General features: G+C 62.9%; 99 protein-coding genes, 1 other RNA gene, 1 pseudogene and 1 riboswitch (1 of these 102 only partly in view). Of the genes and pseudogenes, 65 read left to right on the top strand and 36 right to left on the bottom strand.

The window, feature by feature from the left end; all coding sequences use genetic code 11:
* The 4 genes from accC to cutA form a co-directional block, all read right to left on the bottom strand.
* Nucleotides 1-446 carry the beginning of an acetyl-CoA carboxylase biotin carboxylase subunit gene (gene accC / locus SALB1_RS00740; protein WP_109992114.1) on the bottom strand. 910 nt of this gene lie to the left of the window's left edge, so 446 of the gene's 1,356 nt are visible here — the first part of the coding sequence; it begins with the start codon at nucleotides 444-446; its stop codon lies beyond the left edge, outside the window.
* Between the two features lie 121 nt (nucleotides 447-567).
* Nucleotides 568-1,047: an acetyl-CoA carboxylase biotin carboxyl carrier protein gene (gene accB, locus SALB1_RS00735; RefSeq protein ID WP_109992113.1), complete on the bottom strand. Its 480-nt coding sequence runs from the start codon at nucleotides 1,045-1,047 to the stop codon at nucleotides 568-570.
* 415 nt (nucleotides 1,048-1,462) lie between these two features.
* Complete coding sequence (locus SALB1_RS00730) at nucleotides 1,463-1,855, bottom strand: thioredoxin fold domain-containing protein (RefSeq protein ID WP_179950695.1); 393 nt, start codon at nucleotides 1,853-1,855, stop codon at nucleotides 1,463-1,465.
* A 26-nt stretch (nucleotides 1,856-1,881) separates the two neighbouring features.
* Nucleotides 1,882-2,214 (bottom strand): divalent-cation tolerance protein CutA, encoded by a 333-nt coding sequence (gene cutA, locus SALB1_RS00725; protein ID WP_109992111.1) that lies wholly within the window; start codon nucleotides 2,212-2,214, stop codon nucleotides 1,882-1,884.
* 145 nt (nucleotides 2,215-2,359) lie between these two features.
* On the opposite strand from cutA, the gene SALB1_RS00720 reads away from it, so the two are divergent.
* Both SALB1_RS00720 and ilvD read left to right on the top strand, forming a co-directional pair.
* A complete protein-coding gene (locus SALB1_RS00720; protein ID WP_109992110.1) occupies nucleotides 2,360-2,995 on the top strand; it encodes a peroxiredoxin in 636 nt (211 codons plus the stop codon).
* Between the two features lie 113 nt (nucleotides 2,996-3,108).
* Nucleotides 3,109-4,821: a dihydroxy-acid dehydratase gene (gene ilvD, locus SALB1_RS00715; protein WP_109992109.1), complete on the top strand. Its 1,713-nt coding sequence runs from the start codon at nucleotides 3,109-3,111 to the stop codon at nucleotides 4,819-4,821.
* 148 nt (nucleotides 4,822-4,969) lie between these two features.
* Here ilvD and tnpA read toward each other — a convergent pair whose 3' ends face one another.
* Nucleotides 4,970-5,377 (bottom strand): IS200/IS605 family transposase, encoded by a 408-nt coding sequence (gene tnpA, locus SALB1_RS00710; protein WP_370453237.1) that lies wholly within the window; start codon nucleotides 5,375-5,377, stop codon nucleotides 4,970-4,972.
* Nucleotides 5,378-5,439: 62 nt separating this feature from the next.
* Between tnpA and SALB1_RS00705 the strand changes: the two genes are divergently transcribed.
* On the top strand, nucleotides 5,440-6,615 hold the full coding sequence (locus tag SALB1_RS00705; protein ID WP_109992107.1) for an RNA-guided endonuclease TnpB family protein: 1,176 nt from the start codon (nucleotides 5,440-5,442) through the stop codon (nucleotides 6,613-6,615).
* Between the two features lie 54 nt (nucleotides 6,616-6,669).
* Here the strand turns inward: SALB1_RS00705 and SALB1_RS00700 are convergent, their stop codons facing one another.
* The 3 genes from SALB1_RS00700 to SALB1_RS00690 form a co-directional block, all read right to left on the bottom strand.
* Nucleotides 6,670-7,140, bottom strand: a complete 471-nt coding sequence (locus tag SALB1_RS00700) for a hypothetical protein (protein WP_145961205.1) — start codon at nucleotides 7,138-7,140, stop codon at nucleotides 6,670-6,672.
* Between the two features lie 9 nt (nucleotides 7,141-7,149).
* Nucleotides 7,150-7,407, bottom strand: coding sequence for a YqjD family protein (locus SALB1_RS00695; protein WP_109992105.1), 258 nt, complete (start codon nucleotides 7,405-7,407; stop codon nucleotides 7,150-7,152).
* A 113-nt stretch (nucleotides 7,408-7,520) separates the two neighbouring features.
* Complete coding sequence (locus tag SALB1_RS00690) at nucleotides 7,521-8,309, bottom strand: TatD family hydrolase (RefSeq protein ID WP_109992104.1); 789 nt, start codon at nucleotides 8,307-8,309, stop codon at nucleotides 7,521-7,523.
* 143 nt (nucleotides 8,310-8,452) lie between these two features.
* On the opposite strand from SALB1_RS00690, the gene SALB1_RS00685 reads away from it, so the two are divergent.
* From SALB1_RS00685 to SALB1_RS00670, 4 genes are read left to right on the top strand one after another with little or no spacing between them, the layout of a single operon-like run.
* On the top strand, nucleotides 8,453-9,136 hold the full coding sequence (locus tag SALB1_RS00685) for a TIGR04211 family SH3 domain-containing protein (protein ID WP_109992103.1): 684 nt from the start codon (nucleotides 8,453-8,455) through the stop codon (nucleotides 9,134-9,136).
* Between the two features lie 53 nt (nucleotides 9,137-9,189).
* Nucleotides 9,190-11,091 (top strand): sodium:proton antiporter, encoded by a 1,902-nt coding sequence (locus tag SALB1_RS00680; protein WP_109992102.1) that lies wholly within the window; start codon nucleotides 9,190-9,192, stop codon nucleotides 11,089-11,091.
* Nucleotides 11,091-11,732 (top strand): alpha/beta hydrolase, encoded by a 642-nt coding sequence (locus tag SALB1_RS00675; protein ID WP_109992101.1) that lies wholly within the window; start codon nucleotides 11,091-11,093, stop codon nucleotides 11,730-11,732. The genes SALB1_RS00680 and SALB1_RS00675 overlap by 1 nt, the downstream gene beginning before the upstream one ends.
* A 20-nt stretch (nucleotides 11,733-11,752) precedes the next feature.
* A complete protein-coding gene (locus tag SALB1_RS00670; RefSeq protein ID WP_158590560.1) occupies nucleotides 11,753-12,208 on the top strand; it encodes a TerB family tellurite resistance protein in 456 nt (151 codons plus the stop codon).
* A 91-nt stretch (nucleotides 12,209-12,299) separates the two neighbouring features.
* On the opposite strand, the gene metW is transcribed toward SALB1_RS00670, so the two are convergent.
* The 4 genes from metW to proC all read right to left on the bottom strand — a co-directional run bounded on the left by metW (nucleotide 12,300) and on the right by proC (nucleotide 15,745).
* On the bottom strand, nucleotides 12,300-12,935 hold the full coding sequence (gene metW, locus SALB1_RS00665; RefSeq protein WP_179950694.1) for a methionine biosynthesis protein MetW: 636 nt from the start codon (nucleotides 12,933-12,935) through the stop codon (nucleotides 12,300-12,302).
* Nucleotides 12,932-14,080 (bottom strand): homoserine O-acetyltransferase, encoded by a 1,149-nt coding sequence (locus SALB1_RS00660; protein ID WP_109992099.1) that lies wholly within the window; start codon nucleotides 14,078-14,080, stop codon nucleotides 12,932-12,934. Before SALB1_RS00660 ends, metW begins: the two co-directional genes overlap by 4 nt.
* Before the next feature lie 4 nt (nucleotides 14,081-14,084).
* A complete protein-coding gene (locus SALB1_RS00655) occupies nucleotides 14,085-14,648 on the bottom strand; it encodes a YggT family protein (RefSeq protein ID WP_109992098.1) in 564 nt (187 codons plus the stop codon).
* A 272-nt stretch (nucleotides 14,649-14,920) separates the two neighbouring features.
* Complete coding sequence (gene proC, locus SALB1_RS00650) at nucleotides 14,921-15,745, bottom strand: pyrroline-5-carboxylate reductase (RefSeq protein ID WP_109992097.1); 825 nt, start codon at nucleotides 15,743-15,745, stop codon at nucleotides 14,921-14,923.
* Between the two features lie 237 nt (nucleotides 15,746-15,982).
* On the opposite strand from proC, the gene ilvA reads away from it, so the two are divergent.
* From ilvA to SALB1_RS00635, 3 genes are read left to right on the top strand one after another with little or no spacing between them, the layout of a single operon-like run.
* Nucleotides 15,983-17,560 carry a threonine ammonia-lyase, biosynthetic gene (gene ilvA / locus SALB1_RS00645; RefSeq protein WP_109992096.1) on the top strand — a complete coding sequence of 526 codons (1,578 nt, stop codon included), beginning with the start codon at nucleotides 15,983-15,985 and terminating at the stop codon, nucleotides 17,558-17,560.
* A 21-nt stretch (nucleotides 17,561-17,581) separates the two neighbouring features.
* Complete coding sequence (locus SALB1_RS00640; RefSeq protein ID WP_109992095.1) at nucleotides 17,582-18,547, top strand: cation diffusion facilitator family transporter; 966 nt, start codon at nucleotides 17,582-17,584, stop codon at nucleotides 18,545-18,547.
* 2 nt (nucleotides 18,548-18,549) lie between these two features.
* Nucleotides 18,550-19,620, top strand: coding sequence for a glycosyltransferase family 9 protein (locus SALB1_RS00635; RefSeq protein ID WP_109992094.1), 1,071 nt, complete (start codon nucleotides 18,550-18,552; stop codon nucleotides 19,618-19,620).
* 420 nt (nucleotides 19,621-20,040) lie between these two features.
* Here the strand turns inward: SALB1_RS00635 and SALB1_RS00630 are convergent, their stop codons facing one another.
* From SALB1_RS00630 to SALB1_RS00585, 10 genes are all read right to left on the bottom strand, one after another.
* A complete protein-coding gene (locus SALB1_RS00630; RefSeq protein ID WP_109992093.1) occupies nucleotides 20,041-20,517 on the bottom strand; it encodes an EVE domain-containing protein in 477 nt (158 codons plus the stop codon).
* Between the two features lie 130 nt (nucleotides 20,518-20,647).
* The gene (locus tag SALB1_RS00625) at nucleotides 20,648-21,220 is read right to left on the bottom strand and encodes a 5-formyltetrahydrofolate cyclo-ligase (RefSeq protein WP_109992092.1); all 573 of its coding nucleotides are present in this window, start codon (nucleotides 21,218-21,220) and stop codon (nucleotides 20,648-20,650) included.
* 29 nt (nucleotides 21,221-21,249) lie between these two features.
* Nucleotides 21,250-21,431: non-coding RNA, 6S RNA (ssrS, locus tag SALB1_RS00620), on the bottom strand.
* 59 nt (nucleotides 21,432-21,490) lie between these two features.
* Complete coding sequence (locus SALB1_RS00615; RefSeq protein ID WP_255414461.1) at nucleotides 21,491-21,838, bottom strand: cell division protein ZapA; 348 nt, start codon at nucleotides 21,836-21,838, stop codon at nucleotides 21,491-21,493.
* Between the two features lie 130 nt (nucleotides 21,839-21,968).
* Nucleotides 21,969-22,166: a hypothetical protein gene (locus tag SALB1_RS00610; RefSeq protein ID WP_109992091.1), complete on the bottom strand. Its 198-nt coding sequence runs from the start codon at nucleotides 22,164-22,166 to the stop codon at nucleotides 21,969-21,971.
* Nucleotides 22,167-22,316: 150 nt separating this feature from the next.
* Complete coding sequence (locus SALB1_RS00605; protein WP_109992090.1) at nucleotides 22,317-23,726, bottom strand: DegQ family serine endoprotease; 1,410 nt, start codon at nucleotides 23,724-23,726, stop codon at nucleotides 22,317-22,319.
* Between the two features lie 100 nt (nucleotides 23,727-23,826).
* On the bottom strand, nucleotides 23,827-24,885 hold the full coding sequence (gene sohB / locus SALB1_RS00600) for a protease SohB (RefSeq protein ID WP_109992089.1): 1,059 nt from the start codon (nucleotides 24,883-24,885) through the stop codon (nucleotides 23,827-23,829).
* A gap of 34 nt (nucleotides 24,886-24,919) precedes the next feature.
* Complete coding sequence (gene hemH, locus SALB1_RS00595) at nucleotides 24,920-25,921, bottom strand: ferrochelatase (protein WP_109992088.1); 1,002 nt, start codon at nucleotides 25,919-25,921, stop codon at nucleotides 24,920-24,922.
* Nucleotides 25,922-25,992: 71 nt separating this feature from the next.
* Nucleotides 25,993-27,342: a sodium-dependent transporter gene (locus tag SALB1_RS00590; RefSeq protein WP_109992087.1), complete on the bottom strand. Its 1,350-nt coding sequence runs from the start codon at nucleotides 27,340-27,342 to the stop codon at nucleotides 25,993-25,995.
* A 148-nt stretch (nucleotides 27,343-27,490) separates the two neighbouring features.
* The gene (locus SALB1_RS00585; RefSeq protein ID WP_109992086.1) at nucleotides 27,491-28,777 is read right to left on the bottom strand and encodes an acetyl-CoA C-acetyltransferase; all 1,287 of its coding nucleotides are present in this window, start codon (nucleotides 28,775-28,777) and stop codon (nucleotides 27,491-27,493) included.
* 262 nt (nucleotides 28,778-29,039) lie between these two features.
* Here SALB1_RS00585 and groES point away from each other — a divergent pair, with 262 nt between their 5' ends.
* The 5 genes from groES (at nucleotide 29,040) to SALB1_RS00560 (ending at nucleotide 36,314) form a co-directional block, all read left to right on the top strand.
* The gene (gene groES / locus SALB1_RS00580; RefSeq protein WP_109992085.1) at nucleotides 29,040-29,327 is read left to right on the top strand and encodes a co-chaperone GroES; all 288 of its coding nucleotides are present in this window, start codon (nucleotides 29,040-29,042) and stop codon (nucleotides 29,325-29,327) included.
* Between the two features lie 59 nt (nucleotides 29,328-29,386).
* Nucleotides 29,387-31,033, top strand: a complete 1,647-nt coding sequence (gene groL / locus SALB1_RS00575; RefSeq protein WP_109992084.1) for a chaperonin GroEL — start codon at nucleotides 29,387-29,389, stop codon at nucleotides 31,031-31,033.
* Between the two features lie 307 nt (nucleotides 31,034-31,340).
* Nucleotides 31,341-34,154 carry a bifunctional [glutamate--ammonia ligase]-adenylyl-L-tyrosine phosphorylase/[glutamate--ammonia-ligase] adenylyltransferase gene (glnE, locus tag SALB1_RS00570; protein WP_158590559.1) on the top strand — a complete coding sequence of 938 codons (2,814 nt, stop codon included), beginning with the start codon at nucleotides 31,341-31,343 and terminating at the stop codon, nucleotides 34,152-34,154.
* Nucleotides 34,155-34,428: 274 nt separating this feature from the next.
* A complete protein-coding gene (gene rfaD / locus SALB1_RS00565; protein ID WP_109992082.1) occupies nucleotides 34,429-35,379 on the top strand; it encodes an ADP-glyceromanno-heptose 6-epimerase in 951 nt (316 codons plus the stop codon).
* Between the two features lie 179 nt (nucleotides 35,380-35,558).
* A complete protein-coding gene (locus tag SALB1_RS00560) occupies nucleotides 35,559-36,314 on the top strand; it encodes a 3-deoxy-D-manno-octulosonic acid kinase (protein ID WP_158590558.1) in 756 nt (251 codons plus the stop codon).
* Here the strand turns inward: SALB1_RS00560 and SALB1_RS00555 are convergent.
* The gene (locus SALB1_RS00555) at nucleotides 36,287-37,243 is read right to left on the bottom strand and encodes a lysophospholipid acyltransferase family protein (RefSeq protein WP_109992080.1); all 957 of its coding nucleotides are present in this window, start codon (nucleotides 37,241-37,243) and stop codon (nucleotides 36,287-36,289) included. The genes SALB1_RS00560 and SALB1_RS00555 overlap by 28 nt on opposite strands.
* 123 nt (nucleotides 37,244-37,366) lie before the next feature.
* On the opposite strand from SALB1_RS00555, the gene hldE reads away from it, so the two are divergent.
* The 28 genes from hldE to SALB1_RS00415 all read left to right on the top strand — a co-directional run bounded on the left by hldE (nucleotide 37,367) and on the right by SALB1_RS00415 (nucleotide 78,466).
* On the top strand, nucleotides 37,367-38,821 hold the full coding sequence (gene hldE, locus SALB1_RS00550; protein ID WP_109992079.1) for a bifunctional D-glycero-beta-D-manno-heptose-7-phosphate kinase/D-glycero-beta-D-manno-heptose 1-phosphate adenylyltransferase HldE: 1,455 nt from the start codon (nucleotides 37,367-37,369) through the stop codon (nucleotides 38,819-38,821).
* 87 nt (nucleotides 38,822-38,908) lie between these two features.
* The gene (locus tag SALB1_RS00545; protein WP_158590557.1) at nucleotides 38,909-40,210 is read left to right on the top strand and encodes a 3-deoxy-D-manno-octulosonic acid transferase; all 1,302 of its coding nucleotides are present in this window, start codon (nucleotides 38,909-38,911) and stop codon (nucleotides 40,208-40,210) included.
* Nucleotides 40,211-40,563: 353 nt separating this feature from the next.
* Nucleotides 40,564-41,316 (top strand): PEP-CTERM sorting domain-containing protein, encoded by a 753-nt coding sequence (locus SALB1_RS00540; protein WP_109992077.1) that lies wholly within the window; start codon nucleotides 40,564-40,566, stop codon nucleotides 41,314-41,316.
* A gap of 490 nt (nucleotides 41,317-41,806) precedes the next feature.
* The gene (gene putP / locus SALB1_RS00535; protein WP_109995200.1) at nucleotides 41,807-43,300 is read left to right on the top strand and encodes a sodium/proline symporter PutP; all 1,494 of its coding nucleotides are present in this window, start codon (nucleotides 41,807-41,809) and stop codon (nucleotides 43,298-43,300) included.
* Between the two features lie 685 nt (nucleotides 43,301-43,985).
* Nucleotides 43,986-44,076, top strand: a riboswitch (cyclic di-GMP riboswitch).
* Nucleotides 44,077-44,172: 96 nt separating this feature from the next.
* Entirely contained in the window at nucleotides 44,173-46,437 is a 2,265-nt protein-coding gene (locus SALB1_RS00530) for a hypothetical protein (protein ID WP_145961204.1), read from the top strand.
* A 92-nt stretch (nucleotides 46,438-46,529) separates the two neighbouring features.
* Entirely contained in the window at nucleotides 46,530-47,639 is a 1,110-nt protein-coding gene (gene wecB / locus SALB1_RS00525; RefSeq protein ID WP_109992075.1) for a non-hydrolyzing UDP-N-acetylglucosamine 2-epimerase, read from the top strand.
* Between the two features lie 168 nt (nucleotides 47,640-47,807).
* Nucleotides 47,808-48,128: a PEP-CTERM sorting domain-containing protein gene (locus SALB1_RS00520; protein ID WP_109992074.1), complete on the top strand. Its 321-nt coding sequence runs from the start codon at nucleotides 47,808-47,810 to the stop codon at nucleotides 48,126-48,128.
* Between the two features lie 603 nt (nucleotides 48,129-48,731).
* Nucleotides 48,732-50,138 (top strand): TIGR03013 family XrtA/PEP-CTERM system glycosyltransferase, encoded by a 1,407-nt coding sequence (locus SALB1_RS00515; protein ID WP_109992073.1) that lies wholly within the window; start codon nucleotides 48,732-48,734, stop codon nucleotides 50,136-50,138.
* 45 nt (nucleotides 50,139-50,183) lie between these two features.
* The gene (gene prsK, locus SALB1_RS00510) at nucleotides 50,184-52,289 is read left to right on the top strand and encodes an XrtA/PEP-CTERM system histidine kinase PrsK (protein WP_109992072.1); all 2,106 of its coding nucleotides are present in this window, start codon (nucleotides 50,184-50,186) and stop codon (nucleotides 52,287-52,289) included.
* Between the two features lie 3 nt (nucleotides 52,290-52,292).
* Complete coding sequence (prsR, locus tag SALB1_RS00505; RefSeq protein WP_109992071.1) at nucleotides 52,293-53,657, top strand: PEP-CTERM-box response regulator transcription factor; 1,365 nt, start codon at nucleotides 52,293-52,295, stop codon at nucleotides 53,655-53,657.
* Nucleotides 53,635-56,646, top strand: coding sequence for an XrtA/PEP-CTERM system TPR-repeat protein PrsT (gene prsT, locus SALB1_RS00500; RefSeq protein ID WP_109992070.1), 3,012 nt, complete (start codon nucleotides 53,635-53,637; stop codon nucleotides 56,644-56,646). Before prsR ends, prsT begins: the two co-directional genes overlap by 23 nt.
* A 220-nt stretch (nucleotides 56,647-56,866) precedes the next feature.
* Complete coding sequence (locus tag SALB1_RS00495) at nucleotides 56,867-57,448, top strand: XrtA/PEP-CTERM system exopolysaccharide export protein (RefSeq protein WP_222843048.1); 582 nt, start codon at nucleotides 56,867-56,869, stop codon at nucleotides 57,446-57,448.
* 63 nt (nucleotides 57,449-57,511) lie between these two features.
* Nucleotides 57,512-59,101: an XrtA system polysaccharide chain length determinant gene (locus tag SALB1_RS00490; RefSeq protein ID WP_109992068.1), complete on the top strand. Its 1,590-nt coding sequence runs from the start codon at nucleotides 57,512-57,514 to the stop codon at nucleotides 59,099-59,101.
* Nucleotides 59,098-59,970 carry a hypothetical protein gene (locus SALB1_RS00485; protein ID WP_109992067.1) on the top strand — a complete coding sequence of 291 codons (873 nt, stop codon included), beginning with the start codon at nucleotides 59,098-59,100 and terminating at the stop codon, nucleotides 59,968-59,970. Before SALB1_RS00490 ends, SALB1_RS00485 begins: the two co-directional genes overlap by 4 nt.
* Nucleotides 59,971-59,974: 4 nt before the next feature.
* Nucleotides 59,975-61,855 (top strand): TIGR03016 family PEP-CTERM system-associated outer membrane protein, encoded by a 1,881-nt coding sequence (locus SALB1_RS00480; RefSeq protein ID WP_109992066.1) that lies wholly within the window; start codon nucleotides 59,975-59,977, stop codon nucleotides 61,853-61,855.
* A gap of 2 nt (nucleotides 61,856-61,857) precedes the next feature.
* Nucleotides 61,858-63,060, top strand: a complete 1,203-nt coding sequence (locus SALB1_RS00475) for an ExeA family protein (protein ID WP_158590555.1) — start codon at nucleotides 61,858-61,860, stop codon at nucleotides 63,058-63,060.
* Between the two features lie 68 nt (nucleotides 63,061-63,128).
* Nucleotides 63,129-63,989 (top strand): XrtA system polysaccharide deacetylase, encoded by an 861-nt coding sequence (locus SALB1_RS00470; RefSeq protein WP_109995199.1) that lies wholly within the window; start codon nucleotides 63,129-63,131, stop codon nucleotides 63,987-63,989.
* Nucleotides 63,986-65,020 carry a FemAB family XrtA/PEP-CTERM system-associated protein gene (locus SALB1_RS00465; protein WP_109992064.1) on the top strand — a complete coding sequence of 345 codons (1,035 nt, stop codon included), beginning with the start codon at nucleotides 63,986-63,988 and terminating at the stop codon, nucleotides 65,018-65,020. Before SALB1_RS00470 ends, SALB1_RS00465 begins: the two co-directional genes overlap by 4 nt.
* Before the next feature lie 117 nt (nucleotides 65,021-65,137).
* Nucleotides 65,138-66,370: a TIGR03087 family PEP-CTERM/XrtA system glycosyltransferase gene (locus SALB1_RS00460; protein ID WP_109992063.1), complete on the top strand. Its 1,233-nt coding sequence runs from the start codon at nucleotides 65,138-65,140 to the stop codon at nucleotides 66,368-66,370.
* Nucleotides 66,367-67,914, top strand: a complete 1,548-nt coding sequence (gene xrtA, locus SALB1_RS00455; protein ID WP_109992062.1) for an exosortase A — start codon at nucleotides 66,367-66,369, stop codon at nucleotides 67,912-67,914. Before SALB1_RS00460 ends, xrtA begins: the two co-directional genes overlap by 4 nt.
* Nucleotides 67,911-69,044, top strand: coding sequence for a glycosyltransferase (locus SALB1_RS00450; RefSeq protein WP_109992061.1), 1,134 nt, complete (start codon nucleotides 67,911-67,913; stop codon nucleotides 69,042-69,044). Before xrtA ends, SALB1_RS00450 begins: the two co-directional genes overlap by 4 nt.
* A gap of 15 nt (nucleotides 69,045-69,059) precedes the next feature.
* Nucleotides 69,060-70,973 carry an XrtA/PEP-CTERM system amidotransferase gene (locus SALB1_RS00445; protein ID WP_109992060.1) on the top strand — a complete coding sequence of 638 codons (1,914 nt, stop codon included), beginning with the start codon at nucleotides 69,060-69,062 and terminating at the stop codon, nucleotides 70,971-70,973.
* Between the two features lie 37 nt (nucleotides 70,974-71,010).
* Complete coding sequence (locus SALB1_RS00440) at nucleotides 71,011-72,252, top strand: glycosyltransferase family 4 protein (RefSeq protein WP_199678619.1); 1,242 nt, start codon at nucleotides 71,011-71,013, stop codon at nucleotides 72,250-72,252.
* Nucleotides 72,249-73,433, top strand: coding sequence for a glycosyltransferase family 4 protein (locus SALB1_RS00435; RefSeq protein WP_109992058.1), 1,185 nt, complete (start codon nucleotides 72,249-72,251; stop codon nucleotides 73,431-73,433). The genes SALB1_RS00440 and SALB1_RS00435 overlap by 4 nt, the downstream gene beginning before the upstream one ends.
* Nucleotides 73,430-74,626 (top strand): FAD-dependent oxidoreductase, encoded by a 1,197-nt coding sequence (locus tag SALB1_RS00430; protein WP_109992057.1) that lies wholly within the window; start codon nucleotides 73,430-73,432, stop codon nucleotides 74,624-74,626. The genes SALB1_RS00435 and SALB1_RS00430 overlap by 4 nt, the downstream gene beginning before the upstream one ends.
* A complete protein-coding gene (locus SALB1_RS00425) occupies nucleotides 74,623-75,777 on the top strand; it encodes a hypothetical protein (RefSeq protein ID WP_199678618.1) in 1,155 nt (384 codons plus the stop codon). Before SALB1_RS00430 ends, SALB1_RS00425 begins: the two co-directional genes overlap by 4 nt.
* A gap of 2 nt (nucleotides 75,778-75,779) precedes the next feature.
* The gene (locus SALB1_RS00420) at nucleotides 75,780-77,159 is read left to right on the top strand and encodes a putative O-glycosylation ligase, exosortase A system-associated (protein WP_109992056.1); all 1,380 of its coding nucleotides are present in this window, start codon (nucleotides 75,780-75,782) and stop codon (nucleotides 77,157-77,159) included.
* Nucleotides 77,159-78,466 (top strand): glycosyltransferase, encoded by a 1,308-nt coding sequence (locus SALB1_RS00415; RefSeq protein WP_109992055.1) that lies wholly within the window; start codon nucleotides 77,159-77,161, stop codon nucleotides 78,464-78,466. The genes SALB1_RS00420 and SALB1_RS00415 overlap by 1 nt, the downstream gene beginning before the upstream one ends.
* 48 nt (nucleotides 78,467-78,514) lie before the next feature.
* Here SALB1_RS00415 and SALB1_RS00410 read toward each other — a convergent pair whose 3' ends face one another.
* Together SALB1_RS00410 and SALB1_RS18610 are read right to left on the bottom strand one after the other, a co-directional pair.
* Nucleotides 78,515-79,516 carry a glycosyltransferase family A protein gene (locus SALB1_RS00410; protein WP_109992054.1) on the bottom strand — a complete coding sequence of 334 codons (1,002 nt, stop codon included), beginning with the start codon at nucleotides 79,514-79,516 and terminating at the stop codon, nucleotides 78,515-78,517.
* 189 nt (nucleotides 79,517-79,705) lie between these two features.
* The gene (locus SALB1_RS18610; RefSeq protein ID WP_145961203.1) at nucleotides 79,706-80,437 is read right to left on the bottom strand and encodes a hypothetical protein; all 732 of its coding nucleotides are present in this window, start codon (nucleotides 80,435-80,437) and stop codon (nucleotides 79,706-79,708) included.
* A 392-nt stretch (nucleotides 80,438-80,829) separates the two neighbouring features.
* Between SALB1_RS18610 and SALB1_RS00405 the strand changes: the two genes are divergently transcribed.
* Nucleotides 80,830-82,890 carry a hypothetical protein gene (locus tag SALB1_RS00405; protein WP_145961202.1) on the top strand — a complete coding sequence of 687 codons (2,061 nt, stop codon included), beginning with the start codon at nucleotides 80,830-80,832 and terminating at the stop codon, nucleotides 82,888-82,890.
* A gap of 39 nt (nucleotides 82,891-82,929) precedes the next feature.
* Complete coding sequence (locus tag SALB1_RS00400) at nucleotides 82,930-84,435, top strand: lipopolysaccharide biosynthesis protein (RefSeq protein ID WP_158590554.1); 1,506 nt, start codon at nucleotides 82,930-82,932, stop codon at nucleotides 84,433-84,435.
* Between the two features lie 14 nt (nucleotides 84,436-84,449).
* Here the strand turns inward: SALB1_RS00400 and SALB1_RS00395 are convergent, their stop codons facing one another.
* Together SALB1_RS00395 and SALB1_RS00390 are read right to left on the bottom strand one after the other, a co-directional pair.
* Nucleotides 84,450-85,121 carry a hypothetical protein gene (locus SALB1_RS00395; protein WP_109992051.1) on the bottom strand — a complete coding sequence of 224 codons (672 nt, stop codon included), beginning with the start codon at nucleotides 85,119-85,121 and terminating at the stop codon, nucleotides 84,450-84,452.
* 208 nt (nucleotides 85,122-85,329) lie between these two features.
* Entirely contained in the window at nucleotides 85,330-86,373 is a 1,044-nt protein-coding gene (locus tag SALB1_RS00390; RefSeq protein ID WP_109992050.1) for a glycosyltransferase family A protein, read from the bottom strand.
* Between the two features lie 232 nt (nucleotides 86,374-86,605).
* Here SALB1_RS00390 and SALB1_RS00385 point away from each other — a divergent pair, with 232 nt between their 5' ends.
* The gene (locus SALB1_RS00385; RefSeq protein WP_109992049.1) at nucleotides 86,606-87,160 is read left to right on the top strand and encodes a hypothetical protein; all 555 of its coding nucleotides are present in this window, start codon (nucleotides 86,606-86,608) and stop codon (nucleotides 87,158-87,160) included.
* A gap of 310 nt (nucleotides 87,161-87,470) precedes the next feature.
* Here the strand turns inward: SALB1_RS00385 and SALB1_RS00380 are convergent, their stop codons facing one another.
* The gene (locus SALB1_RS00380; protein ID WP_109992048.1) at nucleotides 87,471-88,535 is read right to left on the bottom strand and encodes an IS5 family transposase; all 1,065 of its coding nucleotides are present in this window, start codon (nucleotides 88,533-88,535) and stop codon (nucleotides 87,471-87,473) included.
* A 156-nt stretch (nucleotides 88,536-88,691) separates the two neighbouring features.
* On the opposite strand from SALB1_RS00380, the gene SALB1_RS00375 reads away from it, so the two are divergent.
* The 9 genes from SALB1_RS00375 (at nucleotide 88,692) to SALB1_RS00335 (ending at nucleotide 98,320) form a co-directional block, all read left to right on the top strand.
* The gene (locus tag SALB1_RS00375) at nucleotides 88,692-89,513 is read left to right on the top strand and encodes a hypothetical protein (RefSeq protein ID WP_109992047.1); all 822 of its coding nucleotides are present in this window, start codon (nucleotides 88,692-88,694) and stop codon (nucleotides 89,511-89,513) included.
* Entirely contained in the window at nucleotides 89,513-90,199 is a 687-nt protein-coding gene (locus SALB1_RS00370) for a phosphatidylserine decarboxylase (RefSeq protein WP_109992046.1), read from the top strand. The genes SALB1_RS00375 and SALB1_RS00370 overlap by 1 nt, the downstream gene beginning before the upstream one ends.
* Complete coding sequence (locus SALB1_RS00365; protein ID WP_109992045.1) at nucleotides 90,200-90,394, top strand: hypothetical protein; 195 nt, start codon at nucleotides 90,200-90,202, stop codon at nucleotides 90,392-90,394.
* A 35-nt stretch (nucleotides 90,395-90,429) separates the two neighbouring features.
* Nucleotides 90,430-91,494 carry a UDP-glucose 4-epimerase GalE gene (gene galE / locus SALB1_RS00360; RefSeq protein ID WP_109992044.1) on the top strand — a complete coding sequence of 355 codons (1,065 nt, stop codon included), beginning with the start codon at nucleotides 90,430-90,432 and terminating at the stop codon, nucleotides 91,492-91,494.
* A 353-nt stretch (nucleotides 91,495-91,847) separates the two neighbouring features.
* Nucleotides 91,848-93,059, top strand: a complete 1,212-nt coding sequence (locus SALB1_RS00355) for a glycosyltransferase (RefSeq protein ID WP_109992043.1) — start codon at nucleotides 91,848-91,850, stop codon at nucleotides 93,057-93,059.
* Nucleotides 93,049-94,311: a glycosyltransferase gene (locus SALB1_RS00350; RefSeq protein WP_199678614.1), complete on the top strand. Its 1,263-nt coding sequence runs from the start codon at nucleotides 93,049-93,051 to the stop codon at nucleotides 94,309-94,311. The genes SALB1_RS00355 and SALB1_RS00350 overlap by 11 nt, the downstream gene beginning before the upstream one ends.
* Before the next feature lie 68 nt (nucleotides 94,312-94,379).
* A complete protein-coding gene (gene asnB / locus SALB1_RS00345; RefSeq protein WP_109992042.1) occupies nucleotides 94,380-96,296 on the top strand; it encodes an asparagine synthase (glutamine-hydrolyzing) in 1,917 nt (638 codons plus the stop codon).
* A 51-nt stretch (nucleotides 96,297-96,347) separates the two neighbouring features.
* Complete coding sequence (locus SALB1_RS00340) at nucleotides 96,348-97,199, top strand: hypothetical protein (RefSeq protein WP_109992041.1); 852 nt, start codon at nucleotides 96,348-96,350, stop codon at nucleotides 97,197-97,199.
* Nucleotides 97,200-97,753: 554 nt separating this feature from the next.
* The gene (locus SALB1_RS00335; RefSeq protein ID WP_109992040.1) at nucleotides 97,754-98,320 is read left to right on the top strand and encodes a hypothetical protein; all 567 of its coding nucleotides are present in this window, start codon (nucleotides 97,754-97,756) and stop codon (nucleotides 98,318-98,320) included.
* Here the strand turns inward: SALB1_RS00335 and SALB1_RS00330 are convergent.
* Nucleotides 98,317-99,264 (bottom strand): IS481 family transposase, encoded by a 948-nt coding sequence (locus tag SALB1_RS00330; protein WP_109992039.1) that lies wholly within the window; start codon nucleotides 99,262-99,264, stop codon nucleotides 98,317-98,319. The genes SALB1_RS00335 and SALB1_RS00330 overlap by 4 nt on opposite strands.
* Before the next feature lie 524 nt (nucleotides 99,265-99,788).
* On the opposite strand from SALB1_RS00330, the gene SALB1_RS00325 reads away from it, so the two are divergent.
* Entirely contained in the window at nucleotides 99,789-101,102 is a 1,314-nt protein-coding gene (locus SALB1_RS00325) for a tyrosine-type recombinase/integrase (RefSeq protein WP_109992038.1), read from the top strand.
* Between the two features lie 857 nt (nucleotides 101,103-101,959).
* On the opposite strand, the gene SALB1_RS00320 is transcribed toward SALB1_RS00325, so the two are convergent.
* From SALB1_RS00320 to SALB1_RS00300, 5 genes are read right to left on the bottom strand one after another with little or no spacing between them, the layout of a single operon-like run.
* On the bottom strand, nucleotides 101,960-103,036 hold the full coding sequence (locus SALB1_RS00320; RefSeq protein ID WP_109992037.1) for a 4-oxalomesaconate tautomerase: 1,077 nt from the start codon (nucleotides 103,034-103,036) through the stop codon (nucleotides 101,960-101,962).
* Nucleotides 103,037-103,045: 9 nt separating this feature from the next.
* Complete coding sequence (locus SALB1_RS00315) at nucleotides 103,046-103,753, bottom strand: 4-carboxy-4-hydroxy-2-oxoadipate aldolase/oxaloacetate decarboxylase (RefSeq protein WP_109995196.1); 708 nt, start codon at nucleotides 103,751-103,753, stop codon at nucleotides 103,046-103,048.
* Nucleotides 103,754-103,755: 2 nt separating this feature from the next.
* A complete protein-coding gene (locus SALB1_RS00310; protein ID WP_109992036.1) occupies nucleotides 103,756-104,466 on the bottom strand; it encodes a PIG-L deacetylase family protein in 711 nt (236 codons plus the stop codon).
* Nucleotides 104,467-104,476: 10 nt separating this feature from the next.
* Entirely contained in the window at nucleotides 104,477-105,379 is a 903-nt protein-coding gene (locus SALB1_RS00305) for an amidohydrolase family protein (RefSeq protein WP_109992035.1), read from the bottom strand.
* Nucleotides 105,376-106,002, bottom strand: coding sequence for a TetR/AcrR family transcriptional regulator (locus SALB1_RS00300; RefSeq protein WP_109992034.1), 627 nt, complete (start codon nucleotides 106,000-106,002; stop codon nucleotides 105,376-105,378). Before SALB1_RS00300 ends, SALB1_RS00305 begins: the two co-directional genes overlap by 4 nt.
* A gap of 288 nt (nucleotides 106,003-106,290) precedes the next feature.
* Here SALB1_RS00300 and SALB1_RS00295 point away from each other — a divergent pair, with 288 nt between their 5' ends.
* From SALB1_RS00295 to SALB1_RS00260, 9 genes and pseudogenes are all read left to right on the top strand, one after another.
* Nucleotides 106,291-107,553, top strand: coding sequence for an MFS transporter (locus SALB1_RS00295; RefSeq protein ID WP_109992033.1), 1,263 nt, complete (start codon nucleotides 106,291-106,293; stop codon nucleotides 107,551-107,553).
* A gap of 569 nt (nucleotides 107,554-108,122) precedes the next feature.
* On the top strand, nucleotides 108,123-109,169 hold the full coding sequence (locus SALB1_RS00290; protein WP_109992032.1) for a transporter: 1,047 nt from the start codon (nucleotides 108,123-108,125) through the stop codon (nucleotides 109,167-109,169).
* A 94-nt stretch (nucleotides 109,170-109,263) separates the two neighbouring features.
* Nucleotides 109,264-110,259, top strand: a complete 996-nt coding sequence (locus SALB1_RS00285) for a catechol 2,3-dioxygenase (RefSeq protein ID WP_222843046.1) — start codon at nucleotides 109,264-109,266, stop codon at nucleotides 110,257-110,259.
* Nucleotides 110,260-110,722: 463 nt separating this feature from the next.
* Nucleotides 110,723-110,968: a hypothetical protein gene (locus SALB1_RS00280; protein WP_145961201.1), complete on the top strand. Its 246-nt coding sequence runs from the start codon at nucleotides 110,723-110,725 to the stop codon at nucleotides 110,966-110,968.
* 177 nt (nucleotides 110,969-111,145) lie between these two features.
* A complete protein-coding gene (locus tag SALB1_RS18920) occupies nucleotides 111,146-111,346 on the top strand; it encodes a hypothetical protein (protein ID WP_179950693.1) in 201 nt (66 codons plus the stop codon).
* A 370-nt stretch (nucleotides 111,347-111,716) separates the two neighbouring features.
* Nucleotides 111,717-112,199: a hypothetical protein gene (locus tag SALB1_RS00275; RefSeq protein ID WP_199678610.1), complete on the top strand. Its 483-nt coding sequence runs from the start codon at nucleotides 111,717-111,719 to the stop codon at nucleotides 112,197-112,199.
* A 54-nt stretch (nucleotides 112,200-112,253) separates the two neighbouring features.
* Complete coding sequence (locus SALB1_RS00270; RefSeq protein ID WP_109992030.1) at nucleotides 112,254-112,937, top strand: SOS response-associated peptidase; 684 nt, start codon at nucleotides 112,254-112,256, stop codon at nucleotides 112,935-112,937.
* A 359-nt stretch (nucleotides 112,938-113,296) separates the two neighbouring features.
* Nucleotides 113,297-113,506, top strand: a pseudogene (locus tag SALB1_RS19380) (recombinase family protein); the annotation flags it as partial.
* Between the two features lie 257 nt (nucleotides 113,507-113,763).
* Nucleotides 113,764-114,267, top strand: a complete 504-nt coding sequence (locus SALB1_RS00260) for a DNA-binding protein (RefSeq protein ID WP_109992029.1) — start codon at nucleotides 113,764-113,766, stop codon at nucleotides 114,265-114,267.
* 162 nt (nucleotides 114,268-114,429) lie between these two features.
* Here the strand turns inward: SALB1_RS00260 and SALB1_RS00255 are convergent, their stop codons facing one another.
* Nucleotides 114,430-114,618 (bottom strand): hypothetical protein, encoded by a 189-nt coding sequence (locus tag SALB1_RS00255; RefSeq protein ID WP_109992028.1) that lies wholly within the window; start codon nucleotides 114,616-114,618, stop codon nucleotides 114,430-114,432.
* 106 nt (nucleotides 114,619-114,724) lie between these two features.
* Nucleotides 114,725-115,129 (bottom strand): hypothetical protein, encoded by a 405-nt coding sequence (locus SALB1_RS00250; RefSeq protein ID WP_109992027.1) that lies wholly within the window; start codon nucleotides 115,127-115,129, stop codon nucleotides 114,725-114,727.
* Between the last annotated feature and the right edge of the window lie 214 nt (nucleotides 115,130-115,343).

Here is a 115,343-nt window from a genome sequence, read left to right as displayed (position 1 = left end):
GCGATCTCGCGGTTCTCGACGTCGTCGGCAGTAAGCGGTTTGCCCGAACCGGGCACGCAGGGCACCCCGGCCGCCATCATTTCCTGGATGGCGGATGTCTTGTCGCCCATCAGACGAATGGTTTCGGCTCGCGGGCCGATGAAGGTGAAGCCGGATTGCTCGACGGACTCGGCAAAATCGGCGTTTTCCGATAGAAAACCGTAGCCCGGATGAATCGCGGACGCGCCCGCGACCTCGGCCGTGCTCATGAGCACGGCCATGTTCAGGTAACTGGCCGTGGCCGACGGCGGGCCGATGCAGACCGCTTCCTCGGCCAGCAGCACGTGCTTCTGGTCGCGGTCGGCCGTGGAATAGGCCGCGATCACGGGAATACCGAGCTGGCGACAGGCGCGCAGGATACGCAGCGCGATTTCGCCGCGGTTGGCGATGAGAACCTTGTCCAGCATGAGTGAACCTCGGGTCAGGTCGTCGCGCGGATCGGGCTGCGACCCGGCGCCGACGCGATGATGTGGTGGGCGTGGCCGTTTGCTCGCGCGCGGCGCATCAACAGCGCGCCGCCCCGCGTGATCATTTGATCACGAACAACGGCTGATCGTATTCGACCGGCTGACCGTTTTCGACCAGGATCTCGCTGACGGTGCCGGAAGTCTCGGCCTCGATCTGGTTGAGCATTTTCATGGCTTCGATGATGCATACGGTATCGTTCGGGCCGATGTGGTCGCCGACTTCGACGAAGGATTTGGCATCCGGTGCCGGCGCGCGGTAGAAGGTACCGACCATCGGCGAACGGATGATATGACCCTCTGCTACAGCTTCGCCGCCGCCGCCGGCCGACGCGCTCGCGCCGCTAGCGGGCGCGGCATCCGTGGCCGGTGCGGCGGCCGGCGGCGGGGCGGCCGCATACGCCGGCGGTGGGGCGCTCGGCTGACTGCCGGCCGGTGGGTAACGGCCGATGCGGACCGATTCCTCACCTTCGGTGATCTCCAACTCGGCGATGCCGGAATCCTCGACCAGCTCGATGAGTTTCTTCAGTTTTCGGATATCCATGGCGTGTCGATTCGCTCCTGTCGGCGCGGCGAGCCGGTCGGGCCAACGACCCGGCTGCGACGCAAAACGGCTGCCGTGCGCGTTCCCGCGTGTGTCTGGGAGCAAAGTGTGCCGCATGGCAGGGCGTGGCACAACTAGCGCAAGGTCGATCGCCGCCGTTCGCCGCCGTATTGTCGGATAATCGCCGACGTTCGGGCATTTTGCACGGCATCATCTCGGCCGTTCCCAGCGCCGCCCAAGCGCGTTCGCGACCCGGGGCGTGTTGTCGGCGCTCGATGCCGGGTGATCGCGGCAGGCTGGGGTCAAGAGTCGGTCTCCGCGCCGAATCGCGGCAAGATATCGGTTTTTCGGCGCCGAATCGCCAGCGGGGGCGACAGGCAGGCCCCCGCGACCCGGTGGCCGTGGGTTGGGACACTCAGGTGCTGGGTTTCGCTGCGATCTTGTCGAGCGCATGCAAAACAGTGGCGGTATCGACGGCGCCGAGCAGGCGCTGCCGGGGCCTCTCGTTTTCAGCCGATGCGGGATAGAGCAACAGTGTGGGTGGCCCGAAAACGTTCAGCCGCTGCATCAGGCGCTGTTGCCCGGTGTGGTAGGCGGTGACATCGAACTCGATCGCAGTGACCCGTGACCGGGCCCGCCGCACGCGGGCCTCGGCGAACACGGTGCGTTTCATGCGTGCACAGTCCACGCACCAGTCGGCATAGAAATCGGCCATGGCGGGGGCGCCCACCAGCGGCGAGTTATCGACGCGCGCGACATGCGCCGCCAGTCCGGCGAGCGGGATTGCGCCGACAAGCAGCGCCTGCATGGCGGGCGCCGAATGAGCGCCCGGCATCAGTGGGTCTGTTCGATCAGCCAGCTCATGTAGGCGGGCGCGCCATCGACGATCGGCAACGCGATGCGCTCGGGCACATCGTCCGGATGCAGTTCGGCCAGACGTGCATCGATCGCCGCCAGCCGCCCGGCCCGGGTCTTGATCACCAGAAGCCATTCGGCGTCGATCTCGACCCGGCCCTGCCAGCGATACACCGATTCCACGCCGGATACGATGTTCACGCAGGCGGCCTCGTGATGCTCGATCAGCGCGGCCGCGATGGCGCGGGCGGTCTCGACGTCGGGCGTGGTGACGTAAACCACACGTGGCTCGTGGTCGGCGGCGTCGTTCATGGCATTGATTCCGTGATCTTGTACCGGCGTGGGTTCGTGACCATATACCACGCATCGAACGGGGTCGACGACCGCGTTCGATGCAGCGGGGCCATGCGCCGTTGCCGCTGCTACACTCGCATCGACGCAATCGAAGGAGAATGTCATGGGTTTGAGACTGGGCGATACCGCGCCGAATTTCACAGCGGATACCACCGAAGGCGAGATCGATTTCCACGCCTGGCTCGGCGACAGCTGGGGCGTGCTGATGTCGCATCCGGCGGATTTCACGCCGGTGTGCACCACCGAGATCGGGGCCACGGCCAAGCTGTCCGATGAGTTTGCCAAGCGCAACGCCAAGCCGATTGTCGTGTCGGTCGATTCGGTCGAGGATCACAAGGCCTGGTCGAAGGACATCGAGGAAACCCAGGGCTGTGCGCCGACCTTCCCGATCATCGGCGATACCGATCGCAAGGTGGCCGAGCTATACGACATGATTCATCCGAACGAAGGCGACACATCGACGGTGCGCAGTGTGTTCGTGATCGATCCGAACAAGAAGATCCGGATGACGCTGACCTATCCGAAGAGCGCCGGCCGCAATTTCGCCGAGATCCTGCGCGTGATCGATTCGCTGCAGCTGACCGACAATTACAAGGTCACCACGCCGGCCGACTGGCAGAACGGCGACGACGTGATCATCTCGCCGGCGTTGTCGAACGAGGAAGCGAAGAAGCACTTCCCGGACGGCTGGAATGAGCTCAAGCCTTACCTGCGCATGACCAAGCAGCCCAATCGTTGATCGAGCCGCACCATGCCGCGTAAGCGAAAACGGCGTCTTCGGGCGCCGTTTTTTTTGTGCGCGGTCGCAGCACGGCTGCATAATGATCGGCCATTCAACAGCCGCGAATTCCCATGGCCGTCGACGACAACCAGCCCCAACCGAAGCCCCGCCGCAGCCAGGTCATCACCCAGGGCACGTCGCGTGCGCCCAACCGCGCGATGCTGCGCGCGATGGGTTACACCGATGAGGACTTCAACAAGCCCATCGTCGGCATTGCCAACGGCTACTCCACCATCACGCCCTGCAACATGGGTCTGAATACGCTCGCCGGTCGCGCCGAGGAGGCACTGGAAACCGGCGGCGCCAAATCGCAGATGTTCGGCACGGTCACCGTGTCCGACGGCATCTCGATGGGCACGCCCGGCATGAAGTATTCGCTGGTTTCGCGCGAAGTGATCGCCGATGCGGTCGAGACCGCGGTCCAGGCCGAGGCCATGGACGGCGTCATGGCGATCGGCGGCTGCGACAAGAACATGCCGGGCGCGATGATCGGCATCGCGCGCATGAACGTGCCGGCCATCTTCGTCTATGGCGGCACGATCAAGCCGGGCCATCTCGACGGCGAGGATCTTAACCTGGTGTCGGCGTTCGAGGCGGTGGGTCAGTACGCGGCCGGTCAGATCGACGAACAACGCCTGTATCAGGTGGAGTGCAACGCCTGTCCGGGCGCCGGTTCCTGCGGCGGCATGTATACCGCCAACAGCATGTCCTCGGCATTCGAGGCGATGGGCATGAGCCTGCCGTATTCCTCGACCATGGCGGCCGAGGACGCCGAGAAGGCCGACAGCGCGGCCGAATCCGCGCGCGTGCTGATCCGGGCGATCGAGCAGGACATCAGACCGCGTGATCTGCTCACGAAGAAGGCGTTCGAGAACGCGATCACCTTGATGATGGCCGTGGGTGGATCGACCAACGCCGTGCTGCACCTGCTGGCCATCGCCCAGGCGGCCGAGGTCGACCTGTCGCTGGACGATTTCGAGCGTATCCGGGCAAAGGTGCCGGTGTTCTGTGACCTCAAGCCCTCCGGTCGATTCGTGGTCACGCAGCTGCACGGCGCGGGCGGCATTCCCCAGGTGATGAAGATGCTGCTCAATGCCGGGCTGCTGCACGGCGATACCCTGACCATCACCGGCGCCACACTCGCCGAAACGCTGGCCGATGTGCCGGACCAGCCGCCGACCTATCAGAAAGTGATCCTGCCGATGGATCAGGCGCTCTATGAATCCGGCCATCTGGCGATTCTGCGCGGCAACCTCGCCGAGGAAGGCGCGGTGGCCAAGATCACCGGCCTCAAGAAGCCGGCGATCACCGGGCCGGCGCGGGTGTTCGATTCGGAGGAAGAGGCCATGGCGGCCATCCTCGACGAATCGATCGTGGCCGGCGATGTGGTCGTGATTCGCTACGAGGGCCCGAAGGGTGGGCCGGGCATGCGCGAGATGCTGTCACCCACGTCGGCGCTTATCGGTCGTGGCCTGGGCGAGAAAGTCGGCCTGATCACCGATGGCCGATTCTCCGGCGGTACCTATGGCATGGTGGTGGGCCATGTCGCCCCGGAGGCGGCTGTCGGCGGCGGCATTGCCCTGATCGAAGAGGGCGACACGATCGTCATCGATGCGCGCGAGCGCAAGCTGCATCTCGAGGTCGACGACGAGGAACTGCAGCGTCGTCGCGCGGCCTGGGTACCGCGGCCGCCCAAGGCCAGCCGCGGGGTGCTGGCCAAATACATGCGTCTGGTCGGCAGTGCGGCGAAAGGCGCGGTCACCGACGAGCCGTTCGAGGAATAACGCGCCGCCGCGCCCGAAGCCTCGGGCGCGGCTATTTGATGGCGCGCAAAGCAGGGCGCCCGGCCCGTAACCGGGCGTTTTTCAGCAAAAATCCGCGTGAACCCTCGCCCACTCGGGCGGGGAGGTAAGCGGGGCCGCACAAGCGGCCTTATTGTGGTGTCTTCTGCTCCTGCACATAAGCCTTGAGCGTCTCGATGGTGGCGCCGCCTGCGCTACACGCGAAATACGATCTCGACCACAGTGCGGCGCTCTTGCTGAGGCGCGGAATGTGGGTATTCAAGAACCTCACCCGTCGAGACGACGTGGACTTCAAGTTGTTGACAAGCACGCTGATCGACAGCTTCGGCGGATATTCCACGAGTAAGTGGACATGATCTTCTTCACCTTCGAACTCAAGGATGCGGCAATCCAGCTTATCGCAAGCAGACCCAAACGCTTCGCGTAACTGCTCGATCATGTATCCGTCGAACACCTTGCGCCGATATTTCGTCGTGAAGACAAGGTGAACAACCAGTCGCGTTACGCTGTGTCGTCCTCGTCGATAATCGACCTGCACACTCACTTGCGTTTACATCTCGCAGGCTATAATTTATGCCTAGAGTAGCAAGGAACACTGAAATGCTGAAGGCCTCGAAGGTACGCATCTACCCCATGACCGAGCAGGCGGCGTTTCTGAACCGCCAGTTCGGCGCGGTGCGTTTCTGCTACAACACCGGCCTTCGCATCATGTCCCATCGCTACAAGCGCCACGGTCACTCGTTGAGTGCCAGGCACGACATCAAGAAGCTGCTGCCGGTGGCCAAGAAGTCCCGCAAGTATGGCTGGCTGAAAGAGGCGGACGCCATGGCGCTCCAGCAGTCGTGTATCAATCTCGACCAAGCCTTCCAACGCTTCTTCGATCCCAGGCAAAAAGTGGGCTACCCGCGCTTCAAGAGCAAGCGGGGCAAGCAATCCAGCACCCACTGCGTCGGCGTCAAGGCCGGCGATAGCTGGATCAAGGTGCCCAAGCTCGGGCCGATCAAGGCCAAGGTACACCGGCCTGTTGACGGCAAGCTCAAAAGCATCACGCTGTCGCGCACCGTCACCGGCAAGCACTACGCCTCGCTGCTATACGAGACAGAACAGGCTGCGCCCGCGCCGTTGAAGGAGGTAGACGCTGACGGTGTCGTCGGCCTCGACGTGGGCCTCTCTCACCTCGCCATTGACTCCACCGGCCGCAAGATTGCCAATCCGCGATTCCTCAAGCAGGCGCAGAAGAACCTCAAGCGCAAACAACAGGCGCTGTCCCGTACCAAGAAGGGCAGTGCCAATCGAGCCAAGGCACGCTTGCTCGTCGCCAAGGCTCACGAGCGGGCAGCGAATGCCCGCAAAGACTTCCAGCACAAGCTCTCTCGACAGATCATTGACGACAACCAAGCGGTGATCGTCGAGACGCTGAAGGTCAAGAATATGATGAAGAATGCCAAGCTCGCCAAGCACATCGGCGATGCATCGTGGTATGCCTTGACCGCCAAGCTGGACTACAAGGCCAAGGAACAGGGCAAGCACCTGGTCAAGATCGACCCGTGGTTTGCCAGCTCCAAGACCTGCCATGTCTGTCACTATAAGATGAGCGCCATGCCGTTGAGCGTCCGGTCGTGGGCGTGTCCCGCCTGCCACACACAGCACGATCGTGACATCAACGCGGCGCTGAACATCAAGCATCAAGGCATAGTGAAGTTGAAGGCGGAAGGGCTGTCCGTCTCTGCCCATGGAGGCTTGCGTAAGTCCGGCATGGCGCCGGCTGCTGCCTGAGAAGTGGGAAGCCTCGCCCGTGGCGCGTCAGCGCTAGGGCGGGGAGCAGTCACGCTAGCCATCCACCAGGTCTTGCATCACTTGCATCACCTTGCGGGTGATCACTGGCCGGGCGGCGTCGTAGATCACTCGGCGCATGCCCGGGCTGGCCGCCAGCACGACCCCGGCCGACAGGGCCCCGACCATGGTGATGCCTGGGTTGGCCTTGGCCCATGCCGTTGCCCGGTCGCCGATGACGGGACGCAGCTCCTCCTCGATCCGGCTATCCGGACTACGTTGGACTGCCGCCGCCTTCGTCCTGCGGCGTGCCCTGGCAATAAGCAGCCCGAACAGCGTGATCACCAGGATCAAGCCGAGCAGGCCACCGCCGACCACCAGGGCCGCGATGCCCGGGCCCAGCGGCGGGGCGATCAGCCAGAACACGCCCAGGGCGAGAAACACGATGCCGGCCAGCGCGATCAGCATGGCCAGCCAGGCCAGCATGTGCAGCGACACGGCAGCCGCTATCTTGCGCTTGAGGCTCAACGTCGGCGCCTAGCGGAGCAGCTTGCCCAGCACCAGACCGATACCGAAGGCGGCGAATATGCTGGTGAAGGGGCGGGCTTCGATTTCGGCGCCGACTTCCTTGCTGCGCTTGCTGGCTTCGCGGCGCAGGTCCTCGTAGCCATGGCGGGCCTGGTCAAGGCCTTCCTGGTAACGTTTTTCACCGCTGGTGCGCACGGTTTCGGCCAGCTCACGCAGGTCCTTGCGCAGGGCCTCCATATCTTTCTTGAGGGCGTCAGTTTCGCTCATTGGCCAATCCTGTCATGTCACAGCCGTATGGGAATTGTCAGCATAACGGTCCGATCCGGGCAGCGCCATACGTTGTATCCCCGAGGGGCCGGCCGGCCGCCGGACCTGCCGAGTCAGGCGAGGGCGAAGAAACGCGCTGCGTTGGCGGTGGTGATGCGCTCGATGTGATCCGGGGCGACGCCGCGGGCGGTTGCCACGCTGTCGCGGACCCACGGCAGATAGGCCGGCTCGTTACGCCGGCTTTTCGGCTTCGGGCGGATCGTGCGCGGCATGAGATAGGGGCAGTCCGTTTCGATCATTAACCGATCGTCGGGAATGTCGGCCGCCGCGGCGTACAGATCGGCGCCGCGGCGTTCGTCGCAGATCCAGCCGGTGATGCCGACATGCAGATCCGCGGCCAGATAATCGGCGAGCACATCCGGGCCATCGGTGAAGCAGTGGACCACGGCCCGTGGCAGATGCGGCAGGTATTCGCGCAGTATGGCGATGAAGTCGGCGTGGGCGTCGCGCTGATGCAGAAACACCGGCATGTCGTGTTCGACGGCGATCGCGAGCTGCGCGGCGAAGACGCGCATTTGCACGTCGCGCGGGCTGATGTCGCGAAAATAATCCAGGCCGGTCTCGCCGATCGCCACGATCTCGCCAGCGGCCGCCGCGCGGCGCATGAGCCCGGCCAGTTCGTCGCTCCAGTCGCTGGCGTGATGCGGATGCAGACCGGCCGTGGCGAAGCCGCGCCCCGGGTGGGCCCGGGCGATATCGATGGCGCCCTGGCTGCTGGCGAGATCGCTGCCGGTTACCACGAACCGTGTGACGCCGGCCTCGGCGGCACGCGCGATCACGCTGTCGCGGTCGTCGTCAAAGCTGTCGTGGGCCAGATTGGCGCCGATGTCGATCAGAGCCATGAGCGCATTGCCGATCGGGGAAACGAGCGCCGTAGTGTAGCGCGGCTGGCAAGTATGACCGGGCCGTGGCCCGGGCTTTGCTACACTTTTGCATCGCCGGCACGGGGCGACCGGAACCCGCCAACATCAATTCGAGGGATTCAATGGGCTATCGATACGCGCGGATGCGTGGATTCGGCGCCGTCCTGATCGCAATGACCCTGTTGTACGCAGTCACGGCCAGTGCTGCGACGCAGTATGTGAGCGATCAGTTGTCGATCAACATGCGCAGCGGGCCGGGTACGAAGTATCGGATCGAGAAGTTGCTGGATGCCGGCGACAAGCTCGATACGCTGGGCTCGTCTTCCGGCGGCTGGACGCACGTGCGCACGTCGTCGGGCCAGACCGGTTACGTACTGACCCGTTTCCTGTCCGATCAGCCGGCCGCACGCGAGCAGTTGGCCAGCCTCAAGCAACAGGTCAGCAAGCTGAAGTCGGACAATGCCGATCTCAAGAAGGAGCTGTCGCAGGCGCTGCACGGCTCGGACAAGCTGGGCGAGCTCAAGCGGAATCTGGTCGCCCAGAACAAGAAGCTCAAATCGAAGTTGCAGAACATCCGCGAGACATCCGCCGACGCGATCCGCATCGGCAAGGAAAACGAAAAGTACCGCAAACAACTGATGAGCCTGCGCGCGGACGTGGATCGGCTCAAGCACCAGAATCAGGCGTTGCAGTCGCGCCGTGACGGTATGAAGATCGGCGCGCTGATCCTGTTTGGCGGCGTCCTGCTGGGCCTGCTGCTGCCGCTGTTCCGGCGCCGTCGCAAAGGCAATTGGGATTCGCTCTGAGGCGGCCCGGACGCAGCCGTCCCGCGCTGTTCATCTGAAATCAGCCTGACGCGATGGCACACCATCTTTCGCTGTTGTTGATTTCGATCATCGCACTGGGCGTGTTCTCGCAGTGGCTCGCCTGGTGGCTGCGCATGCCGGCGATCGTGCTGTTCCTGGTCTCCGGCGTGATCGCCGGGCCGGTGCTCGGATGGATGAATCCATCCGAGGATATCGGCCCGGTGCTGTCGCCCATCGTGGGGCTGGCGGTGGCGGTGATCCTGTTCGAGGGCGGCCTGTCGCTGCGGCTGCACGAGTTCAAGGAAGCGGCCTCGGGCGTGCGCCGTCTGGTCACGCTTGGCTCGATGTTCGCCTGGGGGCTGTACTCGGTCGCGGCCTATTTCATCGGCGATCTCAGCTTGCCGGTGTCGCTGCTGTTCGGCGCAATCCTGATCGTCACCGGCCCGACGGTGATCATTCCCATGCTGCGCCAGGCGGGGCTCAACCGCCGCACGGCGTCGTATCTGAAGTGGGAAGGGATCATCAACGACCCGATCGGCGCGCTGCTCGCGGTGCTGGTGTTCCAGTATTTCGTGTTCGCCGGGGCCTATCCGGGCGGTGGTACGCAGGTCGTCGTGGAGCTGGGCCTGGCGATTCTGATTTCGCTGGCGCTCGGCGGTGGTGTCGGCTGGCTGCTGGGCTGGGCGTTCAACCACGTCTGGGTGCCGGAATATCTCAAGGCGCCGCTGACCGTTGCCTGCGTGCTGGTGATCTACGGTCTGGCCAGCGAGATCTTCGCCGAGGCCGGGCTGCTCGCGGTCACCGTCATGGGCATGGTCATGGGCAACATGAGCATCGCCGGCATGGCGGAACTGCGTCGGTTCAAGGAATACGTCACCATTCTGCTGGTCTCGTCGGTGTTCATCGTGCTGACGGCCGACCTCGATCCCAAGGTGCTGCGGCATCTGGACTGGCATGCCGCGGCCCTGGTGGCCGTGGTGTTGTTCGTGGCGCGTCCGGTGGCGGTGTGGCTGGCCACGACCTTCACCAACATGGAATGGCGCGATCGCCTGCTGGTGGGCTGGATTGCACCGCGCGGCATCGTAGCCGCCGCCGTGGCCGGCGTGTTCGCACCCACGCTGATCCAGGCCGGCTATGGCGGTGCGCAGGAGTTGCTGCCGCTGATCTTCGCCATCGTGTTCGCGTCGGTGATCCTGCACGGTTTCTCGCTGGGCCGGCTGGCGCGCTGGCTGCGGTTGTCGGTCGAACCCAACGGCGTGCTCATTGTCGGTGCGTCGCCGTGGTCGACCGAGTTGGCGCGCGCGTTGTCGAACGAGCTGCACGTTCAGGTGCTGCTGGTGGATTCGTCCTGGCATCGGCTGCGTACCGCACGCCTGGCCGGCGTGCGCGTGCTGTACGGCGAAGTGCTCTCGGAGACCATTCAGCAGTCGCTGGAGCTCAACGAGATCGCCTGCATGCTGGCGGCGACCAGCAACGATGCTTATAACGCCCTGGTCTGCTCGCATTTCTCCAACAGTCTGGAACACGATCGCGTGTTCCAGCTGCCGATGTATGCGGCCGACGAGAACAACGACGCCAAGGTCGTGGCCCGTCCGCTGCGGGGCCGGCCGGCGTTCGACGAGTCGGCCCAGTATGAAGAACTCTGGCGTCATCATTTTCAGAGCTGGCAGTTCTACAAGACCCGGCTCACCGAGAATTATGGTTACGAGGATCTCAAGCGCGACCGGCCGCCGGAAGCCATTCCCATCGCTGTGTTGCACGATGACCGGACGCTGCTGCTGTCGCCCGCCGCCGGCGGCACGCGGCCGGATATCGGCGATACCATCATTTACTATGCCCCCAAGCGCACCGACGAGGATCGGCGCCGGGCCCGCGCCGAACGCGCTGAGGCCGCAAGCGCGCGTTCGGCGTCGAACGGCGACGGGGCATCCGAGGAACAGGACAAGGAGTCTTGATGAGCAGTCTCAATTGGCCGGACCAGGACAGCGCGAGCGGGTTCATCGAGGGCCCGGACGGCGCACTCGAGGTCGACGTCGAGCTGCCGAGGCATGAGCCGCGCGGTTTCATCGTCGTCGCCCATCCGCACCCGCAGCAGGGCGGCACCAAGGACAACAAGGTGGTCTACATGACCGCCCGCGGCGCGCGCGAAGCGGGTTTCGCCACGCTGCGGTTCAATTTTCGTGACACCGGGCGCAGCGAAGGCCGCTACGATGCCGGCCGCGGCGAGCAGGACGACCTGCGCGCCGTGCGCGACTGGGCCGGCGACAACTCCGGCCTGCCCCTGGCCGGCCTGGCGGGTTTTTCCTTCGGTTCCGCGGCCGCGCTTCGTGTGGCCGCGGCCGACGGCACGCCGAGCCTGTTGACCATTGGTTTGCCGGTAGCTTATTTCGATGACGGGCTGCCGCGCCCCGACTGCGACTGGCTGGCCCTGTTCGGCGATCAGGATGAAGTGATCGACGTGCAAGCCTCGATCACGGCGGTGGAGAAACTCGAGCCGGCGGTCGATGTCCAGATCATGGAAGGCGCGGGGCATTTCCTGCATGGTCGCCTGAGTGACCTGCGCAAGCGCGTCGAAGCCTTCTGGGCCCACCGGTGATCGGCAGAGGAATGAATGTGATGGGATTGTTCGATCGACTCAAGGAAGCCATCCAGCCCGCCGCGGATGGCGGCGCGCGCGATCCGCAGCGCGCCCAGCAGATTGCCGCCGCGGTATTGCTGCTTGAAATGGCGCACGCCGACAACAACCATAAGCCGGCCGAATACGACGAGATTCGTCTGCAGCTGAAAACGCATTTCGGCCTGGCGGACGGCGAAGTCGAGGAGTTGATCGCCGCAGCGGCGCCGAAAGCGCGTGCCTCGGTGTCGCTGTACGAGTACCTCAGGACCCTCAATCAGGGCCTCGATGTGCAGGAAAAGCGTGAAGTGCTCGAGATGCTCTGGCGTGTGGCCTATGCCGACAACGAGCTCGACGCGAACGAGGAGCATCTGCTGCGGGATCTGGCGGAATTGATGTATCTACCGCACGAGCAGTTTCTGAAAGCCAAGTTCACGGTCACCGGCGAGTCGATCTGACCCGCCTGGGCGCATGGGCGCGCTACGCCGCGGAACAGGGCGCGGCCTTGGCCGGGCCCGCGGGTGATCACGCCCCGCGACGCGCGGGCCGTTACGGCAGTCCGCTTGCGTGCAGTTGATACAGCGCGATCTCGCCGAGCAGGTTGGGGGCGAGGCGCATCGCCGCATGGGCGCGGTGGGCATGATTGACGAAATGCCGGCGCACGATCTCCACCCGCTTGGTCGCACACAGCTGCTCGAAATCGCGCACCGTGCACAGATGGATGTTCGGCGTGTTGTACCAGCGATTGGGCAAAGCGCGCGATGACGGCATCACGCCGTGCCAGGCCAGGCTCAGCCGCATGCGCCAGTGCGCGAAGTTGGGGAACGTCAGGATCGAGTCGCGGCCGATGCGCAGCATTTCGTCGATGAGCACATGCGGCTGCTGGACTTCCTGGATCGCCGAGCTCATCACGACATAATCGAAGCTGTCGTCCTCGAACTGGCTTAGCCCGGCATCCAGATCGAGCTGAAGCACGTTCACGCCCGCCGCGACACAAGCGATGACATTGTCCGGGTCGATTTCTAGACCATAACCGCGCACGTTCTTCGTCGCTTCGAGATGGGCGAGCAGGGCACCGTTGCCACAGCCGAGGTCGAGCACGCGCGTGCCGGGGGCGATCCAGTCCGAGATGAGGGCTAGGTCGGCCCGCAGGCCGTCCCGCGTCGGCGTGCTCAGCGTGTTCATGCGCCCACCTCGGCGGCCACGCGGCTCATGTAGGCCTTCATCGTGTTCATGTAGTGCGGCATCGTGAGCAGGAAATCGTCGTGGCCGAGATCGGATTCGACCTCGGCATAGGCGACCTGCTTGCCGGCGTCGACCAGGGCGTCGACGATCTCGCGCGAGCGCGCCGGCGCGAAGCGCCAGTCGGAGGTGAACGAGATGACCAGAAAACGCGCCGTAGCCGGCTCGAATGCCTCGGCCAGGCGCCCGCCGGTGGTATGGGCCGGGTCGAAGTAATCCAGCGCCTTGGTCATCAGCAGATAAGTGTTGGCATCGAAGCGGGTGACGAACGATTCGCCCTGATGACGCAGATACGACTCGACCTGGAACTCGACATCGAAGCCGTAATTGATACGCCCGGCGCGCAGGTCGCGGCCGAACTTGGCGCGCATGGCGTCATCCGACAGATAGGTGATGTGGCCGAGCATACGGGCGAGCATCAGGCCGCGGCGCGGCACCACGCCTTTTTCATAGTAACGCCCGGCGTGGAACTCGGGGTCGGTGACGATGGCCTGGCGGGCGATCTCGTTGAAGGCGATGTTCTGGGCCGAGAGTTTTGGCGCCGAGGCGATGACCACCGCGTGCGCCAACCGGTCCGGATAATCGATGGCCCATTGCATCACCTGCATGCCGCCGAGACTGCCGCCGACCGCCGCCGCCCAGCGCTCGATCCCGAGATGGGCGCGCAACAGGTTCTGGGAGCGGACCCAGTCGCTGACCGTCACCACCGGGAAATCCGGGCCGTAATGGCGTCCGGTTTCGGGATTGATGCTGCCCGGGCCGGTGGAGCCGTTGTAGCAGCCGAGATTGGCCGGCGAGACCACGAAGAAGCGATTGGTGTCGATCATCTTCCCGGGGCCGATGCATTTGTTCCACCAGCCCGGTTTGGCGTCGGCCTCGCTATGATAGCCGGCGGCATGGTGGTTGCCGGACAACGCGTGGCAGATCAGCACCGCGTTGGAACGCTCCGCATTGAGCGTGCCGTAGGTCTCGTACACCAGATCGAATTCGCTCAGCTGCTTGCCGCAGTCCAGGGCCAGCGGTTCGTCGATGTGCAGCGTCTGCGGCTCGACGATTCCGATCGAGTGGGCGGGAGATTCCATCGCCATCGCGCTAACGGAACAGCCCCGGCAGCGGCAGCAGGCGCGAGACCACTTCCAGCGCGATGATCACCACCAGCGGCGACAGGTCGAGGCCGCCGATGCTGGGAATCACGCCGCGCACCGGCCGCAGCAGCGGCTCGTTGATGGAGAACAGAATGGCGGTGGCCGGGCTGAACTGATTCGGCGAGATCCAGCTCATCAGCGCCTGGATCAGGATCGTGAAGAAATACAGATTGCAGACCAGCGTGGCCATTTTGAGAATCGCCCACGCCAGTGAGGGCAGCAGTTGCGGGCCGAAACCGGGGGCGCCGAGTGCCAGATCGATCTGGATCAGGATATAGGACAGGATCAGGCCGAACACCAGCGCCGGCAGGTCCCAGTTACGCCAGCGCGGAATCGCGTGACGCAACACGTTCACCGGCATGCGCGTGGTCTGCCAGACGAACTGGGAGATCGGATTGCGGAAATCGGCATGCACCAACTGCAGGATCACCCGCAGCAAAACCACGATGATGTACAGCGACAACACCGTATCGACGAGAAACAGCAGGGCGTTGTTGGTGTTATCGATCATGAATAGGGTCTGTTGTTGTTTAGTACGAGTCCGCGCCAAGCACTGTTTTGCGGCAAGACGAGGCGTAGCGAGCGTGGCGTAGTCATCCTACGCGAGGGAGCTACAACGCTGTATTGCCGCAAAACAGCGCTTGTCCCTCCGGGTTGGGCCGCAAATAGTGCCCTGCGGCGTTGCGAGTCTGGATCGTGGGACGCCACGACGCGGCAACTCGCGCCTTGCCGGACACGATTTGCGGACACCAACGCGGCGCTCGTACAAAACATCAACAGACCCTAACCGTCGGACAGGTCGCGGGCGAGTTCGGCGGCGCGGTCGGAAGCCGCCCGCATGGCGCCGGCTACGAGTTGGTCGAGATCGCCGGCTTCGAGGTGGTTGAGCGCGGCGGCGGTGGTGCCCCCCTTGGAGGTCACCTTGGTCCGCAGGGTGGCCGGGTCGTCGCCGGACTCGGTAGCCATGCGGGCCGCACCGAGTGCGGTCTGGAGCACGAGTTCGCGTGCGGCGGTCTCGTCCAGGCCGAGTTCGGTTGCACCGGCGATCATCGCCTCCATGAAGGCGAAGAAATAAGCCGGGCCGCTGCCCGAGGTCGCGATCACCGCATCAATGAGCGATTCATCGTCGACCCAGGCATTGACGCCCGCGGTGGCCATCATGTCGTCGGCGAGCTGGCGTTGTTCGTCCGTCACGGTGGCATCGGCATACAGGCCGGTCGCGCCCACCCCGAGCAGCGACGGGGTGTTCGGCATGCAGCGCACATAGGCGAAATCTGCGCCCAGCCACTGGCGCAGCGCCGACAGCGGGATGCCGGCCGCAATCGACAGAATCAACGGGCGGGCCGTGCCGAGCAGCGGGGTGAGGGCGCGTGCCGTATTCGCCATGCCCTGCGGTTTCACGGCCAGCACGACCGCATCCGCGGCGGCCAGATGCGACGCCTGCGCCTGCGCGGCGGTGTTCACGCGATACTGCTCGGCCAGGTGTTCGCGCTTGTCGGCGTTGTGATCGACCACGGTAATGGCGTCACCGGGCCAGCCCGCGTTGCGCAACCCGCTGACCAGACTGGTCGTCATGTTGCCGCCGCCGATGAATACGATGTTCTGCATTCTGCCTCTCGCATTGTGACAACGCGGGATCGAACCCGCCGCGAGTCGGGTGATCGACCATCGCGGGGCGGCCGGGTAGCCATGCGTCCGCATCGAGCACTTGCCGATCCCGCCGGGCTGGATTCGACCGCCTAAATGGCGGGCATGATACGCCAAGCATCGGTGTGCGGGCGAGCGGTCGTGGTCGCGGCCGCGCCAAAGGTTTAGCATGAGGCGTTTTTCAAAGCCGTGTGCGCCATGAACAGCAGCCTCAAACAGACCGCCCTCGGCGGGTCGGCCCCGGCCGTCGATGTCGGTGATGCCGAGTATCTCAAGCGAATCAATGCGGCGCGAGTCTACGATGTGGCGATCGAGACGCCGCTGGTGGAAGCTGCGCAACTGAGTCAGCGCATCGGCAACCGGCTGTTCTTGAAGCGCGAGGATCTGCAGCCCGTGCATTCGTTCAAGCTGCGCGGTGCCTACAACAAGATCTCGCACCTGACCGACGAAGAAAAAGCCCGTGGCGTGATCTGTGCGTCGGCCGGCAATCATGCCCAGGGTGTGGCGCTGGCCGGGCGCAATCTCGGTATTCGCGCGGTGATTGTCATGCCCCGGACCACACCGCAGATCAAGGTGAGCGCGGTGGCCGGCTTCGGCGGCGAGATCGTGCTCCACGGCGATGGCTACGACGAAGCCGCGGCTCATGCTGCCGAGATCATGGAACGCGATGGCCTGGTCTATATCCATCCGTATGACGATCCCTACGTGATCGCCGGACAGGGCACCATCGGCATGGAGATCGTGCGCCAGCACCCGCAGCCGATTCATGCCGTGTTCGTCTGCGTCGGTGGCGGCGGCATGCTGGCCGGCGTGGCGGCCTACATCAAGAGCGTGCGCCCGGACATTCGTGTGATCGGCGTGGAGCCCGAGGATGCGGCCAGCATGGGCGCGTCACTGGCCGCCGGCGAGCGCGTGACGCTCGACGAGGTCGGGCTGTTCGCCGACGGCGTCGCGGTGAAGAAGGTGGGCGAGGAAACATTCCGCGTCTGTCAGCGGCACGTGGATGCGATGATGACTGTGTCGATCGACGAGATGTGCGCGGCCATCCGCGACGTCTACGAGGACACGCGTGCACTGACCGAGCCGGCCGGGGTGCTGGCGGTGGCCGGGGCGAAGAAATACGCGGCCGAGACCGGAATCGAGAACGAGGATCTGGTCGCCATCACCTCGGGCGCGAACGTCAATTTCGATCGGCTGTCCTATATCGCCGAGCGCGCCGAGCTCGGCGAGCAGCGCGAAGCATTGCTGGCGGTGACCATGCCGGAACAGCCCGGCGCATTCCTGCAGTTCTGCCGTACCGTCGGCGATCGCTCGATTACCGAGTTCGGTTATCGCTACGCCGACGACACGCGCGCCCAGATCTTTGCCGGCATCAAGCTCAGCAACGGTATCGCCGAACGCGATGCCCTGATCGATACGCTCCGAAGCGCCGGCTACGACGTGCTGGACATGTCGCGCAACGAAATGGCCAAGCTGCACGTGCGGCACATGGTCGGCGGGCGCGCGGCCGGCGCCGGCTCGGAAGTGTTGTTCCGGGTCGAGTTCCCGGAGCGCCCGGGCGCACTGCTGCGCTTTCTCGAGGCGATGGGCGATCGCTGGAACATCTCGTTATTCCATTATCGCAACCATGGGCATGCGCACGGCCTGGTATTGCTGGGGATTCAGGTCGCGCCCGAGGAGCGGGCCGACTGTCGTGCCGCGCTCGATGCCATCGGCTACGATTACGCCGAGGAAACCGACAACCCGGTCTATCAACGGTTTCTGCAGGCCGGTTAAGGCGCTCGTCGAGACGGATCGATGTCCGAATCCAATTCGAAGACGGTGGTTCTGGCGGCCCTGACCGGGAATCTGCTGATCGCGATCAGCAAGTTCGTCGCCTCGATCTTCAGCGGCAGTACAGCGATGCTGGCCGAAGGCATTCACTCGGTCATCGATACGGGCAATCAGGCGTTGTTGCTCTACGGGATGGGGCGGGCGAAGAAGCCGCCCGACGCCAAGTATCCGTTCGGTTATGGCAAGGAGATCTATTTCTGGAGCTTCATGGTCGCGGTGCTGCTGTTCACGCTCGGCGCCGGTATCTCGATCTATGAAGGCGTCGAGAAGGTCATGCATCCGCATGCGATCGATCATCCATTGATCAATTACGGCGTGCTGGGTCTGGCCGTGCTGTTCGAGGGCACGAGCTGGTCGATCGCGGCCAAGGAGTTCCGGCGCGTGAAGGGCAGCTGGGGCGTGCTCGAGGCGGTTCGCCGCGGCAAGGATCCGAACAAGTTTCTGGTGTTGTTCGAGGATACGGCGGCGATTGCGGGCCTGCTGCTGGCCGGCGCGGGGCTGGCGTTGGTGCAGTTTACCGGGATCGAAATCTTCGATGGCCTTGCCTCGATCGGTATCGGCGGCATCCTCGCGTTTTCCTCGGTGTGGCTGGCGGTCGAGACCAAGGGCTTGTTGATCGGCGAGTCCGCCAACCAGTACGTGGTGCAGCAGATCGAGGACATCGTGAGCCGACATCCGGCGGTGGTCCGGGTCAACGAAGTGCCGACCATGCATATCGGGCCCGAATATGTGCTCGCCAATATCAGCCTGCGCTTCAAGCCGGGCCTGTCCGGGGAAGCGCTTCAGGACGCCATCGCCGACATGGATCGCCGGATCAAGACCGAGTGCCCCACGGTGAAACGCATCTTTATCGAGGCTGAGCACGAAGCGGACAAGCCGCCGTCGCACGCGGACGAGGCGGACACCCAAAAGGAAGAAGTCGGCGACTGACCATGCCCGATCGAGCTCTGCCAGCGCAGGTGCCGCGTCGCGTCTGTATTCTGCGGCTGTCTGCGCTCGGTGACTGCGCCAACGTTGTGCCGGTGGTGCATACGCTGCAAGCGGCCCGTCCCGACATCGAGATTTGCTGGGTGATCAACCGGACCGAGGCGAAGCTGGTGGCCGATCTGCCGGGCGTCGAGTGCCTGGTCTATGACAAGCGCGGCGGGCGCTCGGCGATCGACGAACTCAAGCGCCAACTGGCTGGTCGCCGCTTCGATGCCCTGTTGAACATGCACGCCAGTTGGCGGGCCAACCGGATCAGCCTACTGGTCTCGGCCGCGCGACGTATTGGTTTCGATAAACGGCGAGCACGCGACGGTCAGCGCCTGTTCGTTCGCGAACGTATTCCGCCAGTGGCCAGCCGCCATGTGGTGGATGGCTTTCTGGCCTTTGCCGCGGCCATCGGCGCCGATCAACCCGTGTTCGACTGGCGGGTGCCGATCGCCGATGCCGACCGCGCACATGCCGGCGGTTTGCTGGATGCGGCGCGCGATTCCCGCCCGATCCTGTTCATCAGCCCGTGTTCGAGCCATATCATGCGCAACTGGGCGACCGATCACTATGCGGCGGCGGCCGATCATGCGATACGGGCTCACGGGATGCGTTGCGTGCTGGTGGGCGGGCCGAGCCAAGCAGAACACGCCATGGGCGAAGCGATCATGGCCGCCATGCGCGAGCCGGCGACCGATCGCATCGGGCAAACCAGTCTCAAGCAACTGCTGGCACTGTTCGAGCGCGGTCGAATCCTGCTAACCCCCGATTCCGGGCCGGCGCATATGGCGAATGCCACCGACATCGCCACCATCAGCCTGCATGCCGCGACCGATCCGCGTCGCAGCGGAGCGTACCGGTCGCGCGACCTGTGCGTGGACTATTTCGCCCAGGCCGCGTCACGCTATCGCAACAGCACGCCGGATGCGGTGAAGTGGGGCGCACGGATCGAGGACGATACCGGGGTGATGGGATTGATTCCGGTTGCGGCGGTTACGGCGCGGATCGATGAGGTGATGGGGCGCCCGTAGCCGATGTATTCGCTTGTCGGCGCCGACATCCAACACGCTGTACCGCGAAACGCCAAATTGCATCGAACTCGCGAGTTTTCCAAGCGCGAATGGGCGGTTTCGGCAGCCAAAATATTGAACCACGAGATGAGTTGGGCTCTGCTTTCGCACTGCCGTGCGCGTCCCTTCTTTTGCTTGCTCAAAAGAGGAGGTAGACAACCCCTTATTCCGCCTGCCGAATTTAAAAACAATGCCTTGCCGGTAGGTCGGATTAGCGCGCAGCGCGTAATCCGACGCCCAATCCGCGGGTCCGAGGTCCGGTTGTCGGATTACGGTGCAACCACCTAATCCACCTACGTCACTGCAGTGCCATACGCCAGTCGCTTGCGTGAATCCTTGTGGACTTCGCAATCCCTGGGCATACGCAGCCGTGCCGGGTCGCTATTCCTCGCCGGCATGCTCCATGCCGAGAATGAAGTCCCAGTGTTTCTTGTCGATCGGCATCACCGACAGCCGGTTGCCTTTACGCACCAGCGGCAGGCCCTCGAGCTCGTCGGCGTGGTCCTTGATTTCGGACAGCGGAATCACGCGGTCCAGTTCGCGCTCGTAGGTGACGTCCACCCGGTACCAGCGCGGCTTGTCCGGATCGGATTTCGGGTCGTAATGCGGATCCTTCGGGTCGAAGGCGGTATCGTCCGGATAGCCTTCGCGCGAGATACGCATGATGCCGACAACCCCGGGCACCTTCGTGTTCGAGTGATAGAAAAAAGCCAGGTCGCCCTCGCGCATGTCATCGCGCATGAAGTTGCGCGCCTGATAATTGCGCACGCCGTCCCAACCTTCGGTCTGCCGGGGACGGTTCTTCAGGTCCTCGATGCTGAATTCGTCGGGTTCGGATTTCATCAGCCAGTAGCGCATGAGTGTCCTTGTCGTGAGTGCGATTCAGTCGATTCTACGCATGGCGCGCGAGGGCGTGCGATGCCGGTTGGGGTGCGGCACCATTGAGCCGGCGCCCGGCGGCTTTGTCCATGCATGGCGCCGGCGACCGTTACGGACGTCTGCGGTACACGCGGTTTTCGGTTACCACAGCGGCTAGTTCGACATCCCATGGCTGGGGTTCGACGGCGTCGAGCCGCTGGCATTCGAAGGCGAGGCCGATGCGCGTCGGGCTGCGATAGGCTCGATCCCGGACCGGGGCCAGCGTGCGATCGTAGAAGCCGCCGCCGAGACCGATGCGATGGGCGTTGGTATCGAAACCGGCCAGGGGCATGACCAGTACGTCGAGCGCGTTCACGGGGCGGCTCCAGCCGCCGGGTTCGCAGACGCCGAGCTCGGAACGACGCCAGGCTCGCGCCGAGCGTATCGGCACGAACCGCAGGACATCGCCGACCACGCGCGGATAGCAGACCACCGGCGGCGACTGGCCGAGCAGGGGAATCAGGGGGCGAGGGTCGATTTCGCTGGCCAGCGGCCAGTACAGGCCGATCCGGTGCGCGCGCTGCACGGCCGGCAGACGGGCCAGCCGCCGGCAGGCCGCACGCGAGGCGCGTCGACGGTCAACGGCGCTCAATCTCCGGCGGGCGGATAAAGCGGTCTTGCGCTGATCGGCGATTCGGGCCATGGGCAGGCGAGCGAAGAAGAAGAGGGACCGACATTCCCGCACGTGCCGTCAGTCGTCCACTATCCTTGAGACAAGCGCTCAAGTGGGGCGTTCCGCGACGCATTAGGTTTCCCGCAGCAAGGCGGGCATACTCACCTGCGCCGGTTCCCACCCCTGGTTAGGTAATTAGGCTCAAGGGGAACCGGGAGACCGTCGAACACCGCAGGAATGCCGGTAGCCACATGGTACCCCCGGTCCGGGGCCGTGACAAACGCAAGACCGGTCATGCTGTCACCCCGAGGAATCGAGCGCCGACTCAATCCGCAGCTGGAGCTGCGACAGGCGCTCCGTCATCTCCTCGTCGCTATCGGCAAGGCCCGCGTCGCGTCGCTCGACCTGGCGCTGCAGGTCGAGCAGGTCGCGGGCGATGTTGAGTGCGGCCATGATGGCAATCCGCTCCGAGCCCAGGGTCTTGCCCTGACGCTGGATCGCGCTCATGCGCTTGGACACGTGTTCGGCCGAGCGCAGCAGCGCCTCGCGTTCGCCTTCTGGGCAGTTGACCGAGTAGTCGCGCCCGAGGATACGCACCGTCAGCGCGGTCTGTGTCTTGTCGCTACCCATGATGTCCGCCCGTGCCATGTGTCACGCCCCCATCGGGGACTCAGAGGTTGTCGCTCTCCGATTAAACCCGTTATCGCGTGCATTTGCATCCCGTGACGCCGGTAAGGCGACGCAAAGCCCGGCGATGGTCCGTGCTCGCGGTCGACGGTTACACATTACCGGCTTCGGCCTCGAGCGCCCGGATGCGTTCGATCACCCCATTCAAGCGCTCTCGAATCTCGCGATTGCGCTGGGTCTCGGCTTCGTGGGCCGCCTGCAGGGCGTCGTAGTCCGCCTGCAAACGCTGATAGGCGGCCAGCAGGGCATGCACCTGCGCTTCGAAGTCGGCGAGATCGAACTGGCTCATGACAGGCTCCTGCAACGCCTTCAAGTATAACGACGCGACCGAGGCAGACAAAACGACGGCAAATCGGCACGTTCCGGATGATACGCAACAAAAAGCCCGGCCGAAGCCGGGCTTTTCGCGCTCGGCGCCAACGGCGCCGGTTGCGGCAGTCTACTGTATCAACAGGAACAGCGCGCCCTGGCCACGGCGGATATGCAGCAGCAGCTGCTTGGTATCCGGGCCGGCCAGTTTGTGCAGCTGGGAGACGCTGCTGATCTGATGCCGGTTGACCGACGTGATCACGTCGCCCGACTGAAGACCCGCCTGGGCCGCGGGGCTGCCGGGCTGCACGTGGGTGACCACGACGCCCTGCACCTGGCCGGACAGCGGGTTGCTGTCGGTCAATGGGCCGAACTGGGCGCCGGCCAGATGCTTGTTCAGCGAACCGCCGGTAGTGGCGTTACCCGCGCCGGTCAGCGCGGAGGCCTTGGCCAGCGTGGCGTGGACCTGCATCTTCTTGCCGTCGCGCAGCAGATCGATGGTCACCTTGGAGCCCGGCGAACGCAGGCCGATGGCGTTCTGCAGGTCGGAGAAGTTATCGATCTTCTTGCCGTCTACGGCAGTGATCACGTCACGCTGCTTGATGCCCGCCTTGGCGGCCGGGGAATCGGGCATGACCTGAGCGATCACCACGCCCTGATCGACGTTCAAGCCGAAGGCCTTGGCCAGGGCCGGTGTCAGGTTCTGGCCGACCACACCGAGCATGCCGCGCTTGACCTTGCCGTACTTGACCAGCTGGTGGTAAACGGTCTTGACCAGGTTCGACGGAATGGCGAAGCCGATGCCGATGTTGCCGCCCGACTGCGACAGGATCTCGCTGTTGATGCCGACCAGCTGGCCCTTGAGGTTGAGCAACGCGCCGCCCGAGTTGCCGGGGTTGATCGACGCATCGGTCTGAATGAAGTTCTGGTAACGGCTGCCCTGTCCGTCCTCGGGGCTGCCGATGTGGCGGCCGAGGCCGGATACGATGCCGGAGGTCACGGTTTGACGCAGGCCGAAGGGATTACCCACGGCAACCACGAAATCGCCGACCTGGAGCTTGTTGGAGTCGGCGAACTCGAGCTGGGTGAGATTCTTGGCGTCGATCTGGATCACCGCCAGATCGGTGGCCGGGTCGGTGCCGACGATCTTGGCCTTGAACTGCCGATTGTCCTTGAGCCGGACCTCGATCTTCTGCGCATTACGGACCACGTGATTGTTGGTCACGATATAGCCCTTGTCCGCGTTGACGATCACCCCCGAGCCGATGGCGGTCGGGTGTTGCAGCTGCTGTTGTTGCGGCGCATTGAAGAACTTCCGGAAGAACGGGTCGTTGAACAGCGGATTGTTCGGCATCTGCTGCGCCTTGCCGGTCACCACCACGTTGACCACCGCCGGCAACGTCTTGTGGAGCATCGGCGCCAGCGACGGGTCGTTGCCGGACAGCATGCCGCTGGGAATGGACGCCTGAGCGCTCGTGCCCAACAGCGCTAGGAGCAGGAGAAAGAAGGCGCGATAGCGCAGAGATGCGAGTTGTGTCATAGGTCCTTACTCGTCGGTGTCACCAAACGACCGGCGGTGCCGGCTACGTCCCCGGCTCTAGGACCGCCGAGATGCCGGGGAGTTTCATAACCGGCCCAAATCAATGCGCCCGCCGCCCGATTTCGGCGCGAATCAGGCCTTGTTCGTGCAGGGTCTTTGCCAGCACTCGACTGGCCTGGCCGGTCAGGCGGGCGATCAGTCCCTGGGGCGCGTGCACGGCGATCGTGAACACGTCACGCCCGTCGCGGGCGGCGGCGAGCATGACTGCGTCGCTGGTGGCGATTTCGTCGACCAGCCGCTTGTCCAGCGCCTGGCGGGCGTACCAGTGCTCTCCGGTGGCCACCGCGTCGATATCCAGGCCGGGGCGATGTTCGGCCACGAAGGCCTTGAACAGGCCGTGCGTGTCTTCCAGTTCCTGGCGAAACTTTTCGCGGCCGGCTTCGGTGTTTTCGCCGAAAACGGTCAGCGTGCGCTTGTAATCGCCGGCGGTGTGCATCTCGAAATCGACATGCTTGTCCGATAACCAGCGATGAAAATTGGGCAACTGGGCGACGACGCCGATCGAGCCGATGATGGCAAACGGCGCCGCCACGATGCGATCGCCCACGCAGGCCATCATGTAGCCGCCGCTGGCGGCGACGCGGTCGACCGCGACGGTCAGCCGGATGCCGGCATCGCGCAGGCGTGCCAACTGCGAGGCCGCCAGGCCATAGCTGTGGACCATGCCGCCGCCGGATTCGAGCCGCAGCAATACTTCGTCGTCGGCCTCGGCGACCTGGAGCAGGGCGTTGATCGACTCGCGCAGGCCGTCGACTGCCGAGGCCCGGATATCGCCGTCGAAATCGAGCACGAACAGGCGCTGTGGCGGGTGTTTCTTGCCGAGCTTTTCGGCCTTGGTCTTTTGCTTGGCCTCCTTCTTGCGCTGCTTGGCGCGTGCCTTTTTCTCGGCATCGTTGAGCAACGCATCGGAGAGTGTATCGGCCATGTGATCCAGGCGATCGTTGACGCGCTCGACGGACAGGCGACGATTCCGGTCGCGGCGCAGGCTGATCGCGCTGGACGTCAGCACGATCACCACGATGGCGACGGCCGCGACCAGGGTGGCCGCCTTGGCCAGGAACAGGCCGTAGTTCAGACCGAAAGTGGCGAGCCAGTGCATAGCGTGCTCCGGGGTTCGATAACAGGCAGCGAAGTCAGACCCAGCCGGCCAGTTCTTCGCGAATCACGCGCGCGAACATCTCGATATGCTCGTCGCGATCGTTGAGCGCGGGAATATACCGTAACGATTGCCCGCCGGCTTGCTCGAAGTAGCCGCGGTTCTCCTCGCGGATTTCTTCCAGTGTTTCCAGGCAATCGGCCGAGAAGCCGGGGCAGATCACGTCCACGGTGTTGATGTCCGGGTCCGCGCCCCAGGCCTTCATGGTCTCGTCCAGATACGGCTGCAGCCACGGCTCGCGGCCGAAACGCGACTGAAAGCAGACCTTGTACTGATTGCGCGACAGGCCCAGTTCTGCCGCCAGCAACTGCGCGGTGACGCCGCAGTCGCGAGGGTAGGGATCGCCCTGCTTCACGTAGCGCTTGGGGATGCCGTGAAACGAGATCACCAGCCTGTCGCCGCGGCCGTGTTGCGCCCAGTGTTCGCGCACCGAGTTCGCGAGTGCGGCGATATAACCCGGGTCGTCGTGGTAGCGATTGATCTGGCGCAGCGCCGGCGGCTCCGGCCAGTGCTCGAGCACGGCGCCGACCTTGTCGAACGTCGTGGCGACCGTGGTCGCGGAATACTGCGGGTAGGCCGGCAGGATCAGGATCTTCCGGCAGCCGGCGGCATGCAGCTCCTCAAGGCCCGACTCGATCGAGGGGTTGCCGTAGCGCATGCCGAGCGCCACGTGCACCGGCCGCGACAATTGCGCATCCAGGCGGGCCTGGATGCCGGCCACCTGGCGCCGGGCGTACACGATCAGCGGCGAGCCTTCGTCCATCCAGACCGAGCGATAGCCCTCGGCCGATTTCCGGGGCCGGAACGTCAGGATGATGCCGTACAGAATCGGCAGCCAAAGCGCCCGGTTGAGATCGATCACGCGGCGATCGCTGAGAAACTCGCGCAGATAGCGTCGGACCGCGGGCACCGAGGTATCGTCCGGGCTGCCCAGATTGGTGAACAGCACACCGACCGGGGCGGGGGTGTCGCGGCGCATTATCGTTCCTCGCTATCAGTCCGGGATTGGCGATACGTTAGGGTAATCAATTCTGGATGCAAGCGGTGGTGTCAGAGACCGAACACGCCCTGGATCAAAATCCAGACGATGCCGATCGGCGCGATGTAGCGTATGAAAAACAGCCATACCGGCGCCCATCCCGCGGCGATCCGGCCGTGATTGGTTAATTCGTCGATCGCCGCTCCGCGCACCACCCAGCCGACGCAAAGCGCGGTCATCAGGCTGCCGATCGGTAGCGCGAGGCTGCTGGTCAGATAGTCCATCACGCCGAAGATGCTCAGGCCGAAGAGCCGTATGTGGTGCCAGGCGCCGAACGACAGCGATACCGGCACGGCCAGGATCAGACAGAACAGGACACCCAGCAGTGTCGCGTGCGATCGCTTCATGCCGTGTTCGTCGCAGAGGAAACTCACCGCGGGTTCCAGCAGCGAAACCGACGAGGTCAGCGCCGCCAGTATCAGCAAAAAGAAGAAGCCGATGCCAAACAGGTTGCCGGCCGGCATGGCCGCGAACACCGTCGGCAGCACCTTGAAGGTCGTGCCCGGGCCGCCGGCGGCGGGCGTAATGCCGGCCGACATCATCGCCGGAATCACCATCAGGCCGGCCAGCAGCGAAACCAGCGTATTGAGTGCCACCACCGACAGCGCGTCGCGCCCGAGATCCTGCGTATCGGCCATGTAAGAGCCGTAGGTAATCATGCCGCCCACGCCGAGCGAGAGCGTGAAAAACGCCTGGCCGAGGGCTGCGGAGATCAAATGCCCGTTGATCGCCGACCAGTCCGGATGCAGGAAAAAGACGAGCCCGCGCGAAGCACCGGGCAGCGTGAGTGAGCGCAGCATCAGCAGAATCAGGATCACGAACAGCAGCGGCATGAACAGTTTCGCCATGCGCTCGATGCCGCCGGCCACGCCGCCGATCACCACGGCGCCGGTCAATGCCATGAAGATGACCGCATAAATCAACGGCAGGATCGGGCTCGACACCAGATGGCCGAACAAGGCATTGAGTTGACCGGCGCTCGATTGCGTGAGCGTGCCTTCAATGGCGTAGATGAAATAAGCAATGGCCCAGCCCGACACCACGACATAAAACGAAAGAATAACCAGCGCGGTGACCACCCCCAACGCGCCCACCGCCGGCCAGGCGCCGCCGGCCAGACGCCGGAACGCGCCGATCGGGTTGCGCTTGGCCATGCGCCCCAGCACCAGTTCGGCCAGCAGCAGCGAGATGCCGAATATGAATACGCAGGCCAGATAGACCACGAGGAAGGCGCCGCCGCCGTTCGAGGCGGTCATGTAGGGAAACTTCCAGATATTGCCGAGCCCGATCGCCGAGCCGGCAGCCGCCATGATGAAGCCGAAGCGCGAGGCCCAGCCGCCGCGTGCCGGTGCCGCGCTCATGCGCGCACCCCGGCCGCGCGCGGCGGGCGGTGACGAATACGAGGGGTCATAGGGCATCAGGCGCTGGGTGATGCCGGGAAGGCTAAAGACAAAACGGGCATCAGGCCAGCGCCGCCGGCCCGATGCCCGTGCCATGTCCGGGGCGGTGCTACGGTTTTTCCAGAATCGCGGTCACGCCCTGGCCGCCGGCGGCACAAATGGAAATGAGCCCGCGCCCCGAGCCGGCGTCGTCCAGGATCTTGGCCAGGGTGGCCACGATGCGCCCGCCCGTGGCCGCGAACGGATGACCCAGCCCGAGCGAGGAGCCCTTGACGTTGAGCTTCGATAGATCGATCGAGCCCAGCGGCGCGTCGCGACCGAGACGCTCGGTGCAGTATTTCTTCGACTCCCATGCCTTGAGCGTGCACAGCACCTGGGCGGCGAAGGCTTCGTGGATCTCGTAGAAGTCGAAGTCCTGCAGCGTCAGCCCGGCGGCATCGAGCATTTGCGGCACGGCATAGGTTGGCGCCATGAGCAGCCCTTCGCCGCCGTCTACGTAGTCGACTGCGGCGGTGCGCGCATAGGGCGTGAAGTAGGCCAGAATCGGCAGGCCGCGTTCCTGGGCCCATTCCTCGCTGGCCAGCAGCACGCTCGATGCACCATCGGTCAGCGGCGTGGCGTTGCCGGCGGTCAGCGTGCCGCTATCCTTGTCGAAGGACGGTCGTAGCTTGGAGAGCTTCTCCATGCTCGAATCCGGGCGCAGATTGTTGTCGCGCTCCACGCCCAGATACGGGAATACCAGATCGTCGTAGAAGCCATCCACATACGCCTGCGCCGCGTTCTTGTGGCTGGTCAGCGCCAGTTCGTCCTGGGCACGCCGCGAGATCCTCCATTCCTTGGCCATCAACTCGCAGTGCTCGCCCATCGACATGCCGGTGCGCGGTTCGGACACGCCCGGCAGGTTCGGCACCAGATGACGCGGCCGGAGTTTGGCGAACAGCCGGGCGCGTTCGCCGGCGGACTTCGCGCGATTGATGTCGAGCAGAATCCTGCGCAGTTCCTCGTTCACCCCGATCGGAGCGTCCGATGTCGTGTCGGCGCCGCCGGCGATGCCCGAATCGATCTGACCCATGGCGATCTTGTTGGCGAGCAGGATCGTGGTTTCCAGGCTGGTGCCACAGGCCTGCTGCACGTCGAAGGCCGGAGTGTGCGGGTCCAGGTCGGTGCCGAGCACGGCTTCGCGCGTGAGGTTGAAGTCGCTTGCGTGCTTGAGCACTGCGCCGGCCGCGACCTCGCCGATACGTTCACCGGCAAGCCGGTACTTCTCCGACAGTGCCTTGAAGGCCGCCGTCAGCAGGTCCTGGTTCGATTGATGCGAATACGCGGTGTTGGAACGGCAGAAGGGGATCCGGGCGCCGCCGACGACGGCGACGCGACGCATAGTGGACTCGGCCATGGAACCTCCGGGGTCGCCGAGAACGACTCGGCATGACTTGATTTGTATCGAACGATACTGCCTGAGCGGCATTCCAACAAGGCATCGTTTCTCTTTTGCGCCGGGCAGTCGCCGTTAAAAATTTATGTCCGCGCTCTTGAAAGGGGGCCGCGAGGCCGCATCAATGCGGGTGATCAAGATTGCCAATCGGCAGTCTGGGTGGCGGCGATGAGCCGTCGGGCTTTTAATCAACAACCTTCACAGTTTCGAGGAGAAGGGTGGCATGAATATCCGTCCTCTACATGACCGCATCGTAATCAAGCGGATCGAAGAAGAGCAGAAGACGGCCGGGGGCATCGTCATTCCCGATACCGCGGCCGAGAAGCCGCAGCGCGGCGAAGTGATCGCGGTCGGCAATGGCAAGCCGCTGGACAACGGCGAAGTCCGCAAGCCTGAAGTCAAGGTCGGCGACACGGTGATGTTCGGCAAGTTCTCGGGTACCGAGATCAAGGTCGACGGCGACGAAGTCGTCGTGATGCGCGAGGACGACATCCTGGCGGTGCTGGGTTAACAGCCCGTTTGGCGCATCCATTAGTCAACCACCAATCAACGAATCAAGGATAACGAGCAATGGCTGCTAAGGAAGTACGTTTCGGCGAAGACGCACGTCAGCGTCTGGTCCGCGGTGTCAACACCCTGGCCAACGCGGTGAAGGTCACGTTGGGTCCGAAGGGCCGCAACGTGGTGCTCGACAAGAGCTTCGGCGCGCCCACGATTACCAAGGACGGTGTCTCCGTCGCCAAGGAAATCGAACTTGAGGACAAGTTCGAGAACATGGGCGTGCAGATGGTCAAGGAAGTCGCTTCCAAGACCTCCGACGTCGCCGGCGACGGCACCACGACCGCCACGGTTCTGGCCCAGGCCATCGTGCGCGAAGGCGTGAAGGCCGTGTCGGCGGGGATGAACCCCATGGACCTCAAGCGCGGCATCGACAAGGCTGTCGACGCGGCCGTCGCGGAGCTGGCCAAGCTGTCCAAGCCCTGTGACGACGAAAAAGCGATCGCGCAGGTCGGCTCGATCTCGGCCAACTCCGACGAGGAAATTGGCAAGATCATCGCCGACGCGATGAACAAGGTCGGCAAGGAAGGCGTGATCACCGTTGAAGAAGGCTCCAGCCTATTCAACGAACTCGACGTGGTCGAGGGCATGCAGTTTGATCGCGGTTACCTGTCGCCGTACTTCGTCACTGACAACCAGATGATGACGGCCGAGCTGGATAACCCGTATATCCTGCTGTTCGACAAGAAGATCTCCAACATCCGCGACATGCTGCCGCTGCTGGAGAACGTGGCCAAGGCCAATCGCCCGCTGCTGATCGTCTCCGAAGACGTCGAGGGCGAAGCCCTGGCGACGCTGGTGGTCAACAACATGCGTGGCATCGTCAAGGTCGCCGCCGTCAAGGCGCCCGGCTTTGGTGACCGTCGCAAGGCCATGCTCGAAGACATGGCGATCCTGACCGGCGGCCAGGTCATCTCCGAAGACATCGGCATGACCCTGGAAAACGCCACGCTGGATCACCTCGGCGAGGCCAACAAGGTCCAGATCTCGAAGGAAAACACCACCATCATCGATGGCAAGGGTTCCAACGACGATATCGAAGGCCGCATCAAGCAGATCCGCGCGCAGATCGAGGATTCCTCCTCGGACTACGACAAGGAAAAGCTGCAGGAACGTGTGGCCAAGCTCGCCGGCGGCGTGGCGCTGATCAAGGTTGGCGCGGCCACCGAAGTCGAGATGAAAGAGAAGAAGGCGCGTGTCGAAGACGCCCTGCACGCGACCCGTGCGGCCGTCGAAGAAGGCATCGTGCCCGGTGGTGGCGTGGCCCTGCTGCGCACGCTCAAGGCCATCGAAGCCGTCAAGGGCGCCAACGACGACCAGGAAGCCGGTATCCGGCTGCTGCGTCGTGCGGTTGAAGAGCCGCTGCGCCAGATCGTGTTCAACAGCGGCGGCGAGCCGTCGGTCGTGGTCAACGAAGTGCTTTCCCACGAAGGCAACTACGGCTACAACGCGGCCACCGGCGAATACGGCGACATGGTCGAAATGGGTATTCTCGACCCGACCAAGGTCAGCCGTACCGCACTGCAGAACGCGGCCTCCATCGCCAGCCTGTTGCTGACCACCGAGGCCACCGTGGCCGACGTCCCGGAAGAGGACGACAAGGGTGGCGCCGACATGGGCGGCATGGGTGGCATGGGCGGTATGGGCGGCATGATGTAGTCGCCTGTCTCGCCTGATGCGAGCCTTGAAGAGCCCCGCCCCGTGCGGGGCTTTTTTTTGGGCTTGGGGAATAGGCGTTGATCGCGTCCGGCCCGACTGGCGTCGCACGCGGTGCGCCGGCGATGGGCGCCCGAAACCATTCGAGCTATGCCAGGAGCAAGGTGCGCCGCTCGGCCCGGGTGATGCCCTGGTACCCATGGTCGTGAGTCAGCCGGCCCGGCCCATGGTGAGCCGGACTGGAGTTCGACGCGCCGGATGAGACAGAATCGACGGTATGCCCACCACGCCGCTCGAAGGAAAAGTGCCATTGGCTACGCCAGAACACGCCCCGATCGATCCATGCACGGCGAGCGATTTCGTGGCGCGCTGGTATCGCCATTGCCTGGACACATCGCCGGATTGGGTGGTCGCGGGCATGGCCGGCTCGGCCACAACGCTCGAAATCGATGTGGCGCGCTGGGTCCGTGAGTGCGGCGATGTTGACCCCGGCGCCGCGTTGCGCGGGGCCCGCAATGCTTTTCTGGTGGCGATCGCCTGGCGGGATCTGGCCGCAATTGACGGCTTGGACCGCGTGCTCGCGAATCTGTCCGCGCTGGCGGACCAGTGTATCGAATACGCCTTGCATCAGGCCGAGGCCGAAGTCGCCGAGCGTTTCGGCGCGCTGCGCGATCGGCAGGGCGGGGTGGTCCATCTCATCGTGATCGGGATGGGAAAGCTCGGCGGGCGCGAACTCAATTTTTCCTCCGATATCGATCTGATTCTCGCGTTCGATGAGTCGCGCGGCATCGAGATCGATGCCGATCTCGATGCGGCCGGTTACTTCCGGCGCGTGGCCCAGCGCATGGTCAAACTGTTGTCCGAAACGACGGCGGAGGGGTTTGTCTATCGGGTCGACACGCGATTGCGCCCGTTCGGCGACGCCGGCGCGCTGGTCGGCTCGGTCGGGGCCATGGAGCAGTATTACCAGGCGCATGGGCGCGAGTGGGAGCGTTATGCCTGGATCAAGGCGCGACCGGTAGCGGGCGATATCGAAGGCGGGCAGCGGTTGATCGCGACGCTGCGGCCGTTCGTCTATCGGCGCTATCTCGACTACGGCGCGTTCGAGTCGATCCGCGAGATGAAGGCGATGATCGATCGCCAGGTGGCGCGGCGCGACTCGCAGGCAGACGTGAAACTCGGCTACGGCGGCATCCGCGAGATCGAGTTTCTGGCCCAGGTCTTTCAGCTGGTCCGGGGCGGCCAGGAGCCCGAGCTGCAGGACAATCGGCTGCGCCCGACGCTGGCCAGGCTGGCCGAGAGCGGCCATCTGGCGGCCGCAACGGCCGAGCGGCTGGATGCCGGCTATGTGTTCCTCCGGCGGCTGGAAAACCGGCTGCAGATGGTGGACGATCGCCAGACGCACGAATTTCCGGCGGATGCCGGCGAGCGCGATCGACTGGCGCGTGCCATGGCAATGGCCGACGGCGAAACCCTGGCCGCCGAAACCGAACGCGTGCGCCGCGAGGTCCACGCCTTGTTCGAGCAGGTCTTCGCCAGCCCCGATTCCAAGGAAAAAGCCGACGCCAGTGATCGGGAGCATGCTGCGCTCGAAGCGCTCTGGCAGCAGACGCTGTCCGCGGCCGAGGCCGACGATCTGCTCGAACGCTACGGCATCGAGGATACCGCGGCGGTACGCCAGGCGCTCGTGGAGCTCCAGGATCAGCGCCGGTATCGCATTCTCGAGGCGCGCGGGCGGCGCTGGCTCGGCGAGCTGATTCCGGCAGTGATCGCGGCGTCGGCGAACACTGACGACCCCGAGCGTTCGGTGCTGCGGACGTTGTCGGTGATCAGCGAGATCGTCGGGCGCAGCAACTACATCGCCTTGCTGGTGGAATACCCAGCGGCCCTGTCGACGTTGATGCGGTTGTGCGGGGCCAGTGAATGGATCACCCAGCGCATCGCCGAACAGCCTGCGCTGCTCGACTCCTTTCTCGACCCGCGCCAGCTTTACCATCCCCCGCGCCGGTCCGAACTGGAGGCCGAGCTGGCCGACGATCTGGCGGCATTCGATGTGCTGGATCTCGACCAGCGCATGAACGCGCTGCGACGGTTCACCCAGAAGGCCATGCTGCGCATCGCGGCGGCCGATGTCACCAACGCCATGCCGCTGATGATCGTCTCGGATCATCTCACCGCGCTGGCCGAAGTCGTGCTCGAGGTCGCGCTCGGCATGGCCTGGGACCAGATGAGCGATCGCTACGGCGAGCCGCGCCTGGAAGACGGCCGGCGCGCGCCGTTCGCGGTCATCGCCTACGGCAAGCTCGGCGGGCTGGAGCTGGGTTATACCTCGGATCTCGATCTGGTATTCGTCTACGACAGCCCATCGGAAGCGGCGACACAGGGCGGGCGGCGCGAGCTGACGCATCAGGTCTTTTTCACCCGCCTGGCGCAGCGACTGATTCATATCCTGTCTACCGCGACTCCGGCCGGGCGGGCCTACGAGATCGATATGCGGCTGCGGCCCTCGGGCAACGCCGGCCTCATGGTCACGCATATCGAGGCATTCGCCCGTTATCAGCGCGAGCAGGCCTGGACCTGGGAGCATCAGGCGCTGGTCCGGGCGCGGCCGGTGGCCGGTGACGCCGGCCTGGGGGCGCGCTTTGCCGGCCTGCGCCGTGAACTGCTGGCCACTGAACGCGATCCGGCCCGGCTGGCCGCCGAAGTGCGTTCGATGCGGCAACGGATGCGCCGGGTGAAGGACGAGACCACCGACCGGCGTTGGGATGTCAAGCAGATGCCGGGCGGTCTCATCGACATCGAATTCATGGCGCAGTACGCGGCTTTGGCCTACGGCCATGATTGTCCGGAACTGCTCATCTTTACCGACGCCATCCGCATTCTGGAGACCATGGAGTCGGCCCAGCGCGCCCGCTACGCGGACATCCGCACGATGACCCGTGCCTATCGCGATTACCGGCGCGTGGTGCATGCCGCCGCCTTGCAAGGTCAGCGCGCCATGATCGATCGGGACAGCCGGCGCGAAGCGGAGCGTCAGGCGGTGGCCGATCTATGGGCGCACTGGATAGACCGACCGGTCGGCCCGTCGGATGATTCGACCGATCCCCCGGGCGCGCCCGCGTGAGTCGCAGCAGGGGCGAGCCGACCGCATTGCAACCTCGCCAGCGATGTCGACAGGCCCTTGCGCAGCGAATTGATCGCGCCGGCGGGCGATGCGTACGCTATCGCCGTGGCGGTGCAGCGCCCGCGCGCCGGTCGGATCGCGCCGCGCGTCGTGCCGTCGCCCGGTGCCTGCGGGTGGCCGGTTATACTGCCGCGGCCGTGGCCGAGCGCGATTGGGGCCGGCACGCGGACATCGGCGCGGACGTGGCAGGTTTGTTGCAAGGGAGTTCATCGAAATGATCATCGTCACCGGAGCGGCCGGATTCATCGGCAGCAACATCGTTGCCGGGCTCAATGCCCGGGGCATCCGCGACATCCTGGTCGTCGACGATCTGACCGACGGCCACAAATGCCTCAACCTGGCCGATCTCGATTTCTCGGATTATCTGGAATACGACGAACTCGAGCGCCGCATGGCCGCCGACGACATGCCCCGGGGCGTCGATGCCGTGTTTCATCAGGGCGCCTGTTCGGATACGACCGAGTGGGACGGCCGCTACGTCATGGCGCGCAACTTCACTTATTCGAAGACCCTGCACGCTTGGTGCGCCCAGCATCGGGTTCCTTTTTTGTATGCCTCGTCGGCCTCCGTCTATGGCATGGGCCCCGATTTCGTCGAGCGCCGCGCGGCCGAGAGCCCGCTCAACATGTATGCGGTCTCCAAGTTCGCTTTCGACCAGTATGTGCGGGCCCGGGCCAAGACAAGACATTCGCAGGTGGTGGGTCTGCGCTACTTCAATGTCTATGGCCCGCGCGAAGGGCACAAGGGCCGCATGGCGAGCGTGGCCCGGCATTTTTCCAACCAGATCGTCGAAGACGGCGAATGCCGTCTGTTTGCCGGCTCGGATGGCTATGGCGACGGTGAGCAGCGGCGCGACTTCATTCATGTCGATGACGTCGTTGCGGTCAATCTCTGGCTGCTCGATCACCCGCAGGTCTCGGGTATTTTCAACTGCGGCACCGGCCGATCCCAGACCTTCAATGAGGTCGCGGACGCCGTGATCGCCTGGCATGGCCGGGGCGAAAAACGCTATATCCAGTTCCCGCAGTCGTTGCTCGGGCACTATCAGAGCTTCACCGAAGCCGACATGGGGGCGTTGCAGGCCGCCGGCTATCCGAACGCGTTCATGCCGGTGGAGCAGGGCGTGCCGCGCTATCTCGACTGGCTGGCCATGAACCGGACATAGCCGCATGTCGCTCGCCGCCCGCGACTGCCGCAACAAGCGTCCGAGACAGTAATGCACCACAGCCGCTTCAACCCGCGCTTGGCCCATGCTTGCGGTCGCCGGGCCCGGTTGTCGTTATACCCTCGGCTTGGCATGCCCCGTCCGGGCCCCGTTGTCGCGACGGGCCAGGAGATCGCCGGTTGAGTGGCCGGGAGACCATCGATACGGCCAGCGCCAGGCACGGCGGCAGCATTGCGATATGGGATGGTCGGGTTTTCGGCCGACAGCCACCTGACGCCGATTGGTTCGACCCGGAAGCCCTGCGCGCGCGCGATGCACTATTGTCGAGTGCGGCGGGCCGAGGGGAGGCTTATTTTTTTCGCGCCATGAACGAGGCGGTCTGGGTGCTGCGGCATTATCGACGCGGCGGTCTGTTGGCGCGCCTCAATCCGGATCGCTACTTCTGGACCGGGGATATGCAAACGCGCCCGGTGCGGGAGTTTCGGCTATTGGCGGCGTTGTACGAGCGAGGCTTGCCGGTTCCGAAGCCGGTGGCGGCACGCGCTGTGTACCGGGCCGGTCTGGGCTACGGTGCGGACTTGATCACATGGGCCCTGCCGAACACCGAGCCGCTGGCCGACCGGCTTGGGCGCATGCCCATGTCGGCGGCGGGTTGGCGCATCCTGGGCGGCGAGATCGCCGCGCTGCATCGTGCCGGGGTGTGGCATGCGGACCTGAACGCGCGCAATATTCTGACGGTCGATAACGACCGGTTTTATCTGATCGATTTCGACCGCGCGCGCTTTCGCGGGGACGGCAGCTGGCGCCAGGCCAATCTGGCACGCCTGCGCCGTTCTCTCGACAAATTCGCCGCTCGCGGGACGCACTTTCATTTCGGCGATGCGGATTGGCAGGCGTTGCGGACGGGCTATCGCGTGGCCTTCGGCGGCTTGTAGGGGTCGTAATCGTCGCGCTTGAAGCGCTGGTGTAACCAGAAATACTGCGCCGGATCCTCATTGACGACCGATTCGATAATCGCATTGATCCGGCGCGCATCGGCGGCTTCGTCCGGACCCGGAAAATCCGTCAGCGGCGGTTTGATGATCAGCCGATAACCCGCGCCGTCGGCGCGCCGCAGGGTGAAAAACGGAACGACGGTCGCCCGGGTCATTCCCGCCATGCGGCTGACCGCCACATGGGTACGGGCCGGCTGGCCAAAGAAATCCACCACCGCGCTGAGCCGTTGGCCGGCTTTCTGGTCGCCGGCGTACCAGACGGCGTCGCCGCGGCGTAGCGCCGCAAGCAGGGCCACCACATCGTTGGCCGCGATGCCGGCGCCGCCTATATGGGCCTCGCGTCGCTGGCGCATCACGCGTTCGACCACGGGATCCCGCGGCGGCTTGTACATGGCCGTGGTCCGGAAACCCAGATCGGCCAGATACGGCTGCGCCATGCGCACCCCGAGTTCCAGCGATGTCGTATGCGCCGACAGCAGAATAATGCCGCGGCCGCGGGTGGCGGCATCCTCCAAATGATGCAGGCCTTCGACATGGGCCAGACCATCGACCTTGGCCTGGCTGCCCCACCAGCAGATTCCGGTCTCGAGCGCGCCCTGGCCGACCGAGCGGAAATGCGCGTCGAGCAGCTCGTGGCGCTCGGTATCCGACAAGTCCGGATAGCATAGCCTGAGGTTGATGTCGGCCACGCGCCGACGCCCAGGCACGATGAGCGCGGCGAGCCGCCCGAGTCCGGCGCCGAGCCGCATCTGGGTCCGGTAAGGGAGCTGGCTGAGCAGCCACCCGAGGCCCATCAGGAGCCAGCTCGGCCAGAAACGCGGGGCGATCAGACGCGGCTCGTCTTCGTGTTGGAGGTTGGAAACTGCCATTCAGCCTACGCGGGCCGGCGTGCGCTGCCGGCTGCCATTGTCGGGTCGCATCGGCGCGGCGCGCTACACAGCCTGCAACCGGCTTTGTATCATGCTCGAAACAGGCCCGCGAATAAACCCCGGATGGATCGGATCCCGTCGTTTACCGACAGCCGCGTTCTGGTTGTCGGCGATATCATGCTCGACCGCTACTGGTACGGCGATACGGGGCGTATTTCGCCCGAAGCGCCCGTACCGGTCGTGCGTATCGGCGACGAGGAGCGTCGTCTGGGCGGCGCCGCCAACGTCGCGCTCAACCTGGCGCGGGTCGGGGCACGGACGCATCTGATCGGCGTCGTCGGTGAAGACGAGCCGGGCGCGGCCACGCGCGGCCTGCTGAGCGAGGCCGGGATCGTGGATAGCCTGGTCGACAGCCCGGGTCATCCGACCATCGCCAAGCTGCGCATCGTCAGCCGCAATCAGCAGCTCATCCGGCTGGACTTCGAGCGCTCGTTCGCGCTCGACGGTGCTTTCGACCGCGCGGCTTTGCTGGCCCGGGTCCGCGCCGCGCTGGCGGGCACGGACGTACTGATCTGTTCCGATTACGGCAAGGGGACGCTGGCTGATGTGGCCGAGATCATCCGTCTGGCCCGGGACGCGGGCGTGCCGGTGCTGGTCGACCCGAAGGGGCGCGACTGGCAGCGCTATGCCGGCGCCAATCTCATCACGCCGAACGCGGCCGAGTTCGAGGCCCATGTCGGCCGGGGCGCGCGCGAGATGGGCATGGATACCGAACGCTGGCTTACGACGCAGGCTGCGGATACACGCCGCACACTGGATCTCGAGGCGTTGTTGATCACGCGCAGCGAAAAGGGCATGAACCTGTTCGCCGCCGATGGCGATCTGCATCTGCCCGCGCGCGCCCGCGAGGTGTTCGACGTCACCGGCGCGGGGGATACGGTGATCGCCATGGTGGCGGCCGGTCTCGGCGCGGGCCTGAGTCTGTCGGAGGCGGCCGCGGTGGCCAACCTGGCCGCAGGCATCGTGGTGGGCAAGCTGGGCACGGCGACGGTCAGTCCAGCGGAACTGCGTCAGGCCGCACGCGCGCAACGCACCCGCGACCGCGGCGTGATTGACGAGGACACGCTGGCCGAGTGGTTCGTGCAGGCGCATGCGCGCGGCGAGCGGATCGTGATGACCAACGGCTGTTTCGATCTCCTGCATCCCGGGCATATCGCTTATCTGGAGGCGGCGCGGGCGCTCGGTGACTGGTTGGTTGTCGCAGTCAATGACGACGCGTCGGTCGCGCGCCTGAAGGGGGCGGGCCGGCCGCTCAATGATCTGTCGCACCGGATGCAGGTCCTGCGCGGGCTGGCGGCCGTCGACTGGGTGGTGCCCTTCGCCGAGGACACGCCGGAGCGGCTCATCTGCCGCCTGCTGCCGGATGTGCTGGTCAAGGGGGGCGATTATGAGGTCTCCGGGATTGCGGGTGGCGCCTGTGTTCTCGAAGCGGGCGGCGAGGTGCGTACGCTCGAGTTCGTGCCCGGCTTTTCGACCACGGCGATCGTGGATCGGCTACGCTCTGGCGACGATAGTTGACGGCGTCGTGCCGCCCCGCCGGTCGCGCCTTGCCATGCTGACGCCGAGTGAGGCCGGTGGGCGCCGCTGCGGCTGCGATCGAGGCCCGTGGCGAGGCGCGACGTGATCTGGCGCTGGCTCTATTCCGGTTTGACCTGGCTCGTCCTTCCCGTGGCATTCGGCTATTTCGCCTGGCGCGGTCGCCGCGAGCCGGCCTATCGCGACCATTGGTGCGAACGGCTCGGTTTCGTGGACTCGGTCGACGGCCTGGCTTTGTGGGTGCATGCCGCTTCCGTGGGGGAAGTAATCCTGGTCACCCCGCTGATCGAAGCACTCATCGAATGCTATCCCGATCATCGTATTGTGTTGACCACGTTTACACCGACCGGGCGGGCAGAGGCTGTGCGGCGCCTCGGCGAGCGTGTCGCGCTTTGCTATCTGCCGCTCGACACGCCCGGCGCCACGCGCCGGTTCCTGCGTCGCATCGGCCCCGCGGTGGGGATTCTGGCCGAGACCGAGCTCTGGCCCAATCTCGTGGCGACCGCCGGGCGTGTTGAGGTGCCGCTCGTTCTGGTCAATGCGAGCCTGTCGGCACGCTCGGCGCGGCGGTATCAGCGTTGGCCCGTATCGCGGGCCGCGGCCTTCATGCTGACGCGTTTTGCCCGGATCGCCGCTGCCGACAGCGTTCATGCCGAGCGATTCATTGCAGCGGGCGCGCCCGCGCGCGTCGTCGAGGTGACGGGCAACCTGAAATACGATCGTCGACAATGCCCGCATGCCGAAGCCGAGGCGCGTGAACTGCGGCAGACATGGCAGGCCGCGTCGCGGTCTGTCTGGCTGGCGGCCAGCACCCATGACACCGAAGAAGCGCAGTTACTCGAAACCTTCGCTTTGCTCAGGGCGCGACACCCGAACGTCCTCGCGGTGATGGCGCCGCGCCATCCGCAACGTTTCGAAGAAGTGGCGGGCCTGCTGGCGCGTGCCGGATGGCAGTATGCGCGCCACAGCCGCCGCGACCCCGTCGATGATCGAACGGATATCGTGCTGGTCGACACCATCGGCGAACTGGAAATGCTCTACACACTGGCGGATGTGGCGTTCGTCGGTGGCAGCCTGGCGCCCGGTGTCGGCGGTCATAACGTGATCGAGCCCGCAGCCGTGGGCTGTGTATTCACAACCGGCCCCCATGTGGCTGAGTGGCGCGATGCGATGGCGCCGATGATCGAAGCGGGCGGCGCCGCGATCGCGCGGGACTTTCGCGACGTGGCCGAGATCACGGCAGGTTGGCTGGAGAACCCCGACACGCGCCAAGCCGCGCGGCAACGCCTCGCGGCGACCGTGGCCATACACCGCGGCGCGCTCGGCCGGACGCTGCGGATTGTCCACGAGTTGATGGCGGAGGCACGCTGAAACCTTAGCGAGACCATTCCGGCGGCGCGGGTATGGGCGTGGGCGCTTTTTGCGTGGTTTCTGTCGGAAGATTTGACAGCCGACCAGATGCAGGCCAATGAGTTGGGCGGCAAAACGCCATCAAATCAATGGTTTCTTGCGGCGCCGGCTTCAGCGCAAAGCGCGGCTCGCCGTATGCACCAGTTTTTATGGCTGAATCGTCGAAAAATCTGTCAAAAATTTGCGCGCGCCACGTAGATTTTTCATAAGCCCTTCAATTATAAAATAAAAAATAATTGGCACGACGCCTGCATTGCGGTAGGTAGCAGAGCCCGAAATTTTTCGGCAGGCCTGTCAATACCAGGGGAATAATCATGAAAAAGCGATTTTACGGTACAGCTGGCGCGATAGCTGCCTTGGCGTTCGCCGGGTCGGCCTTTGCCACTCAGATCGATGTCAACACGGCCGCGGACGGACCGCACGGTAATCACGAACCCACACTCTACCAAGTGGCCCATACGGCGGGCTTTACGAATGTCACCGCCGCTTCGCCTCAGTCGAACGATGCGTACTGGACGTTCGGCGCGACCAATTCATCGAGCAGCTTGCTCGTGGCGACCTGGACTTCGAATTTTAACCAGGCAACGTTCGGTGTTTATGATCCCAATGACTCGACCAATCGTTTGAGTCTCCTCGGCGCCGGTTCCCAACTCGGCGCGAATACGAATGAGACTACGGGTTATCTCAAGTACAGTTCGTCGACTGGTCTCATGTCCTCCTACTACACCGACTCCGCCTCGGTCCAGCATAATCTTCACACCGCGGACTTCGGCGGGGATGTCTTCGGTTACTTTCTCACCATCGGCGGCAACACCTATTACTCCGATACTACGCTCAACAGCGGCGCTGATCGGATGGTTGGTTACCAGGGTTCGTCCGGTACCAAAGGTCTCATGAACGAGTACCTGTTCGGTTGGGAAGACGGCACCGATCGCGATTATCAGGACTATGTCGCGACCGTCGAATCGATCCGGCCGGTTCCCGAGCCGTCATCGATCGCCATGTTCGGCGTCGGACTGCTCATGATCGGCTTCGCCGCTCGCCGGATTCAGAAGCGCGACGTCTGAATGTCCTCGCAGTGAGGGCGGCTCCGGCCTGGCCGGCGCCATTGTAATCCCGCACAACGGCCCGCTTCGGCGGGCCGTTTTTTTTTAAAGCTCGTTCGATGCGGTTCACACAAGACAGGGCCGCCATGGTTGGACGATCTGTCGTCAGGGCCTGCGATCCCACCCACGGCTGCATGCGAAGTCGGCTCAGGCGACGTGACTCGCACGGATCGTTCCCCCTTTCTCCGTCAGGCGTTGACCGGCGGCGCCATGCGAACTTGGCTCGAAACCCGTATCGTGCTGCGCGCAATGAGGTTGCTGTATCGGCTTTGTCCCTTGAACGACTAAGGTCGAAGTTGGGCGGGCTCAGAAGCCAAAAGCCGCAGCCTGACGCGTTTGCGCGAACCGCGACAACCCCGGTACCGGACCGTCGACCCATTTTCGCGCTGGTCATTCGCGCAATTACCGGTAGAGTTGGTCGGCTAATACCAGATTGGAATACGGGGGCATCATGGCAACTGGTGTATGGGTCAGCTTGATCCTTTATTTTCTCTTGATGCTGGGCATAGGGTTCTATGCTTGGCGGAAAGCGACGGATTCATCCGAAGGGTACATGCTCGGCGGGCGAAGCCTCAGTCCGGCGGTGGCCGCACTGTCCGCCGGCGCGTCGGACATGAGTGGATGGCTGCTTCTGGGGCTGCCCGGCGCGCTCTATGTGGCGGGCCTCGTCCAGGCATGGATCGGCATCGGCCTGTTCGTCGGCGCGTTCGTGAACTGGATCGTGGTGGCGCCGCGCCTGCGTGAGCAGACCGAGCGCTACGATAATAGCCTGACTATCCCGGAGTTTTTGGCGAATCGCTTTCCAAGCAAAGCGATGGCGCTGCGCACCGTGTCGGCGATCATCATCGTCGTGTTTTTCGCGGTGTACACGGCCTCGGGGTTGGTCGCAGGTGGCAAGCTGTTCACCAGTGCATTCGGCGGGCTTATCCATATCGGCTCGCTCAGCGAATACGACGTCGGCGTCTGGCTGACCTTGATCATCGTGCTGACTTATACCGTGGTCGGTGGCTTTCTTGCCGTGAGTCTTACCGACTTCGTCCAGGGCTGCATCATGATGGTGGCTCTGGTGTTGATGCCTATCGTCGTGCTGTTCGGCAGTGGCGGTGGCGGCTACACCCAGGCGTCGCAAACGCTGGCAGGGGCCGGGCCGAATTTCCTTTCCTGGACGCACGGGCTGACGATCATCGGGTTCTTCTCGGCGGTGACGTGGGGGTTGGGCTATTTCGGTCAGCCGCACATCATTGTGCGTTTCATGGCAGTCCGTTCTGTGGCCGAAGTGCCCAAGGCGCGCAACATCGGCATGACCTGGATGTTCATCTCGCTGGCCGGTGCCATCAGCCTGGGTGTGTTCGGTCGCGCTTACGCGATGCGCAATGGGTTAACCGTGAACGACCCGGAGACCATCTTCATCATCCTGTCACGCCTGCTGTTCAATCCGCTTATCACGGGTTTCCTGTATGCAGCGCTGCTGGCGGCGATCATGAGCACGATCTCCAGCCAGTTGCTGGTGTCGTCCTCTTCGCTTACCGAGGACTTCTATCGGCTGTTTCTGCGCAAGGAGGCCAGCGAGCGCGAAAGCGTTCTCATCGGGCGGCTCAGCGTGCTGCTGGTAGGTGTCGTCGCGGCATTTATTGCGCGCAACCCGAATTCGCAGGTCCTCGGGCTCGTCAGTCATGCCTGGGCGGGCTTCGGGGCCGCATTCGGACCGTTGATGATTCTCTCGCTAACGTGGCGACGAATGTCGGGTAGTGGCGCAGTCGCGGGCCTGGTGGCCGGTGCGGTGACTGTGATCTTCTGGATATCCGTCGGCTGGGACGGCAGCTTCCTTGGCGGACCGGGAGTCTATGAAATCATCCCGGGCTTCATCGTGGCGTGGATCGCGATCGTCGTGGTCAGTCTGATGACCGAGACGCACGGCGAATATCGCGCGCTCGAGGCGAGCTGATTCCAGAGGGGAATTCGATCGGCCAGGGCCGCCAGAGGTCCTGGCCGATCCAAGCAAAGATGCCCGCATCGTTCGTGCGTGGCGGTAGCGCGAGCCGATTTCCAGGTGCCCAGGGCACGGAGCCTGCCACGCCGGCAATTGTCGCGGCCGTAATTCGGCGTGTTCTTGTGCTCTTTCAGCGCCCGCCCAGCCCCGTAACCTAACATCGCGCGCCGCTATCGACTGTCTGACGACCGCGTAATCCTCAATCTTCGTGGTTCCAGGGTCCAAGGTCGTGCCGCAGCCGGCACGCCGAGCCGCCGCAGGCGTGGGTTAACCAATTGGCCAGACGGAGCACGATAACGGCTTGTCATGTCTTGCAAACCGGGCGGGGCCGGAGCGGCGGGATTGGTGGCTGCCCTTGGAGGGTCGCCCGGAAAACCGTAGCGCTGGACGGGGCACACCCCGTTCTCGACGTGTTTTCATAAAATCGTAATAGTGGACTTGGGCATTCCGCTTGCGTACTGTTCGCCGACGTATGAGAAGTACGTCCGGGTTTTCACTGAGCCTGAAAGCCGGGAGGTAGAGTCGTATGCGGGTTGATATCGTTGCAGGCCATGCCAACGGGGCCGCGAGATCCGCTCGGGCTCAGGCGTTTTGGCCTGTCTATTTTTTGTTATGCGGCAATACATTGGTTGGCTCGTTTCTAGGATAAAGGCAAAGCCGTCGAAAGACGGTGACGCAAAGCCGCGGATCTAAAGCACGCTCAGACGTGCCAGGACGGCCGGGCTGCCGCTGGACGAATCCAGGCGGCGAATTTTGATGATTCAAGATTCCGCAGTGTGCCGTGGGGTTCGCACTGGCGACGGAATCCTCGTTAGAGGTCCGGTTCTATGTCCAATCGCCTGGCAATCATATTCTCTTGCGTCATCGTCGCGGCTGCCCTGGTGGGCTGCGGCGGGGGCTCTGGCGGCAGCGGGGGCGGCACGAGTAGTCAACCTGCGGGCGGAGGCAACTCGGGAAACCTCTCGAACAACGCCAGCCCCGCGGTGAGCGCGGGCAGTAACTTATCCAGCCTGCCCAGCGGCACGGCGCGTCACATCACGGATGTCAGTGTGCAGAATTACGGCAGCAGCAACTCTGCCGGTACAGTGGACGTGACCTTTGGCCAGGTGTTTGCGAAAGGTGACGTCGGCGCGAGTCAGCATGTGGTGGCCGCGGTCAACGGCCAGGTGCTGCCCACCCAGGTTGATCGCAAGGCGACGTGGGCGGACGGATCTGTTCGCCATAGCGTTGTCACGGTGCAACTTCCAGCGCCGGCCAGCGGCAAGGCGACCACGCTGCAGCTGTATGCGGTGGCCCACAAAGGGGGCCTGGGGGTGGGTACTGTGTCGCTTGATGATCTGCTGGGCACCAACTTCACGGCAAACGTGCGGATCACGCTCGGCGGCACGACCTATACGGCGAACGCGCGCAACGCACTTGAGCAGATCGCCCAGAGCGGAACCTGCCCCGCGTGGGGGCAGCGAAGCTGCAAGCGCTGGTTGTCGGGCGGTCTCGTAAGTGAGTGGATTGTGCCGGCCACATTGACCAGCGGCAACGCCACGGCGCCTCGTCTGCGTGTTTTCTTCAACGTGCGGGCGTATCGGGCCGCTGATGGCAGCATCGGTAACGTTCGTGTCGACTCAGTGATTGAAAATGACCAGACATACGCGGTGGCGCCCAACAATGAAACTTATGACGCAAAGATTACGGTGGGCCAGAATAGTTACTCGATTTCCAACCTGACCCAATACACTCAGACCCGTTGGCACAAAGTGCTATGGTCGCAAGGAGGCCATTCGTATTTTGCGGGCGTATCCACTGCCTATTTGCAGCAGTCGAAGGCGGTTTCCAAGTACGCTAACCTGAAGCCGTCGAACCAGTTTCTCGACTCGCGGCCCCAGGCCGCCCAGCCGATGAATCACTTGGACCAGACCCCCGACATGGGTGCCACCGGCGCGCAGGCGGGCATTGGGCCGTTGCCGAAATGGACTTCGACATACGTGGTTTCCGGGGATCAGCGTGCCTTCGCGTGGATGTTAGCGGATGACGACGCCGCAGGTGGCTATGGCTTTCATTACCGGGATAGTGCGACCGGCCGGCCCGTGACTATCGTCGATCATCCCTATATCACTATCGCCGATTACAGCCACGCCAGCCAAGCGGGCGGTGCCTTTGCCAAGGATCTGTTGCCTGCCTGTGCGAACAGTTGCAGCAACCCGAATCGATTCGAAATCGCGCATCAGCCGTCGATCGGATATGTGTCGTATCTAGAAACCGGCGATTTCTACTACCTTGAGGAGCTGCAGTTCGAGGCGAGCTACGATGAGCTTTGGGCTAATCCCAGTTACCGCAAGTACGCAAAGGGTCGTTTGCTGGAGGCAAGCCCGCAGGTTCGGGGGCAAGCATGGGAGCTGCGCACCATATCCAACGCGGCCTTCGCCACACCGGATCATGATCCGATGAAGACCTACTTCGTGGATCAGATAAATTACATCGTCAGTGATTATATCGCCAGCTATGTTGATGACCCGGGTCATCCGCTGCATACGCTCGATGCCTATGGTGCGGTGCACTATCCGGCGCATCAGCCGTCCAATATCAGCATAGCGCCTTGGCAGGCTGACTTTTTCACATGGGCGGTCGGTCACGCCGCGGAACAGGGCGTGCCGGGCGCCAACAAGCTATTGAACTGGCTGGCGCCATTTCAGATAGGTTTGATGACCTCGGCGAAAGATGGTGATACGAATGGTTTTTGCTGGCAGGTCGCGTCGGGCTACACTTTTCAGTTTCGGGACGATAACAATTCGCCGATTTACACGAGCCTCGATGAGGTGTATGCCAAGACCTACCCGAGCATCAACGGCCTTGGGTGTAATTCTCAAGAGATGGCGAATCAGTTGAGTACACCAGAGGACCAGCTGAAACCGGGGCAAATGATCGGGTTTTCGGCGTCGCCAACCGGTTTTCCGGCCAATCTGCAAATTGCGCTTGCGGTAGCGGCTGATAGTAGCGCAGGTAACGCTGCAAAAGCGTGGGCGGTTTTCGATGGCCGGGTTGATAAGCCAAATTATTCGCAATATCCGAACTTCGCGGTGGTTCCCCGGGGAAGTTAGTGATGGTGGGCGTGCCCATCGTTCAATTTGCTCTGTATGATCAGCTGTGGGTAGGTAGGCGTATATTCATATCGAAGTGTTGACGGGGCCGCATGGGGGCAGTTCTGAAAATTGATCTGATAGCGGCAGCGCGGCCCAATTTCATGAAGGTCGCGCCGGTATATCACGCTCTGAGGCGTCAAATGCGGTGCGATCTCCGGCTGGTTCATAGCGGACAGCACTATGACGCCAATATGTCCCAGACGTTTTTCCAGGATCTGGCGTTGCCCGATCCGGATATCAATTTGGGCGTCGGCAGCGGTACGCACGCCGAACAGACAGGCCGCACGCTTATGGCATACGAGCGGCTTTGTATCGATCGCCGGCCCGACTGGACGATTGTGGTGGGCGATGTCAATGCGACACTGGCCTGCGCTTTGGCTGCGACTAAAATGGGAATTCGTGTCGGGCACGTCGAGTCTGGGTTGCGTAGTCGCGACCGGAGCATGCCCGAGGAGGTAAATCGCGTGCTCACAGACGCGGTGGCGGATTTGCTGTGGACGCCATCGAGTGACGCTAATGAGAATCTGCGTTCCGAAGGCATCCCGGAGGCGCGCATTGATTTCGTGGGGAACGTGATGATTGATACGTTCGAATTCATGCGCCCGCGCATCGAGGCTGCGAGCACTCGGGCCGACCAGGGGCTCGTATTCGGCAGTTATGCCGTGGTAACGCTGCATCGTCCCTCCAACGTCGACGATCCAGCGCGCCTGGCGACGTTGGTTAACACGCTTGGGCGTATAAGCGCGGATCTGCCTATTGTTTTTCCGGTCCATCCGCGGACCCGGGCGCGTCTCGAAGGCGCGGGGCTGTTGAGCCGGCTACGGGCATGTGCCGGTATTCGGCTGCTTGAACCGCAGGGGTATGTGAGTTTCATGAACCTGCTCACCGGCGCCGCTATCGCTATTACCGATTCGGGGGGGATGCAGGAAGAGACGACCTATCTCAGCATCCCGTGTCTGACGATAAGAGATACGACGGAGCGCCCCGTCACACTTACCCAGGGCACCAACCAACTGGTTCGGGCCGAGCAGCTTCTTGATGCCGTGCATGCGGCTTCGTTTGCAGCCGATGAATCGTGGCGGGCTGCCCAAAAGCGGCCACCATTGTGGGATGGACACGCGGCCGAGCGAATTGTGGAGAGTCTGAAGCGGCATACGTGACAACCGTGATCGTACGGCCGGCGGGCGGCCGGTGTCGAAAAAACATACATGCCCGATGCCCGCTGTTCCGGGATGCAGCCCGGCGTTGAATGCAGCGATGGGCGGAACGAAAAACTTGTTATACTGTGATGGAAACAAAGCGCATGTGTGCGGACTGGAGTTTTTCCGATGAAAAACATGATCACGAGCAAATCTCGCCGTACTCATTTGATGATGCGTGCTGCGGTGGTTGCCTTGTGTCTGGGCGCGGCGCCCATGGCATTGGCGACATCGCCGGGCGGTTCGGCGCCCGAAGGGGCTGGGTATTTGTTGTCTCATGGGTCCACCTACTACAGGGCGAGTGCCTTCCGGCAAGGTGAAATCATGGGCTATCACGAGAGCCGTGATGTCCCCGAGCCGGCGACCTGGGGCATGTTTGGCCTGGGTGTTGCCATGATCGGGATAGGCGTTGCCTCGCGTCGGCGGCGGGCTCGCACTGCCAGCGAATGATGCCCTGCCGGACGCGATTATCGGGTCGATGGCGTGCGGCAGTTGCCATGGTGTAAGCCCCCGATGCCGAACGGTGTCGGGGGCTTTTTGTTGCACCATATGCAGGTGGGGCGCGTCGTCGCTAGCGTGAAATGGGTGTCGAAAAAATTGTCATTTTGGGCGTGACGGGCAAGTGATCGATTTATAAAGATAATTTGACTGCTATGGCCGGTAGGGCGGCTGTGATTGCGAGTCGGGCGCGGGGGCGTGATGGGTGCGCGCGCGACGCGCTTCTCGTAAAGCTTTGATTTTGTATTGATTTATTTTTGCGCGAGGCGGTGCACGGCCGGCGGTGCCGGAGCAGAGAGCATTGGGCGCCTGCGCGCGCCGCGGGATGAAATCCGGACGGAACCGTCGAAATAGTTAACGAGCCATCACCGCCCACTGCCGATTGCGGTAGTATCGACTTGGTTGAAATCGTCGCGCGTGGGGCGTGGTAGGCCTGCCCGCGGCGGTCGACTCATGGGCGGGGAGGCGTGAGGCAATGCCTGGTGGCTCGGCAGAGACGTTTTATGCGAGCGTGATGCGGTCGAAGGAGAGGGCGCCTTCAATGCTTGGGGACTCATGAATACGCTGCGTATCTTCAATCATCATGTGCATGTCAAGTTTGTGTTGCTGGGCGTGCTGCATTTCTTGCTGCTGATCGGTTCGGTGTTCGCGGCGGTCAATATTCGCTACATCACGACCGATACCCCGGTGATTGCCGATTACCCGATGATGACGCTCAAAGCCATTGCCTATGCGGTGATCATCGTGCTGTGCCTGAGCGCAATGGGGGTGTACCGGCCGCATCGGGAAAATCGCTACCTGGCCTTGTTTGTTCGTGTTCTGGTGGCTGTCGCCTTCGGCGCGGTATTTGCCATCGTGGTCTATTATATCCTGCCCGGCCTTTATCTTGGCCGCGGTGTGCTCGGCTTGGCGCTCCTGCTCTCGGCCGTTGCTGTCGCGGTCGTTCAGATGCTTTTTCACGCTACAGTGGCGCAGAGATCGCCACCCTGGCGTGTGTTGTTCTACGGGGCAGGTGATAACGCGGCCGAATTGTTGGCTTTTCTGCGTCGTCGCAGTGATCAATCGTTGTTCAATCTCGTGGGCTGTGTAGTCATCGAGGGGGAGTCGATCAAGGTGTCCGACGCGCTGCAATGTCGGCTCGATACAACGCTTTCGGATTACGCGCGTCGCAATGCCATCGACGAGGTCGTGGTGGCGATGGACAACCGGCGCCACAATTTTCCGTCGGATGCACTGATCGAATGCCGGGTCTCGGGGATCAACGTTGTCGACATGCTCACGTTTTACGAGCGTCAGACCGGGAAAGTGAAGACCGAGCTTCTGCAGCCGAGTTGGATTATCTTCTCGCACGGTTTCCGCCAGGGGGCGGTTGACAACGTGATCAAGCGGCTGCTGGACTTGGTAGCGTCGCTCGTGCTGTTTTTCGTGCTCTGGCCGTTCATGGTCGTGGCTGCGGTCGCGATCAAGATCGAAGACGGTCTGACCGCGCCGGTGCTCTTTCGGCAGACACGTGTCGGGCTCAACGGCCGCGAATTCCAGATCTACAAGTTTCGCAGCATGCGGGTGGACGCCGAAGCCATGTCCGGGCCGCAATGGGCTTCGCAGGATGACCCGCGCATCACGCGGGTCGGCCACATCATCCGCAAGTTACGGATTGATGAGCTGCCGCAGCTCTGGAATGTATTTTTCGGCCACATGAGTCTGGTGGGGCCCAGGCCCGAGCGTCCGGAGTTTGTCCAGCACCTGACCACGATCCTGCCTTATTACCGGGTGCGCGAGTGCGTCAAACCCGGGGTGACCGGGTGGGCCCAGCTGGGCTATCCCTACGGCGCCTCGGATGAGGATGCCAACGGCAAGCTGCAGCTCGATTTGTATTACGTAAAGAATCGCAGCCTGTTCCTCGATCTGCTTATCCTGATCAATACGATCGAGGTCGTGCTGTTCCGTAAGGGTAGCCGGTGAGCGCCCGGTCACGCCGCTTGCGCGGCTGATATCGGATCCTTGGCGATGTTTCCCGATCTCGACATCACCCAGGTGTGGCTGCTGTCCAACGGCGTGGGGGCGGTGGCCTTCTTTGCGTTGACGGCTTTCATCATGCTGGGGGTCCGCTCACATCACGCCGCCTCGCGGCTTTTGCTGGCGGCCTGCGCGATGACAGGCTGCTGGTTTGCGTTCCTGACCGCGGCGCCGCTGGTTTCCATCAGTGGTCCGTTGCTTGATGTCGTGGAAACGGCGCGTACCGGGCTGTGGCTCGTGACTGCAGCCTGGGTCGTTCCGGCCGGCCGGATGTCGATGCGTCATCGCTGGCTGCGGGGGATCGCCGTGGCCTTGCCCGTTTCGATCGTGGGCTACCTGTTGTGGCGTCTGGCCGACCCGTCCGGAATGATCGCGACCGGCCACAGCGTGCTGTTCACCGTGGGCGCGATGGTGATGAGTCTTTACGGGCTGGTGCTGGTCGAGCAGACCTACCGGGCCAGTAATCTGGATGCCCGTTGGGCCGTGAAGTATCTTTGTCTGGCGCTCGCCACGTTGTTCGCATACGACTTCATGATGTATTCGGGCGCCCTGGCCGCCCATCACATCGCATTGTCGGTCTGGAACGCACGCGGTGCCGTTAACGCGCTCGTCGCCCCGTTGATTGGTATGGCCGCGGCGCGTAACGCCAAGTGGTCGGCACGGGTAAGTGTGTCCAATCAGGTGATCTTTCGCACGGGCGCCTTGATCGTGGCCGGCGCTTATCTGATGGTCGTGGCCGGCGGCAGTACCTATATCCGCCGGTTCGACAGCAGTTGGGCCGAAGTGACGGCGCTGCTGTTCACCGTAACCGCCACGTTGTTGCTGGTGGTGTTTTTCCTCTCCGGTCAGGTTCGCGGTCATGCCCGTGTTCTCTTGCACAAACATCTGTTGCAGTATCGCTACGACTATCGCGAGCAATGGCTGGCGCTGACGCGACGGCTGAGCCGTGACGATGGTGATCTCGACGTATACGAGCGGGCGATCCGGGCGATTGCGCAACCGGTGGACAGTCCGGCAGGCGCCCTCTGGCTCGCCCGCGACGGGCGTTTCACCTGTGTTGCGGAATGGAACATGGCGGCAGCGGCGGATGTGTCCGAACCCCTGACCGGGGCGCTGGCCGTCTATCTGGGGGCGACGGCCTGGGTGGTCGACCGCGCGGAATTCGAGCGCGACCCTGCGAAGTACGACGGTTTCGAGCCGCCCAGCTGGTTTATGACGCTCGAGCGCGCACGGCTGATGATTCCGCTGTTTGCGGGCCAGCAACGGCTGGTGGGTTTTCTCGTGCTGGCCGAGCCGCGGGCCTCGTTCGAGCTCAACTGGGAGGAAATCGATCTGCTCAAGGCGTTCGCGCAACAGATCGGAGTCTATCTCGATTACCAGGAAGCCAACCGCGCGTTGACTCAGGCACGTCAGTTCGAGGCCTTTAACCGACTGACGGCCTTTCTCATGCACGACTTGAAAAACATTGCCGGCCAGCAGTCGCTCATGCTGGAGAATGCCGAGCGGCACAAACACAACCCCGCCTTCGTCGACGACATGATTGCCACTATTGAGCACTCGGTCACCCGCATGCGGGGCGTGCTCAACCAGCTGCAAAAGGTGTCGCGATCGGAGAATCGCACCGAGCGCGTGGATGTTGACGCCGCCATCGATCAGCTCATCGATGAGCTGGCCGGGACGTCCCCGGCGCCGGTCCGGCGGGGGCCGGCGAGCGGGGCCGTTGTGAATGCGGATCGTGACCGATTGATCATGGTGCTGCGGCATCTGGTGCGCAATGCCCAGGATGCGACCGGCGAACACGGGCAGGTTGAGATTGAAACGCGGTTCCGCGACGGTGGTATTGAAATTGCCGTCAGTGATGACGGCGAAGGGATGACCGCCGCTTTCATTCGCGATTCTCTGTTCCAACCGTTCGTGAGCACCAAGTCGACGCGGGGCATGGGGATCGGGGCGTACCAGGTCCGTGATTTTGCGCGCGCGTCCGGCGGTGATGTGTTCGTCGTCAGTACGCCGGGTCGCGGGACGCGGTTTGCGATGGTGCTGCCGGTGGTCGCCGATGCGTCGGCCGAGCCGGCCTTTGTCGAGGGGAGAACCTGATCCATGAATGCAGTGGCCGAACGACTACTGATCGTCGAAGACGATCCGGGATTGACGCGACAGCTGCGCTGGAGCTTTGATCAATACGATCCGGTTTTCGCCGCGGACCGAAACAGTGCCATCGACCAGGTCCGCCGCCATGAACCCCAGGTCGTGCTGCTCGATCTCGGCCTGCCGCCGGCCGCTGACGGGATCGAAGAAGGAATGGCCGCGCTGTCGGATATTCTGCGGCTTGCGCCAGCGACCAAGGTCATCGTCGTGACCGGCAATGGCGATGAGGATAGCGCGATCAAGGCGATCGCGGCTGGCGCCTATGATTTTTACCAGAAGCCGGTCGAAATCCAGGTTGTCGAACTCATTATCCAGCGTGCTTTCCATATCTGGCAGCTGGAGCGTCAGAACCGCCGCCTCCGGGCCGACGCAAACCGCCCGCTCGATGGCCTGATCGCGACCAGTGAGTCGATGCGGCGTATCGTGCGCCAGATCGAAAAGATCGCGCCGACCAGTGCAACCACGTTGCTACAGGGCGACACCGGTTCGGGCAAGGAGGTGTTGGCGCGCGCGTTGCACCGGCTCAGCCCGCGGGCCGAGCGTCCGTTCGTGGCCATCAACTGTGCGGCGATTCCCGAGCACCTGCTCGAGAGTGAACTGTTCGGCTACGAGAAGGGGGCTTTCACCGGTGCGCAAAAGCAGACGCTCGGCAAGGTGGAGTTGGCGGAGGGCGGTACGCTTTTTCTCGACGAGATCGGCGACATGGCCCCAAGCCTGCAGGCCAAACTCCTGCGGTTTCTCCAGGAGCGCGTGATCGAGCGTGTCGGCGGACGCCACGAGATTCCGGTCGATGCACGCGTGATCTGTGCGACGCATCGCGATCTCCAGGCGCTGATCCAGCAGGGTGATTTCCGCGAGGATCTGTATTACCGCGTTGCCGAAATAACCATCCGTATCCCGCCGCTACGCGAACGCAGTGGCGATGCCATCGCTATCGCGAAAGTGCTGTTCGAGCGGGCCAGTGAAGAACACGGCCGATCGCTGCGCGGTTTTTCGCCGGACGCGCTGGCCGCCATCGAGCAGCACGATTGGCCCGGCAATGTGCGCGAGTTGGAGCATCGTGTGAATCGCGCGGTCATTCTCGCCGAAAGCAAATTGATAGATGCCACGGATCTGGGACTGAGCGAGACCACATCGGATATGGATGACGGTCAGCTCAATCTGCGGCAGGTCCGCGATGCCGCCGAACGCAGTGCGCTAGAAAAGAGTCTGGGACGGGCCGATGGCAATATTTCGCAGGCCGCCCGGTTGCTGGGCGTGTCGCGGCCCGCCATTTACGATCTAATGCGCAAGCATGGGATCGAGCAGCATAACTAGGTTCACGCAGGCCGCCCCGGGGGGCGGGTATGTTCCGCGGCACCGTGTTGTCGAGTGTTCATGGTGCCGGGCTACACTGAGCCCGCGGTGTTTGCTTTCGAACATAATGGCCGTGCATGGGCCGTGTGAGCCGGTAACAGATCCAGGGGGAGTCATGGTCGAGTCACGCAGTTGTGAGAAAAGATCGTTGCGGATCGCGCGCGTGCTTGTGTTCTGTCTGGTGGCTGCCGTATTGATTACCGGTTGCTCGTCCTCTTCGCCCGAGCAGCGCCTGGGCAAGGCGCGGCACGCCTACGAGAAACACGACTATCATGCGGCCGAAGTGCAGCTGAAAACGGTGCTGCGCAAGCACCCCGACAATGGCGTCGCCTGGGCCTTGCTGGGTCACACCTCCCTGGCCGAGCGGCAATACGACGATGCGATCCACCAGTTCGAAAAAGCCAAGGCCAATGGCCAGCCTGCCGCGGCGCTCGCCCTGCCACTCGGACGCGCGCTGGTCGCGAGTGGCAAATATCAGCAGGCACTTAAAGCCCTGAACAAGCCGGAAGGCGACTCGCCGGATCACGTGCGGGCGCTGGTTGCGAGCCTGCGCGGAGATGCCCGGGCCGGGCTTGGCGATACCGACAAGGCGAGCGCCGCCTATGCGTCTGCCTTGTCGATCGAGCCGGAGTTGCCGGACGCGCTACAGGGACAGGCGCGGTTGGCTCTGCAGCGGGGGGATCTGAATAGCGCGCATGCGGCGCTGTCGAAGGCGGTCTCTGCGCATCCGGACGATGTCGGATCGCTGACGTTGCTCGGCCAGGTCGACTACCGGGCAAACAACTGCAGCGGTGCGGTCAAACGTCTGACGCATGCGATGCAGGTCGGTGCCCATTTAATGACCGGGGCGCAGGAGCGCAGTGCACGGGCACTGCTGGCCGATTGTCAGTTGCGCGTCGGCGATACGGACGCGGCGCAGAAGAATATCGACGCGCTTCTGGCGGCCGATCAGAGCAACCCCTTCGGCAACTACCTTCAAGCGTTGATGGATATCCGCCAGGGCGACTACCAGAACGCGGCCAATCACGTCCAGGCCACGCTCAACGTGGATCCGAACAATCTGCGCAGCATGACGTTGATGGCCTGGCTCCGGATCGTCCAGGGTCGGCCCGATGCGGCCCAGCCGTTTCTTACGCGAGTCCTGGCGCAGGCGCCAGACGACATGGCCGCCCTGCGGCTTCAGGCTGGCCTTTGGATGGCGCAGAACCAGGGGGAACAGGCCCGGGATCTCCTGGCGAAGGCATATCGGCGCCACCCCGACCAACCCGGTCTGCACAAGGCACTAACCGACGTCGTGGCCCAGCTCAAGCAAAATCATGCGAACGGCGAGCCGGCGAACGCGGGTATCGGCGATATTTCGCTGCAACTCGATCTGGCGCGTTCGCTGGCGCAAATGGGCAGCGAAGCCGCGGCACAGACCGTGCTTTCGAAGATCAACCCGAGCAATGACGCCCAGCGTCGCGCGGTGGCGGCCGCTCGGGTACGGATCGCGCTGGCCACGGGCAAAAAGGCAGACGCGCTGAAGCAGGCGGAGACGCTGGCCCGGGAGAATCCGAGCGATCCCGAAATACAGAAGCTGCTGGCGCAGAGTTATGTCGCGACGGCCCGCTACAGCGACGCGGCGCAAGTGCTTGCCAAGGCCCATCAGGCGAATCCCGACGACGACTCCCTGGTCCGAGCCCAGGCCGCGCTGGCGGCCAAGCGCGGGCGTTATGCCGAGGCGGTAGACGAACTCAAACCGCTGCAAAGCGCGCAGCCGGACAACACCGATCTGACGCTCGCGCTCGCCGCACTCTATGCGCGCGCGGGCCAGGCGTCACAGGGCATCAGCCTGTTGCAATCGGCGGTGGGGCGCCAGCCGAAGTCGGCGGTTTTGAACCAGGCCCTGGCCCGGGCCTATCTGGCGAATGGCAAGGCCGGCCCGGCGCTGAAGCTGATTGACAACCAGCTCAAGTCAAACGAAAAGTCGGCGGATTGGTTGCACCTCAAGGGTGTCGCGCAGCTGGTCCAGGGCCAGACCGATGATGGGCTGAAAACGCTCGCGCGCGCGGCTGACCAGGCTCCCGACCGTCCCGACCTCGCGCTGGCTGTCGCCAAGGCCGAGCTGTCGTACGGCCACCGCCAGGCCGGCATCGCGCGTTTGCAGAAACTGCGCCAGCAATCCCCGGCATTCTGGCCCGCGGCCAGCGTGCTCGCACTGGCCCAGGCGAATGCCGGCAACACGGATGCGGCGCTGGCGCAGGTGACCGCGCTGCGGCAGGCCGGGCGCGATTTCGATGCGGACGTTCTCCGCGGTGATGTCCTGCGTACGGCCAAGCGTTTCAAGCAGGCCGATGCCGCTTACGCCAGGGCTTATCAGAAAAAGCCCAGTGCCCGGCTGGCCATGGCCATGTTCAACACGCGCCGGGCCGGCCGGCTTGACAATCCCGCGCAGCCGCTCGAGCAATGGCTGAAGCAGGCCCCGGGGGATGCCACGGCAGCTCTGCAGCTGGCCGCCTGGTATCAGCAGAATGATCAGGCGGAGCGCGCGGCGTCGCTGTATCAGAAGGTGCTCGCGGCCCATCCCGGCGCAGTGATTGCACTGAACAACCTCGCGCTGATCAACGCGAAAAGTCATCCCGGGAAAGCGCTCAGCTATGCCCGCAAGGCACACCATGAGGCCCCGGGAAGCGCAGCGGTGACCGATACACTGGGCTGGATACTGGTGTCCCAGGGACAGCAGGATTCCGGCATCCCGCTGCTCGAGGCGGCCGAAAAATCGGCGGGTAAAAACAATCCCGAGATTCGGTATCACCTGGGCGTGGCCCTGGCCGGCCGTGGCAAACCGCAGGACAGGCAGCGCGCGAAAACGCTGCTCAGCCAAGCGGTTGCCGCCGGTCTGAGCCCGGACGAGGCGAGTCACGCGCATCAGATATTGAACCGGTTGGCCGGCGGCGGGGGCACCGGTTAGCCCGGTTTGTCCGGCGACCGGGGAATTTCATTTACAATCAGGCGGAGTCAGCGGCATGATGCGGAAAATCGGGTTCCGGCATGAACAAGACTTCGGGGGCGAAAGCGTCGACCAACCGTAACCGACTCGGGCGGATGCACGGCCGGGTAATGACAGTCTCGGGCCGTGTCGGCCTATGGGGGATGGCAAAGTGTTTCGAAATCGTTTGTTTCTGACCTGGGTGGCCGCGATTCTCATGGCCGGTCTGATGGCAGGCTGTGCCTCGGCGCCGCCCAAGGCGCTCAAGGGCCAGGCACCGACCAGCACCTATCGCATCGGGCCGGGCGATCAGCTGAATATATATGTCCGCAACAACCCTGATCTGAGCATGCAGGTGCCGGTCAGGCCGGACGGGGAGATATCCATCCCCCTCGTGCAGTCCATGAAGGCGGCGAATAAAACGCCCAAGCAACTTGCCAGCGATCTGCAGAACGCGCTTTCGACGTATGTGCGCGATCCACGCGTGACCGTGATTGTTACCCAGTTTCACGGCACCTACGCGGACCAGGTGCGGGTCGTCGGCGAGGCCGCGCAGCCACAGTCGATGCCTTACCGTACCGGCATGACACTGCTGGACGTGATGATCAACGTCGGCGGCCTGACCCAGTTTGCCGCGGGTAATCGCGCCAAGCTCGTGCGGCATGAAAATGGTCAGACGAAGACCTTCAATGTCGATATTGCGGACCTGCTCAACGGCAACATCAATGACAACGTGCCGGTTCATCCGGGCGATGTCGTGATCATTCCCCGCACCTACTTCTAGAATCCGGCGCGATAGTGCTGGCCGAACGGCCTGCACCATCGCGCGCTAATCTGAGCGAGGACCATGCAGGAAATCCTCTCACTCGTCCTGGGTCAGCTCCGCAATATCTGGCGTTTTCGCTGGATTGCGCTGGGTATTGCCTGGCTTATTGCCGTGGTGGGTTGGTTGTATGTCTACAGCCTGCCGGACCAGTACAGCTCCTCTGCGCGCGTGCACATCGACACCAAATCGGCCATCGATCCGCTGCTGAAGGGGATGGCGATCACACCGAACACCGATCAGCAGGTCAGCCTGTTGATTCGGACGGTACTCAGTCGCCCACACCTGCGCGACATCGCGCGCTCTACCGGCCTCGACCTGCGGGTGACCACGCCGGAGCAGGAGCAGGCCCTCATCCAGGGCCTGCAGAGACGGCTGACCCTGAAGAACAGCGGGGGAGATGCCGACCTCTACACCATCAGCTATACCAGTTCACAACCCAAGCTTGCGCAGTCGGTCGTCCAGGCCGTCATGAGCATCATGACGACCATGGATCTATCGAATAAAAACAGCGGCAATACCACGCAGGCGGTTTCGTTTCTGAACAAGGAAGTCGACAAGTACAAGCAGAAGCTCAACCAGACGGAGCAGACGCTCGCGCAATTCAAGAAGAACCACGCGGAGCTCATGCCCGGGACGAACGACTACGTCAGTCAGGTGCAGAAGCTCAATACCGACATCGACTCGATCCAGGACAAGCTTGCGACCGCGCGCGATCGTAAGGCCAATATTCTTGAACAAATGCGCTCCGGCGGAAGCGGCCACGCCAGCGTGCCGCCGGCCCAGAGTCAGCAGGTTCAAAGCATCGACAAGCAGCTGGATGCCGAACAGCAGAAACTATCCCAGTTGCTGACCCGCTACACACCAAAGCACCCCGACGTCATTGATGCCAAGCGGCGGATTGCCGATCTCAAGCAACGGCGCAAGGATATGCTGGCCCGGCTGCGGTCCCATCCGGGCGAGATTCAGGCGCCCTCCGGGGCATCGTCGTCCGGCGGGGGCAATGGCGCTACCCTGTCCGATCAGCTCAACAACACCAAGGTACAGATCAGCACGCTCGAGTCATCGCTCCAGCGCAAGCAGGACCAGCTCAAGAAGCTGCAGGCCGGTGCCGACTCGATGAATGACGCCCAGGCCAAGCTCGCCGAGCTCAGCCGCAACTACCAGGTCACGCGGGACCAGTACGAAAAGCTGTTGTCGCGGTTGTACAGCGCGCGTCTGTCGACCGATGTGCAAAACAGCAGCAATGCGTTGCAATTCCGTGTCATCGACCCGCCCGAAGTGCCAGCCGAACCGTCTGGGCCCAAGCGCTTGATTCTAATGGTCATGGCGTTGATCGGCGCGATAGGCGCCGGGCTTGCCTTTGCATGGTTTCTCGCCCAGATCCGTCCGGTGTTCTCGAGCCGGCGTGACCTGACCGAGGCGACCGGTTTCCCCGTGATCGGCGCCGTGAGTCTGGCGCTCAGCCCGGCGCAACGCGCCGATCGGCGGCGGTCGATGCTGGTATTCGTGGTTTGCTGTTTGTCGTTACTGGTCGGTTTCGCCGCGGCGCTGGTCTTGCTGCCCGTGGGCGTGCAGTGGGTTCCGAACATCGTCTCCGGACAGGTTCTATGAGTATTGTCGAGAAGGCCGCCGAGCGGCTGAAACGCCAGGAACGACGGCAACCTGTTCAATGGGCCGACGATCACGCGTTCGACGACGCTCCCGTGTTCGATACCCGGGAGCCCGGACAGCGCGAGCCGCTGGAGCTGGACGATGTGCGGCTGCGCCGGGTCGGATTGCTGCCGCCGGAGTCGATGGCGCAATTGATCGGGCGTGAGTTGCAGCGGATCAAACGGCCGATTCTGAACGCCATGGCAGAGGATGCGTCGGCCGGCACGCCGGCCGCGAACCGGATCATGGTCACCAGCGCCAACCCGGGCGAGGGCAAGAGTTTCACCACCTTCAGCCTGGCCCTCAGTCTGGCCAACGAGCTGGATCATTCCGTACTCCTGATCGACGGTGATGTGGCCAAGCCGGGTATCAGCCGCAATCTGGGGCTCGAACGCGAGCCGGGGCTGATGCATCTGCTGACGCATGCCGACGCGGACCCGGAGCATTGCGTGGTGCCGACCAGCGAGGCCCGGCTGTCCATCCTGCCGGCGGGGCGACGTAGCCGTCGGGCGGCGGAAAGCCTGTCGAGCCGCCGAATGAGATCGGTGCTCGACGAGCTGTCTGCGGATCCGGCCCGGATTCTGCTGTTCGATTCCGCGCCGCTTCTGGCGACCGCCGAATCCCAGGCGCTGGCGGTCAACGTGGGGCAGATTCTTATGCTCGTGCGTGCCGAGCATACCGAAAAAAGAGCGGTTGAAGCAGCGTTGTCGTTGATCGAGCCGTCCGGGGCCGATATCAGCCTGGTGCTGAGCCAGGGACATCAGTTGTTCGGCGAGCGGCACGCTGGATATTACGGCATGTACCCGGCCGAGTCGGAGCGTACGGAGTAAGCCCATGCCCGCGTCACGTGTCATCCCCATGTGCGACCCTACCGGAGGCACACTGCGGCGCGCGGCGTGCGCGCGTATGTGCGTGATGGCGCTGCCCCTGGCGTTGGTCTGGGGCGCGAACGCGATGGCGGCGCAAGCCACGGCCAGCAGCGGATCGAGTACGGGGGCCACTTCCGGGGGCAGCGGCGTGGCCACGAGCCGCACCGGCACGGCGTCGGGCACCGGCGGCAATTACCAGGACAATCGGCCGGTCGTCATCGGCAACAGTGCGTCGAGTAACCACGATTATGCGCCAAGCGGCCCGGGGACGAGCAATCCGTTCGGCTTTGCCGGCGGCTTCGCACCCAATGGGTGCGCGCCGAGTTTGAGTCTGGGTGATGTGGCGAGCTCGGACACCGCGTCGGTTCTGGATCGCCCGGCGGCGCCCCGGCGGGCGTCGGGTCGCTACGTGCAGGCGTCGGTTTCCGGCTCCGAGACCTACACCGACAATCTCAATCTCGACGCGCATCATCGGCAATCGGATTTCATCACCACGGTGGCTCCGCGCATCGATGCCTGTTCTTCGACCGGCAGAATCCGCGGCCAGGCAAGCTATCAACTCGAAGGGGTGGCTTATGCCGATCATGGCCACAACAACGACATATACAACGATCTGCAGGGCAGTACCTCCATCGATCTTATTGAAAACCATCTGTATCTGGATGCCGATACGGAGTACGGACAACAGGTGATTGATCCGTCGGTTGGCTATGCGCGCTCGAACATCATTCGGCCGAATCAGAACAAAACGACCGCATGGCACACGAATATCAGCCCCTATGTAACCCAGTCTCTCGGCGGCTTGGGCCAGGGCATGCTGCGTTATCGCTATGGGCGATCGATCTACGGCGACAACAGCGTTCCGGACACCACGGTTAATGGCGTCTCCGCCAGCGTGACCAGTCCGACTGAAGTCGAGCCATTGAGTTGGCAGGCACAGGTCGTCACTGAGGCAGTAAAGAGTTCGGGCGGGAATGCGCAACGGTTCATTGATCGCTACCAGCAGATCTTCGGTGCCGGCACGTTGCCGCCCGGCTACAATGGCAATTCCAACCAGACGCAGCATTTCGACAGTGCCACACTGCAACTGGGCTACCGCGTCTCCCCGACGCTGACCCTCACCACCCAGGGCGGGGTCGAGGATAAATACCGACCCAATGGCAGGAACGATCGCTGGTCGGCGCCACGCTGGCAGGTGGGGGCGCGCTGGGGCAGTGCCACCAATTCTCTGGAAGTGAACTACGGTCACCGGTTTTATGGCGCCAGTTACTCATTGGCGGCATCGCACCACGGCCGCCTGCTCGATTTGTCGCTGCGTTACAGCGAAGATCCGTCTTCCCCCGGCCTCGATGCGCTCAATAACGCCGGGTCCGGCTATGCCTTCGGCTCGGTGGGGTCGATCGGCGACTTGCTCGGTGGCGGCGGGACCGGCTACAACGGCACTAATTCACTGCTCAATCGCGGCACATACATACGCAAGCGCTGGCAGGGGCGCATCGGTTTCCATACGGCTCTGACACACAGCGAGGTTACGGGCTACTCACAGCGTGAGAATTATCGGTCGCCGGGCGTGACCGACAGCAGCAGCCATGGCCTCGAGATTGATACCCGCTACGCGGTTCGTCCGCGCACGAGCATCGTGCCCTCGGCGAGCTGGGATCATTACGACGGCAATTCCGGCAACGGCTCGAGTTCCGATGACTACACTGCCGGCGTGTCCGTCGTGCGCGCGATCTCGCCCAGTGCCGAGGCGGCGGTCGGCTACTCGCGGCAATGGCGAGACGAGAGCAACGGCCCCGGATATCAGGAAAACCGTATCACGCTGCAATTCCGAAAAGCGTTCTAGCCGTGTACGAGGATTTTTACAAACTTCAGGCGCGACCGTTCCAGTTGATGCCGGACCCGCGGCGGCTGTTCGAAACCGCCAGTCATACCCGTGGGTTGTCCTATCTCATCTACGGGCTGGAGCGGGGCGAGGGGTTTGTAGTGGTGACGGGCCCGGTCGGTACCGGCAAGACGTTGTTGCTCCAGGTTCTGCTGGACCAGATCAAGACGCGTCATCTGCTGGTTGCCCGTGTGGCCATGGCCAACATCGATGCCGACAATGTCGTGGCCACGGTGGCGGCGGCTTTCGGCGTGGCCGTGCGCGGACTGGCCAAGTACGAGATGCTCGACAATCTGGTCGGCAAGCTGTCGGCATCGCGGAACCGGCGCGCGCTGTTGATCGTCGACGAGGCGCAAACCTGCAGTACGGCGGCGCTCGAGGAACTGCGTATCGTGTCGAACCTGCAGGCACGCGGTCAGGCGCTGGTCCAGGTGGTGCTGGTGGGGCAGAGCGAGTTGCGCGACTTGTTGCTGCGCCCGGCGATGACGCATCTGCGCCAACGCGTCGTCGCCTCTTATCATCTCGAGCCGCTTAGCGCGGCGGAAGTGCCGGGCTATATCGAGCACCGCTTGAATACCGTGGGCTGGCGTGCCGATCGACTGTCATTCGGGCCGGGGGTATATGACCGCGTCTACGAGTGGTCGGGCGGGATTCCGCGCCGCATCAACCAGATCATGGACCGATTGCTGTTGCTCGGTTATCTGGAGGAGCGGCGTGAATTGACCCGCGACGACCTGGATACGGCTATCGAGGAATTCGAAGCCGAATTCGCCAGCGACGGCCTGATCTACGATGGCGCCACCAATGAGCGTGCGCGCATGGGCGAGGAGGGCGAGCAGGGCGGCGAACCGCCGACCTCGCCCCAGCTCGATCCACTGTTGGAACGGGTGGCCGCGGTGGAACGCGCCTTGCGCAGCGCTTACGGCGAAGAGCGTGTGGCTGAGTTGATGCGCTATCACGAGACCAGTGCGGCGCACCGCGAATTGGTCGATGCCATTCTTCGTGTCGAGCGGCTCGAAGCCACGTTGCGGGATCTCGTGCCTGAAACCTCCGCCGAGACCACCTCGGCCTATACTGACTGGCCCGATAACGAGCGCCGCGCGGCAAGCCCGGTCGCGCCGGGGTCCGCGGCTTATAAACTTAGGCGTCTGTTCAACCGGGAGTGAGCGCCGTGACGGCCATTGACTGGCAGCCCGAGGCGATATCCAGACCCACACGCGTCAGCGCGAACGCGATGACGGTGGATGTGGAAGAATACTTCCAGGTCTCGGCCTTTGAGCAGCATATTGCGTTCGACCAATGGGCGCGCATGCCGTCGCGGGTTGAGGCGAGCACCGACCGCATTCTGGCGATGTTCGAGCTCGCCGGGGTCCGCGCCACCTTCTTTACCTTGGGCTGGGTGGCTGAACGTCACCCCGCACTGATTCGTCGTATCGTGGATGCCGGGCACGAGCTGGCCAGCCACGGCCAGAACCATGTGCGTGTGATCAATCAGGATCGCGACACCTTCGGCGCCGATATCCGTCAAGCCAAGGCCGTGCTCGAAGATACCGGCGGGCAGGCGGTTAAAGGCTATCGCGCCCCGAGTTTCTCGATCGGTGCGACCAACCTCTGGGCGCTCGACGAACTGGCCGCGGCCGGATACCGCTACAGTTCGAGTATCTATCCGGGCACGCACGATGCCTACGGCATGCCCGGGGCGCCGCGGTTTCCGTTTCGGCCCGGGCCGGGGAGCCGCCTGATCGAAATTCCCGTCACCACGGTGGAAATCGGTGGACGACGGTTGCCCTGTGCCGGCGGCGGCTTTTTCAGACTGTATCCGTATCGGGCCACCCGTGCCGCATTGCGCCGCGTCAACCGGCGTGATCGACAGCCGACGGTATTCTATTTTCACCCATGGGAAGTCGATCCGGAGCAGCCGCGCGTCCCGGGGCTGGATCCCCGGCGTCGTTTCCGCCATTACCTGAACATCCATCGGGTCGAACCTCGCCTGCGGCGTCTGCTGGCGGATTTCCGCTGGGATCGCATGGATCGGGTTTTTGCGGTTGAAGAAGGCTGCAGCGACGACGCCGCTTCAAGGATGAGCAACGCATGAGTGCCGAATCGCTTCAGGTGCACACGCTGGGCCAGGACGAGGCCGCCTGGGAGGCCTTTGTGGCCGCGAGTGCCGATGCCACCTTCTTTCATCGCGCCGGCTGGAAACGGGTCATCGAGCGCGCGTTCGGACATCGCTGCTATTTCCTGTACGCCACGCGCGACGGTCGGATCGAGGGCATCCTGCCCCTGGTTCACGTCCATAGCCGATTGTTCGCAAACGCCCTGATTTCGACGCCGTTCTGTGTCTACGGTGGCGTGGTGGCCGATACCGCCGAGGCCGAGTCGGCGCTCTATGCCGACGCGTGCCAGCGCGCCCGCACGCTCGGGGTGGATTACTTCGAGTCGCGGGAACGCGCGCCGCGACACGCCGACTGGCCACGCAAGGATCTTTACACCACGTTTCGCCGCGAACTCGCCGACAACGACGAGGACAACCTCAAGCTCATCCCGCGCAAGCAGCGCGCGGTGGTGCGCAAGGGCATCAACAACGGGCTGAGCTGGACCATCGACAGCACCATCGATCGGCTCTATCCGCTCTATGCCTACAATCTGCGAAGCCTGGGCACGCCGGTATTCTCCCGGAAGTACATGCGCGAGTTGCTGCGGGTGTTCGGTGACGACTGCGACGTGTTGACCGTGACCCACGAGGGCGTGCCAGTGGCAGCGGTGCTCAACTTCTATTTTCGCGACCAGGTGCTGCCGTATTACTCCGGCGCCGGGGCGAGTGCGCGCGACCTCAAGGCCAACGACTATCTTTACTGGGCGCTCATGCAGCACGCCACCGCGCGCGGCGCCCGCCTGTTCGATTTCGGGCGTAGCAAGGTCGATACGGGGCCCTATCATTTCAAGCGGCATTGGGGCTTCGAGCCTGAGCCGCTGGCTTACGAATACTATCTCTCGGGCCTGGATTCGATCCCGGACATCAGCCCCAATAATCCGAAGTACGCGATGTTCATCAAGGCATGGCAGAAGTTGCCGCTGCCGATTACGTGCCTGGTCGGCCCCTGGCTGTCGAAGGACCTGGGTTAGTGATCGGCAGCGACTGGTTTCGGCTCGGCGGCGTTACGCCCTTGCCATATGTGGGGCAGCGCCGCGGCGTTCGGGCCGCCGCCGGTCGACGTCGCGTGATGACAAGCCGCACTCACCATGGGTGAACTGCTTTATCTGTGTCATCGCATCCCCTATCCCCCGAACAAGGGCGACAAGATTCGCGCCTTCAACTGGCTGCGCGCGCTCTCCAGCCGGCATGTGGTGCATCTGGGCGCATTCGTCGACACCCCGGATGACTGGGCCTATCGGGGTTGCCTGACTCAGTGGTGTGATCAGGTCTTGTTACGGCCAATTGCACCGCGCCGGGCGAGGCTGCGGAGCCTGACTGCTCTGGCCCGTCACGAGGCCTTGAGCTTTGCCTATTATCGCGACCGGAAGATGCAGGCCTGGGTCGACCGGCTCATGAATGAGCGCGCCATCGATGCCGTGCTGGTGTTCTCGTCGACCATGGCGCCTTATGTGCTTCGGCACGACCGCGTTCGTCGTGTACTCGACTTTGTCGACGTGGATTCCGACAAGTGGGCACAATACGCCGGACACGCCCGGGCGCCGATGCGCTGGGTCTATGCGCGCGAAGCGAAGACACTGGCCGCGGGCGAGCGCCGACTGGCACGTACATTCGATGCAAGCGTGTTCGTGTCGGCCGCCGAAGCGGATTTCTTCCGGCGCATGGTGCCGGAGTGCAGCGACCGCGTGCATGCGGTCGCCAATGGTGTGGACGCGGGTTATTTCGACCCGGAGCCTGATTATGCCGATCCGGGCCAGGGCGGGGCGGCGCGGATCGTGTTCACGGGCGCCATGGACTACGGCGCAAACGTCGATGCTGTCACCTGGTTCGTCGAGCATGTCTTCGAGCGCGTGCGCGCCGTCGTGCCCGCGGCACGATTTGTCATCGTCGGCACGCGGCCCACGCGCGACGTGCGAGCGCTTGCCGCACATGACGGCGTGGAAGTCACCGGCGCCGTACCCGATGTACGGCCTTATTTTGCGCATGCGCGCGTTGCCGTGGCACCGATGCGTATCGCACGCGGCCTGCAGAACAAGGTGCTCGAAGCGTTGGCGATGTCCCTGGCCGTGGTCATGACACCGCAAGCCGCGGCTGGGCTGGAAACCGGGCACCATGGGGTCTGCGATGTGGCCGATACGCCCGAAGCATTCGCAGCGGCGGTCATCGCCCGGCTGACCGGCGCGCCGGACGGGGCCGGGCGGCGTGCCGCACGCGATTATGTACTGACCCGCTACGCGTGGCCGGCACGCGTCGCCGAACTCGATCGATTGCTCATCCCGGTAGGCCCGGGCGTTACGCCCAAGTCGGAGATATCACTATGAGCGAAGGCCGTACACGGGGCAGCGCCATCGAGCGCGCGATGGCGAGCCGGGCCGGCGCCGCCCCGCAGATTGCGGTGCATCTGGGGTTTGTCGCCTGCATGGTGGCGTTCATTGTGCTCTATGCCAGCAGCTATCGCTCGCTTGTCAAAACCTGGGCAGACACCGGCACTTTTCAGTACGCCTTTCTGATCTTCCCGATCTGCGCCGTTCTCGTCTGGGGCCGGCGACACTGGCTGGCGCGGGTGGCGGCACGGCCGCGACCGATCGCTTTCACCGGCGTGGCCGCGCTGGGCGCGCTCTGGATCGTGGGCGCCGTGGCGGATATCAATCTGGCGCGCCACATCGCGGCGGTGTTGATCTGGCCGGTGATGGTGTATCTGTTCTATGGGCCGCGGGTGACCGGGGTGATCGCCTTTGCACTCGGCTATCTGCTGTTCGCGATCCCGTTCGGCAATTTCATGGTCGGGCCGCTGCAGACGGTCACCGCCCATCTGTCGGTGCTTGCGCTCGAGCTGACCGGCGTACCGGTGGTCATGGATGGGCATTTCATCGATACCCCGGCCTCGGCCTGGCATGTGGCCCAGGCCTGCAGTGGCATCAAGTTCTTCGTCGCTACCACGGCGTTCGGCGTGCTCTACGCTCATCTGTTCTACACCCGTCTGCGACGGCGCCTGGTGTTCGTCGGCTTCGCCCTGGTCGTGCCGATCATCGCCAACGCGCTGCGCGTGTATTTCACCATCCTGATCGGTGAATACCTCGGCCTGCAGTATGCGACCGGCACCGACCATCTGATTTTTGGTTGGCAGTTCTTCGGTACCGTACTGGTGTTGCTGTTCGTATGCGGCTGGCCGTGGCATCAGGCGCCGCCGTCCGGGCCCGAGCCGGATCACGGCCTGCCCGAAGACGGGGCGGCTCGCATGCGCTGGATGGTGCCGGTGGCGCTCGCACTGATCGTGCTCCCGGCGACCTGGTATGCGGTGACCGGCTTGCTGGCGGCAAGCGACGACCGGCCGGGTCCGGCGACGCTGCCAGCACAGCTGGCCGATTACCGGGCATTGAACGACGGCTCCAACGGCAACTCCGCGCCCCCGGAACGGGGGCTGGATGTTCATCTCAGCCGCCGTTACGGCGATATCGCGCGTCCGATTCGGGTCGATTACCTGGGTATCGACGCCGGCAGCGACGGCCCGGATATTCTTGATATCCGGCGCGGGCTTTACGACACCTCGACATGGCAGGTCGTCGCCGGCCCCACGACCGTGAAGGTGGGCGGCAACGGCCCCGGATTCACCACTCTGACGCTCAAGGCGACGCGTGGCGACGGCGCGCGCGTGCTGCTCTACGCCTATCGCATCGGAGCGCGATGGACGCCTTCGCCGCTGCATTTCAAACTATGGCAATCGATCGATCGCTTGCTTGGCCAGCCGACACCGGCCGGCATGCTGGTGGTCTCCGAAGCCGGTCGGCCCCGGCCCGCGAAGCTGGCCCGGGTCGCGGCTGATGCGACCGCGTCGCTACGGCGTGCGGAGGGCTCCGGTTCATGACGCGCCAACCACAACGCCCCAAGGTGGTGCATGTAATCGACCGGTTCGGCGTCGGTGGCATGGAATCGGTCGCGCTCGCGGTCATTGCAGCAACGCGTGATCGGTACGCACATCGCATCATCGGTTTGCGTAATCGCGGCGAATTGGCCGTCCGGGCGGAGGCGCTAGGGATAACGGTCGAGTCGATCGACAAGCAGCCGGGCAAGGATCCGGCGGCCTATCTTCGCCTGTATCGCCGCCTGCGCGCGCTCGCGCCCGACATCGTGCACAGCTACAACATCGGCGCCATCGATGCCGTTGTGCCCGCGCGGTTGGCCGGCTGCCGGCATATCGTGCACGCCGAACACGGGCGGGATGCGGCCGATCCGAACGGTTCGAACGCCAGGTATCGCTGGCTGCGTCGTCTGCTCGCGCCGGCCATCAGCCGTTTCGTGCCGGTATCGGCGGATCTGGCGGGCTGGCTGGCGCGAGATGTCCGCATACCGCGCTCGAAGATTGTGCTCATTCGTAACGGCATCGATACCGAGCGCTTCGCGCCCGGCGAAGCGGCCGACGTGCCGGGCTTGCCCGCGATCGAGGCTGGGACTCGCGTGATCGGCACGGTGGGCCGGCTCGATCCGGTGAAGGGCTTCGATCATCTCCTGGACGCGGTGGCCGTTTTGACGGCCCGGAGCGACATGCCGCCGCTACATCTGGTGATCGTCGGCGACGGACCTGAAAAAGAGCGCCTGGCCGGTCGCGTGCGTGAGCTCGGGCTCGACGGGCAGGTGACACTGGCCGGCCAGCGCGATGACGCCGATGCCTGGTTCAAGCATTTCGATGTCTATGTCTGCTCATCGATTGCCGAGGGCATCGCGTTGACCGTGCTGGAGGCCATGGCCAGCGGCCTGCCAGTGGTGGCCACGGCCGTGGGCGGCAATCCGGAACTGATCGCGGACGGCGAGACCGGCCTGTTGGTGCCGGCCCGCCAGCCCGAGGCCATGGCCTCGGCGCTGGCGCGTGTACTGTTCGCGCCGGAGCGGGCGCAGGCGATGGGGCAGACGGCCCGCCGTCGGGTACAGGCGGAATTCAGCGTGGCTTCGATGGTGGCCGGCTATTGCTCGCTTTACGATGCGCTGCTGGCGCGTTGATCAGGAGAACATGCCATGTGTGGTCTGACAGGAATCGTTACCCGCAATGGCCGACGCCCGGATGCGGCCGTGTTGGACGCGATGAACACCGTGCAGGCGCATCGCGGGCCGGATCAGCATGATCAAACAGTTGTCGCCGGCTGCGGACTGGCCCATCGACGGCTCACGATTCTCGACCCCACCAGCGGCGAACAGCCGATGGCGACCGAGGACGGCCGCTTCACGCTGATCTATAACGGCGAAATCTACAACTATCGCGACATCAACCGCGAGCTCGAAGCCGTCGGGTACCGTTTCCAGGGCCACTGCGATACCGAGACGCTACTGCGGGCCTGGCAGCATTGGGGCGCGGCGTGCGTACAGCGGCTGCGCGGCATGTTCGCCTTTGCTGTCTGGGACGCCGAATCCGGCCGTATTCATCTCGTGCGCGACCGGCTTGGCATCAAGCCACTGTATTACGCCGTGACCGCCGCCGGCGACCTGGTCTTCGGCTCGGAACTGAAGACGCTGATGGCGCATCCCGATCTGTCGCGGCGGCTGGAACCCCTTGCGATCGAAGGATATCTGGCGCTCGGCTATGTGCCGGAACCGCTGTCGATCTTTGCCGGCGCCTACAAGCTTGCCGCCGGGCATCGACTATCCTGGGCCGCGGGCGAGGGCGAGCCGCGCGCCGAGGCTTACTGGGACGTCGATTTCGGCCCGCGCGATGCGCCGGACGACGGGGTCGCGGCCCAGGAACTGCATGCCCGGCTGGACGAGGCGGTGCGCATGCGGCTGGTGGCCGACGTGCCGCTCGGGGCGTTTCTCTCCGGCGGGGTGGATTCGAGCGCGGTGGTTTCATTGATGGCCGGCGCCTCGCCCGACCCGGTCCGGACCTGTGCCATCGGTTTCGACGATAAAGCCTTCGACGAGTCCGATTACGCCCGGCGTATCGCCGAACAGTACGGCACCGACCATCGCGAGCATCGCATCTCGGGCGATGACTTCGGCCTGATCGATACGCTGGTCGACGTCTACGACGAGCCGTTCGCCGACAGCTCCGCGTTGCCGACCTATCGTGTCTGCGAACTGGCGCGTCAGCAGGTCACGGTTGCCTTGTCCGGCGATGGCGGCGACGAGGATTTTGCCGGTTATCGCCGCTATCGCCTGCATGCCAACGAATCCCTTGCACGCGCCCGGATACCGCGCGCGATTCGCAGGCCGCTTTTCGGCATGCTCGGTCGCGTTTATCCGAAAATGGATCGCGCGCCGCGTTTCCTGCGCGCCCGGACCACGTTTCAGGCGCTGGCAATGGATACGGCCGAAGCGTATTGCCACAGCGTGTCGATGGTGGCCGAGGACCTGCGGGAGCGTCTTTACAGCCGCGCCTTCAAGCAACAGCTGGGCGGCTATCGCGTGCGCGACCTGTTCAACGATCTGGCGCCCAACGCCGGCAGCGACGACCCGGTGTCGATCGCCCAGTATCTCGATTACAAGACCTGGCTGCCCGGGGACATTCTCACCAAGGTCGATCGCGCCAGCATGGCGCACGGTCTAGAAGTGCGCGTGCCGCTGCTCGACCACGAATTCGTCGCCTGGGCCGCCGGCCTGCCGCGCGACTACAAACTGCGTCGAGGGCAGGGCAAGTACCTGCTCAAGAAGAGTTTCGAGAACCGCCTGCCGAACGACATCCTGTATCGTCAGAAGAAAGGGTTTTCGGTGCCGCTCGCCGACTGGTTTCGTGGTCCGTTGCGCGACATCGGCGCCGCGGCGCTCAACGCCGGCCCGCTGGTCGAATCCGGCATCTTCGAGCCGCACGCGCTCGGCCGGATATGGGCCGATCATGTGAGCGGCCGGCGCGATCACGGCACGGTGATCTGGTCGCTGTTGATGTTATCGCGGTTTCTCGAGCGCGAGGCGGGTATGCCGCCGGTAGCCGCTTGTGCTTGATGGAAACGGGGGCAAGCCGATGCCTGAGAACGGACCCGTGAGCGGCCGCCGGCTTCGTATTGCCGTTGTCACCAGTCTGTATCCGAATAGTGCGCAGCCTCGCCACGGCATTTTCGTCGAGGAACGATTACGCGGACTCGTCGATACCGGACTCGTGGAAGCGCGCGTGATCGCCCCGGTGCCGTGGTTTTTCTCGAAGCATCCCCGGTTCGGGCGGTATGCTCAGATGGCATCGGTTCCGCGGCGGGAAACGCGCTATGGCATTGCGGTCGAACATCCGCGGTATGTTGTTGTGCCGAAGATCGGCATGACTTGGGTGCCGGCCACGATGGCGAGCGCGGTGGCGCCGTGTTTGAAGCGGTTGCGGGTGGAGGGTTTCGATTTCGATCTGATCGACGCGCACTACGTCTATCCGGACGGGGTCGCTGCGGCCCGGTTGGCGGCGCGCTTCGATCGGCCGTTGACGATCACGGCCCGCGGCGCCGATATCAATCAGATCGCCGCCATGCGCACCCCGCGACGACAGATTCTGCAGGCCGCACGGCGCGCCGGTGGCCTTATCGCGGTATCGCAGGCGCTCGCCGACGGGATGCGCCAACTCGGCTTGCCGGACGACCGGATCCATACGTTGCGAAACGGGGTGGACTTGAGCCGCTTCTCGCCGCGGGATCGGGATCGGGCGCGTGCACGACTGGGCTTCACCGGCCGCGTCTGGTTGTGCGTAGGGCACCTGATCGAACGCAAGGGTATGCATGTGGCGCTAGCGGCCCTGTCACAAATGCCCGACGTGATGTTGGTTCTGGTGGGGGACGGACCCGAAGAGGGCGCGCTGCGAGCGCAGGCCGAGCGTCTCGGGCTCAGCGCGCGCGTCCGGTTCGAAGGGGCAGTCGCGCACGACGACTTGCCGGATTATTTCTCGGCGGCCGATGTACTGATGCATGCGGCCGGCTCGGAAGGCATGCCCAATGTCGTGCTGGAAGCGTTGGCCTGTGGCTGTGCCGTGATCGCGACGCCGGTCGGCGGCATTCCGGAAATCATGACCGGGCCCCCGGCCGGCTGTCTGATGGCGGCGCGGGATGCCCCGGCGATGCTCGACTGTTGGCGGCAACTCGAATTGTCTGGCGTACTCGACGAACAAGGCCGCGTTGCGCGTCGGAGTTATGCCGAGCAGTTCGGCTGGGCGCCGACCACCGAAGGTCAGCTGGCCATCTTTTCTCGGCTTACCGGCGTGGACCTTGGCGCCCGAGACGCTGCACGTCCGATCGTGGGTGGGTCATGAGAATCCTGTATCACCACCGGATCGGGTCCAAGGACGGCCAGTACGTACACATCGAGGAAATGGTCGAGGCGCTGCGCGCCGCCGGCCACGAGGTGCGGCTCGTCGGCCCCGAGGGTTTCGATCAGCGTGAGTTCGGCGGTGAGTCCGGGCTGGTTTCGAAGCTTAAGGCCCGTATCCCGGGCGCGATCTATGAACTGATGGAACTGGGCTACAACGGCGTCGATTATGCCCGACTGGCCCGCGCGATCGACGCGTTTCGGCCGGATGTGATCTACGAGCGCTACAACCTGTCGCTGCTGTCCGGGGCGATCGCGCGCCGCCGTTTCGGCGTGCCCTTGCTGCTCGAAATCAACGCCCCCTTGTTTGCCGAGCGATCGGCGTACGGTGGGCTCAAATTGCCGTTCCTGGCGCGCTGGACCGAGCAACGCGCCTGGCGCGCCGCCGATCATGTGTTTGCCGTAACCCATGTTCTCGCCGATCAGGTTGCCGAGGCGGGCGTCGCGGCGGCGCGCATCACGGTGACGCCGAATGGCATCAATCATCGACGGTTCGCCCCGGAGATGGATGCACAAGCCGCCAAGACACGGCTCGGCCTTGATCCGTGCACCACGGTGATCGGGTTCGTGGGCTTCGCCCGTGAGTGGCACGGGCTCGATGCCGTGATCGAGTTGTTGGCGGAGTATCGCGACACGCGGTCGTTGCATTTCCTGTTGGTGGGTGACGGACCGGCGACCGAGGCACTGCGGCAACAGGCCGAAGCGGCGGGCGTGGCCGATGCTGTGACCGTGACCGGCGTGGTGGATCGCAACGGCGTGCAACGCCATGTGAATGCGTTCGATGTGGCGATGTTGCCCAATGTTGTCGCTTATGCCTCGCCGCTGAAGCTGTTCGAATACATGGCCTGCGGCAAGGCGATCATCGCGCCGGATCAGCCCAATCTGCGCGAGATTCTCACAGCCGACCACGATGCCGTGCTGTTCGAACCAGGCTCGCGGGATGCCTTCAAGGCCGCCATGCGGCGGCTGATCGAAAATGAGTCGCTGCGCGCGCGGCTGGGCGAGGCGGGCCGCGCGACGCTGGTCGATCGCGATCTGAGCTGGGCGGCCAATGCGCGGCGGGTGGTCTCGATTGCCAACGATCTCGCGGCTGGCGCGTCAGATGCCGGGTACGGTGGCCGATGATTCGCAAGCGTCTGAGTTCGATATACCGCCGCCGGCCCGCGGCCGTGGTGGTCGGTGGCGGGCTCAATGCGCTCGGCGTGGTACGCAGCCTGGCGAGCGCAGGCGTGCCGGTGCATCTACTGGCGGGCTCGCGTGACCTGCCGGCCGCGCGGAGTCGTTACGTCGATTTCCATCGTTACGATGATCGTGAGCCGGAAAACGCAGTCGGCGCGCTGGCCGATTGGGCGGCCCGGCATCCGGGCCCGCGGCGGCCGCTGATTCTCACCGAAGAAGAGAAAGTCGCCGCCGTATCCGAGCAGCGCGCGCGCCTCGAATCCAACTACGTTCTCCAGCTGCCGCCAGCGGATACGGTGATACGTCTGCTAAGCAAGGATCGCTTCCACGCAGCGGCCGAGGCCGGCGGGTATGTTGTTCCGCGCACCCGCCATATCGGTTCGATCGCCGACCTGGACAGGCTCTCGGCGCTGGTGCCGCCGCTGGTGATCAAGCCAGCGGGCCGCCAGCGCGCATTTCTCGCCCGCTTTCCCCGGGCTTGTCGCGCCGAATCGATCGATGGCGCGCGCGATCAATTGCGGGACATGCTCACCGTCTCGGGCGATCTGATCGTTCAGGAGTGGGTCGACGGCGACGATTCGACGATCTATTTCTGCTTGCAGTGCCTGGGCGACGGCGATCGTGAGCCGGTATCGTTCGTGGGCCGTAAGCTGCGCGCCTGGCCGCGCCAGACTGGCGGCACGGCGCGTTGTGTCGCCGCACCCGACGCGGCCGCGGCACTGATCCCCCTGACCGCACGCTTCTTTCGCGAGCAGGGCGTCGTCGGGTTGGCTGGCATGGAGTACAAATGGCGTGCGGCGACCCGGGAATATGTGATGATCGAACCGACCATCGGACGCACCGACTACCAGGAAGAAATTGCTACGTTGAACGGTGTGAATCTGCCATGGGCGGCCTATCGTCAGGCGCTCGGCCAGGTTGCCCCGCGCGTGGCACGCGTCGCGCCGGCCCGGATCTGGAAAGACCCGATGGCGGATGCCAACGCGGCCGCGGCGGGAGAGACGATCGCTTTCCCCGCGCCAAGCGATGCACGGGTGGTCGATGCCCTCTGGCGGCGGTCGGACCCGTGGCCCGGATTGCTCGATCTGTACGACCGCGCGCGGGCCCGGGCGGCTCGCCTGATGGTGCGTAGCTCATGATTACGCCGGTTCTGGAACGCGCGCATCCGCGCTGGATGGGCCATGAACTAAGGCGCTGGGCTCGGCACGATCGCCATCCGCTGTCCGACCCCGAGATCCATCTTCGCGCGGCGGCCGAGTGGCTGGCGCATGCGCACGACGTGGGCCAGTACGGCGGCGTGCCGGCGTTCTACGACGCCCGACGTCAACGCTGGGAAGCGTCTTACCCCGAAACCACCGGCTATATCATTCCCACCCTCTATGCTTACGCCGAGCACGCTGGCGATCAGAGCTATTTCGATCGCGCAACGCGCATGGCGCACTGGGAATCCGATGTCCAGCTGGATAACGGCGGCGTCTGTGCGGGCACGCTCGCCGCGCCCCGGCTCGTGCCCACGGTGTTCAATACCGGCCAAGTGCTTTTCGGCTGGGCCGCCGCCTTCGAGCGCACCGGCGAGCCGCGTTTCGCCGACTCGCTCGAACGCGCCGCGGATTGGCTCGTATCCATTCAGGACGACGACGGTGCCTGGCGCCGCCACGGCTCGCCGTTTGCCACCCATCCACTGAATACCTACAACACCCGCACCGCCCTAGGCCTTCTCGATGCCGCACGCGCGCTCGACGCGCCGCGCTACAGCGATGCCGCGCGTGCCAACCTGAATTGGGCGTTGACCCAGATGCGGCCCAACGGGTGGCTCGACAACAACGACCTGGAGGATAACCGCCGGCCCCTGACGCATACGCTCGGTTACGCGCTGCAGGCGATGCTCGGCGCGGGCATGCGGCTCGGCGACTCGCGCTTCGTCGATGCGGCGCGCCTCGGCCTGGGTCGGATCGTCCAATGTCAGCGCCGCGACGGCAGCCTGCCGGGCCGGCTGGATGAACAATGGCGGGCGGCGGCGCCGTGGAGTTGCCTGACCGGCGACGTTCAGATCGCCTATGCCTGGCTGCAGCTCGCCCGCATCGATCAAACCGAGGGCTGGATTCACCACGCGCGACGCTCGATCGAATTCGTGCAGTCCACGCAGGACCTTGCCACAATGGAGCCTGAACGGCGGGGGGCGATCGCCGGTTCCTATCCCCGGCATGGTGGCTACATGACCAATCGTTACCCGAACTGGGCGGCCAAGTTCTTCATGGATGCGATCATGCTGTCGCTCGAGGCGCTCTGAGTATGCGTTCCCTGGCACTGGTCCTGTTCGTGGCCGGCACGTTGCCGATGGCGTTCGTGCGCCCGATCATCGGGTTGCTGTTGTGGATGATGTTCAGTTACCTGAACCCGCATCGGCTGACCTGGGGGTTCGCGGTGGATTTCCCTTGGGTTTTCATCACGGCGGGGGCAACGCTGCTGGCGCTCACCGCCCATCCGGGCGAGCGGCAGGCGCCGCCGATGAAACCCATCGTCGTGCTCATGACGTTGTTTCTGGGTTGGGTCACGCTGTCCACCTTCCAGGCCGCCGTGCCCGACGCGGCGTTCACGCGCTACGAGCAGTTCGTGAAGATGATGGCCATGGCCTACGTCACCCTGATGCTGGTCATCGATCGCCAGCGCCTCGACTGGGTGATCTGGACCATCGTGGCCTCGTTCGGCTTCTGGGGCTTCAAGGGCGGTCTGTTCACGCTGCTGACCGGCGGCAATTACCACGTGATGGGGCCGGAGAGCAGTTTTTTTACCGACAACAACATCTTCGCGCTGATCATGTGCATGACGCTGCCGCTCATGCGCTATGTCCAGTTACAGGTACAGCATCGCTGGCTGCGCCTTGGGCTCTGGCTATTGATGGGGCTGACCGCGGTGAGCGTGGTGGGCACTTATTCGCGAGGGGGACTGCTGGCCCTGGCGGTGACGGCGACCATGCTGGTCTGGAAGAGCCGGCGCCGGGTCATGCTGATTCTGGTCGCTCCGGTGGCCGCTCTGGCGCTCGCCTCGTTCATGCCACCGCAGTATTTTCAGCGCATACACACGATCGACAATTACCAGCATGATGCATCCGCGCAGGGACGCATCGAGTCCTGGAAGTTCGCAACCCACGTGGCGTTGGCGCATCCGCTGGTGGGAGGCGGCATGGAAGTCTGGTCAAGCCATGACATGTGGCGGCGCTATGGGCCGGAAGGCGCCGTCCCCGGGCGCGCGATCCACAGTATCTTCTTCGAGGTGCTGGGCGAGCAGGGATTCGTGGGGCTCGCATTGTTTCTGGCATTACTCCTGGCCGGCTATCTCGGCCTCGGCGGGGTACGGCGACGCGCACGCGCCGGCCCGGCCGAGGCTTGGTGGCTTGCCGATCTGGCGAGCATGATGCAGGTCAGTCTGGTCGGTTATGCGGCGGCCGGCTCGCTTCTGCCCACGCCTTATATCGACTTCCTTTATCAATTGCTGGCGCTGGTTGCCGTACTGCAGGTCATGGTGGCGCGGGTCGAGCAGGTTGCTGAATCGAAGTCGAACGACAAGGCTGCCACGCGGCGTCTTTCGAGACAATCGTCGCAAGCGCCGGGCCGACCGGGCTCGCGGACGGGCCGGCCATCGGCCGGCGGGCATCGGTTGCCGAACTGGTGATGGATAACGGCGACGACTCGGCCCGCGAGCGGCGCGTCCTGCTCGTGACCTTTCACTACCCGCCGCTGGCGGCGGCTCCGGGTGCGCTACGAGCCAGCGCCTTTGCACGCTATCTGCCGGCGTTCGGGTGGCAGCCGCATATTCTGGCGCCCCGCACCAGTGCTTACGACCCGGGCAGTTGCGAGGCCGGTGCCGTGGTTCCCGGCCATGTGCATCGTGCCTGGGCGATCGATGCTCGGCGCCATCTTGGTTGGCGGCGTCGTTATATGGCCTGGACCGCGGTGCCGGATCGTTGGGTGGCTTGGCTACCGGGCGCGATCGCCAGTGGCCTGGCGGCGATCTGGCGCCACGATATTCAGGTGATCTGGTCGACTTATCCGATCGCGACCAGTCACCTGGTCGCGGCTGTACTCGCGCGTCTGACCGGCCGGCCTTGGGTGGCTGAATTCCGTGATCCCATGACGCTCGATGGCGCGCCCGCACAGCGGCGCGTTCTGGCGGCCATCGAGCGCCGGGTCATGCAACAAGCGGATCATCTGATATTTGCGACTGACGGTTCGGCGCGCGATTACGTTCGTCGTTATCCGGCGATCGAGTCGCGCTGTACGGTTATCCCGAACGGCTATGATCCGGAGCTACAGCCCGATATGTCGGCGTCGCCCGAGGCCGGGGAGGCGTCTGCGGCGGCCGGTCCGCGACGGATCGTGCATTCCGGTCAGCTTTACTCGAGGGATCGCGATCCGGCGGTGTTGTTCGAAGCGCTTGCCGGGATGAAGCAGGCCGGTCGTATTTCGTCCGAGCAGGTGCGATTCGTGTTTCGCAATACGCAGGATGCCACCCTCTATGCGCGCGAGGTCGCCCGCCTCGGGCTGGAGGATCTCGTGGAGATCGCCCCGCGACTGCCACATGCTGCAGCGCTGGCTGAACAGGCACGTGCCGATGCCTTGCTACTGCTCCAGGGGCAAGGCTTCAATCGCCAGGTGCCGGCCAAGTTGTTCGAGTATCTGCGTGCCGGCCGGCCGCTGCTGGCTCTTGTGGATCCCGACGGAGACACCCGAGCGCTGCTCGAGGAAGTGGGGGTAGGCGAGTGTGTCGCCGCCCCTGATCGGCCGGAGGCCATTGCGGCCGCCGTATCGGCACTGATTGAATGCCTGGATCGTTACGGCAGCGATCATCCGCGTTGGCGCCCGGCGCCCGATCGATTATCGAAATATTCCCGGCGCGTGGGAACGGCACGGCTTGCGGAGCTGCTGCGCGAGTTGGCGCCGGAAGGCGATCGAATGTGCCACAAGGGCGAGGACAACTAGCCCCGTTCTGTTTGTCGTGGCCGCGATCGAATAGGCATTCCGGGCGGCTCAGCGGCCGAATACCCTGGCCACCCGATTGCGGACACGACGCAAATCGTAAAGCAGTATCTCCGCGGCGCGATCAGCATCGTTCTTGTAGCACAGGCTGGCTACGGCGATCTTCACGCCGAACTGGCGTCGTACGACATCGACATCCGGAACGCCCGTCGGCAGGCGAGCTTTCATACGGGCGACGAACGCGCGGCGGGTTGCGGCGTCCGGCATGGCACGCGGTCGCTGGATGATCCCGCGCACGAAGACCTCGACGGTATAAAAGCGTCGTTTCCAGTTTGCGCCCAATCGCTCATCAAGCGTAGTCGGGGAAAGCGCGCAGCGCTCGATGCGTGCGACACAGCGTTCGGCCGCGATCGGGAGGTGCATGAGCCGCTCGTCATCCAGCGCGTTCATTATCGAGCCGGTGCGATCGTTACGGTAGAAATACAATGGCGCATCGATATGCGCGAGCCGTGCACAGCAGGCGAGCCAAGCCCGGACGCTGGCAAGATCCTCGTACCACAGGCCCACGTCGAACCGGTCGTTGCCGATTGCGTCGCGTCGATAGAGCTTGTTCCAGGCGGCGTTGTGGGCCCCCCAGAAATCCGGCGTGCATCGGCGCCGGCTCTGGCCTTCCGCGGTGACATCGAAATAGTCGAACACGAAGATACCGACATCGGGACGTGCCTCGATTGCGGCAAGGCACCGTGGGACCAAGTCGGGCGACGTCCAGTCATCGCCATCGACGAACAATAGATAACGGCCTCGGGCTTCGGCAATGCCGGTGTTGCGTGCGGCGCCTAGCCCACCGTTGGCTTGGCGCACTACGCGTAGGCGCGGGTCCCGGTAGCGCGCTAACCGCGCTGGCGTGGCATCGGTTGATCCGTCATCGACCACGATGATCTCGCAGTCGCAGGCTTCAGGTACAAGCAAGGACTGAAGGCACTCGTCGATATAGGCAGAGATATTGTAGGCCGCGATAACCATGCTGATCGCGGGCTGCGGCGGCTCAAGCATTGGGACGGGTACCGTGGGGTAGGTCGGAAACGAACGCACAAATTATAGCGGCTTGCGTGATCATCGTAAGTCTTACGGCAGTTGGCTTATCACCAACGCATGTTGCTGGCACTTGACCATCGACGCGCATGTGCAGTGTCGAACCACATTCAACCGCGGCCAGAGCGTGCGGGACGTATCGACAAATCTCTAGAGGTACGACGCAAATTCGTCAGTGTAAAACGTCAAGGGCGGGAGATTGCGAGATATCCTGCGGCGATATCGCATCGCCAATGGGTGCGTGATGGAGCCGAGTAAATAGATCCAAGGTACGGGATATTCGGACGGTTGTCCGTTAATTTCGATACCTTTGCCCTCGCGTGGAAAGCGGGCGGGATTTTGGAGTAACGCGTCGTGAAGATGGTCCAATCGTCGGTTCACTTCTGCCCACCATCGCGTTGTGAAACTGGTCCCGGGCTTGAAGATAAATGCCCCGTTTCCTATTAGCTCGCGATAGTGGCGGCGCAGGTATCTCGTCTGTATGTAGCCGCGAAGTCTGGATGGCGCGCTGGCACCGAGTAGCTGCTGGCAGACGTAGTTGTTGGCAACGTGCGATGGGTCGACCTCCGGATACCCAGAAGCAATCAGATGCTGGTTTTTTTCTAGTCTTTCGACTTCACCTAGCCAACTCCGCTCTATCCACTTGATATCCGAATAACCACCGCCGTATCGATGCATGAACAGCGCTCTTAGGTAATCCGCTTTGTGGACATCGCAAAGCAACGGGAAAGCTGGATGGAGATCGCTGTCGTTGATATACCTGCCGAGATCGTTGTAACGCAAAAAGATAACTTCCAGGCCGGTATTTTTTAGCGTGGACAAAGCTGAGCGTCGAGCATCAGATAAAGCATTGTCGCCGAGCCAAAAACAGAACAGTCTCACCGTCCGGTCAACCTTTGCACAGGGTCAGAATAAATAAGTGACTTACAAATCGACGGCATATGACGCGCAGACGACCTATACGGCTCGCACAAACCTGTGAAACGTGATTATGCGGTGCTGGATAAACCATTTTTCGGAAATCGCTTTCCGTCTCGCGAAGTTGCCGTAGCTCTGATCCGCACTAGAAAAGTTAGTGTATTTTCAGGAAGCCGGATATGGTTATGAGTCATGACGTGGTGTTTCTAAAGCTCTAGTGGCAGGGGCGAGATATGCAAAAAATGTTTAGCACTTTTCGTTTCGTAGCGCGTTACCCTAGTCTGATCGTTTGGGTAATACTTTTAGCTAGCCTTGCTGTAGCAGGCACATCGTCGGCGGCAAACCGAGATAGTGTAGTGGACATCAGGCTTGCTCCGATCCTACCAGATTGTCATGGCGCGGCACCGGCGACTTTCGGTCAACCGTTCCGCCCGGGGGATGTGCCCTCGGGCCGCACTCTGATGCTGGTAAGCGGGTCGAAACATTGGCCGACCCAGGTTGATGTCAAAGCGCGTAACTCCGACGGCTCCATACGGCACGCGGTGATCACCACCGTCGTGCCCTGTGATCATCTTCGACGGTTGCAACTCGTCTCCCGGCCGGCTGCTCAGGTGCGCCGCGCAAACGCGCTCGACATCGCGGACGTGTTGCAGAGCGATTACGACAGCCAAGTCGTATTAAATCAGGGCGGTACGACATGGCAACTTGATGCGCGGGCGCTCTTGTCGAGGGTCGCTCGAGACGGCGGCTGCGCGGCCACGCCGATATTCTGCCGGCGATGGCTGTCGGGGCCGCTGGCCGGTGAATGGATAGTCGGCGCGCCGCCGGTCGATGCGGCAGGGCATGCGCATCCGCGGCTTATGGTGTTTTTCGCGATACGGGCCTATGGGCCGGCGCCGGTAACGAGCGTGCGTACGGACACGATTATCGAAAACGACTGGGCATACGCCCCGGACCCGACGAATGTGACCTATAGCGCCCAGCTGATCCGGCCGGGTCGCCCGCCAGTGACCGTGGACCGATTGACGCACTATCGGCAGGCTCGTTGGCACCACGTGCAATGGTGGGGTCGCTATACCAGCGCGCCGTGGTTTGCCGTACTCAATGGGCGCTATCTGCAAGCCACGCCTGCCGTGCCGCGTTATGAAGATCTCACACTCGACCCGGCGATGCTGGCGAAAGTGCGAAAACATTGCGCGCCCATGGATAACTGCGATGTCGAACAGCATATGGAGTCCACGGGGGCGCAGCCGCAGATCGGCCCGCTGCCACAATGGAGCGCCGCTTATGTGGTGGCGCCCTACGACTATCGGGTCTATCGCTGGATGCTAGCCGACAGCGATGCGGTGGCGGCCTATCGCGTGCATTATCGGCAGCGCGATACCGATGACGCATTGTCGGTGGATCAGCATCCTTGCGCCACTCTTATCGGGGCAGCCGAGCGCAGCAAGTGCGAGGTACCCCCACACGGCGACGACCGGTTGCCCTCATGTCACCACGACTGCGATACACCCCTGAACCCGGAAATTGCACATGCCGGTGCGCCGGCCTACGTCGCCTATATGGTCACCGGCGATTGGTTCTATGCCCAGGAATTGGCGTTCTGGGCCAGCTGGACCGTGTTCCAGTCCAATCCTGGTTATCGTGATTTCCGCTCGGGGCTGTTCCAGGGCGAGCAGCTTCGCGCACAGGCCTGGGCGCTGCGAACGCTGGGCGACGCAGCCTATATCCTGCCGGACGGATTCCCCGGTAAACCGGTCTTTGCGCACGTCGTCGCTCGCAATATTGCCTGGTACAACGCTCATTATACTGACAATCCCGATGCCAATGCGCTCGGCGCGATCATCAACGGCTATGCGATGTCCTATTCCGGGCCAAACGGCGACGAGCATGTCGGTATTGCACCCTGGCAGGCTTCCTTTTTCACCTGGGCTGTCGGCAATCTGGCCGATCTCGGGTTTGCCGGGGCCAATCGGTTGCGAGACTATGTTTCGCGCTTCCAGATCGGTACGCTGACGGCGCCGGGTTTCTGTCCGGAGCTGGCGAGCGCCTATTCGCTCAAGATCAGACCGAAGCCCGCGGCGCCACTCTACGAGAATTTTGCTGATGTCTATCGAGCCAGCTTTCCTGATCTTGTCTCGGCCGGATGCAATGCACGTGCAGTCAATAAAGGGTTGGCATCACGGCCGGATCAGCCCGGCTTTTCCTATCCTCCCGGCACTATGGCTGGTTTACCGAAAGACGACACGGGCTTTGTTGCAAACCTGCAGATCGGCGTTGCGGCTGCCGCGAACGCTCGTGATCCGCATGCGCGGGCGGCCTGGCGCTGGTTCATGGCCCGCCCGGTGCGCCCGGACTATCGTCATGCGCCGCAGTTCGCGATCCTGCCGACGCAAGCGGATTCCGGGACGCACTGATTCGGTGAAAGATGAGCGCTCGTCCAAGCGATGCGGCTGATGTGGCGGCGTCGCCGAAAACTGCGGGGCGACAGTGTCCCGGCGCAGCCGACGACGCTGCGTATGGCGGTGGTGCTATCGAGCCTTCAGCAGTACACCGATCTCATGGTCACCTTTCCTTCGATCATGATTCTGAGCCGGCTGCTCACGCCGGCTCAGATCGGCGTGTATTCGGTCGCGGTGACATTCGTCAATCTGGTCCACATGCTGCGGGATTTCGGGACCAGCGAATATATAGTTCAGGCGGATCGGCTCGACACCGGTAAGCCACAGACGGCATTCACAATCACCTGGATCATTGCATGGGCGTTGGCGGCCGCGCTGTTCTTTGCCAGCCCGTTGATCGCCGCGTTCTTCCGTGAGCCGGATCTCACGCAGGTGCTGCGTATTCTGTCGATCACGTATCTGCTGTTGCCGATCGGGTCCACCACCGGCTCAATGCTCGTGCGCGATCTGCAGTTCGGCATTCGCTACAAAATCAACACCAGCCAACTCGTGGTCCAGAATGCCGTGACCATCGTGCTGGCTTGGTATGGCTTCGGTTATTTCAGCCCGGCCTGGGGGGCGGTGGCCGGCATGCTGACGACGGTCGCGGGCTGTCTGTACTGGGGGCGGCATTATCGTATTCGCGGTCTTGGGCTGGCGCACTGGCGCGAAGTCGGCGATTTTGGCGTGAAGAAAACTGTGGGCAGCATTATGAATCGCCTCGGGGATAGCGCACCGGATTTCGTGATCGGTCGCATGCTGGGTTTCAGCGCGGTCGGCATGTTCAGCCGCGGCTTCGGCCTGGTTCGTCTGTTTCGCGACAACGTCTCGGCCGCGATCGGGACCGTGGCCTATTCGGCCTTGTCTCAGCGCCATCGAGAAGGCCGTAGTGCGGCCGAGCTGTATCTGCGTTCGATTACGTTCATTACCGGGCTGGGCTGGCCCTTTCTGGGCTTCGCGTCGCTCATGGCGTTCCCCATCATCCGGATATTCTTTGGCGATCAATGGGACATGGCGGTGCCGATACTTCGCCTGCTGGCGATCCAGGTCGCTATATCGCTTGTCGTGATGCATTATCAGGATCTGCTGACCGCGATAGGGCGTGTGGGCACGGCTACGGCCTGGGTCACGATATGGCAGATGCTCACGGTCGCAACGCTGCTGATCGCGGCAAGCTATGGCTTGGTGGCGATCGCTGCTGCACTCATTCCGACTACGGTCGTACTGGTGGGCTTGGTCGTGATCGGTATTGCCCGTGAGACCGGCATTGGGCTGCGTGCATATCTACACGCGCTAGCGCCCAGCGCCTTGCTTGCGCTGACGACGCTGGTGCCGGTGGCCGGCTGTCGGCTGGTTTACCCACCGGCAGCCGATGCGCTATGGGGGCCGATTCTGTGCGCGGGCGCCGCCGCGCTCGCCGGCGCGGTCATCGGCGGCCTGTGGACGCGCCATCCGCTCTGGCTCGAGATAGTGCAGGCCTATCGGCATCGCCGTCCCAGGCGTGAAAACGCCTCGGCCTGATGCGCTCGGTCCGGCTAACGCTTGTAGATGTCGATCTCAATACCGGCGCGTCGGGCATTGTAGCGATCGAAAAGACGGCGTGACGCATCGTCGTACCAGTCTCCGATCTTGAAGGGCCAATTCAATTCCAGGTGGAGCTGTCCGCCCTCTGCGAGTTGGTTTTCAAGGACGTCGTCGATGAAGAATGCCCATTCGGACGGGCCCCATGCGCCAGGCAGGCCGGGCCGATTAAAGGCGATCTGGTAGGCCGTGATGTAATCGAAACGACCGTTATCCGAAAGCGGCAGCGGCTTGAAAGGTTGGATGCGATGATGTTGTCGATTGACGCCGAGTGCCGCTATCACCCGGTCGTACAGCCGATGGCCTTCGATATCCGGGGCCTCGGCCTCGTGTTCCATGAATTCACAGACATACGGGAAATAGCCGAACCCGGTACCGAGGTCCAGTACCCGTCGCTCGTGCGTATTCTGTAACCCGAGACGGAGTGCGCGTTTGATGTTCTCGACGATCCATGGCCGAACGTTGAAATACTTGAAATCAACGAGACGACGGCCCTCCTTTAGGACCTCATCGTCGCGAATCGAAAACAACTGGTTGCTATTGAGCGTTGCCGCCACGTGGTCGGCCATGCGATGCGCGGTGTAGGCGAAACCGAGTTCACGGGGTTTGAGTCGATGCCTGTGCATTGCGGTTCCAGTGTGGATTTATTGTCCTGCTATCCCTTCGACCGCGGCCCGGTATCCTGCCGTATGTAATATTCCAGTATATGCCATTGTGAGACGCGGGTGGCGAGGTATTGCCAGGGTTCACAGCTAACGCTTGGCGCGTTCGATACGATCGTGCGCCGCAAAGCAGGCCCGCAGCGCCTGAGTCAGTCCAGTCCGTCGGCCTACACTACTCGCCCGTCGTTTGGAATAAAGCCAGTAGGCGGCGCTTTGCGGCTCCGGTGTCGTGCAGAATGAAGTGCGCGATACCGGTATGGCCAGTTCGATAGAACCAGCTTCCCAAGGCCATCTTGCAGCCATAGCGTTCCCTAACCACCGACGGGCTGATCTCACTGCGGTCCGGAATCAATTCCATCATCCGATCGATATAGGCGCGCCGTTCTCGGCGATCAGTGATCCGTATACTACGATGCAGTACCCCGACGATGTAGATCTCGATCGTGAGGAATCGGCGCTCCCAGTCCGCGCCGAAGCGGGGCGCGGTTGGCGCGATGCGCCCGCTCGCCTCGTCTTGCCGTATTCGCGACACGCAGCGTCTGGCTGCGAGTGGCAGATCGAATACACGACGGTAATCGACCGTGTTCATGATCGAGCTTTCACGGTCGCGTTGGTAATTATAGAGATAACGAGGCACCGTCTCGGGACGGCGCGCTCGGGCGAACAGGCAGGGTACGATCGCAAGGTCCTCGTACCAGATCGTGGGGTCGAAGCGCAGCCCGTCGAAAAGATCGCTCCGGAACAGCTTGTTGCATGGCGAGTTCGTGATCTTCCAGAAATCGGCGACACAATCGTGCGTATGCCGGTCGGACCCGTAGACCTCGTAAAAGCCAAACACCATCAAGTCACATTCGGGGCACTCAGCCAGCGTCTGGCGAAAGACGTTGAGCGTGTCCGGTTCGATCCAGTCGTCACCGTCGACGAACATCAGATAGCGGCCACGGGCCCTGTCTATGCCGGTATTGCGTGCTGCACCGGGGCCTGCGTTGGCCTGATCGATGACGCTTAGACGCGCATTGTCTGAGTAGTGCCTTGCTGCCGTGGCGGTCTCGTCGGTCGAGCCGTCGTTGACCACAATGACTTCGTAATCCGTGCCCGGGTCGCGCAGCAGTGATTCCAGGCATCGGCCGATGTATGCAGCAACGTTGTAAGCCGGAATAATGAAGCTGAATCGGGACGCGCCCAATGTGTCGGTTTGATAATCGGCGCGTGTCATCTCAAGTGACTACTCTTAATTCTTCTCTATTCTCGAAAAAGACGGGTAGGCTGATCGGTAGCGAGCGGCCGGCCATGAAGAATCTGATAACGTACGAGTTTAGCGTGCTTCAGCATAACCGTATCCTGCAGAGTCACGGCCGCTGCGCCAACTGTACTGTAGCACTGAGAGTGTAAACCGCTTCGGGCGCTGAATCGACTCGCATTCGTAGTGTGGATGAGGGTCGGCAAGAGTGAGCAATGTTAACGAGGTGGACCATGAGCGGCTTCAATACATGGCTGCGATTGGAAACTGGGAGATATTCCACGCTGCCGGTCTTGATCTGGATATGATCCGTGCGGCCGCCCATGACTGGCGCGCTGAGTTGGATGGCGTGGGACATGGCTGGCTGTGCTGGAACGTCAATGACGACTGGTGTCTGGTACAGCAGAAAATCGTTCAGTCGTTCGGCTGGACGCCAATCGTCGGTTTTGACCCGCGCGTGGGTCCGCCCAAGGAATTGACCAGCCAAGCAATGCTCGTTGATTTCAACAAGCGGCTTCAGCTGCCCAATCTGTTCTTCTACATTCCGCTCGAGTTCGCTTTCCTGTTCTGCAAAAAGCTTTGCGTTCTGGCACTCCGACCTACTGATCCGGCCATCGAAAATGCAGGTATTGAGCGATCGTTTCGCCGCGATCAAGAACGGAGAAATAGCGGTCACCGGGGCGTGGTGCAACCCGCGAAGCCTGCCCAAGCCCAAAGAGGCCCGCTTTTGGGAATTGATTGGATGCACCACAGAAAAAGCTAGCCGGGATCAGTTTGAAGCTGGTTGTGGCTGGTGGATGAACTTCTACGAACACCCCAATTGTCCAAGTGACAAAGAACGCAAACGCCGCAAGAAGCACTACTGGGATCACGCGATCGGTATCCGGTACTGGGCACGACACTACCGAAAGCCTATCCAGCTCATTAAGGCGCTGCTGAAATAGAAGCCAAATTATGTCCCGAGACTCGTCTGCCGTAGGTTCGGATTCGGGCCTTGGTCATTTTCTGTCCAATTTTCGGGCTTGCAGGGTGCAAATCCCGGCTTTCAGACGCAGTTCGGCTACGAAACGCGCTCATGCGGCCTCCAATGCGGCCATCCGCATCAGGTTGTAACTGGCAAACACCAGCTTGGCCTGAGCGGCGACCCGATCCAGTCCACGCCGCATCGTCTGCTTCAGCGGTCGGGCGTATTTGCCCCAGCCGAATGGCGTCTCGACGCGGTGACGGGCATTGATCGACTTCGCGTAGCCAACGTGGCGTGTCGTACGGGCGTCGATCGCTGATCGTCGTCCCTTGTTGTTCCGGGCCACGTGCGGCGTCACGCGGGCCTTGCGCGCGCCCTCCACGAAGCGTTGCTGGTCGTAGTTCTTGTCGGCGCCCACCGTCAGTCGGCGGCGGCCGGGTCTTCGATCCAGCATCGCCAGCGCCGCATCGACTTCGGCGGTGCCGCTGGCGTGCGTGGTCTCGGCGTCAACGACCAGCGCGTGGCGATTGTCGGTCAGCACGTGGCCGATATAACACAGCCGGCTGGGTTGGCCCTTGGCTTTCTTGTACAGCCGGGCGTCGGGGTCGGTCTTGCATTCATGCGTGTCAGAACGCCTCACCTCGCCCTTGAAGTCGGGCGGCCCGTTCGGCGGCTCGTCGTCCTCGTCTTTGCGCCGATAGCTGCCCATCGACGCCCAGGCGTCGATCAACGTGCCGTCTACACAGAAATGCTGGTCGGACAACAGCCGGCGCTGGCGGGCTTGATCAACCACCGCGTCCAACAACCGACCGGTCACCGCGCCATCGATGAACCGCTGGCGGTTCTTGGTGAACGTGGTGGCGTCCCAGACCGCATCATCCAGCGACAGCCCGACGAACCAGCGAAAGAGCATGTTGTAGCGGAGCTGCTCTACAAGCTGGCGCTCGGAGCGGATCGAGTACAGGATCTGAAGTAATAAGGCCCGGATCAGGCGTTCCGGGGCGATACCCGGGCGGCCCGTATGCGAGTAGCTGACCGTCAACGTCCCGTCCATCGACTCCAGTGCCCCATCGACCAGCGATCGAATCCGGCGCAACGGATGATCCGCGGGCACAAAATCGGTCGTCTGTGAATACGAAAACAGCGACGGTTGTTCGGTGTCCGGGCTTCGCATCGGTTCGGCTCCTATTCACTCTCCACTATTGTCCCGAGATTTGTCGGGTTTTTCAGCAGCGCCTTAATGCGCATGTCTTTCGCTTTATTCGCACGCGAGCGGTTCGATTAGCGATTACAATGCCCGAGTCAAAGAGGCGTCACGGAGTACATATACATGACCGACAGCGATTTGCCGACGCCGGATACCGCCGCTGGCAAGCGTCGCCGACGATTGCTGTTGCGCAAGCGACTCTATCAACGGCTCTGGGGCGGGCGTGCCTCCAACGAGACACCATTGGTCGTGTTTATGGCGGGTACGCCGGATATCGCCAACGGCCAGGTCGTGAACGTGTTGGAGTCGAATTTCGATACCGATGTTTATCGTGCGCTCGACCCGAGGGTCTTCGAGGACCAGCGCCTGCGGCCGGACGATGTGGTACGTGGCGTGATTAGCAACTCGCGGGCGCCGTCGGTGATTATCGTCGCCGGGGGCGAATCTGATTCGATTGCTACGTTGGTCGAGCGTTTCTCCCCGGCGCGCGTGCTCTGGTTCTACGAGCCGTTCGAACGCTTTATCGGGCGCGCGTCCCGCGTGCTCGACGAAACCGATACGCGACGATTTCTCGCAGAAAAATTCGAGCATGACGACGATTCGTTGCTTGCTTCGATCGCAAGTGACCCGGATATCGACGCGACCACGGTGTGGGCGCTCACCTGGTATGCCATCCACAATGCCTATCGGCGCCAGCGGCTCAGCAAGCGCAGCGCGGCACACCTTATTTCCGAGACTGCGCTGCTGGCCGCACCGGCCGCAGCGCTCGAAGGTATCTTCGAGATCATCGGCCTCGGAAAACGCCGCAGCAAACGGGCGCCCCGCATTCGGATCAAGCGGCCGCGTGGCCGCGAGTCGAGGCTGCCCGAGGCGGTACGCGAGGCGTGCGAAGAACTCCAGGCCTGGCTGGACGCGCACGCTGAAGATCCGGCCGACGTGGCGTGATGCTCGCCGCGCAGCTCGTCGTTCTCGCTGTGATGGGCTGGGCTCTGGCACTGCTCGTACGTCACTGGCCTTATCCGTCGCCACTGACTCGGCCGCTATTGCCGCCGCGGCAGCGCTGGCCTGAAGCGCAAATCCGTGGCTGGCTCAAGGACAAGCAATTTCACCCGCGTTATCTCGCCTTCTTCGATCGCGATCCCGAGCGGATCATACCGGTTGGGGAGACGTTGCTGGCGCCGGCGGATGGCCTCGTGACCAGCACGGACTGTCGCGATGGTATTCGCTACATTGTCATTGCATTGTCATTCTGGGACATGCATGTCCAGCGTAGCCCCGTCGCCGGCCGGGTCGCGGCCGTGGAGCGGCTCGGGGCGAGCTACACCGATGGCGAGGGGCGTGAGTTCGCGTTTTTGCGTGAAAAAAATTGTCCGGTGCAGACGCGTACCGCGCTGGACTCTGTTATCGGGCCCGTGGCAGTGCGCCAGATCACGAGTCTGGCCGCGCGTCGCATCGAGACCTGGGTGGTGCCGGGCGCGGATGTCGAGCGTGGCCAGCGTATCGGCCGTATCCGCCTGGGCAGTACGGTCGTGCTCGAGGTGCCGGCCTCGTTGCCATGCCGGGTTCGTTGCGGCGAGCGCGTACGCGCGGGTGAAAGCCCGCTGGTCGCCATGCGCGAAGAAGGTAGCTGAGTGCCCAGCTGGCTCTATACGGATGGCCACCTGGGGTGGGCGCTGTTCGCCGCTCTGGTCTATACCGGTGCCGGCGTGCTGGTGGGCGACTATGTCTGGCGTCGCGTAACGATCCCGGCCAAACTATTGTTCGCGGCGGCAGCGGGCGTCTGGGTGCTCGGCCTGATCGGGCTGAGCGTGGCGCTGCGCGGGTAGGGCGGGGCACGAAACAAACGACGGAAGATTTTGTAATGAAAGTTTTTCTGACTGGCGGCGCGGGTTTTATTGGCTCGCATACGGCGCTCGTGCTGATCGAGGCAGGCCACGAGGTTGTGGTGTACGACAACCTCTCGAACGCCTCGCGTGAGTCGCTCAATCGCGTCGAGCAACTGACGGGTGGCGAGATCACGTTCATCGAGGGCGATATCCGCGACGGCGCGCATCTGGACCGCGTATTCGCCGATTCGAACATCGATGCCGTGATTCATTTCGCGGGCCTCAAGGCCGTCGGCGAGAGCACGGAAAAGCCGCTGGCCTACTACGAGAACAATGTGACCGGAACGCTGACCCTGTGCCAGGCCATGGAACGGGCCAATCTGCGCACGCTCGTGTTCAGCTCATCGGCCACGGTATATACCGAATCGCGCGACATGCCGTTGTCGGAACAAGCGCCCACAGGGCGGCCGACCAACCCGTATGGCAGCTCGAAGCTGATGATCGAATGGCTGCTGCGTGATCTACAGGCCGCCGATCCGCGTTGGTCCATCGCGCTGCTGCGCTATTTCAACCCGGTTGGGGCGCATGAAAGCGGACGCATCGGCGAAGATCCGCAGGGCCGGCCGAACAATCTGCTGCCGTTCATCAGCCAGGTCGCCGTCGGCCGGCTGCCGGAACTCGCGGTCTACGGCGACGACTATCCCACCCGCGATGGCACCGGCGTGCGCGACTACATCCATGTCATGGATCTGGCAGACGGGCATCGGGCGGCACTCGACGCCATTGCCGGCGAGACCGGGTTGCATACCTGGAACCTCGGCACCGGGCGGGGGTATTCCGTGCTCGAGATGATTCGCGCCTTCGAGCGCGCCGCCGGTCGCGACGTGCCATACCGCATGGCGCCGCGGCGGCCCGGGGACGTGGCCGAATGCTGGGCGGACGCGTCGCGGGCTGAGCGCGATCTCGGCTGGCGTGCCGAACGCGGTCTCGACGAAATCATGCGGGATGCCTGGCGCTGGCAGAGCGAAAATCCGAACGGTTACCGCGATGCGGCGACGCCGGCGGCACTCCGGGCGAGCGAACAAGGGTCGGCTGTCTGAAGTCTTGCCGCCCACTCATTCGCCGAGTGATAACCGATTAACATAGGTGCCAGGCGCCAGACTAGTCGCGCGAACGCGCATCAGCGGCCTTCCCCGATAAGCATGAGAACAGGCCCCCGGGTGCGGCTTAAGCTGCAGCCGAATTCGGCGCCACCTAATTTTTATAACGTAATCAGCTGCGATGAGTCAGGTCCGTTACCGAACATGTAACCGTAGGTATCGGTCGTGCCAATTTTTCTGGCCTGAAGACCTTGCAACAAGGATGTGCGACGGTGGGATCGGGGCTAATTGAGACTCGCGGTTACGGACAAGCAATGGGACGAGACATTGCCGGTTGATCTATACGTCTGCTTATGAACGAGGTCATGGAAAAACCTCGAATCGCGTTTTTCGTGCCGTCGCTTACCGGAGGGGGCGTCGAACGTGTGACGCTGACCTTGGCCGGGGCCTTCGCCGCGGCGGGGTATCCGGTGGATATCGTCGTAACGCGTGCCGGCGGCGATTACGAAAAAGAGATTCCGGCCGGTGTCACCCTGCATGTGCTGCAGCCGACAGGTATTCTGCGTAGCCGCTGGCTCGCGTGGCAGGCAGGTACCGTGCCTGTCGCCGCTCTGTTACGACCGGTGCTTCTGCCTATTCGATCGTCCCGTATCCTGCGCCATATTGCGGGGCTGGCAGCATATCTGCAGAAAAATCGCCCGGCGGTTCTGGTTTCGGGCATGTCTTATCCCAATTTGGTTGCGCTTTGGGCGCGGCAGCGGGCCGGCGTGCCCGTTCGTGTTGTGGTGGTCGAGCACAACACGCTTTCGCAAACCATACGACGGGTGCGGTTTCGTTGGCGTTGGCGGTATCTCCCGCCGTTGCTGCGATGTGCGTATCGTCGCGCCGATGCCATCGTGGCGGTGTCGCACGGGGTTGCCGATGATGTGGCGGCTACAACAGGGCTGCCGCGATCCGATATTCGGACGATATACAATCCGGTGGTATCGCCGGAGCTGGCCCGCGCCGGCGATGCCCGGCCGGAGGACGGCTGGTTTGCGCCGGGCATGCCGCCGGTCCTGATCGGTATCGGACGGCTGACCTCCGCCAAGCGCTTCGACGTGCTGATCCGCGCTTTTGCGATCATGCGCGCGCAGCACGAGGCGCACCTGCTCATCCTCGGCGAAGGCCGCGAGCGAAAACGTCTGGAGGCGCTCGTTTGCCAACTCGGCATGCAGGAGGATATCCGCATGCCGGGTTTTGTCGACAACCCATATCGTTATATGTCGCACGCCGATCTGTTTGTCCTGTCTTCCGACTACGAGGGGCTGCCCACCGTGCTGATTGAGGCGCTGGCTTGTGGGTGCCCCGTCGTTAGCACGGATTGCCCGAGCGGCCCGAGGGAAATCCTGGATGCCGGCGCCTTTGGCGAACTGGTACCGTGTGGAGACGATGAACAGCTCGCGGCGGCGATGGCACGCACGTTGACCGCGCCACCGGGCCGGGCGCGTCAGCGGGCTCGGGCACAGGTTTTTTCCATCGAAGCGAGCATGCAGCACTACCGCGAGGTCTGTTTTGGCGGATGAGGGCGGGTTTTCGCACGTGGCGGCGAAGATTCCCCCCGGCACGCATATCGCGCTATATGTGCCGACGCTCGCGGGTGGCGGTGCCGAACGGGTCATGCTCAAGCTGGCTGGCGAATTGGCGCGTCGCGGTTACACGGTGGACTTTGTCCTGAACAAGCGGCAGGGCGCCTATGCCGATCATCTGCCGGCCGGGCTGCGCCAAGTGGTGACTTTGCAGCGCCGATCCAAGTGGCAGGCGCGGCTGACGGTTCTGCGGGCATTCCCGGGGGGCTGGAAAGAAGCGATCTTGCCGGTGTTACTCGCCAGGACCCCGGTCAGGAACCTGCGATACGTGGCCTCACTGGCGGAATATCTGCGCCGCGAACGCCCGGATGTCATGATTTCGGCCTTGTTCTATGCCAATTTGGCAGCAATTTGGGCACGCCAACTGGCCGGTGTGCCCACGCGCCTCGTGGTCAGTCAGCGTAATACGCTGTCGCAATTGATCGCGGAGGGGGTGGAGTCGCGTCGCGCGGCCTGGCGCTGGCGCTATCTGCCGGCTTTGCTCAACCGCTGCTATGCGCGCGCTGACCGAGTGGTGGCCGTATCGGACGGCGTCGGCGACGACCTCGCACGAATGATCGAATTGGATCGTCACAAGATTACGACCCTCTACAATCCCGTGGTGTCCAAAAAATTGACCCAGCGGGCTGCGGAACCGGCCGCTCATCCGTGGTTTGTATCGGCGGACTGCCCCGTGATCCTCGGCGTCGGACGGCTCGAGCCGCAGAAAGATTTCCACACGTTGTTGAGCGCATTCGCGCTCTTGCGCGCCCGGCGCAAGGTACGTCTGGTCATCCTGGGTGAAGGCCGGTTGCGGCCGGATCTGGAAGCGCGGGTTCAGGAACTGGGGATCGGCAACGATGTTCGATTGCCGGGCTGGGTCGATAATCCTTACTCCTGTATGCGCAGCGCGAGCGTGTTTGTATTGTCATCCGCATGGGAAGGCTTGAGTGCCGTATTGATCGAGGCGATGGCCTGCGGCTGCCCCGTGGTTTCGACGGACTGCCCGAGTGGATCGCGGGAAATCCTCGACGATGGCCGGTGCGGTCCACTCGTGCCGGTGGGGGATGCCGCGGCATTGGCCGACGCGATCTCGCATGTTCTGGATGTGCCTACCGATGCAACGGTGCTGAAACAACGCGCGGCGGATTTTTCCATTGAGGCAAGCACCGACCGTTATGTGGATTGCATCGCGTCGTTGCTTTCCTGATTTCGCGTGGACGAACGCGGATCGGCCGATTCCGGTAAAGCCAGGCAACTTTTTTGGAGCCCATTCGAATGTGTGGAATCTCAGGTCTATGGCAACAGCGCTCGCGATCCGGCGATAAAAGCCTGGAGCAATGCGCACTGCAAATGGCCGATCGGCTCCAGCATCGTGGCCCGGACGACTTTGGCGTATGGGCGGACCACGATCGGGGGCTTGCCCTGAGCCATCGGCGCTTGTCGATTATTGATCTCTCGCCGCAAGGGCATCAGCCGATGGTGTCGGCCTGCGGACGTTACGTCGTCGTGTTTAACGGTGAAATTTACAATTTTCTCGAGATCAAGAAGGATCTCGAGTCGCGTGCCTATCCGTTCAAAGGTCATTCGGATACCGAGGTGTTGCTGGCGGCGGTCAGCATCTGGGGGGTGGCCGCGGCGGTTCAGCGCTTCAACGGCATGTTCGCCATCGCGATATGGGATCGTGAGCAACGCCAATTGCATCTGGTGCGTGATCGTCTCGGCCAGAAGCCGTTGTTCTTTGGTTGGATCGGGGGCGGATTCGCGTTTGCTTCCGAGCTCAAGGCGCTGCGTGTCGTGCCGGGTTTTTCGGGTCGCCTCGACCGGCGAGCGATCGGGCGATATCTGCAGTCGGGCTACGTGCCCAGCCCTGACTGTATTTACGAGGGGGTTCACAAGCTGCCCGCAGGCCATATTCTGAGCATCGATGAGACGCAGGCCAGCGAGCCAACGGATCTGCGGACCCTGCAAACGCCGTATTGGTCCGTCGCCGACTATGCCCAGAATGCGATCCGTAAGCCTTTTCAGGGCACTGCGGAAGAAGCCGTCGACGCGTTGAATATCGAGTTACAGAAGGCGACGGCGTCGCGCATGATTTCCGACGTCTCGCTGGGCGCTTTCCTGTCCGGCGGCATCGATTCCTCGTTGATTGTTGCGTTGATGCAGGCGCAAAGCCAAACGCCGATCAAATCATACGCCCTGGGGTTTGGTGAGCACGGCGCCGGGGAAACCGCTTATGCCAAGGCAATCGCCGACCATCTGGGGACTGAGCATACCGAACTGCATATCACCGGCCAGGAAGCGATCGACACGGTACCCAATATCCCCCAGATCGTCGACGAGCCCATGGCCGATTTTGCGCAGGTACCCAACTATCTGATCGCCAAGCACGCGCGGCCTCATATCAAAGTGGCGTTGACTGGTGACGGCGGCGATGAGTTTTTCTGTGGCTACTCACGCTTCTATCGAACCCCCAAACGCTGGCATCGACTGCAGCGCCTGCCGTTGCCCGTGCGACGTCTGATGGCGCGTGCGCAGGCAAAAATGCTTCGCAGCGACGATGTCCGTGACCGTAAAGGAACATCCCTTCTGCGCCTGCAGGCATCGTCGCTTGATGAGCTGTATTTCTACGGAATGTGCCACTGGCTGCCATCGGACCCGCTGCTTGCCGATGGGGCGATCGAGATCGATTCACAGGTGACCGATGCGCGAAGGTGGTCGGGTATCCGCAACCCGATAGAGCGGCTACTGCTCATCGATCAGATCTATTATCTGTGCGATGTGATTCTCACCAAGGTCGACCGCACGAGCATGGCCTCGGGGCTCGAGGTGCGCAGCCCTCTGCTCGACTACCATGTTGCGCAATGGTCGTGGCATCTTCCCCTCGATATGAAGTTTCGTGACGGGAAAGGTAAATGGATTCTGCGCGAGCTGCTGGCACGCTATATGCCCCGTGAGCTCTATGAGCGCCCGAAACAGGGTTTTGGCGCTCCGATAGGGCAATGGTTGTCAGGGCCTTTGCGCGAGTGGGCCGAGGATCTGCTGTCCGCCGAACGCCTGCATCGGCAGGGGCTGCTCAATCCCGGGATGGTGCGCCGTGTATGGCAGGCCCAGCGGGTGGAAAGTCGCGCGTGGCAGAAAAAAATGTGGTGCATCCTTATGCTGCAGGCCTGGCTCAACGCCGAGCAAGCATAGGCCGAACAGGTTCGGCTACGCATTTTCGAACCGCTACTAAGGCGAGCCAAAATGGAAGAGATTCAAATATATATCGGTTGCGTTCCGGAGCAGACGCTGGTTTCGAAGGTGCTGGAATGGTCGGTTCGTCAGCATACGAGCAGACCGGTTAGGTTTCACCACATCCACGAACATGCGGTGCCGTTTGAGATGCCGACCAATCCCCGGAATCGACCGGGGACGCCTTTCTCGTTCCAGCGTTTCATGATCCCGCAGATCGCCGGCTTCACGGGCCGCGCCTTCTACATGGACTGCGACCAGATCGTGTTCAAGGATATCGCCCGAGTCTTTGATCGGCCGATGCACGATCAACCCGTGCATTTCTGCGATACGCACAAAGGGCGAAAGCCCCGGCCCATGTTGCGGTCCAGCTTCATGCTGCTGGACTGCGAGCGCCTGGATTGGCGCATGCGTCAGATCGTCGAGGACCTGGACGCCGAACGTTACAGCTATCAGTGGCTGTTCTCGCTGCAGGGCTATAAGGCCTCGTTACCGCGTGCCTGGAATTCGCTCGATCGCTATCATTGGCCTTTCACCGCGCTACTGCACTACACCGGCAAATCGACACAGCCCTGGATCAACCACACGCACAAGCTGTCAAAGCTATGGTTTGGTTATCTGTTCGGCGCTGTCGACAACGGCTACATCACGCAGCAGGAAGTCCGTCAGGCCGCAGATCAAGAGTTGGTCAGGCCGTCGATAATGTATCAACTCGAAAAGCGTGTGCTTGATGCGCGACAGTTGCCGGCCGAGGTCAGACGGGCGGATCAGCCATTTATCGATGCCTGCGCGCAGAGGGAATTCAATAACGTACCGGGTGAATATCGAAGCAGCCCGGCTACGCCCGAGCGCCCGCTGACTTGAGCGTAAGCGCTCGGCGAAATGAGTGGTGGAGGCGCTCGATTCCCAGTGGCACGTTTCCTATTGCCCGAGACGCGACGGCCGGCGCCGGCGGACAATGTGTTCATCGTCGCTTCGGCGTATCACCTGATACTGGCGCATATACTTGCGCGTGCTGCTGATGTAGCCCCCGGCTCCAGTGTGCTTCTGATGAAGCATCAGCCGGTCGCGCACTTTCGTGCATTGTTCCATGCCGTTCGCGCCGACTCGGGGATTCCTTTCCGGGAGGTTTTATTTCTCGACCGACCGGGTACTCAATACAAGCGCCGTTGGCGCGCCATGATCGACTTCACGCGCATCCGCGGTATGAAGGCCGTGCTCACAGAAGCGCGCCCCAAACGCCTGTTCGTATTCAACGAAGACGATCTGAACCAGTACGCAGCTCGCTGGGTCAAGTCGCGCGGCGGCGATGTGTACGCGGTTGAGGACGGCGCGATTGCCTATACCGATCAGTTGTTGACGGCCACGCTTCCCGAGCGCATCAAGAGCAAGCTGTTTTTCGGCCCCGTAACGAAGCCGTGCCGGTCGAGGGCAGTTCGCGGCGTATTGATCGTTATTACGCGCGTTTTCCCAACCATCTACGTTCCGAGCTCATCGCGCGGGCGGTGGCCATTCCGGAATCCGAGCCTGGTTTCTTCGAAAGGCTTCGCTGGCCGAAAGATTTCATGCGCATGTTGGACGTCAATCCGGAAACGCTCTGGTTCGACGATCTCTTCCTCCTCGCCCACAGCAATAATTTCAAGGATGTGCCGGAATACCGGGCCGGGGTCCGCCATATTGTTGCACGGTTAGCCGGGCAGGGCCGGCAGGTGGCTGTCAATTATCATCCACGTGAACGCGATCCCGACTGGCTGGCGCTGCAGTCGCTCGGGGCGACTCTCATTCCACATGCCGTACCGTCGGAGTTCGTCCTCCTGTTCAGCCGGCGTCGCCTGGGCGCGGTTTATGGAGATATCGGTACGGCGCTCATCACAGCGAAATGGGTGTTGGAATCGGTGCCCATCGTCTCGTTGATGGAGACGCTCGACGTCGTCGATCCGGCCTTGCGCAGGCTTTTCGAAGTGCTCGGCATTGACGTTCGCTAGGTGTGTAAAGCCACCAGGTTGTTCAGGCCGAGGGTGCTGATGGGTGTGTGGTAGTGGAGACTGGCATGGGGGCGATGCCAGTTATAGTCATGCAGCCAGTGGGGCAGATGGGCGGCACGCTGATCGGCATTGTCATAGGCGCGAGCATAGGCCCATTCGTGCAGCGCGGTCTGGATCAGCCGCTCGGCTTTGCCGTTGGTGCGCGGCCGGTAGGGCCGTGTCCTCTTGTGTTTGAGCCCGAGTCGCCGACAGGCCTTGGCGAAGACAGCCGACTTGTAACAGCCGCCGTTATCGGTCAGCACGCGGTCGAATCGTACGCCCAGGTGCCGGTAATAGCGCAAAGCGGCTATCAGGGCGCGAACGGCACTCGGTCCCGTTTCATCCGGCCAGATTGTCGCGTGACTGACGCGGCTGTGATCGTCGATGGCCACGTGGACATGGTCCCAGCCTGCGCCGCGTGAACGTCCGGCTTGTCGATTGCCGGTCACGCGGTGACCGGGGCGCTCGAAGCGGCCGAGCTTCTTGATATCGAGATGCAGCAGATCGCCGGGTGCCTCGCGGGTATAGCGCTTGACCGGCGGCGCGGGATCCAGCGCGGACAGTCGGTTCAGGCCGGCTCGCTGAAGCACGCGTGCGATCGTGGTCACGGGCACGCCCAGTTCGCGACTGATCGCGCGATAGATACGCCGCTCACGCCGCAAGGCCACGATCCGCTGCCGGGTTGCCTCGGATAGCCGATGGGGGCAACGAGCCGGTCGCGAACTGCGTTCATACAAGCCGGACTGACCGTCATCGCGATATCGGGCCAGCCACTTGTAAGCGGTCCGCGCGCTCACGCCCATGGCCTGCGCCGCTTCGACCGGGCGCTGACCATGTTGAAGGATTCGACGGACCAACAGGTCTCGACCATGAACGGTCAAACGCGCATTCTTGTGGGTGTTCATCCGGGTCACTCCTGAAGCTTGAAGGATTCGACACCCATCAGTTTCAGGGCGGTCGGCTCGGATGAACAACCTACTGAAAGATCACAGCTAGGCACAGGCTGCTTCCCGGCTACGATCACGATCCCAGCCGTCGAGCTGCGCGTTGGCCGGGGGGGGCACAATCGTTGTCCGGCCGGTATTTCGTCGTGACGCGCGGTTTCTCGCCCGACCGCCGTACCTGGGCGCGATTTGCGTGCGATAGCGCCGGGAGACAAGAAGGCGAGAACGGGCGATTGGAGCCCAAACGAAAACAGCGCCCGAGAGGCGCTGTGAGTCGTTGATCTGGTGGGCGGTACTAGATTCGAACTAGTGACCCCTGCCGTGTGAATGCGTGGACGATATGAATCACAGTGAATTTCGAGAGCGTCTGGTGAACGAAAATATCTAGTAAATACAGGTAAGTTATAGGTTTCTGAGTTCTAGCTTGTGTATCCTCGTTCCCTGAAATATATTACGGCTGTTATTACGGCGTTCTTAGGTAACGAGTGCGACACAAACTGACCATCCGGTTTCTCAAGGAACTGAAGCCCGCTGAGAAGCCGATCGAGGTTTTCGACACAGAGCAGCGTGGTTTTTTCTTGCGCGTTCAGCCGACCGGTCTGATGACTTATTATGTGGCGTACCGTAATGGCGAAGGGCGCCAGCGCCGTTACCGAATCGGCCCGACCACTACGTTTTCGCCTGAGCAGGCTCGTGACATCGCGAAAGAGCGTCTGGGCGAAGTAATAAAAGGCAAAGACGTGCACGCTGAGCGTGCTGAGCGTCGGCGCACGGCCGAACAGGCACGAATCAAGACGCTCAAAATATTTCTTGATGAGCATTACGCGCCGTGGGTGGAACAGCATCATTCGCCGAATACGGCCACCGTGGCGCGTATTCGCGCAGCCTTCCCTGACTTGCTCGATGCGCCCATGTCGGAGCTGTCGACATGGCAGCTGGAAAAATGGCGGACGCATCGACGAAAGATTGGGCGCGCTGTCGGGACGATCAATCGTGATTTATCCGCGCTCAAGGGAGCGCTGTCCCGCGCAGCGGAGTGGGGCGTAATCGAGGCGAATCCCATTGCAGCAATTAAGCCACTCAAGACCGACAGGCTGCCGCAGCAGCGGTTTCTAGACGTGGATGAGGCGCGTCGCCTCCGTGCGGCGCTAGTGGCCCGTGACGAAGAAATTAAGCAGGCGCGGGAGCGGGCGAACACGTGGCGGCGCGAGCGAGGGTATCCTGAACGGGAGTCGCTACGCGGCGCCAGGTTCGCAGATCATCTGACGCCGCTCGTCTTGGTATCTCTTAATACCGGGATACGGCAAAGCGCAGCGTTCCGGCTACGATGGATGAATGTCGACCTAAAGGGACGTATGTTAACCATTCGTGGCGAGTTCGCCAAGAGCAGCCAAACACGACATATTCCGCTCAATGATGAGGCGACAGAAGCGTTGACCGCATGGCGGAATCAGACAGCCGGAAATGACCTGGTTTGGCCCGGACGCACAGGTGAGCCGTTGAATAATGTGAAGCGTGCGTGGGGACGCGTGCTGAAGGTGGCTCAGATTCGTGACTTTCGCTGGCACGACCTTCGGCATACATTTGCCAGTTGGCTGGTAATGCGTGGCGTGCCGCTAAATACGGTTCGCGACCTACTTGGTCATGGCGACATAAAAACGACGCTTCGCTATGCCCATCTGGCACCAGATCACCGCGCCGAAGCGGTTAGTTTGCTCGACCAGGATCCATTAGCGACAAAATCAGAAAGCTATAGTGAGTTGGACCCGGGGCCAGACGAAAGGGGCGGAAACAGATAGGCCGCTTAGCCTGTTTTCTACTCTACAGGAAACTTCATTCGGCTCTTCTATAGTGGAACTATGCTCGAACGTGGTTTATGGATGAGATTGAAACAGGCGTCTTATCCGGCTGGAATGCAATTGCCATTAGCCAACCAGCCCTGAAAAGATACGCCATGTAAAACGATACCCATGATTCGACGACGAGATCAGCAACCGAGACCGACAACCCACTTACAACCCTGCTGCGTGTTCCGGGCCCTCGTGACCGGTTCGATTAAACGTGACCGATTTGGGATGTGACCCGCACGGGCGATCACGCTGGTGGGAGATGTGGCCGGCAATCCTAGACAGCGGCGACTTGAGCAACGTCATGCCTACGACCAGGTCAACAACCGGTTCCCCGGCGAAGGGGCGATACGTATGGACACGCCGGCATCGGTCGCCGCTCGCGTTAGTGTCGCCTCGTTGTTGAGATGTGCCTGGCGTACGACAGGCCTGCGGGCAACTGCGGCCAAGCCCGTGTCCGGCGTTCACTCATCGGCCCTGCCGATCTCCCCAGCTATGAGCTGTCCGTAAGCGGATCGGTGTGCGTGTAGCCTGAAGACGGGCTGATTGTGTCTGTAACTTTCCAAGGTAGTGGGAAGATCTGCCGAGTAACACCGTGGGAAGGTGGTTCCAACTCACGAAAAACCGTACGGGAAGAGAAGAATCTCATGCGTCAGATGGCGGCCCGTGCGGTGGGTTCGAAGACGTCGGATGCCCGCCATCATCAGCCGATGACCCTGGGGTGACTCTGTCGCTCTATCGGAATTGGCTCTTATGGTACCACCGGAGTAGAGGCCGGCCCGGTCTCCCCGGATTGAGCTCGGGCGAGCTTACAGGGCTGGCACATGGACACTCCCGGTCATCAATAAGCGGGCCGTGCGCAGAATCCCCATTCGGCCAAGTTCGACTCCTTGGTCGGTCTCCGTGACTTCTGCCTCGACCATCAATGCGCCGGTCGGATGTTCCAGAGAACAAGCTTTGCGCGCGCCCGGCGGAATCGAGGCCCAATGGTGCGCGGGCGTGCCGGGCAGCAAACAGGCCGAAGCCACCGAGACCGCCCCAAGAACACCGATTGAGCTGTGCAAGGTGTGCGGAATCAGTGTCCGGGTGGCGATCATGCCGCCGGACTTCGGCGCCGAGACGAAAGTCAGTTTGGGTACGGTCGCCTCGCTCACGTCGCCCAGATTCATGCGCCGCCCGGCTTCCAGGCGTATGCGCTCGCAGCGCGCGCGCAGGGCCGATTCGTCGAAATCCTCAGCCGATTCATCGCCAGCGAGGCCAAGCGCCTCGGCAGCCATCACCACCACCGGCATGCCGTTGTCGATCAGCGTGCAGTTCACGCCGTCGATCTCGTCAACCGCGTTGCCGGTGGGCAGCAGAGCGCCGCAGTTGGCGCCGGCGGTGTCGACGAAGAACTGCCGGATCGGCGCATGCGAGCCGGGAACACCGTCGATTTCGGCCTCACCGGTGTAGGTCACATCACCACCCGGTGTCTGGACGATCACCTCGGCCAAGCTGTCCGAATTGACCATGTAAACGCGAACCGTGGTCTCGCCGTCAGCGGCTTCCACCAGCCCCTGCTCGATCGCGAATGGCGCCACGCCGGCCAGGATGTTGCCACAGTTCTGCTGGTCCGAGACGATCGGCTGATCGGGCACCACCTGCAGAAACAGATACTCCACATCGGCCTCGTCACGTTCGGAGGACCGAACCACGGCGACCTTGCTGGTCAGCGGGTGACCACCGCCCATGCCGTCGATCTCGCGAGCGTCGGGCGAACCCATCGCGGCGAGTAGTATCCGGTCACGCTCTGCGGCATTCGCCGGCAGATCGTCGGCGAGGAAGTACAGCCCCTTTGACGTGCCGCCACGCATGACACTGCAGGGAATCGCGCGTTGCCTCGTCATACCGATCTCCTAGAGGCTTTCGTCGTCGGCCCAATCGAGCGGTCCGTCGACATATTCCAGGCCTTTTCCGGCCAAGCGTTCGCGCATGCCGTAGACGTCCAGGCCGAGTTCGCCGGCCTGAAAGCGCTGGCGGTTGCGATCCTCTTTCTCCAGCCGCTGGCGCCCAGCCTCGACCACCGTCTCGGCACGCTGGCGTGGCACGATGACCACCCCGTCGACGTCCGCAACCATTACGTCGCCGGGCACCACGCGCTGGCCGGCACAGACCACTGGTACGTTCACCGAGCCCACGGTTTCCTTGATGGTGCCCTGCGCGTGGATGGCGCGGGACCAGACCGGAAACTCCATGGCGGTGAGATCGGCGACATCGCGTACGCCGACGTTGCTGATCAAGCCACGGCAGCCGTGCTCGGCCAGCGAAGTCGCCAGCAGTTCACCGAAATAGCCGTCGGTGCTCGGCGAGGTTGAAGCCAGCACCAGGACGTCGCCCGGCTGGATCAGCTCGACGGCGACGTGCAGCATCCAGTTGTCGCCGGGTGCGGCGAGCACGGTAACCGCACTGCCGGCGACCCGGGCCTCGGGATAGATCGGGCGAATGTCGGGCGTCAGCAGCCCGCTGCGGCCCTGGGCCTCGTGGACCGTGGCGACCCCCTGCTTGCCCAGTTCGTCAATGACGGCCTGCGGTGCGCGCCGGATGTTCTTGACAGCTTTCTTCATCATCATAGGAACGCCTCGGTCACCAGCGGGAAGACCCGTTCGTAGGCCTCGGCATAGGTGATCTGCTTGCCGGAATTGCGCTTGGCCTGCGCGCCACGCTGCAGAGCCACGCGGGTGTAGTACTCCCAGAGATGCTCCTGAGCGGCCATGGTCTCGAAGGCGCGATACTTTTTCTCCCAGACCGAATCAATGTTGAGAAACACCTGCGGCTTCCAGTTGCACTGCTCCGGTTGGTGCGGCTCGAACAGGAACACACCGGGCGCGCCGATGACCTCGGCCTCCGGATTGTGACCGTGCGCTTGGGCGATCACCCGGGCTTCCTGGGCCACATGGGTGGCCAGCGGATGATCGAAGTTGTACGGATCCTGGCGCGAATGGCTCAGAATGAACTCGGGACGCTTGGCCTGAATCAGATCGGCGAGCTGATAGAGCGCGTCGTCGGATACGCGCAGCGGATAATCGCCAAGATCGAGGAACTGGATCTCGGCACCGAGAATAGCTGCCGCTTCCTCGGCTTCGGCCCGGCGCGACGCCTTGACCTGATCCATGGTCATGCCGGACTGGCGCCAGAGCTTGGCCGATTCGCCGCGCTCGCCGTACGACAGGCACACGACCGTCATGTCGTAGCCTTTCTCGGCGTACAGGGCGATCGCGCCGCCGGCACGCCAGACGAAATCCGCGGCATGGGCGCTGACTACTAGACCTGAAGGCATACGGGTCTCCTCAATCGTTCCAGTAAAGACGGGTCGGGTTGTCCACGAGCAGCGCCCGGCGCTGTTCTGCTCGTGGCGCGACATCGGCAATTAGATCGACCAGCGCGCCGTCGTCTGGGATCGGCGGCCGGATGTTCGGGTGCGGAAAATCCGTGCCCCAGAGCACTCGCTCGGGGATTAGCTCGACGAGATGCCGAGCGAACGGCGTAGCATCCGCATAGGGTGGGCCTTCGCGGGTGAGGCGCTCGCAACCACTGACCTTGACCCAGAATTTGTCGTCGGCCGCCACCAGCGCGGCGAGTTCGGTGAACGCGACCTGGTCCAAGCCCAGCGAAGCGTCGGGTCGACCCATGTGATCGATCACGATCGTGATCGGCAACTCGCGCAGGAAATCGGTAAGTGCGGCGAGCCGATCGCTGTCGAAATGCACGACGATGTGCCAGCCCAGTGGCGCAATCCGCGCTACGATGGCCCGCACGCTGTCGAACTGCGCATCGTTACCCAAGTGCGAAACGAAATTGAAGCGCACGCCGCGCACGCCCGCGGCATGCAGGCGCGCCAGTTCAGCGTCGTTGATCTCGGGTCCGACCATGGCGATGCCGCGATAGCGGCCCTCGCCGGCCGCCAGCGCATCCACGAGCGCGGCGTTGTCGGTGCCATGGCAGCTCGCCTGCACGATCACGCCGCGCGCAAGCCTTAGTTGGCGATGCAGCTCAAACAGCGTGTCCCGGGGCGCATCAATCGGGGTGTAGCTCCGCTGTGGCGCGTAAGCAAACATATACCCGGGGCCGAAGACATGACAGTGCGCGTCGCAAGCATCGGCTGGCAAATCCAGACGCGGATGGCTCGGATTCGTGAGAAAAGTCTGCCGAATCGCCGGACTTCCATCCAACCTATCGGGATTAGGTTTCATGACCGAAGCATTCCCACCGTTGCCATAACCAGTTGCTCAAGGGCCTCTTTCATATCGTTGCCATCCGCTTCACCTTGTGACAGCCGATTAATTCGATCCGGGTCGATCAGCGTGTAATAAAGCGCGCCAAGCAAGAAGTGGCATCGCCATACAATCGTCGGGCGAGCCAGAGCCGGCAGGCAGCGGCCAATTGCATCGATCAATGCATGACTGGTTTCGTCGAAGATCGTAGCGATAACGTCCCGGACGGCTTCATTACCCTCCGCTGACATCTTGGCGCGCAGCCGAGCGAAACGGGCGCCTCCGCCGACTAGATCCGCATTCGAAGAAAGGGCTGGCAGCACCCAAGCCCGCACGATCGCTTCCAGACGTTGATCAATATCCTTAATGCGCTCGGCTTCGCGCAGCAGCTCTGCGCGGCGTTCATTCATCGGTCCGCAGTTTCGCCGATAGATGGAGAGCAGCAAGCCCTCCTTCGACTCGAAATGGTAGGTAATGCTGCCGACCTGGGTATCGGCGGCCTTAGCGATGTCGCGCATCGAAACACCACGAAAGCCGCTTTGAGAGAACAACGCCTCCCCCGCTCGCATGATCTGATCTCGAGTGTCTTTGCCAGCCGCCATTCACAAGCCCTCGTTGATGAGTTGATAGTACAATAAATTAATACGATCGTACAATTTTTTTGTAGACTTAATCCGATTAGCGTGACAGAAATGGCTGATCGATGCTTCAGTCTCCGGCGTCTCACTCAGGCCGGCGACATGAGTACACCCGGTAATTCTGTCGGGAAGTTATCTAGCAGACCAGGTTGAGCGGGGCCTTGTTCAAGGCTTGTCATGGCTCTGGGCCCCGCGCCGCTCGCACCGAGATGCGGATCACGCAGTCTTTACCACATAAAATAGGAGAACAGCATGGCGACACAGGGTAACGTCCGAACGATCGGGCAATGGGATAGACGCTACGAGATCAAAGCCGTGATCATATTGGCACTCGGCTTTGGACTCGTAGGCTTGGACCGTTGGATAATCGCACCGCTGTTTCCGGCCATGGCCCAGGATCTGGGACTGGGCTACGAAGATCTCGGTCTTATCATCGGTGTACTGGGAGTCGCGTGGGGAGTTTTCTCCACTATTGCCGGGGCGGTTTCCGACCGCGTCGGCCGCCGACGTATCCTCATACCGTCCTTGCTGTGCTTCTCCCTGCTGTCGTGCTTCTCTGGGCTGGCTACTGGCTTGGTGAGCCTGCTTTTCATACGCATCGTGATGGGCGCTACCGAAGGGGCTTTTTGTCCAGCGAGCGTAGCGGCGACTGGCGAGGCATCGCACCCCAAGCGGCGCGGCCTTAACCAAGGCCTGCAGTTGAGCATGTTCGCGCTACTCGGCTTGGGCCTGGCTCCGATCATTGCCACGCAGCTGCTGACGGTCGTGCCCTCCTGGCGCTGGGTATTCGTTATTTCTGCAATTCCTGGGCTGATACTTTCTGTATTTGCCTATTTCGTTATTCGCGAACCCGAACACATTCGACAGGCGGAACCGCAGAATGATTCATCACGACCGCGGTGGAGCGAAATACTACGCAGCCGCAACGTGCTGCTCGGCATGTCGGGCATGCTATGCAACATGGCCTGTATCTTCGTGATCTCGGCCATGGTGCCGAACTACCTGACCGATTATCTGGGGCTCGCCTCCACTCACATGGGGTTTGTGCTGTCCGCCTTGGGGATCGGCGGTTTCTTTGGCGAATTCATGGTTCCGGCTGCCTCCGACCATATCGGCCGCCGTCCGACCGCTATCCTGGCGTTTCTCATCGCACTCGTCGCGCTCTGGGGATTCTCGCAACTCGGCGCATCGCCTTGGCTGCTGTTTCTCCTGCTGCTACCGGTTGCGTTTTGTTGCTTCGGCATCCTGGCGTTGTTCACGGGACCAGTAGCGACAGAGGCCGTGCAGATTGGCCTAGTATCCTCGGCCATCGGCATTGTCTCGGGTGCTGGCGAGATTTTCGGCGGCGGTATCGCCCCGTTCGTGGCCGGCACCATCGCCGCGCATTTCGGCATCCAGGATGTGCTCTACCTCCCGATGGCAAGTCTCGCCGTGGGTGTGGTGATTTCCCTGTTTCTGCGCGAAACTGCGCCGCGGCGCGTGAACCATGCTGCCATGGCCCCAATGGAAACTTAGACTGACAGTCAGTCCGCCACGGACCTGTCTTGCCCAGCTTATATGGTATGCCCGGCCGGCCGCTCTTGGCTGAGCAAATCCTTGCTCAGCTTGCTCACAGGAAGTGAAGCGAGAGTGCCGACGGCCGACCAACCAGGAGTAGCGAGGGCAAAGCTGCGAGCCGATGAGCCCGTATCGGATTACAAGATAATTCCGAGCAAGCGGTAAAACCGCGATCACTCCACCACGGTTACCACGTCGCCAAATATGCGCCGTGCTATTCGGCGAAGTTTAAATATCGTTTTAAAGGCCGCTATAACCTGCCATTCATTCTGTCCTGATTATGGCCGCCGCGGCGATGACAAAAAAATTGGTCCAAGCGCCAACTTGTCTCTAAAGATACATATTAGACTAAATGATTACATATAAATTTGTACAAACGTATAAAAAAACAATACAGTTAATTTGCTGTGGCGCCCGTGCCACAACGCCTAACCAATCAGATGGTCATCTGCCAAGCGCAGTGATCACGACGAGTAGTTCTCAGACGCAGCCGGTTAGGGGCCCGCGGTTCGGGTAGACCTACTTCGATGGTCGCGGCCATTGAACCGCGCGTTTTTCAACGGAGGGAGGCAGAATTTATGTGGGTGTATACAGATATGCGGATTGGAAAGAAGACCGCGTTGATATCGTTAGCTTTGGTTGGTGGCATGCTGGCCGGTATGAGTGTCGCGCCACGAGCCCATGCGACTGAAGATGGCCAGACGCACTACCCGGTGGGGGTGAACACGCTCGGCGATGGCTACATGCCGATGCCCGGCACGCTCGAATTCCGCAACTACACGGTGGGCCACTGGAGCCATACCCTCGCGAATAGCTCTGGCAACGAATCGGTGCCGGGGTTCTCCAATTCCGGGGCTGTTGATGCGATGCGCGTCCTGTACACCTTCGCCCAGCCCATCGGACCGTTCCACTACGCAATGGGCGGCGTATTGGAGTTTTCCTACAACCATCTCGACGTCGGCTCGGAATCCGACGAAGCCACTAACCTCGGCGATCTGGACTTCCAGAACTATCTCTCCTACCACACGCCCGACAAAAAAATGTTTCTCTATTTCGGCGTCGATACCTATTTGCCGACCGGGCGCTATAACAAGAGCGATCTGGTGAATCCCGGCAAGAATTATTGGTCATTCGATCCCAGTATCAATGTGACTTATCACGTCAGTGACAAACTCGCCCTCAACGGCGCGGTCTACGGTGAGTTCAATACCGAAAATAGCGCCACGGACTATCAATCGGGCGATTCCGTGGATCTGGACTACGGCGTGAATTACCGACCCTTCGTACACCAGTCGACCGACCATTTCGTTCAACATCTGGGCTTTGGCATCGGTGGCTATTACTTAAAACAGTTCACTGACGACCAGATCAACGGCCACAGCGTGGCGCCGGACGGTCATCGGGCGCAGGCCGTAGGCGTCGGCCCACAGGTGATCTATTACACCCAGTTTGGCGGCCTTGCCCTGAAGTACCAGCATGACCTGGCAGTCGAAAACCGAGCCGCATCGGATACGGTCTGGCTGCAGTTCGCAATCCCCGTATGGGGCAGCTTCCGGCGCGTCGAGCACAACTAGCGCTAGTGAAGAGAGGCCGCCACAGCTGCTCGACTGTGGCGGCAGCATATTCGATGCAGCTCGCTACAGCCCTCAAGCACATTGGAGACGGTTTATGGCCGAAAGCATGACGACAGCCCCCAGCCAAGCGCGACACGACGAGCCCTGCTACGACATCGCCCATCTGGCGCATGTCGAGATACTGACTCCGACGCTCAAAGACAGTGTTCAGTTCTTCGTCAACGTGGTCGGGCTGACCGAAACCGAACGGGCCGGCGACTCAGTCTATCTGCGTGGCTGGGACGACTACGAGCACCACACCCTCAAACTGACCGCCGCCGATGCGCCCGGCATCGCCCACTATGCGTTTCGAACCACCAGCCAGCCCGCGCTGGAGCGCCGCATCGCGGCCCTCGAAGCCCACGGTGTGGCCTATGAATGGACCAACGGTGACCGCGGCCACGGCCCGGCCGTACGTTTCCAGGATCCGGACGGCCACCAGGTCGAGCTCTACTACGAAACCGAGTGGTATCAGCCGCCTAGCGACAAGCGACCAGCGCTGAAGAATCAGGCCCAGGCTTTTCCCGCCCGCGGTGCCAATGCCCGGCGGCTCGACCATCTCAACCTGCTCGCCAAGGATATCCCGGCGAGCCGGCGCTTCATGCAGGACGTGCTCGGTGCACGCCTGACCGAGCAGATCGTGTTCGAGGACGGCTCGGAAAAAGCCGTCTGGTTCAGTGTGAACAACAAGAGCTACGACTTGGCGATCGCCGAGGACCACAGCGGCGCCAACGCCCGCCTGCATCACGTGACCTATGCGGTCGACTCGCGCGAGGACGTGCTCAAGGCCGCCGATATCTGCCTGGACAGCGGCATTGAGATCGAAACCGGGCCGCACAAGCATGCGATCCAGCAGACGTTCTTCCTATATGTCTTCGAGCCTGGCGGCAACCGCTTTGAATTCTGCAATGCCGGAGCCCGTTTGATTCTGGCGCCGGACTGGCAGACCATCGTCTGGTCCGAGGAAGAACGCAAAAAAGGCCAGGCCTGGGGGCTGCCGACCATCGAATCGTTCCATACCTACGGCACGCCGCCGGTGGACGACACATGACCGTGCGGCCCGGCAACTCCTCGGCTGGCGAGAAATCGAACTACACGCGGCGTGCCTTGTCCGAAGGTGTTCAGGCCGGCCAAAGTCAGGTTCCCGGAGCGCGATAGCACGCCAGCCATCGACGGGCGGCGTTAGGGGAAAGGCGCCGACCTCGGTTGCCGCTCGGGTCAGTGGGACCGCATCGTTGCGGCATGGATAGCACGGCAAGCCGGCGGGCGACTGTGGTCCCGCTCGTGTCCGGCGTTTGATCGTCAGCCCAGCCGATCTTCCTGCGCTATTGGTGTCTGTAAGCCGATCGGTGTGTGTGTACAGCCTGAGGACGGCCTGATCGTCTCCAATCGGCGGGGCAGGGCCGTATACTGTAGATGGCCGCTATAACGCCGATCCGGCTAAGCGCCGGGATCGAGAAATACCGACGAGCCGCCCGGGGAGGCCACTGATGACAACACGACAAGCAGGCCTGTTGGCGATCGACACGCTGGCATTGGCAGACGAACTCATCACGGCCGGCATGCCCGAAGACGATGCGAAGGCTTTGGCGCGGGCGTACCGCGATATCAGCCGCGACGACCCGTTCGCGCGTGATCCCGCCTGGATCATGAACCGGTTGACCGCGGCCTGTCTGACGCCGGCGGTGGCGCGGGTGGTGACCCGGCAATTCCAGAAGACGGGCGCGCTTCTCGAGAAAGCGGGCGCGAGCGCGCCGTGACAGCGGGAGCATGAAACAACACGTCGAGCAGCCATAGTCGGTCAGCCGAGCCTTGGGTCATGACGGCAGGGCATAGGAGACGCCCGACGCTGGCGGCCTCGGCTGCCGTACTCCTTTCTAATAAATGCGTTTGCATCGTCCTGGCCCAAGCCTGACCGTCGGATTCAATACCAGAACGTGTCCGGCTTCGATTCTCGAGAAGGGCCGGCCTCAACGAAGCGTGGGTGGTTCACTTTTTTGCCACGCCCGCAGCGGTCCAATGGTCTGGCGGCGTTCCTCGGCCTGCGCCGTCGGCACCGTCAGCTCGCGCTGCAGGGTGTCGACCTTCTCGGCATCGGCCTTGTGCGCCTGCCGCGTGTCGTCGACCTGTCGTGCTAACCGGCTCTACCCGGGCCTCGGCGCTCTCGCGCTCATGTGTCTAGCCCGCCTGCAGACGCCGGCTCTCGTGTTCGCGCTCAGCCCGGGTGCGGCGTGCGTGTTGCGTTGTCGTCGCAATGCCGCGGCCATCGCTAAGCACGCTGCAGCCAGTTCGTGCTCGAAATCACGGGCCTCGGCTATGTGCAGAGCCCCCGACAGGCGCTTGCATTGACTGGATAACTCATTAACTTCGACGAATAGTTCCTGTGTCGACTCTTGTCATCAGCCTCTCGTGTCGGCTGAACTCGCCTTGCGCACCGGTCCAAATTCCGGGGCCACTTCAGTCGACGCGTCTATACCGTCGTGTGCCCCTGCCGGGTATGGCTCATTTTTGATCGATATCGATGGAGTCGACGATTTATTCTTCATTTTGCGATACTGTAATAATATACAGTACGATCGGCGCATGCCGCCGAATCCCGGACAATCGCCGCCCGATCGCTACTGGCCCTTATCAGAGGATCTCCGCTTGCACGAGTGGCGTGTTGATGCGTGCGAAAGTGAGCGCCGGATGCGGCTCGAGAAAAAGGTCGACGGGGCCTGGCGTAATGCGGGGCCCTATGTATCGGGCCGCAGCACCGTACAACTGATGGGTGCCCTGGTTCGCGCCTATCGCGATATCGCGGATCGTATCGAGGCGCGCTATCGCCACCCGGATCTCCAGGCGATCGAGGAGGGGTGTCCGCTGTGTGGCTCACGCAACCCGCGCATGGTGCGCGTGGGTGACTCGTTCGATTTCGATTGTGCGGGTTGTCGCCATGACGCCAAGATGGCGAGCTACAAGGTGAAGGTTTTTAGCGGTCGCGATGCGTAACGTCGCCGCGCGTTTATGATGGAGGCAGACACTCATTAAGTATCCTGAGACGGTATGTGTGGACGATACGGTCGGTATAGTGCGGCGGACGTCTTCGCGAAAATCGTCGATGCCGAGATCTCCGACCGGCTCGACGATGACGTGCGCTACAACCGTCCGCCCGACACGCTCCAGGCTGTTATGCTCCAGAACCCGGATAGCGGTGCGTTGACGCTCGGCCCGGCTTGGTGGGGCTTCATTCCGAACTGGGCGACGGATACGAAGCGCTCGCCGATCAATGCGCGCTCGGAGACGGCGAACCGCAACAAGCTGTTCGGGAAGGTGTTCAAACATCAACGCTGTCTTGTACCGGCTGACTACTGGATCGAGTGGCAGAAGCAGGGCGACACGAAGCAGCCGTACGTGATCCGGCCGAAGGACGGGCAGCCCTTCTTCTTCGCAGGGCTGTGGTCGAAAGCCTCACATCTCCCCGAACACCATCCGGCCGCCGGCCAGGTGACGTTCGCGATCCTCACGGGGCCGCCGAACGATGACATCGACTATATCCATGATCGGCAGCCCCAGGCCTTGACCGCCGAGGGCGCCCGCCACTGGCTCGATCCGGATTGCGATATCGACCAGACCAAAGAGGTCCTCGCAAATGAACGCTACGCGAGCTATCGGGCGTGGCCGATCGGAAAGAGGGTGGGTAACCCGGCAAACGACGGCCCGGAGATCGTCGAGCCCCTGAGCGCGTAAACCCACGTTCGCGCCGCCTTGTATGCGGCAAGCCGAGCGTATCCGGCGGCCGCGGTCTCACCGGCAAGCCCCAAGCTCAGTGGATTGCGCAGATCAGCCCGCCACGACGAAATTCGGCGACGTAACCGCTGCTCAGGCGGGATACCGGCGTCCCCATCAAGCGATCGGTACGGCCGATGCGCGACGCCGCCGGGCCGGCGTGGTCGAGACGATCGAACTGACTCGGGCGTGCAGTGCGTTAAGCCCGCCGCCGATTGCTTCTGACCGATGAGGGATTCTGCGACGTGGCGGAAACACGCATCGGCTACGTCCGGATCTCGAACCCGGATCAGAACCTCGACCCTGATCCGGACGCTAACCGGGGAGGCATGGCGGTCGAGCGGGCCAAAGGGAAACTTCGGGGCAAGCGCCCCAAGCTGTCGATCAAGCAGCAGAAAGAACTACTCCGGATGTATGACACCGGCGAGCGTTCGATCCTTGATCTCAGCGAGTTGTTCGCGCTCTCCCGGCCAACGGTCTATTGCGCGCTTGCTCGGGTACCAGAGGCGAAACGGACCCATGAGCGCTGATCTATATTGATCAGACTCGTGGCGCGGCTCGGGCCGAGAATACGCTGGTAGTCTGGAAACTCGACCGGATCGCCCGGGCGTTCACCGACAACATCGACACGACGACCGCGGCCGAGTGAGGCAGTGCTGCGGCGCCCACCGGCAAACGACTCCCCCTAACAGCCGCCGGAATTGGGCGGTGTTTTGATCACCCTCCCTATCGGGCTATTCTGTATTATCCTCGATTTAATACAAATATGGCCCGATAGGGAGGCAATATGCCCAGAAGCACAGTGACATATGCCGAGGTGAAGGCGACAGCCGATGCGTTGTCCGCCGACGGCAAACTGCCGATAGTGGCCAGGGTGCTTGATCGCGCCGGCTTGCCTCCCGGCACATCAACCATCGTTCACCGCCATCTAAAGACTTGGCGAGACGCGCAGCCCCCGGTCGAGCGGCCCGCGCCTCGGTCATCCGATGATCTGTCGGCCGCCGCCCAGGAAGCCCCCGACGAGTCCGCCGAGGGAGGCGACGCGATCGAGATTGAGCGGCTGGCGCGCGAGTTGGATGGTGTCCAGCAGCGAATATCCGAGCTGGAGACCTCACTGGGCGAGGCGCGCAACCGCACCGTAGCTGCCCAGGTGACCGCGCTGGAGGCGCTCCTTGAAGCCCGGGACCACACAATCGCGGCGCTCCGGAGCGACCTGAGGGCCGTCCGTGCTGAGCGCGACGAGGCACGCCAGGCTTTGGGGGAGGCAAAGGAGCCGCGGGAGGCGCGTTAAGGAGTCGAGGCCGCACGTGACGTCGGGCGGCTCGCCCACTATGGGCGACTCGGGCTGTCTTTCTCGATGCCGGCGCGCGGCCGGATCCCCGTTATGGCTGTCGTCCGCAGCAGAAGGCAGGCACTTCACGCGGCAATGCCGACGCGGCGTTCGATGCGTTACTCACGAGTTATCGGTTCTCCGGTCCGCGAGCCGGTCCGCTCTGAAGAACAGGGCGCTCGCGATCAGCAGGCCGAGACCGCCGCTGGCGATGATCACGGTCGCGTGACCGTGCCCGAGGGCGACGCTGATATAGCCGGCGATGAAGCTGAAGCCGTGGGCGAGAAAACGCAGGCTGCGCGGGCTCTTCATTATCGGGTCTCCTTGTGGCGGGATGAGTCGCGTGCCAGATTGACCGGCAGCCCGGAGCCGCCCGACCCTGGAAGGGCGGGCGGATCCGGACGATCGGGGCTCCGCGTCAGCGACGTCGTTTCCGGTGGTCGGCGATCGTGTGCTCGGGAATGCAGCGCAGTTGCTGCAAGTCATGGCCCTTCGGCTCGAAGCGTTCGCGGTACCAGCCGGCGCGGGCCCAGGCTTCGATCTCGCGTCGTTGATGGTGGGGGTGCAACGCGAGATCCAGCGCAATGAAGGGAAGCTGGGACAGATACGGGCTTTCGGTGAAGGTATGGCCCAGGGCGATGAACAGGGCGACCGTGCCGGCGCCGGCGGTCAGATCACTGCATGTAACAAACAGGGCGGCGCCGGCGACCAGGATCAGGACCCGGGGTCCGTATTCGATGTGGTCCTGCAGTCGCTCGTTCAGCGATTTCGGATGGTCGGCAAGGTGTGGCGCGGTGGCGCCGATCGGGTTGGTGTCTCGCATGGCAGATAGTCCGGTGGGGTTTGCAACGCGCCCGCGGTAGCGGGCGAATGGCACGGCCCCGGATGATTCAGGGCCGCTCTCGGGGCTGCCGTGACGGAAGATCATCACGCTTGGGATTTTTTTATCATGGGGTCGCGATCACGCAAGCCGGGGTCATGTGCGCGTGTCAGCGCGGCCCCGGGTATCGATTGGCGCCGAGCGTTCAGCCCGCCGC

The sequence above is a fragment of the Salinisphaera sp. LB1 genome, from assembly GCF_003177035.1.
Lineage (GTDB): Bacteria > Pseudomonadota > Gammaproteobacteria > Nevskiales > Salinisphaeraceae > Salinisphaera.
The sequence above is the reverse complement of the archived record's forward strand: the minus strand, read 5'-3'. Positions and strand labels throughout refer to the sequence as shown.

Excerpts from the sequence above, each read along its gene's own strand:
- SALB1_RS00260 (WP_109992029.1), top strand. The coding sequence starts at position 113,764 with ATGCCCAGAAGCACAGTGACATATGCCGAGGTGAAGGCGACAGCCGAT.
- SALB1_RS00250 (WP_109992027.1), bottom strand. The coding sequence starts at position 115,129 with ATGCGAGACACCAACCCGATCGGCGCCACCGCGCCACACCTTGCCGAC.
- SALB1_RS00420 (WP_109992056.1), top strand. The coding sequence starts at position 75,780 with ATGCGTTCCCTGGCACTGGTCCTGTTCGTGGCCGGCACGTTGCCGATG.
- SALB1_RS00555 (WP_109992080.1), bottom strand. The coding sequence starts at position 37,243 with ATGGCAGTTTCCAACCTCCAACACGAAGACGAGCCGCGTCTGATCGCC.
- SALB1_RS00670 (WP_158590560.1), top strand. The coding sequence starts at position 11,753 with ATGGGATTGTTCGATCGACTCAAGGAAGCCATCCAGCCCGCCGCGGAT.
- SALB1_RS00590 (WP_109992087.1), bottom strand. The coding sequence starts at position 27,342 with ATGAGCGCGGCACCGGCACGCGGCGGCTGGGCCTCGCGCTTCGGCTTC.
- SALB1_RS00320 (WP_109992037.1), bottom strand. The coding sequence starts at position 103,036 with ATGACGAGGCAACGCGCGATTCCCTGCAGTGTCATGCGTGGCGGCACG.
- SALB1_RS00660 (WP_109992099.1), bottom strand. The coding sequence starts at position 14,080 with ATGGCGATGGAATCTCCCGCCCACTCGATCGGAATCGTCGAGCCGCAG.
- SALB1_RS00480 (WP_109992066.1), top strand. The coding sequence starts at position 59,975 with ATGCCCGCGTCACGTGTCATCCCCATGTGCGACCCTACCGGAGGCACA.
- groL (WP_109992084.1), top strand. The coding sequence starts at position 29,387 with ATGGCTGCTAAGGAAGTACGTTTCGGCGAAGACGCACGTCAGCGTCTG.
- SALB1_RS00300 (WP_109992034.1), bottom strand. The coding sequence starts at position 106,002 with ATGGCGGCTGGCAAAGACACTCGAGATCAGATCATGCGAGCGGGGGAG.
- SALB1_RS00615 (WP_255414461.1), bottom strand. The coding sequence starts at position 21,838 with ATGGCACGGGCGGACATCATGGGTAGCGACAAGACACAGACCGCGCTG.
- xrtA (WP_109992062.1), top strand. The coding sequence starts at position 66,367 with ATGAGCGAAGGCCGTACACGGGGCAGCGCCATCGAGCGCGCGATGGCG.
- SALB1_RS00625 (WP_109992092.1), bottom strand. The coding sequence starts at position 21,220 with ATGGCCCGAATCGCCGATCAGCGCAAGACCGCTTTATCCGCCCGCCGG.
- SALB1_RS00445 (WP_109992060.1), top strand. The coding sequence starts at position 69,060 with ATGTGTGGTCTGACAGGAATCGTTACCCGCAATGGCCGACGCCCGGAT.
- SALB1_RS00685 (WP_109992103.1), top strand. The coding sequence starts at position 8,453 with ATGGGCTATCGATACGCGCGGATGCGTGGATTCGGCGCCGTCCTGATC.
- proC (WP_109992097.1), bottom strand. The coding sequence starts at position 15,745 with ATGCAGAACATCGTATTCATCGGCGGCGGCAACATGACGACCAGTCTG.
- hemH (WP_109992088.1), bottom strand. The coding sequence starts at position 25,921 with ATGCGCCGCGACACCCCCGCCCCGGTCGGTGTGCTGTTCACCAATCTG.
- SALB1_RS00400 (WP_158590554.1), top strand. The coding sequence starts at position 82,930 with ATGTGGCGGCGTCGCCGAAAACTGCGGGGCGACAGTGTCCCGGCGCAG.
- accB (WP_109992113.1), bottom strand. The coding sequence starts at position 1,047 with ATGGATATCCGAAAACTGAAGAAACTCATCGAGCTGGTCGAGGATTCC.
- SALB1_RS00380 (WP_109992048.1), bottom strand. The coding sequence starts at position 88,535 with ATGCGAAGCCCGGACACCGAACAACCGTCGCTGTTTTCGTATTCACAG.
- SALB1_RS00410 (WP_109992054.1), bottom strand. The coding sequence starts at position 79,516 with ATGCTTGAGCCGCCGCAGCCCGCGATCAGCATGGTTATCGCGGCCTAC.
- SALB1_RS00705 (WP_109992107.1), top strand. The coding sequence starts at position 5,440 with ATGCTGAAGGCCTCGAAGGTACGCATCTACCCCATGACCGAGCAGGCG.
- SALB1_RS00310 (WP_109992036.1), bottom strand. The coding sequence starts at position 104,466 with ATGCCTTCAGGTCTAGTAGTCAGCGCCCATGCCGCGGATTTCGTCTGG.
- SALB1_RS00605 (WP_109992090.1), bottom strand. The coding sequence starts at position 23,726 with ATGACACAACTCGCATCTCTGCGCTATCGCGCCTTCTTTCTCCTGCTC.
- SALB1_RS00315 (WP_109995196.1), bottom strand. The coding sequence starts at position 103,753 with ATGAAGAAAGCTGTCAAGAACATCCGGCGCGCACCGCAGGCCGTCATT.
- SALB1_RS00630 (WP_109992093.1), bottom strand. The coding sequence starts at position 20,517 with ATGCGCTACTGGCTGATGAAATCCGAACCCGACGAATTCAGCATCGAG.
- SALB1_RS00610 (WP_109992091.1), bottom strand. The coding sequence starts at position 22,166 with ATGAGCCAGTTCGATCTCGCCGACTTCGAAGCGCAGGTGCATGCCCTG.
- SALB1_RS00680 (WP_109992102.1), top strand. The coding sequence starts at position 9,190 with ATGGCACACCATCTTTCGCTGTTGTTGATTTCGATCATCGCACTGGGC.
- SALB1_RS00305 (WP_109992035.1), bottom strand. The coding sequence starts at position 105,379 with ATGAAACCTAATCCCGATAGGTTGGATGGAAGTCCGGCGATTCGGCAG.
- asnB (WP_109992042.1), top strand. The coding sequence starts at position 94,380 with ATGTGTGGAATCTCAGGTCTATGGCAACAGCGCTCGCGATCCGGCGAT.
- SALB1_RS00450 (WP_109992061.1), top strand. The coding sequence starts at position 67,911 with ATGACGCGCCAACCACAACGCCCCAAGGTGGTGCATGTAATCGACCGG.
- SALB1_RS00635 (WP_109992094.1), top strand. The coding sequence starts at position 18,550 with ATGCCCGATCGAGCTCTGCCAGCGCAGGTGCCGCGTCGCGTCTGTATT.
- SALB1_RS00295 (WP_109992033.1), top strand. The coding sequence starts at position 106,291 with ATGGCGACACAGGGTAACGTCCGAACGATCGGGCAATGGGATAGACGC.
- prsR (WP_109992071.1), top strand. The coding sequence starts at position 52,293 with ATGAATGCAGTGGCCGAACGACTACTGATCGTCGAAGACGATCCGGGA.
- SALB1_RS00390 (WP_109992050.1), bottom strand. The coding sequence starts at position 86,373 with ATGACACGCGCCGATTATCAAACCGACACATTGGGCGCGTCCCGATTC.
- SALB1_RS00430 (WP_109992057.1), top strand. The coding sequence starts at position 73,430 with ATGATTCGCAAGCGTCTGAGTTCGATATACCGCCGCCGGCCCGCGGCC.
- SALB1_RS00675 (WP_109992101.1), top strand. The coding sequence starts at position 11,091 with ATGAGCAGTCTCAATTGGCCGGACCAGGACAGCGCGAGCGGGTTCATC.
- SALB1_RS00290 (WP_109992032.1), top strand. The coding sequence starts at position 108,123 with ATGGTCGCGGCCATTGAACCGCGCGTTTTTCAACGGAGGGAGGCAGAA.
- hldE (WP_109992079.1), top strand. The coding sequence starts at position 37,367 with ATGGATCGGATCCCGTCGTTTACCGACAGCCGCGTTCTGGTTGTCGGC.
- SALB1_RS00255 (WP_109992028.1), bottom strand. The coding sequence starts at position 114,618 with ATGAAGAGCCCGCGCAGCCTGCGTTTTCTCGCCCACGGCTTCAGCTTC.
- putP (WP_109995200.1), top strand. The coding sequence starts at position 41,807 with ATGGCAACTGGTGTATGGGTCAGCTTGATCCTTTATTTTCTCTTGATG.
- prsK (WP_109992072.1), top strand. The coding sequence starts at position 50,184 with ATGTTTCCCGATCTCGACATCACCCAGGTGTGGCTGCTGTCCAACGGC.
- SALB1_RS00490 (WP_109992068.1), top strand. The coding sequence starts at position 57,512 with ATGCAGGAAATCCTCTCACTCGTCCTGGGTCAGCTCCGCAATATCTGG.
- SALB1_RS00340 (WP_109992041.1), top strand. The coding sequence starts at position 96,348 with ATGGAAGAGATTCAAATATATATCGGTTGCGTTCCGGAGCAGACGCTG.
- SALB1_RS00415 (WP_109992055.1), top strand. The coding sequence starts at position 77,159 with ATGGATAACGGCGACGACTCGGCCCGCGAGCGGCGCGTCCTGCTCGTG.
- prsT (WP_109992070.1), top strand. The coding sequence starts at position 53,635 with ATGGGATCGAGCAGCATAACTAGGTTCACGCAGGCCGCCCCGGGGGGC.
- SALB1_RS00465 (WP_109992064.1), top strand. The coding sequence starts at position 63,986 with ATGAGTGCCGAATCGCTTCAGGTGCACACGCTGGGCCAGGACGAGGCC.
- SALB1_RS00695 (WP_109992105.1), bottom strand. The coding sequence starts at position 7,407 with ATGAGCGAAACTGACGCCCTCAAGAAAGATATGGAGGCCCTGCGCAAG.
- SALB1_RS00520 (WP_109992074.1), top strand. The coding sequence starts at position 47,808 with ATGAAAAACATGATCACGAGCAAATCTCGCCGTACTCATTTGATGATG.
- galE (WP_109992044.1), top strand. The coding sequence starts at position 90,430 with ATGAAAGTTTTTCTGACTGGCGGCGCGGGTTTTATTGGCTCGCATACG.
- ilvA (WP_109992096.1), top strand. The coding sequence starts at position 15,983 with ATGAACAGCAGCCTCAAACAGACCGCCCTCGGCGGGTCGGCCCCGGCC.
- rfaD (WP_109992082.1), top strand. The coding sequence starts at position 34,429 with ATGATCATCGTCACCGGAGCGGCCGGATTCATCGGCAGCAACATCGTT.
- SALB1_RS00460 (WP_109992063.1), top strand. The coding sequence starts at position 65,138 with ATGGGTGAACTGCTTTATCTGTGTCATCGCATCCCCTATCCCCCGAAC.
- SALB1_RS00640 (WP_109992095.1), top strand. The coding sequence starts at position 17,582 with ATGTCCGAATCCAATTCGAAGACGGTGGTTCTGGCGGCCCTGACCGGG.
- SALB1_RS00720 (WP_109992110.1), top strand. The coding sequence starts at position 2,360 with ATGGGTTTGAGACTGGGCGATACCGCGCCGAATTTCACAGCGGATACC.
- SALB1_RS00690 (WP_109992104.1), bottom strand. The coding sequence starts at position 8,309 with ATGGCTCTGATCGACATCGGCGCCAATCTGGCCCACGACAGCTTTGAC.
- SALB1_RS00730 (WP_179950695.1), bottom strand. The coding sequence starts at position 1,855 with ATGCAGGCGCTGCTTGTCGGCGCAATCCCGCTCGCCGGACTGGCGGCG.
- SALB1_RS00355 (WP_109992043.1), top strand. The coding sequence starts at position 91,848 with ATGAACGAGGTCATGGAAAAACCTCGAATCGCGTTTTTCGTGCCGTCG.
- SALB1_RS00585 (WP_109992086.1), bottom strand. The coding sequence starts at position 28,777 with ATGGCCGAGTCCACTATGCGTCGCGTCGCCGTCGTCGGCGGCGCCCGG.
- ilvD (WP_109992109.1), top strand. The coding sequence starts at position 3,109 with ATGGCCGTCGACGACAACCAGCCCCAACCGAAGCCCCGCCGCAGCCAG.
- SALB1_RS00515 (WP_109992073.1), top strand. The coding sequence starts at position 48,732 with ATGAATACGCTGCGTATCTTCAATCATCATGTGCATGTCAAGTTTGTG.
- SALB1_RS00285 (WP_222843046.1), top strand. The coding sequence starts at position 109,264 with ATGGCCGAAAGCATGACGACAGCCCCCAGCCAAGCGCGACACGACGAG.
- SALB1_RS00485 (WP_109992067.1), top strand. The coding sequence starts at position 59,098 with ATGAGTATTGTCGAGAAGGCCGCCGAGCGGCTGAAACGCCAGGAACGA.
- SALB1_RS00540 (WP_109992077.1), top strand. The coding sequence starts at position 40,564 with ATGAAAAAGCGATTTTACGGTACAGCTGGCGCGATAGCTGCCTTGGCG.
- wecB (WP_109992075.1), top strand. The coding sequence starts at position 46,530 with ATGGGGGCAGTTCTGAAAATTGATCTGATAGCGGCAGCGCGGCCCAAT.
- sohB (WP_109992089.1), bottom strand. The coding sequence starts at position 24,885 with ATGCACTGGCTCGCCACTTTCGGTCTGAACTACGGCCTGTTCCTGGCC.
- SALB1_RS00425 (WP_199678618.1), top strand. The coding sequence starts at position 74,623 with ATGATTACGCCGGTTCTGGAACGCGCGCATCCGCGCTGGATGGGCCAT.
- SALB1_RS00435 (WP_109992058.1), top strand. The coding sequence starts at position 72,249 with ATGAGAATCCTGTATCACCACCGGATCGGGTCCAAGGACGGCCAGTAC.
- cutA (WP_109992111.1), bottom strand. The coding sequence starts at position 2,214 with ATGAACGACGCCGCCGACCACGAGCCACGTGTGGTTTACGTCACCACG.
- SALB1_RS00330 (WP_109992039.1), bottom strand. The coding sequence starts at position 99,264 with ATGAACACCCACAAGAATGCGCGTTTGACCGTTCATGGTCGAGACCTG.
- SALB1_RS00470 (WP_109995199.1), top strand. The coding sequence starts at position 63,129 with ATGACGGTGGATGTGGAAGAATACTTCCAGGTCTCGGCCTTTGAGCAG.
- SALB1_RS00375 (WP_109992047.1), top strand. The coding sequence starts at position 88,692 with ATGACCGACAGCGATTTGCCGACGCCGGATACCGCCGCTGGCAAGCGT.
- metW (WP_179950694.1), bottom strand. The coding sequence starts at position 12,935 with ATGAACACGCTGAGCACGCCGACGCGGGACGGCCTGCGGGCCGACCTA.
- SALB1_RS00270 (WP_109992030.1), top strand. The coding sequence starts at position 112,254 with ATGTGTGGACGATACGGTCGGTATAGTGCGGCGGACGTCTTCGCGAAA.
- groES (WP_109992085.1), top strand. The coding sequence starts at position 29,040 with ATGAATATCCGTCCTCTACATGACCGCATCGTAATCAAGCGGATCGAA.
- SALB1_RS00530 (WP_145961204.1), top strand. The coding sequence starts at position 44,173 with ATGTCCAATCGCCTGGCAATCATATTCTCTTGCGTCATCGTCGCGGCT.
- SALB1_RS00370 (WP_109992046.1), top strand. The coding sequence starts at position 89,513 with ATGCTCGCCGCGCAGCTCGTCGTTCTCGCTGTGATGGGCTGGGCTCTG.
- SALB1_RS00655 (WP_109992098.1), bottom strand. The coding sequence starts at position 14,648 with ATGATCGATAACACCAACAACGCCCTGCTGTTTCTCGTCGATACGGTG.
- SALB1_RS00395 (WP_109992051.1), bottom strand. The coding sequence starts at position 85,121 with ATGCACAGGCATCGACTCAAACCCCGTGAACTCGGTTTCGCCTACACC.